Below are 115,343 nucleotides of genomic sequence, written 5' to 3'. Positions count from 1 at the left end.
CCTCATGTTCATTCATCAAAGTTACGTCTGAATCTTCTGGGAAAGGCTTTAAGATTATATCTCTTGTATAGGGTTAATCAATTAAGCTTAAGTCAAAATTAGCTAACATGAAATCGGGGGTGTCTCCTCCGAAGCCCGTAGGTGACTCTGACAATTGCGTCTCTTTTTCATTTGATTGAGTCTCTTTTTCATTTGAAGGTTTAGGTGGTTTCTGACTGGGGACACTTTCTTTAGATAAGTTAATAAAGTCCAAAGTTTCAGGAAGAACCTTTTTAGCTCTTGCACATTCTTTATCGGTTAAAAATGTCCAGGCATTTCCAGACATCCCCGCTCTCCCCGTACGGCCTATTCTATGTATATATTCCTCTGAGCTCATGGGGAAATCATAATTAATGACATTAGGGAGTCCATCAATGTCAATCCCACGCGCCGCAATATCACTGGCGATAAGAAAGTCAATATGCCCATCTTTAAAGCTTGTTAAGTATTCCAATCGCTTGCTTTGATGGATATCACCATGGAAGCCGCGTACCTTATACCCATAGCGATTCATCGATTTCTCTAATATATCAACATCATTTTTACGGTTACAAAAGATAATCGCATTAGAAATTTCGTGCTTTTTAATAAGATCACGAAGCATGCGACGCTTCATCTGATCAGATTTCGAGATTTCAGCCGTTACTTGTACAAATTTTTGTTCAATAACCTTATTGACTGTTTCAGAAGGTTTGATTTTGACAACGACGGGATTTCTAAGAATTTCTTCTGCACACTTTTGAATGCTTGGTAACATCGTTGCTGATAAAAACAATGACTGCTTTCTTTGAGGCAAGAGATTGTTGATTCGCTGCATGTCAGGCAAGAACCCCATATCTAGCATTCTATCCGCTTCATCAATAACGAAAAACTTTATATTAGCTAATAAAATTTTCCCTTTATCATAAAAGTCAAGAAAGCGCCCTGGAGTTGCAATAATCACATCTGCTCCCTTTGAGAGCGCGCCAAGCTGTTTGGTTTGAGCCATGCCGCCAATAAGCGTCGCTGTTCTGATATGATGTTTTCGACCATACTTCTCAAAGCTTGTTGATGCAACTTGCTCAGCCAGTTCACGCGTGGGCACAAGAATCAGACAACTGGCCATGCCAGAGCGCCTTCTACTATGATAGATAAGATCAATAAGAGGCAAGGCATAGGCCGCTGTTTTCCCTGTGCCTGTTTGAGCAATGCCTAAAACATCCTGACCTTGAAAGATTTTCGGAATAAGCTTGCTTTGAATAGGTGTGGGCTGAACATAGCCGAGCTTATCTAAATTGCTAATGAGGCTATCGCTTAGGTATGTCTGAGAAAAGGTAATCAAATTTTTCAATGGAATTATTTTTTACAAGCTATTTGATCATGCAATAAATGTAAATAAAAAAAACAGTATATCAGTGGATGGTTAGGTGCACTCTCGTGCTATTTAAAATTTCAAGAAATTTTTCACTAACATAATGCCATGTGTTCGCGGAAACTGCTTTCATGCAAGCATCCGATTTAAGTTTCAAAGAAGATTGCACAGCAGTATCTAAATCCCAGCTCAAATAACCCGTTATTCCTTGATCAATGATATCAATCGGCCCTGTCACAGGATAGGCAGCAACAGGAAGGCCACAAGCCAGAGCTTCAAGAATGACGTTTCCATATGTATCTGTCATAGATGGAAAAACAAATACATCCGCCGCATTATACCAATCAACAAGATCTTCTCCAGTTTTTTGCCCAACAAACAAGGCTTCAGAAAATTTTCTTTCTAATTCGTTTTTTTGAGGCCCTTCTCCAACTACAACTTTTAACCCTTTTGTATTTAATGCCAGAAAGCTCTCAATATTTTTCTCAATTGCGACACGCCCAACATAAAGAAAAATAGGAGATTTTGGGTGAAGGTTTATTTGAGCGTGTTTTGTGGAAACCGAATGAAGAAAATCTTGTTTGTTTATTTCCTTCGGTCTAAAAATTTTTGTGTCCACAGCTTTAGGCCATAATTTAAGGTTTTTGAAGTCCTTTTCCTCAAGTGTTTTCATAAGTGATTTTGTCGAGACAAAGACGGCTGTTGCAGCATTGTGAAAGCGCCTGAGTAAGTGATAGCTAATATGACTTGGAATCATTGTGCGCGCTTCAATATACTCAGGAAATTTAGTATGGAAGGACGTGGTAAAAGAGAGCGAATGACGCATACAATATCGCCTCATGGCCATGCCTATTGGCCCTTCAGTTGCAATATGGATATGATCTGGTTGTTTTTCTAGGATCAAATCGTTGATTTGGTTCGATAAAACCAAAGATAATTTAATCTCGCTGTACCCTGGAAGAGGAATGGTTTTAAATTGACTTGGCTCTACAACATAAACGTCTATATTTTTTTGTACCAACTCGCTGACTAAACGCTCATAGGTTCTTACAACACCGTTGACCTGCGGCGCCCATGCATCAGTTGCAATCAATAACCGTTGAATTTTTTGTGGTCGAGTGAGACTCTTCTTCACAATTAAAGATCCTTAAAATCAAGCAACTTCATTGTCCCATCAAGCTCTTCGACAAAAGCTGTACGGTGTTGGACCCAGTCACCATCATTAATATACTCAATGCCATCAATCATCTTTTGTGCCGGAGAATGAAAATGCCCACATAACACACCATCGTATCCACGGTTCTTGGCTTCTTTGACAATCGCTTTTTCGAATCTATTAATATGCCTGGCTGCGTTTTTGACAACCCCTTTTAGTTTTTTGCTCACCTTATGGTTTGAGCTGAAATAAGCGCCAAAGCGTTCACTTCGGCTTTGAAACCGCGTGCATAGTTTAGAGATCCATTTAAAATGAACATGAAAAACATCATGCTTGTCTCCATGCATCACAAGGTATTTTTTGCCTTTTTTTGAAACAAACGTATCTTCAAGCAGAATTTCTATATTGCTTAACCGCAGGCCAACCAAATCTTTAAATAGTTCATCATGATTTCCTGGGATAAGTTTGACTTTTGTTGCGCTATTTGCAATATCAAGAAACTTTTGCAAAACATTCATATGGCTTTCAGGCCAATGAAAATGCCATTTCAAAGCCCAAACATCAATCACATCCCCAACAAGATAAAGTGTTTCACATTCCATATTATTTAGAAACGTAAGCAAATCATGAGCTCTGCACCCATGAGTGCCCAAGTGAATATCAGAAATGAAGACGGTTCTATATTTCATGGTGGTTAGTATGATACCTCACCCAAAAAAGGCAAACAAAAAGTCATACTTTTCGTGCCCCTATTTTGAAAAAAGAGTTTAAACTTTTTTTCCCATTTGTAGATACTTCTTTGATCGCTGACTTTTAAGCGCGCTGCCGCGCAGGCGACTCAATGAATCAAGCTGTTCTGTGATCATTTTTTTAACATTTAGGATTGTTTTTTTGGAATCTCGATGCGCACCCCCAAGAGGCTCACTGATGATATCATCAATAATATTAAGGCGCTTTAAATCTTGTGCTGTCAGCTTCTGGGCTTCTGCAGCCTCCTCTTTCTTCTCACGGCTTCTCCATAAAATAGAGGCACACCCTTCAGGAGAAATAACTGAATAAATAGAGTGTTCTAGCATGAACACCTTATTGGCCGTTGCAATAGCAATCGCACCACCGGAGCCCCCTTCCCCAATGATCACTGAAATAATTGGAACAGTTACTGACAAGCAAGTTTCAATGCTTTTGGCAATGGCTTCTGATTGCCCGCGTTCTTCAGCACCTATCCCAGGATATGCACCAGCCGTGTCTACAATGGTTACGATCGGTATTTGATATTGCTCAGCAAGCTTCATCAAGCGCTGAGCTTTGCGATAGCCCTCGGGTAATGGCATACCAAAATTATGCTTCAAACGAGAGTCAAGATCACTGCCCTTTTCATGGCCCATAATCATAATTGTGCGCCCCTCTATACGAGCAAGACCGCCTAAAATAGCCGCATCTTCAGCAAAAAGGCGATCTCCCGAGAGCTCAACAAAATCAGTGGTCATGTGGTTTATGTAATCTTTGAAATGGGGCCGATCTACGTGACGGGCAATTTGCACCTTCTGAAAGGGTGTCAAATTCTCATATGTTTCACGAAGAAGTTTATCCCGCTTTTTTTGAAGATTACTGATGTCTTGCAAGATATCAATCTTGCCATCATTAGACATACGGCTCAGTTCTTGAATTTTTTGATCCAATTCAGTTATTGGGTTTTCAAAGTCCAGTACTTGCATCTTCTTACCACTTGAATTTAGTTTTTATTACCTTTTTTATTCACTTTTGAATAGACTTTAATGAAAAAAAGGGGCACATAGCCCCTTAATTTTTATCAAGCATAGCGTTTTTTAAGAACAACCACTTGTGCTTCCACAGGTGTCACACTTCAGACACGTCCCATTACGAACAAGCGTAAAATTACCACAATCCGAGCAAGCATCCCCTTCGTATCCCTGAATTCGTGCCTGAGTCACTTTATCAGAAACAGAGCTTGTGGCTTTCTTAGCATTTGCTAAATGCACAACTGTTGTTGCAGTTGTAACTGACGCTTCACCACCAGCTGTACTAGCAGCCACTGAGGAGAAAGCATTAGCGCTGCCGCTCAAGACATAGAGGTTATTCCGAACAAATCCGTTACTTGCCTGCGCTAGAATTTGTTGTGAAATGTCAATTTGATCTTGTTGGTCATTGTGCGTTGAAGCAACAGATTCACCTATGCTAGAGGGCGACATATCGCTTAAATCAACATGTGCCAAATCAGAGCGACCCAAATAAGAAACCGCCAGCTCTCGGAAAATATAATCTAAGATTGAGGTTGCCATTTTGATAGCATCGTTACCCTCAACACGGCCTGCAGGTTCAAAACGAGTGAAGGTAAAGGCTTCAACATACTCTTCAAGAGGAACGCCGTATTGAAGCCCAATTGAAATTGCCATTGCAAAATTGTTCATCAAACTCCTAAAGGCAGCGCCCTCTTTATGCATATCAATAAAGATTTCACCACATTTGCCGTCCTCATATTCACCTGTGCGAAGATAAACCTTGTGCCCCCCAACCTTGGCTTTTTGAGTGTAGCCTTTACGGCGTGTTGGCAGGACGCGTCGCTCAGCTTGATGAACGACACGCTCAATGATTTTTTCAACAATATTAACTGTTTGGGCTTGTGGGTTTTCTTCAGACTCACTTTCGCTTTCATCGTCATCATAGAAATTGCCATAAAGCGCTTGAGAAAGTTTAGACCCATCCCGATACAAGGCATTGGACTTAAGCCCTAGCTTCCACGAAAGCAAATAGGCATCGCTACAATCTTTGATGGATGCGTGGTTTGGCATATTGATGGTTTTGGAAATAGCACCAGATAAGAAAGGCTGTGCCGCGGCCATCATACGAATGTGGCTTTCACTTGAGAGGAACCGCTTACCAATTTTTCCACACGGGGTTGCACAATCAAAGATTGGCAGGTGTTCTGGCTTCAAGTTCGGTGCACCTTCTAGGGTCATCGCACCAACACAGTATGTATTGGCTTGATTAATTTCAGCGCTCGAAAACCCGAAGAGACGCAGCATATCAAAATTTGGATCATTCAATTTTTCAGCACTGATGCCAAGTTTCTCGATACAAAAATCTTCACCAAGGGTCCACTTATTAAAAACAAACTTAATATCAAATGCTTTTTCAAGAGCACCCTCAATTTTTTCCAAAGACGCCTCATCAAAACCTTTGAGCTTTAATTTTTCATGATCAATGCCAGGGGCCTCTTTTAAGCTTCCATGCCCCGTTGCATATTGAATCATGTCATGGATTTCCTCTTCAGAGTAATGCAGCGCTCGAAGGGCATTTGGCACCATATTATTGATGATCTTAAAGTATCCGCCGCCGGCAAGTTTTTTAAATTTAACCAGGGCGAAATCAGGCTCAATTCCCGTTGTGTCACAATCCATGACAAGACCAATTGTTCCCGTTGGCGCGATGACAGTCACCTGCGCATTTCGATACCCATGCTGCTCACCTTTTGCAACAGCTTGATCCCAAGCATGGGTTGCTCTTTCAAGCAACTGCGGCAATGGACAATTTTTGTGATCAAGTGCTACAGGCAAGATATCAAGTCGGTCATATCCTTTTTCATGACCATAAGCCGCCCGTTGATGATTTTTCATAACCCGCAGCATGTCTTTTTGGTTCTGAGCAAATCGTTTGAATGGCCCCATTTCTTTGGCCATGTCTGCAGATGCTCCGTATGAAAGACCAGTCATAATCGCTGTCAACGCTCCTGCTAAAGCACGTCCTTCATCACTATCGTAAGGCAGGCCCATTGACATTAGCAATCCACCAATGTTGGCATATCCCAACCCAAGGGTTCTGTAGTTATAGGTGCCCTCAGCAATTTCTTTGGAGGGGAGTTGCGACATATAAACAGCGATTTCAAGAACAACGGTCAGAATGCGAATGGCATATTCATAGCCCTCAACATCGAAAACAGGCGTGCCATCGTTTTTTTGCTCATAAAATTTAATGAGATTGATTGAGGCCAAGTTACAGGCCGTATCATCTAGAAACATATACTCCGAACAAGGGTTTGAGGCATTAATGCGCCCATCCTTGGGACATGCATGCCATTCATTGATGGTGGTATCAAATTGGATTCCTGGATCTGCGCATGCCCAAGCAGCATAACAAATATCATCCCAGAGCTTGTTTGCAGATATAGACTTATAGACGTCACCATCTGTGCGACGAATCAAATTCCATTCTTCTTGGTTCAGAGCCTTTCTCAAAAACTCGTTACTAACTCGCACAGAGTTATTAGAGTTTTGGCCCGATACGGTTACATAAGCTTCTGAGGTCCAGTCTGTATCAAACTCTATAAGGTCAATGTCGGTCTTCCCAAGACTCGCCAGCTGTAGAACCCGCTGAATATAGTTTTCAGGAATACTAACTTTCTGAGCCTCTTTAATGGCTTGCTTCAGCTCAGGGTTTTTGTGAGGATCTGGCCCCCCGTTTTCTTCAGAGCAAAGATCAAGAATTTTAGAAAGATTCTTTTTGAGTTGTTTGGATCCTGCCACAAGCGCTGCTACTTTTTGTTCTTCAATCACCTTCCAGTTCACAAACTCTTCAATATCAGGATGATCGACGTCCAAAGTCACCATTTTTGCAGCCCGACGGGTTGTTCCCCCGGATTTGATGGCACCTGCAGCCCGATCCCCAATTTTCAAAAAACTCATCAAACCAGAAGAACGACCGCCGCCAGACAAGTTTTCACCGCTTCCCCGTAAGGCAGAAAAGTTTGTTCCGGTGCCAGATCCAAATTTAAACAGCCGCGCTTCACGCACCCACATGTCCATGATCCCTTGCGGGTTAACCAAATCATCTTGAATGCTTTGAATAAAGCACGCATGTGGTTGAGGACGTTCGTATGCACTGGTTGCCTTTGTCACTTTTTCAAATTCAGGATCAACATAATAGTGTCCTTGAGCAGGCCCTGTAATACCATAAGCCCAATGGAGCCCGGTATTAAACCATTGTGGTGAATTCGGGGCGGCAATTTGCGAGGCAAGAATTTTTCTATTTTCGTCATAGAAAACCCGGGCAGATTCTTCAGAGGAAAAATATCCGCCTTTCCAGCCCCAGTATGTCCATGCTCCAGCTAAACGATCAAAAACTTGACGTGCAGCGGTTTCGCCCGTGAACCACTCTTTCTTATTTTTGAATTCTTTTGAAAGCTTTTCTTCATCCGGAACGCGGCGCTGAAGCCACTCTGGAACACCTTTTTCCGCGTACTTTTTTAGATACTTTGGAACGCCTGCTTTACGGAAATATTTCTGAGCAATAATATCAGCCGCTACCTGAGACCAAGACTTAGGAACTTGAACGTTATCAGCTTTAAAAACAACTGTACCATCTGGATTGCGAATTTCAGACGTGGTTGATTTAAATACAATGCCTTCATAAGCATCTTTCAAACCTTTGGTAAAATAGCGTTCGAATTTCATAGCAGCAAGTCCCTTTCGTGTTGTTTTTTTAAAAAATAAGCCGCATCAGTGTGTTACCTCTGACTTGAAAATTAAAGTCCAGAAAAAACAATATATTGTGCTTTTTTGTTTATTTTTTAACTATATATAGTTTTATAAAATGGATCCACCTACAAGATCAAGTCTTTTTTATTGTGTTTAAATAAAAAATATGACTCAATGGATTCATGACTACTTTTATTGAAAAATATCGCACAAAGGTATTAGAAATTTTCCGCCTTTGCAAACAAATTGGCGTTGATGATCAAGGTAACCGATATTATGAGAAACGGTCTAAAAAAGGGGATACCATACGATGGGTCCTTTACGCAAAAGGCCTAGATCCAACCGTTATTCCAACAGCTTGGCTCTCTTGGTTACAGAATACATTTAATGACCCTCCCCAAAATACAAACATACAGTCATGGCAAAAACCAAGAAAACCTAATTTATCTGGGACGAATCTGGCCCATAAACCTGCTCCTTTGAATACACAATCTTTCTATCAACCATGGACACCTTAAAAAAATAAGGTATAGTTAGTCTGATATAGAACGAGGTATAGAATGCAATCACAATTTGTTGAAGCTTTGATCGGCACGCTTGTATTAGCTTTAGCGTCCTATATACTTTGGTTTGGATACACCCGCGACCACCAAGTTGTTGATGGCTACCGTATTTCAGGATTTTTTACGAAGGTTGATGGCATTAATAAGGGCAGTGATGTTCGCATGAGTGGGATTAAAGTTGGAACGGTTTCTTCCCTTGAAATTGATCAAAAAACATATATGGCCAAGGTCATGATCCACCTTCCTTCTCAGCTCAAAATTCCATTCGACAGCTCTTTAGCCGTTGTAAGTGATGGATTATTAGGCGGTAAATATTTGGCAATCACTCCAGGCGGGGATGACAAGACCTTGAAAAATGGTGATGTTATCGAACACACACAATCGTCTGTTAATCTTGAATCCTTGATTGGACAAATGGTTTTTAGTCAAGATAAAAAACAAGAAAAATAGTATGGCTATCAGACTCACCCTTCTTCTCATAACCTTCAGTGCCTTTTTACCATCAAAGGCAGCAAAGTATATTGAACCTACTTTTTCCAAAAAAGGGGTGGTTTTGGTGGTTCTTGATAAGCTCACCAACAAAAAGTATGAACTCACAGCATTCATGGATGAACCTGCAACCATTGGCACGCTCTCAATCAGAGCTCAAGCCTGTTTTGAAAGTTCCCCGGAAGAAAAACCAGAGACAACAGCTTATTTTGAAATCATCGATCAAAAAACGCCTACAGATGACAAAGCTCAAACCTCTGTTCCTGAAATTTTGTATCGAAACTGGATGTTTGCAAGCGCCCCGGCATTAAACCCATTCAATCACCCGCAATATCACATTACGGTTAAATCTTGCATTGTCGATAAAAGCTAAAAAGTTAAAAAATAGACTGTAAATTTTGGCGGCGCGTGGTAGTTTATTTCAAAAAACTGATACGTAAAGGACTTAAAACTTATGAACGAAATCAACAATGATGAAATTAGCTTTGATGTTCGAAAAGACCAGCTCATTACTTTTTACAAAAAGAATAAGAAAAAGATTTCAAACATTACTTTCCTAATTGTTTTAGCCGTTGCTGGGTATTTTTTTTACAAATCGAGGCAAAATGAGGCGCGAACAGATGCCGCCCGCAGTTTATATTCGGCCATGATGAATACCAATACAACTCAGGCCCTTAAAAACCTGGAAACCATTGCAAAGAAAAGCGGGTATACTTATGCTGACCTTGTTAAATTTTATGGCGCAACCCTCTACCAGAAAAACAATGATCTGAGCCAGGCGCGTGAAATTTTATTAAAAACCATCGAAAAAACCTCTAATTCTGAATTTAAGACCATCGCCCAGCTTCGCTTAGCACAAGTTAATATTGATCTTGATGTTGATCTTGATCAAACAGAACAGATGCTCCGTGTATACAGCCTTGACCCCTCGTCTGCTTGGCATGTTATTGCGCTTGAGCTAATGGCCGCGCTTCACCTGAAAAAGGGAAACATTGACAAAGCCAAGGAAGCACTTCATACAGTGATCCATAACGCCAAAGCACCTGCTGACATTAAACATCGCGCTGAATTTATTCTTGCTGCGCTATAATCTAAATGACAAAGACAAAGGTTGAAAAATGACCCACAAAACGCTGTACCTCCTTAGCCTGATAGGCCTTTTACTGACCAGTTGTAGTGATCCACACAAACCACGCCTTCCTGGCAATCGCCTTTCTGTCCTTGAGTCTGAAGTTATGCTTCGCGTTGACATTGACCCGAGCGCAATTGAAGTAACACTCCCCCCCGCAGAGGTCATTAACGCATGGCCACAAAATGGCTTTCATCCCACGCACAAAGTCCCTCATGCACGCCAAAACTTGCAAGGGAAAGTTCAGTGGCAAGAATCAATTGGGAGAGGAAATAGTTCAACGCGGGCCATAACATCCCCACCCATTTCCGATGGACAGTTTATTTACACCATGGACGCGTACAACAAAATTGAATGCCGCGCCTTGGACGATGGTAAGCTTTTGTGGCACAAAAACACGCTTCTTGATGGGGATGACGAAAATGTTAAAAGCAAATCTAAAACCAAGGGATATACAGGTAAAAACCATGTTGGTTCTCATGGAGAGGTCATTGGTGGTGGGCTTGCCCTCGATATCGAGGGCAAAAGTTTGTATGCCAGCTATCCAGACGGCGTGATTGCCAAAGCCGCCGCTAAAGATGGTGACCTTGGATGGTACATCCGTTTACCCGACTTAATCCGTTCCAGCCCTCTTGTGAATCAAAACACGGTTTATGTTTTAACATCAAACAATAAGATTTATGCCATTGATAAAGAGCCCGGTCGTATTTTATGGACATATAGTGCACGGGAAGAAGCCGTAAGCTTTGCTGGAAGCCCGGTCCCTGCGGTTTATCAATCGACTGTCATTGCGCCTTTCTCATCGGGTGAGTTGTGCTCTCTCCACCCAGCAAATGGCCTGGAGTTCTGGCGTGATTCGGCCATGTCCTATCGAACCATTGATTCAAAATCCATCATATGCCAATTCCTCAGCAATCCTGTGATCGATAGAGATCTGATCATCGCAGTTTCCCACGGAGATTTAACAACTGCCATCGATCTGTCGACTGGTCAACGTGTTTGGCAAAAACCCATGGGGGGCACACAAACACCTTTCGTTACTGAGAGCTTTGTTTATATGATCACTTCTTCAAACGATTTGGTTTGCTTAACACGTTCCTCTGGAAAGATTGTCTGGGTGCATGCCCTGAAAATGTTTAAGGACGAGAAAAAGAAAAAAGACCGCATTCAATGGTATGGGCCTGTTATGTCTGGTGGTCGGCTCATGGTTGTCTCCAGCGTTGGTGATATAAACTTCCTTTCACCACAAGATGGACAAATACTTGAGGCTGATCAATATGATCAAAGTTTTATCTTTGCCCCTGTTCTTGTAAAAGACAAGGCCCTTCTATTAAGCGCAACCGGTAAATTAACGGCATTGGTGTGATTAATAATGTTGGCGCTTTTATAACCTGGCTTTAAAATATGCAAACAATTGCTCTTGTAGGTCGTCCCAATGTAGGGAAATCGACGCTTTTTAATCGACTTGTCGGTAAGCCGTTGGCCTTGGTTAATGAAATGCCTGGCATGACGCGCGATTGGCGTGAGGCGATTATTGACGTTGAGCTGAAAGATACGGCTACTGCCTCTTTTAAACTGATTGACACCCCCGGTATTAGTCGCTTTGCCAATGATGAACTTTCTCAAACCATGGAGAGAAAAACCAGGCAAGCAGTGGATCAATCTGACTTGATATTTTTTGTGGTTGATGCGGTTGAAGGCATCCTACCTCAAGATGAAGAAATCTCTCTGTGGCTAAGAACACTGGGCAAGCCCGTGGTTCTTTTGACGAACAAGGTTGAATCTAAAAGTGCACAAACCCACGATACTTATCAACTTGGATATTCGGATCCCTTATTCATTTCTTCACGAGAGGGCCACGGCATCAACAAGATATTTGATCTGCTAGATTCACTGAAACAGAGCTCAGAAGATCATTCTGAGACTGATATTTTTACCCAAAAGCCGGAAATACAAATTGGAATTGTTGGTCGCCCCAATGTGGGAAAATCCACGCTCATTAACGCGATACTCCATGAAGATCGTCTGATCACAAGCCCAACTGCCGGCAGCACACGAGATGCCATTTCAATTCCGTTTATGTGGAAAGATAGACACTTACGGCTGATTGATACCGCAGGTATTCGAAGAAAGAGCCGGGATAAAGAAGTCCCTGAAGCACTCGCTGTTAAAGATGCCCTCAGAACCATTAAGTTTGCTCAGGTTGTTTTATTGATTGTTGATGTGACGCAGCCCTTTGAACAACAGGATTTGACCATCGCCCGCCGTGTGGTGGAGGAAGGGCGTATTCTTATTCTTGTGGTTAATAAAATTGATCTCTGCTCTGATGGTGCCAAAAAACTCGATGAAATCAAAAAAGATATTAACCATACGCTCAGCCACTCTCTTGCTCAACTGAAAAACCCTAAGATTCATTATTTGTCAGCGCTGGATAAAAAGAATTTTAACTCCTTGTTCGAAGACATTTCTTCTTTATATAAGGATTGGAACAAGCGCATTTCAACGCATAAACTCAATCAATGGCTGATGGATGCTCAAAGCATTCACCCTCCTCCTCTCTCCAAAGGACGCCGCATCAAATTAAAATTCATGAGCCAAATCAAAACGCGACCCCCGCAGTTTATTATTTTTTCTAATAATACGGCAGATTTGCCTGGGAGTTATGTGAAGTTCTTAGAAAACAGTTTGTCAAAAACTTTTGGATTTGTGGGCCTTCCCATTCGGATTCGTCTCAAAAAAGGCCTTAACCCTTACAACTAGTGCTTGTAAGCGCCTCATTCATCGTCATTAATAGAGCGTTCACACTCTCCAAAATGTTTTGTTTTTGAGAGGAGCTCAGAAAGCAAAGCAGTTTTCCGTTTGGCTTTAGCTGATAAAGCGTTGGATTCTTTGAGACAATCGCAACGATGTCTTCAATATTGGGTGGAATGCGTTCATTAAAAGTAATGGCAATTGCTTTTGTTCCCCGCTCGATTCGAGAGATTTTAAGACGAAGCGATAAAATTTTTGCCTGAATGGTGGCAATGAGATTTTCTAAACTTACTGGAAGCGCCCCAAAGCGATCTATCAGCTCCTCTCTATACTCCTCAAGATCTTTGAAATTGGTGAACTCTGATAGCTTACGATAAATGCCTACTCTGACATTAAGATCAGGGATATATTCTTTAGGAACGGAGATTTTAACTCCTAAGTTCAATTGAGGGCTAAGAGACCCCGAGTCTTTGAAAGTCTCTTTTTCAGGATTTTCCAAAGCGTTTGCTTTCAAAGTCTCAATCGCTTCATTCAAGTATTGTTGATACAACTCATAGCCCACCTCTTTGATGTGACCTGACTGCGCTTTACCAACAAGATTTCCTGCACCTCTCAGATCCATATCATGACTAGCGACACTAAAGCCGGCACCGAGCCGATCAAGGCTCTGAATCACCTCGAGTCGTCGATAGGCTTTTTTCTCATTTAATGTACTGTTTTCTGTCATGAAAAAAGCATAAGCCCGTTTTTTACTTCGACCAACACGCCCTTTCAATTGATAGAGCTGAGAGAGGCCAAAGTATTCTGCCCGATAAACGATCAGTGTATTTGCATTGGGCACATCCAATCCTGATTCAACAATGTTTGTTGCAAGCAGCACATCGAATTTTCCTTGATAAAAATTCTCCATTACATCATCAAGATCTGAAGCAGAAAGTTGACCATGGCCAACTCCTAACCGCAGATGTGGAATCAGTTTTTTAAGCTTACGCTCCATTAAATCCAGATCTTTTAATCGGGGGCAAACAAAGTATATTTGGCCGCCACGTTGAATTTCCCACAAAATAGCTTCCCGGATAATCAGACCGTCATACGGCATGACTTGTGAGCGCACCGCCAACCGATCTAATGGGGGGGAGGCAATCATACTGAGCCCCCTCACGCCTGCAACAGCCAGTTGCAATGTTCTCGGAATCGGCGTTGCCGACATCGAAAGGATATTGACGTTTGGAGAGAGCGTTTTGAGATGTTCTTTTTGCATCACACCAAAGTGTTGTTCTTCGTCAATCACAATTAATCCTAAGTTATGAAAAGAAATTTTTGGACTCAGCGCTGCATGGGTCGCCACAAGAATTTGCAAACGGCCCTCTTTGAGAGCGTCAATTGTTCTTTTTTTCTGCGCAGGCTTTACAAACCGTGATAGCTGGGCAATGCGACACCCAAATCCTTCAAATCTCTTTTGAAAACTCTTTTCGTGCTGTTGAGCCAGGACTGTTGTTGGCACCAATACCAAAACTTGATAACCATTCAAGGCTGCCAGGGCGGCGGCACGCATGGCAACCTCTGTTTTCCCAAAGCCCACATCTCCACAAATCAGGCGATCCATGGGCGTGTCTTTGGTCAGATCGTCCTCAACCTGTTGAATGGCCACTAATTGATCCGATGTTTCATCGTACGGGAATTGTTGACAAAACTCTTGATACAGGGGCAACGACATATCAAAGCGAGACTTATGAACCAACGCTCTTTTGGCAGCCGTTTGCATCAAAACACCAGCTACTTCGAATATTTTTTCTTTAACTTTAGCCGAGCGTTTTTGCCACTGCGTGCCGCCCAATCGATCTAGGACAACCTCGCTATTTTGGCCGGCATATTTGGTTAAAACATCAAGATTTTCAACCGGCACATATAGCTTTGCCCCCTCATCATAATCGAGCATCACACAATCATGATCCTGCCCATTCAGCTCAAGCACCACCAATCCACTGAAACGGCCCACACCGTGGTCACGGTGAACCAAATAATCCCCAACCTCGAAAGCATTGATATCCTGTAGTGAAATTTCTTTGTTGCTTCTTTTGACACGTCCCCGCGCTTGGCTGATACCAAAAAGATCTTGATAGGTTAACAGCTGATAGTGCTCTGATCGGAAACTGCGCCTTAACGGCGAAACGATACTGTAGGTATTTTTTTCATGTGACGAAAAACTCTTCAGGGCGTTTGTGATATTCTTCTTGGAGACCAAAGAAATATCCATCGACCCTAATCCTAGAGCCAATTGTTTCAGCTGTTTTTCACTGCCCACCGATACAATTGTTGGACCCTGATAGGTTTGAATGGACTCGGCCAGGGTGTTCAGGGGACTTTTTTGAGAGAAAATCGGCGTTTTCGTATGAAGGTTAATAGCTGGCTCGGCATCATGATTGAGAATGTTAATTTCTTTGAACGAAGATATGTGCGCCTTAATGTCAGCACCACTGATAAAAAAATCTTGAGGGGGAACCGGGCGATAGATATTCTTTTGCTCAATTTGATTGCTGCTAGAATGCTCTGTTAGATTTTGATGGCGTTGAGTAAAGTAATCAACCGCTTGATTGTGAAAGAATGTGCCCTGCTCTTCAACAGACCCATAGCAAATGATTTCTGATTCTTTGGGTAGCCAATCCAGAAAAGAGACCATACGATTATAGAAAAGCGGCAACCAGTGCTCAATGCCATTGGGGTTCCCACCTTGAAGAAGTGCCTCAATCAGGGTATCTGAACCAGCCTTGGCGCCAAACTGTTGTATATATTTTATTTTAAAGTGATCCGCCGCCTTGGGCGTTAAATGAAGTTCAGTTGCTGTGCCCAAGCGAATCGATGAACAGTCTTCAATGGACCGTTGAGTCATCGGATCAAAAGTTTTAAACCCTTCAATCTCATCGTCAAAAAAATCTATTCGTATGGGGTCAAGCGCATCAAAGGTGTAAACATCAATTAAGTTCCCACGCACAGCATAACTGCCCGGTTCACGGACAACTTCCACTCTCTCAAGCCCCAATTCACTCATTTGCGTGATTAACTTTTCTCGATCACAGTAATCGCCGGGACTGAGCGTCAGCTGATCAAAGACAAACTCTTCAGGAGAGACAATCTTTTGAGTGAGGGCCCGAACTGTTGTGAAAAAACATTTCTTCTCCTGAACGCCATTCCGCCTTATTTTGGCGAGCTCTCCTAGGGTCTGTACCCGGGTTGCCATGATTTCTTGGCTGGGACTAACCCGATCATAGGGGATGGTATCCCATTCTGGAAACGAATGCGTTTGCAGCTGCGGCATCAAATATAAGACTTCCTGGATCAAGTCCGCCATCTGATTATTATCCTGGCAGACAATGACCTGAACGCCTGCGTGCGCTGAATTTGTTATTAAATCGGCAAGCGCTAGGGGCAAAGCACCTGGCTTAACATTGCTTAGCGTCACGGGAGACGACGTCTCAGAATCTACTTTTTTGAGCTCTTTGAAAAACATGATGTTTGAGTATCATAACTGGCCCAAGAAGGCTAGAGAGTTGAAGGTTTTAAATAAAAGTGAATCTTAATACAGTTCAACTTGATCCTCCTCGTGTAAAGCCGTGTACCTTAAGGCCACTCCTGGATTCTTGCTGAAAGCGATTGTTTGAAGGATTTCATGATCATTCATACTTTCATAGCTTTCAAAGATATTTCCTTCAGCAATAGGAGCCCATCCTCCACGAATAAAAATCAGAGTGCTTTGATCCTTTTGAAGAAAGAGCCTTGCTGCCATTTCTTCATTTGCCTCTGTGCACTCTAGTTCTATAACAAGTTTTTTTAAACTTTGCTTTGAGGAGTCCAATCCATGACCAGCTGCAGCTGACATCCATTCATGCGCTGAGATTAGGTCACCTTTTTTATAAAGAATGAAGCCAATATTATACATAGCTTTGGGATTGTCCAAGTAAACTGCATGGAAAAGGAACTTCTCAAATGCACTTTGAAAATCACCCGCCTCTCGACTTTCTATTGCTTGCTGATAGCTTTTTTCAACGATAAGAGGTTTAGTAATTTTATGTTCACGATAACGTAAAAAGAGAGACCGTTTATGGATAGCCACCCCCTCTCCCGTAGCTGAAAGCAAATGAGAAGCAGTCATTGTAGGATCTTCCTGCTCTCTCTCATTTATTTCAGAAATCTTTCTGGTTGCTAAAGTTTTTAGTTCATCAAGCTTCTGATATTCAGGATTAGCATATAACTCCGCATATTTTCTCACCTCAGACTGAAATTTTTCGGCACAAGCGAAATCTTCAGCCAATTGAAGTGCATCAACACCGAACTCTGTCACGTCATGAGCTAGAGATAAAAGCGCCTCTTGAAAAAGGTTTTGAAACCACCTTTTTGTTGCATCAGATTGATGAATTCTTAGAATTTTTTCATAACTGGCTTTCGGCAAAGATCTTAAGGCAGGCTGAAAAAGTCCTTCAAAATCTGTGGCAGACATTTTTGCAAAAGTAGAAAGCCCTATTAAACGCGGATCAACATCAGCTAAAAACGATTCAAATCCTGTCACTACTAAACGTTCTTGAATGCCCTTTGAGCAACTCAAACTCAAACCATAAGTTCCATCATATGCCATCCTTGCCTCATCCACAGCTAATTTAAGCCAAGCACGCTGTGTATCACGAGAGAGTGTTTTCATGTAAGGCCAGACATAACCAAGAAGTATCGTGATGATATCTGAATACGCTAAGCTCTCTTGTGCATCAGGGTTATAATATGCTTTAGCCAACGCACTATTAACATCTCTCCGATCTTCTTGACGTTTTGGGAGCCCCCTCATTTCTTGAAGGCAACGACGCAAAGGCATTTTAACAACACCCTCAATACTGATCAAAATTTCTTGTATGCCTTGTAAACCGTTATTTTCCGCGCTCCATAAGTCACCAGAGACTCAGTTGCATCATGAATTTCATAGGCTTGTCCCCGGCGCGGGGCAACTCTACCTTGATGAAACTGGGGTTCTTGCCGTGGTGGCATAACCACTTGCAGGCATTGGATGCAATAAGATCCCAATCCAATCTTGCTCCCTCTTGCCTTTCGGCTTCTGCGGCTACATATCCATTCATTACTGCACTAGCATATGGAATCAATAACTCAGTATTTCTTAGCCTGTCTATATTACAGTAATAGGACATAAAAGAAGTAGGGTGCTCCCGAAACATATCTATCATCTGGCTTTGCAAGCCTTCATCCGTTATTCGGCTTAAGGAAGTAAAAATCCCTTGAGTGAGCGCCTCTCCTCCTAGTCGTTGACCAATTTCTTGTGCCGCTTGCGCCACGGGCAAGCGTCTACCCGTAGGAATAGCTTGTACTCGCTCAACCATGTTAGACAATATAGTGTTAAAGTCCTCCAGACCATGACCATTCTTCTGAATAAGAATAATTAAGGTTTGTAAAACCTCAAAGCGCTCTTGGGCTCGAAAGCGCTGCAGGATATCAATAGAACCAGATAAGGCGCTACTTGTCCAAAAAGAATTTGAATCAGATAAAGCTCGACTTGCCCAAAAATAATTTGAATTACTAAAATCCGTAAATTCATAGAGCTTGTTGGCGAATTCTACTCTATTTTGCTCTTCAGGTACTTCCAACAAAGGTTGGATCAGCTTCTCAAGGGCGGCTCTTTTTATAGGGTTAAATTCGAATTTCTTTTCAAGGATAGTTTTTATAGTATTCATCCATGATCCCATTTGATGATCATTAAGTTGGGGAAGTTCTTTGCTAATATTATCAAAAACTTCTTTTACCGTAAAATGATCCGAAACAGCGTGGAACAACTTGATAGTTCTCATCTGTTCATGCGGATTTTCCTGTCTTTTAATAGTTTCCGTAATATCAACAATAGACGGCTGACCTCTAATATAATCCTTAATACTAAGCCTTGTTTCTGGCTGAAGCGCTAAGATGAATTCAAAATTTTTAGCCAAATTTACGCCACCTATATTCCACTTTTCTTCACCTATACTCCACGCTAACATAGCAACTTCTCCCTGTTCTTCTGCAGGGGCTTTTACAAGCTCATCAAAAGTTGAATTTACTTGAAAACGAAATAATTCATCAAAGAATCTTTCCGAAAAAACGGCTTCTATGACTTCTCTTTTTGAATGACTCGGCGTTAGATTAATAATCCTAATAAAAAAATCTTTAATCTTGCGAGGATCCAGAAGGTTAGTTTTATAAGAGTAATTATAAGAGATATAAAAATTCTTCATATGACGATCTTTAATAGATTCAAGCAACGAAGAACGTCTCTGTTCTGGAATTAAGAGCACCCCTCTAATGAATTTCTCAACAAATTTCTCGATTTTCTTAGGGGAAGATTCGTTTAAAAAGAACCGAACCCAGTCCATAACAACCGCCTTCTCATCCATAGGAAGAGCCTTCCAGCAACCGGGATATGTTCCTCCTTCCTCTGTTTTGGAAGTCGTTTCTTCTGCCTCTGCTAATGGGATGGAAGATTCATGGGCTAACTTAGATGCGACTGAATCATAACTCTCTTCTTTTGAAGATCTCTCTAAAACTTTTTCGGCCACTCTCACTCTTTGTCCTGGTGGGATTTTAGCTAAAATATTTATTAAATTTTGAACCTCAGAAATGCCCTCACAATACTTGACCAAATCTCTCGCAGACTGGGCAACTTCCTTTCGATGGCCAGGTTCAACTGTCACAATACCGTTAATGAGTTTCGCAAGCGTGCTTGATTTTATATGCTCTTTACGAAGATGGAACAAACTATCAATAACTTCTTGACGTGCCGATTTTTTCACCTGTTTAAACGCGTTGATTAAATTTGATATCCCTGATTTCCAATGCTTGCCTTGAAGAGCAGAAGCCAAAAGCTCTAAGTCGTCTCTGGGTAATTCTCTTTTAGCTGCAGGGCATTCTCTAACAAACTAAGCTGTTGTGATTGACTTCAAGTCTGCGCAAATTACAACAAAACTTAAAAAAATAAGTAATTCTACTTTTTTCATTTTTTCCTACCAAATATGATGCACGTGTAAAAACTTTAGATGGAAAAGTCAACCAGTTATAAACCCCAATTCAAAGACTTGAGGGAGGTGCACTATGAACCCTTTAAAAAGATTGTTATCTCGTTTTTAATTTTCAGAACCCTAAAATTAAACTTCATGATATCTAGAGTAGCGATCTACTTCTATCTTTCAATTTTTTTCTTGAAGGAGCCTCAAATAAGACCAAGATAGAAATCTACAAAAGGTTGCATTCACTCATAAGGTCAGCTATACAACCAAGTAGTCTGTAGGAGTATAGCTCAATTGGTAGAGCGTCGGTCTCCAAAACCGAAGGCTGTGGGTTCAAGTCCCTCTGCTCCTGCCAATTTAAATTTGACATCGTAGTGTCACATTGATAATTAAAAGTGAACGATTGAGAAACATAGATGATTAGTCCCGTTGAGTATATCCGCCAAATCAGACGCGAAGCTGGTAAAATTACCTGGCCAAAACGTAAAGAAGTAATCATCACAACCGTTATGGTTTGCATCTTAGCTGCTATGGCAGCGGTCTTTTTCTTACTTGTTGACCAAGTTCTCTCACGCATTATTAAACTCATTCTTAGCTTAGGAGCATAACCCTATGGCATTACGCTGGTACGTTGTTCACGTCCATTCTGGTTTTGAAAACAAAGTTAAAGAAGCATTGCTAGACCTGATTGAAAAAAAAGGGTTTCAAGAAAGCTTTGGAGACATCCTGATTCCTTCTCATGAAGTGACTGCAGTACGTCGGGGTAAAAAATACACCCGGGAGAAAAACTTTTTCCCAGGCTACATTCTGGTTCAGATGGATCTCACCGACCAAGCTTGGCACGCTGTTAAAAGCATTAACAAAGTTTCTGGATTCCTCGGAACAAAAGATAAACCCTCTCCCATTAGCAAGAAAGAGGCCGAACGCCTATTGCAACAAATGGAAGAAGGCGTTGAAGCCCCCATGTCAGACCTTAGTTTTGAAATCGGTGAACAAGTGAAGGTCAGCGATGGCCCCTTTGCAACTTTCAGCGGTGTTGTGGAAGAAGTTGATTCTGACAAATGCCGCTTAAAGGTGAGCGTTTCCATTTTCGGACGCTCAACCCCCGTTGATTTAGATTACACTCAAGTTGAGAAAGTCTAAGCCAACACCAATATAAATGTGGGAGATGGATGTCATCATCGGACCACAGCCAACCATAAATGAGGTAAACTATGGCAAAAAAAATACAAGGGTATATCAATCTGATTATCCCTGCTGGTAAAGCAAACCCCTCCCCTCCGATCGGTCCAGCACTGGGTCAACAAGGGGTAAACATCATGGAATTCTGCAAAGGCTTTAATGCTGCAACAGGCAATGAAGAACCAGGCACGCCCCTTCCAACTGTGATCACGGTATACGCAGACCGCACATTTAGCTTTATAACCAAAAAGCCACCGGCAAGCTATTTGATCAAACAAGCAATCAAGTTGAACAAAGGGTCTCAAGCACCCGGACGTTTGTTCGTTGGTCAAATAACCAAAGCGCAGGTACTTGATATTGCGGAAAAAAAGAAAGATGATCTAAATGCAGCTGATATTGATGCTGCAGGTCGGATGATTGAAGGATCAGCGCGCTCGATGGGCGTTGAAGTTGTGGAGTAAGACATGCCTAAAACTGGAAAAAAATTAAGAGCAGCATACTCAGAGGTTGACGTACTGACTCGGTACAGCATTGAGGATGCTTTGAACACGCTCAAAAAGCACGGATCAAAGAATTTTGATGAATCTCTAGACATATCAATGAACTTGAATGTTGATCCTCGGAAAGCAGATCAAAACCTGCGTGGCGTTATCCAACTGCCTAATGGAACAGGAAAAAACGTGAAAGTTGCTGTCTTTGCCAAAGATGATAAAGCCGAAGCTGCCAAAAAGGCGGGTGCTGATATTGTGGGCGCTGATGACCTTGCTGAAAAAATCCAAGGTGGTTTTACAGACTTTGATCGCTGTATTGCAACGCCAGACATGATGATTACTGTTGGTAAGCTTGGAAAGGTTTTGGGGCCACGTGGTCTTATGCCAAACCCTAAGCTTGGCACGGTTACACCGGATGTTGCTGAAGCAGTAAAAGCTGCTAAAAGTGGGCAGCTTGAATACCGCACCGAAAAGAACGGTATTATTCACGCTGGAATCGGTAAATTAAGTTTTGATGCTAAGAAATTGGCTGAAAACGTTGCTGCTTTCATCGATGTGATTATCAAAAATAAACCAAGCGGCGTCAAGGGTCACTACATCAAAGGAATCAGCCTGAGCTCAACCATGGGCCCTGGCATGAAAATTGACTTGAGCGCTTATAAATCTGCTTGACAAAATCTTCTGATACCCTATAAAGAGTACATCATACTGCTTTTTATAGGGCTGTCGAAGATTGTAGGTCTGGGCGTATCCAGTTAAAAAACCAACATGAGACATACTTCAAATTTTATAAGTGTTCTTATTGTCCGGCATTTTTCGTTATAAATTATAAAAGGAGTCCATTGTGGATAGAACCGACAAAATTAATTTTATTGAGTCACTCAAATTCAATCTTGATTCTGCCGGATTATTGGTCGTCACAAAACCAAACGGCTTAACTGTTGCAGAAGTCACTGATTTAAGATGCAAAATGCGTGCGGAAAACGTTTCATTCAAGGTCGTTAAAAACTCCCTTGCTAAGATTGCTCTTAAAGACACATCATTCTCGGGCGTCATTGAAGATCTTAAAGGTCCTGTTGCTTTTGCATTCTCTGCAGACCCCGTTGCCGCAGCGCGCATTGCTGTTGAGTATGCAAAGAAGAATGAAAAGCTTGAAATTATTTCTGGGAGTATGCCGGATAAGGTAATGTCGAAAGATCAAGTTATTGCCTTGTCACAACTACCATCGCTCGATGAACTTCGTGCGAAAATCATGGCGGTTATTACAACCCCAGCTCAACAAGTTGCTTCTATTGTCGGAACACCTGCTCGTCAACTCGCGCAGGTTATTTCTGCTTATAGCAAAAAGTCATAAATCAATTTTAAAAGGAGTATAAATCATGGCTGACTTAAAAAAAATCGTTGATAGTTTATCTGAACTAACTGTTCTTGAAGCTGCAGAGCTTGTTAAAGAACTTGAAAATCACTGGGGCGTTTCTGCCGCTGCGCCTGTTGCCGTTGCTGCTGCGGGCCCTGCTGCTGAAACTGCAGCTGAAGAAAAAACAGAATTTGATGTTATCTTGGCAGCTGCTGGCGAGAAAAAGATTAACGTCATTAAAGAAGTTCGCGGCATCACTGGTCTTGGCTTAAAAGAAGCGAAAGATCTTGTTGAAGCAGCTCCTAAGGCTGTAAAAGAAGGTGTATCTAAAGATGAAGCTAATGACATCAAAGGTAAACTGGAAGCTGCTGGTGCCACTGTTGAGATCAAGTAATCGATCTTAACACCTATCTATCTTTTTAAATGAGTGAAAGGCGCTCTACTATAAGCTTGCCTTTCTCTCATTTTTTAGTATAGAAATCACAAGTTAAATTTTTTGCGAGGGGAAATGGTCGCTTCAACTGCACGTATCTTAAGAAAAAACTTTGGCAAAATCCAAGATGCCATACGAATTCCAAATCTAATTGAAACCCAAATCAACTCTTATAACACTTTCCTCCAACTTGACACGCCCGTTGAAAAAAGAAAAGATGTTGGGTTGCAGGGCATTATGAAGTCTGTTTTCCCTATTTCAGATTACTCAGGCCGTGCGCAAATCGAATATGTTAGCTATGCTTTTGAAGCACCCAAACATGAGCCTGATGAATGTATTCGCGGGGGCTATACCTATGCTTCCCCAATGCGTGGTCTTCTACGCTTAATCGTTTGGGAAATCGATGAAGAAGCAGGCACCAAAACAATCCAAGATATAAAAGAACAAGATGTTTATTTAGCTGACATCCCCCTCATGACAGCTGATGGCACGTTCATTATCAATGGGATTGAACGTGTTATCGTCTCCCAGATGCATCGCTCCCCCGGTGTATTCTTTGGCCACGATGACGGAAAAACACATGCCTCTGGAAAGCTCCTCTTCAATGCGCGGGTGGTTCCAAACCGTGGATCTTGGTTAGACTTTGAATTTGATGCCAAAGATCACTTGAACGCTCGAATTGACCGTAAACGTAAAATTCTTGCGACCTGCATATTAATGGCCCTTGATAGCGCCGCCGGCGTAAAAAAACATGAAGAGCTTGTTAAAAAAGGCAAAGACGTTAACGAACACGATATCCCGGGTATGTCTCGTGAGGAAATTCTGCGGACTTTTTACAATGTTGTTGAATATAAATCCTCAGGCTCAGATTGGAAGGTTCCCTTTATTGCCAACCGCTGGCGCGGCGTTAAGGTTGCCCGCGACCTGATTGATGCCAAAACAAAGGATGTGATTCTTGAAGCCGGTTCAAAATTAACCCCTCGTACGTTGAAAAAGCTGACGGAAGAAGGGGATCGCGAAATTTTGATGCCGCAAGATGACCTGCTTGGAAAACGTCTTGCCTCACAAATCACAGACCCTGCGACAGGTGAAGTGATTGCAGAGCCAGGTGCAGAGATCACCCGCGACATTTTTGATGCCATCATTGAGCAAAAGCTTAAAAAAGTCGACACGCTCTATATTGATTATGTAAACGTTGGCCCGGCTCTTTGTGACACGTTGCTTGCTGATAAAAACAACACCCGTGAAGAAGCCCTTCTCGATATTTACCGAGTGATGCGCCCAGGTGAACCCCCCACACTGGAAGGTGCTGCGGCTCTTTTCAAAGCCTTGTTCTTTGACCCAGACCGTTACGATCTTTCTCCAGTTGGGCGTGTTAAGGCGAATGCCCGCCTAGGCGTTGAAGCTGACCTGGAGCAAACTGTTCTTGAAAAAGATGACATTCTTGCAATTGTCCGAACACTTTGTGAACTGAAAGATGGTAAAGGGCAAATTGACGATATTGATCACCTTGGCAACCGCCGGGTTAGATCTGTTGGTGAGCTGCTTGAAAACCAAATTCGGGTTGGCTTGGTACGGATGGAACGTTCAATTCGTGAGCGGATGAATTCCATCGATCTTGAAACCGTGATGCCATACGATTTTATCAACGCCAAACCTGTTTCAGCTGCTTTGCGTGATTTCTTTAACTCGTCTCAGCTTTCTCAGTTTATGGATCAAACAAACCCCCTCTCTGAGATTACCCATAAAAGAAGATTGTCGGCTCTTGGACCAGGTGGATTGACTCGTGATCGCGCAGGCTTTGAGGTGCGTGACGTTCACCCAACCCATTATGGCCGGATTTGTCCGATTGAAACACCTGAGGGACCGAACATTGGTTTGATTAACTCCCTGGCGACTTTTGCCCGAATCAACAAGTATGGCTTGATCGAGAGTCCATACCGTCCGGTTGAAAAAGGGAAGATTAAAAACGAAGTGGTTTATCTTTCTGCGATTGAAGAAGGTCGTGCAGCCATTGCCCAATCAGATGTTGAGATTGATAGCAACAATATGATTCAAGGTGAGTTTGTCACCTGTCGCCAGAATGGTGAATTCACCAAAGTCGCGAAAGATGACATTAATTACATTGAAGTTTCCCCCAAACAGCTGGTTTCTGTTGCAACATCTTTGATTCCATTCTTGGAAAATAATGACCCGACCCGTGCTTTGATGGGATCAAACATGCAACGACAGGCTGTGCCCCTGTTGAAAACAGAAGCACCGCTGGTTGGAACGGGAATGGAAAAAACAGTATCTGAGGATTCTGGCGTTATTGTGATGGCAAAAAATGCGGGTATAGTTGACCAAGTTGACGGCAACCGCATCGTGATCAAAACTGATGCCAGTGAATCCGCCGCTGTTGACGTGGGTGTTGACATTTACAACCTCAACAAATTCCTTCGCTCCAATATGGGAACTTGTATTAACCAAAAACCATTGGTTCGTGTAGGTGAACGTGTTGAAAAAGGGAAAGTGATTGCTGATGGTCCTTCCACCGACCGCGGTGAGCTGGCTTTGGGTTACAATGCCCTTGTCGCTTTCATGTCATGGAATGGATATAACTTTGAGGACTCCATCATGATCTCCGAGAGAGTCGTGAGCGATGATATCTTCACATCCATTCACATTGATGAGTTTGAAGTGGTGGCTCGGGATACCAAGCTGGGGAATGAAGAAATCACCCGCGATATTCCAAACATGGGAGATGAAGCGCTTCGCCAATTGGATGAATCGGGGATTGTTTATGTTGGGGCTGATGTGAAGCCTGGAGATATTCTGGTTGGAAAGGTCACCCCCAAAGGTGAAACGCCCTCAACGCCAGAAGAAAAACTATTGCGTGCGATCTTTGGTGAAAAAGCCTCCGATGTACGGGATACGTCATTACGTGTGCCGCCAGGGGTTAAAGGAACCATTGTCGACGTCCGTGTCTTCTCTCGTCGAGGTATTGATAAAGATGAAAGAACACTGGCTATTGAGCAAGGTGAAATCGACCAACTGAACAAAAACAAAGTGGCTGAGAAAAATATTCTCGATCGGAATTTTTATGACCGACTCAAACTGCTACTTTTGGACCAAGAAATTTCTAAAGGGCCAAAGGGCGTTAAAGTTGGCGGCAAGATTTCTGAAGACACCCTGGATCAGTTCACTCCTGGTCAATGGAAGCAGTTTGTTGTGAACGACACCAAAGCTCAAAAAAGCCTCACGGAAATTACGACCGACTACGATAAATTGATGGACGCTTTGGAAAGTCGTTTCCAAGAGAAAATTGAAAAAATCCGCATGGGCGATGAGTTGGCCCCGGGTGTTTTGAAATCTGTTAAGGTGTTTATTGCCGTTAAACGGAAACTTCAACCCGGTGACAAGATGGCGGGTCGTCATGGAAACAAAGGGGTGATCTCGCGGATTACACCAGTTGAAGACATGCCTTATCTTGAAGATGGAACACCTGTTGATATCGTCTTGAACCCACTAGGTTTGCCCTCTCGTATGAACGTTGGTCAAATTCTTGAAACCCACTTGGGTTGGGCCTCAAACGGACTTGGCCGCAAAATCAACGAGATGTTGACGGCAGTTGAAAAGGATGCGAGTAAACAAAAAGAGTTGGACCACATCCTGACTCAGATTTACACAAATCCTGACGAGCAAAAACAGCTTAAAGCTCTTTCAGCTGAGGAAAAAACAGCCTTGATCAGATCCATGAAAAAGGGTGTGCCCATGGCAACGCCGGTTTTTGATGGGGCAACTGTTGAAGACGTCGATGCCTGCTTGAAGCTTGGTGATTTGGATACATCCGGTCAGGTCGTGCTATATGATGGCATCACCGGTATGCCGTTTGATCGTAAAGTCACTGTGGGATACAAGTACATGCTGAAATTGCACCACTTGGTTGATGATAAGATCCACGCCCGGTCCATTGGTCCATACAGCTTGGTTACTCAACAGCCGCTTGGTGGTAAGGCCCAATTTGGTGGTCAGCGTTTTGGTGAGATGGAAGTTTGGGCTCTGGAAGCTTATGGAGCTGCTTATACCCTTCAAGAAATCTTAACGGTGAAATCAGATGATGTGACCGGTCGGACCAAGGTGTATGAAGCCATCATCCGTGGTGATAATAACTTTGAAGTTGGTATACCTGAATCTTTCAATGTGTTGGTCAAAGAAATTAAATCTCTTGGGCTTAACATAGAGTTTTCTGAAAAGAAAGCCAACAAAGGTGTTGTTGACATTGATATGCCAGAAGTTAGCCACGATAAGTCCACACAATCTGCAAAAGACGCTTAAGTTTAGGGAATAAGAATGAACACACATGCTTTACAAAAATCACAAGGTCAATTGGTCAACCCTCAGAGCTTTGACGAAATTAAAATTTCGATTGCCAGCCCGGAGCGTATTCGCTCTTGGTCGTTTGGTGAGGTAAAAAAGCCTGAAACCATTAACTACCGTACTTTCAAGCCTGAAAAGGATGGCTTGTTCTGTGCGCGGATCTTTGGTCCCGTCAAAGACTATGAGTGTTTGTGTGGTAAATACAAACGCATGAAGTTTAGAGGCGTTGTCTGTGAAAAATGTGGCGTTGAGGTGACCCTGGCAAAAGTCCGTCGTGATCGTATGGCCCACATTGATTTAGCAGCACCGGTTGCCCACATTTGGTTCCTAAAATCCCTGCCAAGCCGTATCGGGATGTTAATGGACTTGATGCTGAAAGATTTGGAAAAGGTCCTTTACTTTGAAAACTATATTGTCATCGAACCAGGCTTAACCCCCCTGACCAAACACCAGCTGTTAACGGAAGATGAATTCGTTGATGCCCAAGACGAATACGGCGATGAGGCCTTTGAAGCAGCCATGGGAGCAGAAGCCGTTCTTAAGGTTTTAAAACGCATCGACCTTGAAGAAGAGCGTGAAAAAACCCGTGAAGATTTTGAAGCCACTGGATCAGAAGCCAAACGTAAAAAACTTCAAAAACGCCTAACATTAATTGAAAACTTCATTCAATCTGGCTGTAAGCCGGAATGGATGATTCTAACCGTTCTGCCTGTGATTCCGCCAGAGTTGAGACCGCTTGTTCCTCTTGATGGCGGCCGTTTTGCAACATCAGATCTGAACGATTTATACCGCCGGGTGATTAACCGAAACAATCGTTTGAAGCGATTGATGGAGCTTAATGCCCCCGATATCATTGTCCGCAATGAAAAGCGGATGCTGCAAGAGGCAGTTGATGCCCTGTTTGATAATGGTCGTCGTGGCCGGGTGATTACAGGCACAACGAAACGTCCTTTAAAATCTCTTTCTGATATGCTGAAAGGAAAACAAGGGCGTTTCCGTCAGAACCTTTTGGGTAAACGTGTTGATTACTCTGGACGGTCCGTTATCGTTGTGGGTCCAGAACTTAAGCTTCATCAATGTGGTTTGCCTAAGAAAATGGCGCTAGAGCTGTTCAAACCGTTTATCTATTCAAAGCTGGAAAAATACGGCTACGCAACCACGATCAAGGCTGCGAAACGAATGGTTGAAAAAGAGCGACCTGAAGTTTGGGATATCTTGGAAGAAGTAATTCATCAGCACCCCGTTCTTTTAAACCGGGCGCCGACTCTTCACCGCTTGGGGATTCAGGCCTTTGAACCGCTGTTGATTGAAGGAAAAGCCATTCAACTGCACCCGCTTGTTTGTGCGGCGTTTAACGCTGACTTCGACGGTGACAACATGGCTGTTCACGTGCCCTTGTCTCTTGAGGCGCAACTTGAAGCCAGAACGTTGATCATGTCAACAAACAACATTTTGCACCCTGCCAACGGTAAGCCGATCATTAACCCCTCGAAAGATATCGTTCTTGGTATTTATTACTTGTCCCTTGAGCGTGAAGAAGAGCCTGGTGAAGGATCGATGTTTGCCAGCATGGGAGAAATCCAAGCAGCACTCGATGCAGGCGTTGTGACCCCTCATACCAAAATCATTGCCCGCTATGAGACGATCGATGCCGAGGGCAAGAAAATTGCCATGAAGGTTGATACAACCCCAGGCCGGATGATTATTGCTGAATTGCTGCCGAAGCATCCTCTTCTCCCCTTCTCTTTGATCAATCGACCGCTTAACTCTAAAGCAGTGAGTGCGATCATTGACATTGTGTATCGTCACTGTGGACAGAAGCAAACGGTTATCTTCAGTGACCGGTTGATGGATCTTGGATTCAAACAACTCACGAAATCAGGTATTTCCTTTGGTAAAGATGACTTGGTTATTCCTTCTGAAAAAGAAGCGCTGATTGCTGAAACATCCACGAAAGTGAATGAATATGAGCAACAATACCAAGATGGTTTGATCACCCAAGGTGAGAAATACAACAAGGTGGTTGATGCGTGGGCGCAGTGTGGTGAGAAAGTTTCTGACGCCATGATGCTAGGTATTTCATCTTTGAAAAAAGGGGCGGCATTTAACTCTGTATTTATGATGGCTGACTCTGGCGCGCGGGGATCTCCGGCGCAAATGAAGCAGCTTGCAGGGATGCGTGGGTTGATGGCAAAGCCGTCTGGTGAAATTATTGAAACCCCGGTTATTTCAAACTTTAAGGAAGGGTTGACGGTTTCCGAATACTTCAACTCTACCCACGGGGCGCGGAAAGGTCTATCGGATACCGCGTTGAAAACGGCGAACTCTGGGTACCTAACCCGTCGTTTGGTGGATGTGGCGCAAGATAGTGTCATCCATGAAAAAGATTGTGGCACAACAGGATCGATTACCATTACAGACGTTATGGAAGGCGGTAACATTGTTGTTCCTCTGGGTGAGCGCATCCTGGGTCGGACCATTGCTGAAGACGTGATTGACAACGTATCTGGCGCATGCCTGGCAAAACGCAATACGCTTATTGACGAAGACTTGGCAGACAAGATTGAAAAGAGCCCCGTTGATACCGTTCACGTTCGCTCTGTCTTGACGTGTGAAGCTGAAAAAGGCGTGTGTGCGACGTGTTATGGTCGAGACCTGGCCCGTGGAACACCGGTGAACGTTGGAGAAGCTGTTGGGATTATTGCAGCTCAATCCATTGGTGAGCCTGGAACACAGCTGACCATGCGGACGTTCCACATTGGGGGAGCGGCACAAGGTGCGGGTGAGGAATCCTCTCTTGAAAGCCCGTTCGACGGAACCATCGACTTTAAAAACGAAACCATTCTTGAAAATAAAGATGGTGAGTTTTTAATCATGAACCGTCATACGGAACTCTTGATCCTTGATGAGCGCCAATGTGAGAAGTACCGTCGACGTCTGAGTTACGGAACGAGAATTCTGGTCAAAGCTGGAGACGTTGTTAAAAAAGGACAACGCTTGGCTGAATGGGACCCATTCACGGTTCCAGTGATTTCAGAAGCTTCTGGAACCGCTCATTTTGTTGACCTCATCGATGGCTCTTCCATGCGTGAAGTAACCGACGAAGAAACAGGTATTTCAAACCGTTTGGTTGTCGACTGGCGCCAACAAATCAAAGGCGTTGACTTAAAACCACGCATTCTTCTGCGAGACAGTAAGGGAAATCCCGTCAAGTTTGCCAACGGTGCGGAAGCCCAGTACTACTTACCGGTTGATACGATTTTAACAGTTGAGAACAATCAACGTGTCCAACCTGGAGATATCATCGGACGTATTCCAAAAGAATCGTCAAAAACACGGGATATTACAGGCGGATTACCACGGGTTGTGGAACTGTTTGAAGCACGGATGCCAAAGGACTTTGCCATGATCGCTGAGATTGATGGTCGGGTAGAATTTGGGAAGGATTACAAAGCCAAACGTCGCTTGATTATCGTTACAGAAAGTGACAGTGCTCCTGTTGAATACCTGGTTCCAAAAGGTCGTCACATCGTTGTTCATGAAGGAGACTACGTTAAAAAAGGCGAAATGCTGATAGAAGGAAGCCTGGTTCCGCATGACATCCTCAGAATTCTAGGGGTTGAAGCATTGGCCGATTATATCGTCCAAGAAATTCAATCGGTTTATCGCCTGCAAGGTGTGCGCATCGATGACAAACACATCGAAGTGATCACCCGCCAAATGCTTCAAAAACATGAAGTGATCGAGCCAGGTGATTCAACCTACCTGGTTGGTGATACCCTTGATGTGACTGATGTTAAGCAGGTCAACAAGAAGTTAATCGCTGAAAAGAAAAAGATGATGATAACACGTCCAATGCTGCAAGGTATTACGCGTGCGTCCCTTCAGACCAAGTCATTCATTTCTGCGGCATCGTTCCAGGAAACAACGCGGGTACTGACCGAGGCGGCCTCATCAGGAAAAGTGGATAAACTGGTTGGCTTGAAGGAAAACATCATTATTGGTCGATTGGTTCCAGCTGGGACGGGGCACAAAATTGCCGAATACCGTCAGTTATCTGCAGAGCGCGATCGCGTGACCCTTGCCGAGCAAGATGCCTTGGAAGCAAGCCGTAAAGCTACTAGGGACGCTGAACAAGCAGCAGAAGTAGCAGCTGCAGAACAACAAGGATAAGACTTACCCTCGCCTTATCATTGTTGATGCCTTCAGAGCAGATCAAGAAGTACCTTGATCTGCTTTTTTGTGATTCCAATCAAGCGCTCTATGCAAAGATGCGATGCAGGAAGGGTTTGATACCAGCTGTGATACTGAATGAGATGCTCCCTGTTTTGACGGGGAGCGTCTTGTTATGATCTCGTCTTTTTGTTCGGGGCTATTTTAGGAAAAATTAAATAAATCAATTTCAAGTTTAAAAAATTTTTTTTCTCTAAAATATCTCGTTTTAAAATTTGTTAACCTATTTTAAAAAAAGGAGCCTTATTTATGAAAGCCATTATTACTTTCATCTGTCTATTTACCACCTATTGCCACGCTGACTCTCTAAAAATTGTGACCGCCAAGAACTTTAAAGAGGTTCACTCCATCATTGATGCCGCACATCTTGATCCTGAGTCAACACTGATTGCCGTTGATATTGATTTAACATTGACCATGGCCAATCACCCTGCCCTGGATCTGCCAAACTATCAACAGCATAAACACATCTTTGACCAGGTAACCCAAGGACTAACCCCCCTCCAAATTGAAAAAATGTTTACCCATGGCATTATGCTTGCAGGTCAACACACCTTGGATGAATCAAGTTATAGAACGATCGAGGCGCTGAAGCAGAAAAAATTTAAAGTTATCGGCTTTACCGCAAGTATCGTTGGCCCGTTGGGCAGTGTCAGATCGATCGAAGATATGCGCTATCGCATATTGGATGTTTTAGGATTCAAGTTCTCTGAAACGTTTGGCCCGGCCTCTTTTTCTTTGGAAGACATCATAGAATACAATGGCCACGTTCCAAGATTTCATAAAGGCATTTTATTTGCCAATGGCGGCCGCGCCCCCCATAACAAGGGAGATGTGATAAGAGCCTTTTTAAAGCAGGTGCACTACAAACCTAAAACCTTCATTATCATTGATGACCGCTTGAAAAATATTCAAGAAATTGGGCTAGCCTTAAAAGAACATGACCCTGAAATGAAGGTATTAGGGATTGAATTCACCTATGCCCACGGGCTTTCAACCAAGCTATTAACTGCTCAAGCCTTTAGCAATTTTTGGCACGCGATCAAACAACAACTTATTGCATCTGGAGAACTATAATGAAAAAAACGTTCCTTATTTTATGGTTTTTGGCACACCTAGGTGTTTCCATGCCACCTATTCCCGAAGATTATCAAGATCTTTGTAAAACACATCACCAAACGACCCATGCAACCACCATGGATGGGGATTTGGATCCTCTTCTTGCTAAGGGCCTTCGCTTGCAAGAAGAAACGCAAAAGTGGCAGCCCTACCAAAGCAACCCTGGCATCAGCGTGATGCGTATCTATCAGGATCCCCACAGCAATAAAAAATTTGTTATTGGCGGTGATCGATTTGGCTCAGGACAACTGAAAGTCACCATCAGCGGCGCCATTGATCCTGGTTCAGATCGATCTGTTCGCCAGGTTTATGAACGGGAGCTAAAGGAAGAGTTTTTTGGGCAGCTGCCCTTAAAAGAGACCAAGGAAGGTAAAGACGGGCCGAAGCTTGAGAGGTGACGGGCGGCTTTCAACAAACCGCTGAAGGTGGCTTCACCCATTGTGGTTGGGGCCCTTGTTTTGGCTGGTATGAAGTTGAGTGTGGCTATTCTGAAAAAGAGTTACGATTTTCTATTGATATCATGAATCAAAATGCCGATCATCACTTTCCTGTTGCAAGTTTTTATCATCAATTTGAAAAGCTGAGTCATGAAGAGAAAAAGTCAACTGCTGCTGAGCTTCTTGTTAAATGGAAAGAGAACCCCCCAGAAGAGACAATTGTTCCCTTAAAAAAAACGTCTATCAACATCTTCAACAGGTGGCAAAAGACGGCCAAACGCCGTTACCAGACGGCTATCAATCAGGCTTTGTATTTGCCGAGAAGAATATCCATGATCATACGGAATATAAATCTTTCCACCTGATACCCGTTGAAGACTGGATGCGGTTTGTGCAGGAAAACTTTTTAGAAAAAAGGGAGGACGGCCAAGAAGTCTATAAACTAGCTGGTGAGCTGGAGAAATATAGTCTGTTTACCCGGTTTGGCGCAGATCAACATTTTTACCAAACCAGCAGACCTTTATGATGGTTTAAGACTTTACTGGACCTTTAACAGAAGAGCCACTATGGCGACGCAAGCTGGAGCTCACAAGATTCCCTTGCTCATCGACTTGCGTGGCTCTTTTGTAATCATTGAGTGTTTCAGAGATCGCATTCACAAGATATTTTGCCCGAGGTAAGATCGTATTTTTCAGATGTTTTCTCATGGCCTCGTCGGTGTTTTTGTGGTTAGACGCACGGTCCATCCAAACATAGGTGCTTTCCATCTCTCCCAAGAATTGCTTCAGGATATTTTTGGGAATAAAGCGAACGCGTTTTTTGATGTCTTCTTTACTGAGGAGAGCGAGTAAAGCCATGGATTCGTGAAAAGATTCTTTTTCATGTTGGGTGTGGGCCGCATTCAACACCTTAAGCTTTGCACAGGTTTCATCATCTTCTGTAAATTGGTTGGGATTCACGCGATTTTTATGCGCTGTTTCGCTTGTTTCTTTTACTTTTCCTGACCAGCTTGTTGCCATGCATACCGGTACATACATCATCATGGCTAAAATAACTATGCACTTCATCTGAAAACTCCCTTTTTCACATAAATAACTTTAACACTTTTCAAGAACGAGCCCTATAAAAAAAAGACCCGTTTTAAAGCTTGACCCCTGATCCGTTCACCCTCTATTCTGAAGTCCATATGAAAAATCAAAAAATGACGCTGGCAAATAAACTAACCCTTCTACGCTTTGGCTTAACCCCTGTGATTGTTGTGTTGATTCTAACCCATCTTCCTTTTTTTAATTGGGTGGCTTTTTTTCTTTTTGTTTTCACCGCCGCGCTCGATTATTTTGATGGCTATTTTGCCCGGAAAAGAAATGAAAAAAGCCTCTTTGGCCGCGTTTTAGACCCCATTGCTGATAAGTTTTTAGTGATTTTCTGTTATTTATCCCTGCTGATTTCTGGTCATGTTGACTCTTTTGTATCAGCTTTACTAATTTTTGTGCTGGTTTTAAGAGAGGTTTTCATCTCTGGTTTGAGAGAACAACTGGCGTCCTTAAAAATAGAAGTGCCGGTTTCTCAAAGTGGTAAATTTAAAACTGTTTTACAGTTTGTTTCCATTGCCTTGCTGATCATGCCCACTGGCCTTGATTCCTTTTATGTCAATGGTACTTTATTGGCGGCAACGGCATTTTCTCTGGCGTCAGCCTACCAATACACCCGTGTGTTTATCAAAAATATCGACCGCGCTTAAAGATGAGACTTGCGTTATACCAACCGGAAATTGCTCATAACGTGGGCGCGATGATTCGCTCTGCTGCCTGTTTTGACTTTGGTATTGATATCATCCAACCCTGTGGCTTTCCCTTTGGCAAAAAACAACTGAAACACAGTTCTTTAGATTACCTGGATAAAGTTGAGATTCTTTTTCATGATGATTTCTCAGACTTTCAAAAAGCCTATCACCCGGGCCATCGGTTGATCCTTCTCACAACCAAAACCGATGCGTGTTATACCCAAATCCCTTTTTTTTCAAACGATGTTTTTATTTTAGGCCGCGAATCTTCCGGCGTTGACCCCAACGTCTGCGCGGCTGTGGATCAACACGTCACTATTCCCATGAGCCCCCAGGGTCGATCCCTCAATGTGGCAACGGCGGGCGCCATCTTAATGGCCGAATTCAGACGGCGCTTTCCGATGAGAGAAAACTAGAATGAAAGCCACCGCTTCCCAAAAAAAATCAGCTGAAAAATGGTTCAAAACGCTGCGGGATCGTATCACAGTAGCCTTTGAAAACGTGGAAATGGCTTATGGCGAGACTCAGTCAGACGACACCCCGCCAGGTAAGTTTAGCATTACCCCTTGGAGCCGCCCGGGCGGCGGCGGCGGTGAAATGGGCCTCATGCGGGGACAAGTGTTTGAAAAAGTCGGCGTTAACATTTCAACGGTGCATGGTACATTTGATGAAAAATTTGCCGGCACCATTCCAGGAACAGAGCAGGATCCCTCCTTTTGGGCCAGTGGCATTTCGTTGGTCGCGCATATGAAAAATCCCTATGTTCCGGCCGTTCACATGAATACACGGCTGATTGTGACAAGCAAATCATGGGTTGGTGGTGGTACCGACTTAACACCAACCTTTGCTTTTGCAGAAGACACAGATCTTTTTCACCATCACCTGAAAGCAGCCTGTGATGCCACCGATCCAAGTTATTATGCGCGTTTTAAAGCTGGTGTGATGAGTATTTTTATCTCCCCCATCGGCGGCGAGACACGAGGCGTTGGTGGCATTTTTTATGATTATGTCAACTCTGGCTGCTGGAACAGCGATTTCCAATTCACCCAAAACGTGGGCACAGCTTTTTTAACGGCTTATCTAGAAATCGTTAAAAAACGTATGCACCATCCGTGGACCCCCCAAGATCGGCAAAAGCTGAGAGAGAAAAGAGGACGATACGTTGAGTTTAATCTGCTGTATGATCGCGGCACGCTTTTTGGGCTTAAAACCAACGGGAATGTTGATGCCATCTTGATGTCGTTGCCACCAGACGTTAGCTGGCCTTAACGCATTGGCCCGCATTTTGATCGGCAACGATATAAGTTTGATCACACTTTTGCGCGACTGCCATCATTTTATCAATGCTTTGACGCTGTTTTTGAAAGCGATTGATTTCTTGGGCCGAGAGCTGTTTGGTGGTTGGGAGCTTCACCGTATTTGGATTCACTTTTTTATTATTCAGATGGATTTCATAATGCAAATGCGGCCCGGTGCTACGCCCGGTTGTACCAACAAAACCAATGACCTGGCCTTGCTTCACCTTTGTGCCACTCCGGACTCCTTTAGCAAAACGCATAAGATGAGCATACGCCGTTTTAATGCTTGGTGAATGTTTAACAACAATATAGTTCCCGTAGCCTCCATTGAATTGGGCTTTTTGAACAACGCCATCCCCTGCTGCCAAAACGCGGGTTCCACGAGGCGCGGCAAAATCAATGCCTTGATGCATTTTAGAATACCCTAAAATCGGGTGCTTGCGCATTCCATACCGACTTGAAATCGGCGCCCCCGGCACCGGCGTCTTGAGCAGCGACCGCGTTGCTGCTTGGGCATTTGAGCTGAAATAATGGATGTCACCCTGCTCATTTTGATAGCGATACAGATCTTTTTTCCCTTCTTTGAGAATGATAGACCCATAATAGAACCGACCTGGGACAATTTTATCGGTATCGGGATCAATGAAGATTTCAGCAAAAATCGTAAAGGCATCCCCTTCTTTAATAGAACGCTGGAAATCAACTTTATGACTGAGCAAACGCGCGAATTGATGCGTAATAAGATCTGGAATTCCTAATTTTTGGGCGGCATAATAAAGACTGTTGTTCACAACCCCTTCATAAAGTCGCTTGATTGAAATCAATGGTTTTTTCTCAAGGTTGAGCTCGTTTGTGAGAGAGTCTCTGAACAGCATGACCTTGGTTTTATCAACATAGAAAATGATCTGTTGAACCTGACCTGCCTTTACCCCTGACTTGGTTGAAATAATTTTAAACTCTGTGCCTGCTTTGAATTTTTTCAACACCTTGTTTTTATTCAAAAGGTGAATGATGCGTTGGACATCTTCAATTGTTTTAACCGCTCTGATAAAAAATCTGTAAAGCGTATCCCCTGACTTAACGTGATGGATATTGACAACGGTATCGACCGCTGTGAATTCAGAACTTTCCTTGGTTACTTCCTCGGTGGTTTCGTCTTCAGTCATGATCGCATCTTGATCCAAATTGGCGGGAACCGATGCTGACTCACGTTCAATCTCAGGGGTGGGGACGGCAGAAAAGAGTGTGCGGGATTGTTGATTGTAAAGAATAAAAGCAATCAAAAGCGTGGCAAAAAAACCAATGAGCTCGGGCAGACGATAGTTCATAGAATTCTAAAACATTGGCTTGGATAGTGGCTTAAAAACCGTATTTTTTCAAGATTTATTATTGTTTCTTAAGAGGTATAAATTACTCGCAATAATAATGACAGACCCAATGACTTTATTCATCGACAGAATTTCATGAAAATATAAGTATCCAATGGGGACCGCTAAAATCAGTTTTAGATATTCAAAAGGCGCCGCAAAACTTGCTTCACAGTATTTTAGCCCTCTGACATAGGCGTATTGGGTAAAAGTAAAGGCCCCGGCTATAATAGAAATTTGAAGCAAGATCATCATTGATGGAATTTTCCACCCATTGATGGTGTTAACCACCCCGGTAAAAAGCATGATTAAGAATAGGGGCACAGCGATGATGGTCATGGTTTGTTCAAAGTCAGTTAGTTTTTTGGTGACGATAATCGCTAAACTGGCTGCAATATTCGCGCCTAAAGCAACAAGAATATTCATTTGAAACTGCACATTAGACGAAAAATCTGTAAAAAATAAAACACCACAGTATCCAACCCCAACAACAATCCACCTTTTCATTGAAACCCTTTCACTTAAGAACCAGCCCGCAAAAGTGGTTGTGATAATGGACTGAGTGAAGCCGATGGACGTTGCAACCGAAAGGTCCAAAGATCTGTATGCCCGGAGAGTGGCCCATATGGCAAACATCATCAATCCTGACCTTAAGAGCATCAATCCTGGTTTTTTAGGCCTCAACGTTTTAAGAAGTCCAGATTTCACAAGAGATGGCATCAAAAATAAAAAACCAAACATTGATCTGAAGAAAACGATCACTGAATTATCAACGGCGGGATCCAAGTCTTTAGCATAGGCAATGGCTAAGGCATAAACACCGCTCCAAGCCAAAAGCCAAGGAACCGCTGCTCTATTTGAAGAAGAAGGCATATTTATATCATCTTTTGTTAAGCGTTTAAAAAAAAAGAGAGCATCTTTCAAACGAAAGACACCCCCCTCCTTATATTTGTAGATCTTTGAGCGCTTGACTTATTTAAGAACGCTGCTTTTTAATTTTTTCTTCAAAGGTATCAATTCCAATCAACCCACTGATAACGTCATCACCAACAATAAAGGTTGGTGTGCCGGTGATTTTTAACTTTTGACCCAGGTCTAAGTTTTCTTTGATTTCTTTTTCAATGTCTTCAGATTTCATATCACTCGCTAACTTTTCAACGTCTAGATTCAGTTGACGGGCGATCTCCTTGACCTCTGACAAAGTTAAATTACCTGTGGATGTCATGAATGCCTGATGCATGTCTTCATATTTCCCCTGCTTCTGGGCAGCCAGAGCCGCTTTAGACATGATCATGTCTCCCCCAAAAATTGGGAATTCTTTATAGATAATGCGGGTCTTACCATCGTTTTTGACAGCTTCGTGCAAAATACCGTAGGCTTTTCGGCAGTATCCACAACGATAATCAAAGAAATTGACCACTGTGACGTCTCCCTCTGGGTTTCCGCCAACTGGATCTCCTTTGTGATCGATGATATCTGCCTTGTTTTTACTAACCTGCTCTTTCATTTCCTTGTCTTCTTTGAGCTGCATACGTTGCTTGTATACCTCTAGAGCTGTTAAAATCAATTCAGGCTTTTGATTCAAGGCTTCTTCAACCATGTAAACTGCGTTTGTATCTTCACCTGTCATCGTTTGTGGCTTCTTCTTAACCTGATAAGCAGCCCAAATCGCGATGATTAAACTTAGAACTGAAAGAATTATGGAAAGTTTTTTAAACATATATATACCTCATTAAATACACCAATGAGCCTACTTTAAAACCCATACCGCAGCAAGACATAAGTTGCAGCCGCTTATACCTAAAGGGCCATTTTTATGATTTATGATATGGATGACCTTGAGCAAGCGATTGACAGCGATATACCTGTTCCATCAACATCACCCGGACAAGTTTATGGGGCCACGTTTGCTGACCAAATGCAATGGCATAGCTGGCCTTTGCTCTGATCTCATCTGAATGTCCCTCTGCCCCACCGATTGCAAAAGCCGGCACTTTATTTTTTTGCGTTTGAATCTCTGTTATAAGCGATAAAAGTTCATGCGTTGAGAGGTTTTTACCGGTTTCATCAAGGAGAATTAGGCAGTCGTCGGGCTTAAGAGCCTTCAAAATTTGCTGCGATTCTTGAGATTTTGACGGCGCACCTTGCTTGACTTGAATCTCATTGATCTTAACAGGCCACGTCATACGATCAAGATAGGCTTTAAAAAGTTGCTGCTCAGGGCCGTTTTTTAATTTGTTAATGGCGTAAATACGAATCGTCATGACAGGAAGATATCATACTACAAACGCGGAACATATCGTTGGAGCGCTTTGATTAAATAATTTTTGGTATTGGGACTGTAAGTGCGTGAAGCAAATATTCTTTTTTGTACATAATGGATGCATACACTACTCTCTTCTTTGTAAAGTGGCAGGCAAATAGACTTAATAAAATTTTTGTATGAATTCAAAACATCAAGTTTTTGCTCTCCCGTTAAAATCCATTGGCCATCTCCCGTTCTTTTAATATTCCGAAGGCGCATAAAACCGGACTTCAGCCAAGACTCTTCTGGTTGACTGGGGTTATAGTTAACAGCCTTTGTTGAAGCGATCGTTTTATTCTCAACACTCTCTTCCTCTTCCTCATTATCTTCAGTTTCATAGCCCTCATCGTCACTGTCTTCGTTTTCATAGCCCTCATCGTCACTGTCTTCGTTTTCATAGCCCTCATCGTCAAGAGAGGTTTCATACCTTTGATTCCCCCTGGTATTTGCTCGAGCTTGCTCATAAATTTTTTCAATCATCCGCGCAGGTGTATAGTAATTGAGGCTGCGGTTCATCTCTTTTTTTGAGATGTCCGTGCGTTGCGGCAACGATTCAAGCCACTGCTTCATAATGCCTTTGATCAGGCCTGCCTTCTTTAGTTGGATTTTTCCTTTTATTGGATCGACACGATATATTGCTTGAAATAAAGCAATGGCCTCTGGGAGATAAACAGTATGGACACCGCTCTTTGTCTTGATTTGAAAAGAATATTTCTTGCGCGACGCTGGTGCCTTTGGCTGATTATCCGCAACATATCCTGATAAGGTTGCAATGAGGGGCCCGGCAATACTGGAATCAGACGTTTTTGAGAGCAACATGACATCAAGCTCTTTAAGGTACTGGCCTAACTTATGTGGTTGAGTGTCGATTATGGCATTGAACTTATTGGCCTCTCTTTTAACGATATTCATACACTTGCGAAACCGACCTAAAGGATCTTTGCCCTTTTCAAACCCTGGAATCATCAACATTTGATAAAGAACTTTCATAGCCGAAGACGCTGCACCACTCTGACAAGATTTAGGATCAAGCTGGATTCGACCATAAATTAAATTTCCAGGACCGGTTTGCTGGGCGATTTGACCAGATACATGACTCGTGAATATGATAAAAAAAATAAGGGACGTAAAAGTTAGTTTTATCATTGTGCCTCCATTAGTAATTACTATAGCCCGCACATGCCTCTTAGATCAATGAAATGTCGCTGGCAGTTATTACTGTCAAACTAAATTAATTATTATTATATTTATAAAAATAATTACTATATAATAAATAAATATATAATTAAAATCTTCCTGTTTGGATAAAATAAATTTGGGAGCTTGCGCCCAAAAAAGTTTTGTGGCAGGTTACAGCTGCTCAAACACCATAGGATGAAAAGCTATGATTAACGCTATTGTGCAGGGATGCGACAGAGTGCTTCGACGCTATACCCCTGATCCTTTTATCGTTGCACTTCTTCTGACATTTACCATTTTTATCCTCGGTCTTAGCCTCACCGATAAGTCGGCTGGCATGCTTGTTGTCTATTGGGGTAATGAATTCTGGCAACTGAGTGTTTTTACCATGCAAATGGCGATGATCTTAATTGGGGGATATGCCCTCGCCTCCTCACCGCCTGTGGATCGCTTTTTAACAAAAATAGCTCAATCGTTAACCAGTTCACGCCAGGCTGTGGTTGTGACGTCAATTTTAGGACTCACTGGATGTTTATTTAACTGGGGATTTGGCCTGGTTGTGGCAGCGATTTTCTGCCGCAAAGTAGTTGCCGTAATGCCGCATGTTAATTTTCGTTTAATGGTTGCAACAGCATACAGTGGATTTATGGTATGGCATGGCGGCTTTTCAGGGTCTATCCCCCTTCTGATGGCAACCCCAGGGAACTTCACCGAAAAACTGATTGGCCGCGTTGTGCCCATTCAAGAGACATTGTTTAATTGGCTGAATATTACCGCGGTGATTGGTGTTTATTTGGCCATTCTAGCTTCTAACTATTTCTTAGGAAGCATTAAGAAATATAAAATCGTCGAGGTGCCTCAAGAGCCTGAGTATGATGACAGCGCTGAACACTCAACCACACCCGCAGCCAAACTTGAACGGAGCCGCGTGGTCACCTACATCACCTTCGGACTTGCTTTTTTGTTTATTTACAACAAAATCGTGATGGGATGCTTTACGTTTGATCTCAACCATGTGAACTTTATGTTTTTGATGCTGGCTTTTTTCCTTCATCAAAAGCCCATACGCTTTGTCCAAGCCGTTTATACCGGCACCAAAAAAGTGGGCCCTATTTTGCTGCAGTTTCCTTTTTATGCTGGGATCATGGGCATTATGCGTGAATCTGGTTTGGCACAAATCATCTCAAACTTTTTTGTTGAAATTTCAACCGCTGATTCCTTTGCGTTTTTGACGTTTATCAGCGCCTCTATTTTAAATCTTTTTGTGCCTTCTGGAGGTGGACAATGGGCCATTCAAGCCCCCATTGTTATTCCAGCAGCACATGACTTAGGGGCGGATATTATCAAAACCTCTATGGCAATTGCTTGGGGCGATGCCTGGACCAATATGCTTCAACCCTTTTGGGCACTCCCCGTGCTTGCCGTTGCAGGCCTCCACCTGCGGGATATTATGAGCTATTGTCTTTTCTATTTGATCACGTCTGGCATTGTTCTGATCAGTGTGTTTTTGATCTTTTAAATCTTTTTCTTGTTAAAGAACCATATGCCATACACCTCAAGGGCAAGGCCTATATAGGCAAAAACCTGAAGAAACCAAAAGCCAGCCCGCATCATCTTAATAAGATCCAGCGGATTTTTCCTTAAAATTTCCAGTTTTTGTGCCGATAGCTGAGGCAAAATCATCAGACTCACAACGATCATATTCAACAGGATCACGATCAGCTGAACCAACAGCAAGTATCCTAAAAGCTTGGACCAATACGCCTGGGTTTTTGGCCATGCAAAAGGAATATTTTCTGGTTTATCATTAGCTGCCCCAACAAAGGCCGGTGAGAGCCGCGCAAATAAAAACAAGTAAGAAATTTTCATGACAATGGCCAGCCCCAACAAACCATAAACGCCCCCACCAGCGAGCATTCCTAAGACCGAAGAGAGCACTGACATAAGAAGGCTGTTCATAAAAAATAAACCTAAGGAAAGCACACCATACGTGAAATATCGACGATTGGGCTGGGGAATTAAAATGGTTTTATGCCGGCGTCTCGTGGATAAAAAGCGGATCCATTCAACAGCAAAGACCACCTGAAAAATATAATCAAGCAGGGTAAAAAAACTAAACACAGGGTTGCTGAGCGCTGGGAAAGCCACTTGAAGTAGCCGACTTAAACCGATGAAAAACAAAGGTAAAGCTGTCATATAAAAAATCTGCTTGTGGTTTTGGACCAGGCTCATAAAAGCTTGTTTAAGGATAAAGATCGGCGTGTTGTTTTTTTTCTGAAAGGCCATGAATACTGCATTGATTGTTCGCAGTTAACTTACCTGATAATGCACTCTTAAATCAATATGAAGGCTGCTTCACGGCCCAAAAAGCTGCAAAGAAGTCATATCCAGATGAAAAACCGTAAAGCGCGCCATCTTTTAGCCACTTGAGGGATGTGTGAAGATAAGGATCCACATACTTACCGCGGTAGTAATAAGGCGTCCACATATCTCCCGTTCCTTGCTGGTAATGGTAGAGACGCCAAAAACCTTGATATTCTCTTTCTTGTTCTAACATCTCTAATGCTTTTAAATAATTTGTCATCAAATGAGGCTTATCCCACATGTGGGGCAGAGAGAGATGGGTACCGTAATGTTGGAACCCAAGCGTCTGAAAAGCAATCAATGGGACGGGATCCCCGGCTTGAGAAACATTGAGGTGATGTCCCTGTAATTCCTGGTCTAGAAGCTCGGCCGTTGCAATGTCATAAACTCGGGGAGCCGCAAAACTAACAGCCTTGGTTTTAAGATTATACTGAGAGAGAATATATCCCTGCAAAAGTTGAGTAAGCCCGCCGCCAAGGCTATGCCCAGTGATGGTGACTTTTTCAAGGAGTTCTTCTAATGATGACTGTCGGGATTGTGCAATTTCATCCAGGATATTAAAGACTTTATCTTTGGTGCGGTAAAATCCTTTCATAATGCCATTATGAACCCGAAACCCTGTATTTTTATCATAAGCAAAATTAGCCCAAAAATCTGAAGCCCAGTTATTAGCGCTACTTGATCCCTTGTAAACAACAGTGATATCGCCATTTTCATGTTCAATGATCATCCCAGAATTTTCAACTTCAGTTGCAAAGTAATAAACCTTGTCTCCTGGCTCGAGATAAACTTTCATTTTTTCCAGATGACTGCCATCTTCTCTGGGCTGGATATAGGCCATCTTGGCATATTCCCCATATTTCCGAACCTTTGAGAGCGATAAACCGACAATCTCTGGATCCAAATCTTTATCAGAAGCCAAAGCAGATTGAGCAGCGCGCTCTTTTTCACAGAAAGGGTCTGATGAGAGTGAAGTCTTTATTGAGCTAACTGCTCTTGTGCAGTCATTGGCTGATGCCAAAATTTCTGCATCACTCATCATATCTACGCGAGCATATGTTACAGTTAAAACACCCAAAAACGTGAAGATTATTTTTTTCACTCTATAGCTCCCAAGTAACTAGTACAGAAGTTAACCGCTCTTCATCTGCCAATCTAGAACTGCCTGTATTTCCAAGAGGATAGTCTTCAGGCTCCTCATCAGAAAAGTCAATATCTGAATAGCCTGGAGAACAAGGTCTTTCTTCCGCCACACCCCGTGATTCTCGAGCCATTTCAGCTGCCTGTTGACTGCTCTGCCGACAAGCTACCGCTTCACGGCTTGCATAAGCAATTTCTTCATCCAACATTTGTTCGCAAAAGCGATCTGAAGATGGCGACCAATCATGCTGCATTGCTGCTGTCATAGGCATTGCCTCAGCTTGCCGACGCGAAGGCTTGCACATCTGAGGCATTGCTGCTGATGTCTCTTGACGAGCCATTCTTGGATAATAGCCATAAGCTGTCTGCAAGCGCATATCTGAAAGAGATCTTGAGTTCCTTCTTGATAACATGGACGAATCCTCAGTCATTGTCCGGACAACTATTGGTGGTGAAATGGATCGGGCCAGCGAGCATCCTTGTCTTTCATGTGAATGTCTTTCAAAAGAGCGAGAGACATGAAATCTTCCACGTGGATTCAAAATACTCTCAGGACTTATCGGCCTTGCCCTTTCCAGCCCAACGGGAGTAGTTGTTCTGTACCAATGATCTGTCCTGGGACTGTCTTTGATCAAGCTCTCTTTTCAAAGCTTCCAACTTAATCCTATGCATCTCATGAATCCTTGCCATTTCTTCACGCTTTGTTATCTCGAGTTCCCAGCGCTGTTGCTCAAGTTTCTGAATCTCATTCTCAAGGTTGATTTGAGATCTAGCTTGTGGTTTATCAACAAGGGTTTCACTTTCCCTTTCTGAGTAACGATAAGTAATTGGACCCGTAAATTTTCTTTGTTCAATTTTACGACTCCCCGACAAAAAATAACTTCGTTTTGCTTTCAAAAACCACTTAATTCTGCTGGGTAAGGTTTTTTTCCATTCTGTCACAGTCACACTAGCTGGCTTAGATAACAATGGTTGCAAAATATCCACCTTATCCATTGTTCTTTGACCTAAATCTGGGAAATAAATAAGCGTTCCTAGAAGATCAATATAATAGCCTTCGCGATCAGAAGGATTCAAAATACGAAGAACCTGAACACCGTTAGGAACTTTTTTAAGGCCTTTTGTTTTTCTCTCATCCTCTCCATAATATGAAGCAACCCTGAAGGCACCAGACGTGAAAACACGTCCAAGGATTTCAAGTGAGCTCTTGAGTAAAGGGCTTTTTTTATCCTCAGGAGGCAGAATTTGGTTTAATAATTGCCTAATAATTCCCTGATGTTGAGCATTTATCTCTCTATCGTCAACCGGCGTAAGCTCCTCTTCTCCCACAAAATCACCGGGATCAGCTGGACTATAAATAAGGAGGCCGGGGGCTTTTTCATCTTTTACTAACGTTGAAGGGAAGACGTTTTGCCACGCAAAAAACTCATTGTCTGCCCCAAAATAACCGGGGGTAAACTTTTTCGATTGATCTCCGTCATAAGCCTGCCTTTTAAGCCCCTGGTTCATTGCCGTTTCTAGAATGCGACGCATGTCCTGCGTCATTTGATCCGAAAGCATTTGTTTGATTTGAGCAGCCCTGCGACAAGCAAATTTTATTCCACGTCCAAATTCAACAATCTTCATACCTAAATTACGAGCAAAGTCTTTTTGACTAACGATTTTTCGCCCTTCATCAACAATCTTCGCGGTTATTAACGCTGCAAACGTTGCAAGATAAACCCCAAACTCACCCGTTAAAAAATTTTCTGATCCATCGGCACTTGCTTCCGCTGTTGTGGTGCCATTCATCGCATAAGATTTACTAGGCATAAATAATGAATTCATGGAAATGAGGAGCGCAAAAAAAGGTGCTAAATGCCTGGAAGCCATGTTTTCTATACCTGCTAGTAGCATTAACTTAGCACAGCTCTTAGGTTAAAAAAATAGTCTAAAATAACTTTAAGATAGCGGACCTAGTTTAAAGACCTCTTGTTCAAGCCCTTTCATCAAAGATCCATACTTCTTAAACGCTTGATTGATAACCTTCTCATTATATAATTTATAACAATTTTTTAAGTACTTTTTAATAATATATAAAGGTATTCTTAGTTTTTAATACTCTAAAGTTTATTTATGATATACAATTAGAGCAAAGCTTTTTTAAATGATGTATTTGGAGGTTTGTGCAAACAAAATGCAACTAGAGCCTTATTTTTATAACTCTGCAAAATCTGACTTTATGAGGGATTTAACAAGCCCTCTCAAAGGTTTTGGCATTAATCATTTCGCATTCATTAGGATGTTTGATAAACAATCTTTTCGTCTCGCAGATCAGCCTAACTGGCTACGCACCTATTTTGAAAATGAATTTTACAATGACACAGAGCTTTATCAAGAAGTAATAAATGATTTAGAGCTTGGCGAAGAAAAATTTAAGTTTTTAACGAATCAGCCTGAAGGCCCCCATCAAAATCTATTAGTGGAGAATAACCTTTGGCATTTTCTTCTTCATTTTAAACGATCAAAAAACTTTGTCGACTTTTGGTGCTTTAGTGCAGAGCCGAGTAATTCAGAAATTTTAAATGATTATATAGGGAACTTGAATAAATATAAGAATATAGCGAATCAACTTATAGGCAAGATAGTTCTCGAAATGGAAGAAGATTGCAATCATCAAAAATTTATAAAGACTGACTTATCTTTGCCAAAACTTAAAAACAGGTATGCTTATAAGCACCTCAACTGCGGCCAAATTCTAAGTATTGAGCTCACAGAAAAGCAAAATCAATGTCTATTTTTTTGTTATGAGAGGATTTTCTAATAAGCGAATTGCTAGTGAGCTAAACATTAGCCCCCGAACAGTTGAATCCTACATTTCGCAATTAAACTTAAAATTTGGCGTTACTTGTAAATCAGAACTTGCTTACAGATTAAACATAGAGGCAATCAATGAATAATTATAATTTTTTTTTCTGTTACTCCTTTCTTTAACAACATCATTTATTAAATCTGACCCGCAAATAAAAGTTAATTTTAAGGATAATTTATTTATAAAAGTTCATGTTCCTGACAGGGGCATTGTGTGCTCCAATGTTGAACGTGTTCATCGCCTTAAAGATTTATTAAAAAACGCCACCCTTCATAAAACTTCCTGGGGTACTAATGTTTATATTGGCACCTATGAAAACAGGCCTATGTTTATTGTGAATGCACCAGTTGGAAGCGGCTCAGGACTGGTGTTTACAGAACTATATGTAGCTGGTGCGGTATACATTGTACGGTTCGGTTCAGACGACGTAAAATCCCCTCAGCAATATGAATTTGATGTTGTTAAGCTTGTGAATGAAAGTGACAATTTGGTGGGATACAGCCATGCAAGTGGTGTCGCGCCTGAAAAATGGGCTGAGGCAATCCCAGCTTCTAAGAAGTTATTAAATGCGTTTAAAACAAATGTGAAATTTCATAATCTGAAGGTTGAAGAAAGAATATGTCACCACTTGGAAAATTACCACGCCTTACGCAATCCCAAAATCTACTCTCCAGAACGACAGGCCCGCATTCAGAAAATATTATCTAATCTTAAAAGACGCAAAGATATAAAAGAAAGTTTTGATATGGAGACAGCTGTTTTATATCAGGTTGCTCAAGATTATGAACGGCATGCCATTACTTTACTTCAGACAGTTGATAAAGAGTCTTTAATTGGTCCTTATGCAGGTCAAAACCTGGAGAAGGCTTTAGTTAATGAGCGAAAAATTTCCACCTACGCGCTGGATACTTTGGCTCAATTATAATGTGGCTTCTTTGATTGGCCCGGCTCTATAGAAAAGCAAACTCTTAAACTCTGATACAGAACGCATCACTATCTATGGATTTATCTGCATAATAAAATCTTTATTAGTCGTGGGCTAACCCAAAATATCATCTCTCGAATTATTTGACGGGGGCACCTTTAAGGGATAAATTGACACCGTAACAAATCCTGATTGGACAATGGCTGGACATTCGCAGTTTAAAAACATTATGCACCGCAAAGGGACTCAAGACAAAAAAAGAGCCAAAGTTTTCACCAAGATCATTCGTGAGCTGACCGTTGCAGCAAAATCAACTCCAAATCCAAGCGCTAACCCACGCCTTAGAGCCGCCATTGCCACAGCCCGAGCAGCCAACATGCCAAAAGACACCATGGAACGGGCCATTAAAAAAGGGTCCAGTGGTGAAGATACCACCAACTATCAAGAGGTTCGCTACGAAGGATATGGCCCAGCTAGCAGCGCGCTTATTGTTGAAGCCTTGTCTGATAATCGGAATCGAACTGCTTCAGAGTTGCGGACAATTTTTAATAAAAATGACGGCAGTTTAGGCGAAACGAATAGCGTTAGCTTTCAGTTTAACCACCACGGCCTGATCACCTTTAAAGCAGAAACCCTTGAATTTGACACCCTTTTTGAAGAAGCTCTTAAAAATGGCGCTCTTGATGTTTCAACACAGGACGATCTTCACCAAGTTTTCACAGATCCAACCGAGGTCCACAAAACAGCCGAAAGCCTTCAGAAAGCAGTCGCTGTTGAACCCCATTCATTAGAATTGATCTGGCAACCACAGATATATATTGAGGTGGACAATGACCAGTTGGAGTTGCTGCAAAATCTAATTTCTTTGCTTGAAGATAATGATGATGTCCAAAAAGTATTCTGTAACGTCCGCTTGCCAGAAGCAGACCCCACCAATACTGAGTGAAAATTGGCATGCGCATACTTGGCATTGACCCTGGCTTGGTTCACACAGGATGGGGAGTTATAGAAACTACTTCTTCAGCAAACCAATTCCTGGCAGCTGGCGTTATCAAACCCAAACCTTCAGCGCCGATATCGGATCGTCTGGCTCAGATTCATAATGAATTGATGGCTGTTTTATTTGAATACCAGCCTGACTCTGCTGCCATTGAAGATACATTTGTCAATAAAAACCCCGCCTCTGCTCTAAAGCTTGGAATGGCCCGCGGTGTGGCATTCAGCTGTCCAGGCATCCATAAAATTGCGTGCGTGCAGTATTCTCCCAATCAAATCAAAAAAAGCGTTGTCGGGGCTGGCCATGCAACCAAGGATCAAATTAATCACATGGTCCAAATCATTTTAGGCGTGCGCCAATCCTTGAATGAACATAGCGCCGATGCACTTGCTGTTGCTATTACCCACCAGCATCATATATCATCTCATAAAATATTAAATTCATAATGATTGCTCAATTAACGGGTCTATTTGTTCGCGGCACTGAAAATCATCTCATCATCAATGTTCAAGGAGTTGGATATTTAGTATGGGCCACACGCCCCACCATTGAACGAGCAATGGTGGCTTCTGGACCTCTCACTCTAGAAATTCTGACTCTTTTTAAACAGGATTATATTGTTTTATATGGCTTTGACCAAGAAATTGATAAAAACATTTTTGAACTTCTCCTGAATGTTCAAGGGGTTGGGGGTAAAATGGCCTTAGCTCTCATTAGCTCTCTTGGCACGACCGCCATTCTTTCAGCCATTCAGATCCAAGATCATACCCCTCTTACACAAGCAAGTGGGGTTGGTCCAAAGCTTGCTCAACGGATCACCCGGGAACTCAAAGATAAAGTGAGCAAATTATCTTCCCTCCCCATTTACACGGAGGTAGGATCAACGGATCCTAAAACAGCCGCCTATGTCGATGCTCAACACGCGCTGATCGCCCTGGGTTATAAAAGCCATCAGGTCAATCAAATCCTCAAAAAAATTGCGGATCAAAACACTGATCTTACCATTGACCAAGTGATAACATTAGCTCTTAAACACCTGAGTCAATTAGGATAACCGATGTCGAATTCAGACCTTCTCAAACCAGATCTCCTGTCAGAAGATACAATTCAGGAAAACAACCCAGCGCTTCGGCCCAAATCTTTTAGTGATTTCATTGGCCAAGACAAGATAACCCAAAATCTCAGCACTTTCATCCAAGCAGCTCAAAAGCTCAAAACCCCTCTTGATCACGTTCTTTTATCTGGCCCTCCTGGGCTTGGCAAAACAACGTTGGCTCAGATTATCGCCAACGAGCTTGGCGTTGGTTTTAAAATGACATCCGGCCCCATCATTTCAAAATCAGGAGATTTAGCAGCATTGTTAACCGGCCTTCAACCCCATGATATTTTATTTATTGATGAAATTCATCGCTTGCCAATAGCTGTTGAGGAAATCTTGTACCCTGCCATGGAAGATGGCAAGCTTGACATCCTGATTGGCGAAGGCCCAGGGGCGCGCAGTATTCAGATCACCCTGCCGCCTTTCACGCTTATTGGCGCAACCACCCGATCAGGGCTTCTAAGCCAACCTCTCCGGGAACGGTTTGGCATCCCGCTTACCCTCCAGTTTTACGAACCCCAAGAAATCGAGAAAATTATCACGCGTAATGCCAAAAAACTGCATGTTTCACTCGATCAAAGTGGTGCTCAGGAAATCTCTAAAAGGTGCCGGGGCACACCGCGTATTGCGGGGCGCCTTCTTCGCCGTGTGCGCGATATTGCCGTTGTTCTGAATAAGAATAATGTTGATAACACTCTTGCAGATCAAGCACTGAGGCAGCTAGAAATTGATGATTGTGGCTTTGATGAGACTGATCGAAAGTATTTGCACGCCATCGAAATTTACTATCAAGGGGGGCCTGTAGGCGTTGAAACCCTTGCCGCCCTTCTCTCGGAGCAGCGCGATATGATTGAAGATGTGATAGAACCATACCTGATTCAACAAGGATACATTCAGCGGACTCCACGCGGCCGAATTCTGACCCTTAAAGGAAAAAACTATGTCTCAGAAAGTCAATCCTAATCTTCTAGAGCCCACCTCCGGCACCTTCAACAACGGTATTCATGAAATTCCTTTTCGGGTCTATTACGAAAATACCGACATGGGCGGTGTTGTTTTCTATGCTGAGTATTTGCGTTGGTTGGAGCGGGCCCGTACAGAAATGCTAGATGCTCTGAGTTAAACCAGAAAGAGCTTTATAAAAAAGGGATTCTTTTTGTCGTCCATGATTTTTCGATTAAATATCTCAAACCCGCCGTTATGGATGATGTGATAGTTGTAAAAACGCAACTCTTAGATAAAAAAAATACTTTCTTTACATGTGAGCAAGGGGTCTTTAGGAAAGAAAAAACGCTTGCTAAAGCAATAGTAAAAGTCTGTTGTATCAATACCTTAGGAAAACCCGTCCGATTACCTCACTTTATTTTTTGAATCTTTACAACTTTGAACGATTTTAATTAATTACTTACAGATATATCCATATATTGGTATAATAGGTATAACGAAATGCAGGGAAGTAAAAATGTTTAAAAAAAATATTCTATTACTTATTATCGTTTTTTTGCCTTTTATGGGCGCACACACTCTTCCGTTACGGTATGTTGATTCGGGAGAATCTCCCCCAATAACCCACACTCAAACTGTCAAGCTTTTGGGCACTGAATCTTTTCTATATAGAGTCTCGGAAGAGCCTTCTGGGGCCATCCGTGTCGAAAGAGCAAATGATCTTACCCACGTCGTCTTAAACCAAAATCGTTGGGAAGAGGCCATGAATCTTGTCACTAAAAAAATGACAGGTGTAGTAGATAATACGCCCATGACCGGCCTTACTTCATCTCAAGCCATGTCCTTGGATCAAGAAACCCAAAGCTGTATTTGCAAGGGAAAATACCACCGATCATCTAACTGTGCTTATGCTTGAGCCAGAAGCTGATCACACCATCAGCCATGCCTATCGTTTTGACTTAAAGAAACTTCTTATTGAAAAAAATTCTGAATTCATTAGTTTATCCATGCTTTTAGCTCAAACAGATGAGCAAAAAAATTTCATCGAAAAAACGTCAAAGGACGCGGGACTATCACCAACAGTCTGTTGGCACGAGGCAAAATTCACAACCCAACGAGCATGGACAAGACATCATTTTGAAATTACTGGGGGCTTGTATATGACAGGTTTTTTCTTTGCGGATCTGTTTATGAAGAAAGCCTTTTCATGGAATCCATATGCAGCTACAGCACTCTATGGATCTGCGATGACCTATCAGCTATGCCATCACCATCGCTGGGGGGATCTTAAACAGTCTTTGACCGCCCTCGGAGCGCTAGGCGCCCTCTCTTTTTCTCGATACCACGGACTTCTACCTATTTAAGTTTCTATCGCCCTATATCCTGTTTGGCCCATGGCATGTCGCGTTGCATAAGACGCCCCCCCAGGAATCTTTGAGAAAGCACGTAGGCCTACTTTTCTCAAGGTCTTTAAAAGAGGATTCTCGTTACTAAAAAGATGATTTAAACCATGGGTTGTTGCAATTAACTCTAGCGTGTCAAATCTACGGGACTGTTGATAGTGAGCTAGAGCCGTCTCATGGCCGATATCCAGCCCCAAATTATATATGGGCTTAAGCGTTTCAACCAGCATCATAACATCTCGGAAACCAAGATTTAAACTTTGGCCAGCCAAAGGATGGATCGCATGAGCAGCATCACCCACCAGCACAACACGATTATTGTATACTGAATTTAAAAACTTGAGAGTGAGTGGATATTGGTATTTAGGCCCAACTTTGGTTATTTCTCCTACCGAGGGATAACGCTCTTGAACAAGTTCTTTAAAGAGAGACTCCTCTAAGCTTAGAAGAGCCTCTATTTCCTGCGCCTGGCCGATCCACACAATGCCTGATTGATTGCCTTGCATGGGCAAAGTTGCAAAAGGCCCACTTGCATAAAACTTTTCATAGGCAATGCCCTCATGATTTTTTTGATGATCAATCACAGTAATGAGGGCTTTTTGGTCATATTGATGCTCAATAAAATCAATCCCTGCTTTTTCTCTAATCATGGACGAATGGCCATCTGCCCCCACCAGAAGGTGTGATACAAGAACCGTTCCATTGGATAACGTTAAGTGAGCACGTTTATCTGATTGATGCTGCAAAGATGCCACAGACATTCCATGATAAACATCAATCATCTCCATTGCGATCACCTCAGAAAAGCAAGCCTGCCTCATCTTAAATGCTGGCAGAATAGCGCCCATGGATGGGTGAGCCAACTTGAGATCTGAAGGGGTCTCAAACGTCACCACACTGGGTGAATCACCACTGCTGATTTGAATTTTATGGATGGGGGCGCTGTCTTTAGAAACTTTGGGCCATACCTGAACAGCAGTTAAAAAATCAATCGTGGCACTAGACAGAGCATAGGCGCGTATATCTTGCGTAGAAGAAAGAATTTTATCTTTGCTAAGCTTTTCAACAACAGCAACCCGCATACCAGCGTTGGCAAGCGACAACGCAAGAACAGACCCCACGGGGCCAGCACCCACAACCACAACATCATATGTTTTTGTTATGGTCATTTTTCCCTCCACAAACCAAGGTGTCGGTGTGCGCTTCGTTTAAGTGTTCAAATTTTCTGCAACAAAGTCCCAGTTAACCAGATGATTCAAAAACGTGTTCAGGTAATCAGTGCGGCGGTTTTGATAATCGAGGTAGTAGGCATGTTCCCACACATCACAGGTCATAAGAGGTGTATGGTTCGCAGAGCTAAGAGGCGTTTCTGCATTGCTTGTTTTAACAATTTTAAGCTGGTTCTCATCATTTTTAACAAGCCATACCCAACCACTGCCAAATTGAGACATGCCGGCTTGGATAAATTCACTCTTGAAATCCTCATAGGATTCAAAAGAGTCTTCTATTTTTTCAAGCACCTCTCCTGTTGGAACGCCGCCACCCTTGGGCTTCATTGATTTCCACAAAAATGTATGGTTCCACGTCTGCGCAGCATTGTTAAAAATGCCGACAAGATCAGCTTGGCCGCATGTCTCTTTTATAACTGTTTCCAGAGACATCCCCTCAAAACTTGTGCCCTTAATCAATTCATTAAGCTTGTTTACATAAGTAAAGTGGTGCTTTCCATGGTGGAAATTTAACGTGTTTTCAGATACATAAGGCTCTAAAGCGTTTAGAGAATAAGGAAGAGCGGGTAGTTGAAAGCTCACAAGTCACCTCCGGTTGATAAAGTTAATAGCCAAGCTGGCCTAAATTCAAAATGTATAATAGTATTAGCGCTAAGAAAAATCTAGAGTTTTATGGCAATCATTAGAGATGATTTTAGAGAATTGCTCCTGAAGCCTGCCAGAGGCGAAAAAACATTATTTTCCCTTGCTCTTACTTTGCAAAAAGATCATGTCGAATGTGTGTTATCTTTGCTCACACTTGCAAATGAATTCAAGCAAATCCCATCTAAAGCTCCCAATCCACTTATGGCCTCTACACGGCTGCGCTGGTGGATGAATCAAATGAATCCTGACTCAAACTCATCGGGTTCTTCTCCCTTGATTCAATGGATCAAATCTGCCTGGGGAGATAAGTTTGATGACCTCTCAAAAACCATAATCACTTTTATCCATAGCCAACTGAAAGTGTGGTCTCAAATAACAGACAAAACCCCAGAGATGAATCACACAGGCCTCATTTTACTGATCTTAAGCTCAGTGAAGCATTTGTATCCTCAACATATTCCAGAATTGGTTTTGAACGCCTGGGCTGAAAAATACGTCAAAATTCATGACAGCCCTCCCTCTTCTCAAGAACAGCGCCCTCAACGAACCTTCCCTGTTCTTTTAAAAGATCAGAAAGACCTCGCCTTCTTTGACAAACTTGATTACATTTTAGATCAACAGGAAAACGACCAACTGCGCGGTCAAAGCTTGGATCATATACAGACAAAGGTGTACTGGTATCTGTTCAAATATCACCTGAAAAAAATCCGGGAAAGATTGCACTTTTAGACGTTTTTTAATATATATAAATCAATAAAAAGCATGGAGACCATCATGAGCGATCAATATCAGTTTGAAGCAGAAGTTAGCCGTTTATTGGAGATTGTCACCCACTCTCTTTACAGTGAAAGAGAGATATTCCTGAGGGAACTTATATCCAACAGCGCGGATGCCTGTGACAGGCTTAGATATCTGACGCTCACAAATCCAGATCTCAAAAAATCAGCAGATGATTTCAAGATTACGATTCGGAGCAATCAAAAAGGAAAAACTCTCCTGATCAGCGATAATGGCCTCGGGATGAACCAAGAAGAATTAAAAGAAAATCTTGGAACAATCGCCCGCTCGGGCACGGGTCAATTTATTAAGCAGTTGCAAGATCAAAAAGAAAATTCAACCCGCTTGATCGGACAATTCGGGGTTGGATTCTATGCAGCTTTTATGGTGGCAGAAAAAGTTGAAGTGGTGACCCTCAAAGCGGGAGAAGACAAAGCCTACAAATGGACATCATCGGGCGCTGGCAGCTATACCATTGAAGAAACCAAAAAAGAAAGCCACGGCACTGATGTCACATTACACCTCAAAAAAGATGCTGAAGAATTTCTTGAAAAAAATCGACTCGAACACATTATTAAAACGTATTCTGACTTCATAACCATTCCGATATTCTTAGGCATAAATGCTGACAAACCTGAACAAGCAAATGCCGCAAAGCCCCTTTGGACCCTTCCAAAGAAAGACATCACTGAAAAAGACTATGAAGATTTCTATCACGGCACATGTCAGGCTTTTGACACACCGTGGCAAACGCTGCATTTTTCTGCTGAAGGAATCATCAATTATACAGGGCTGTTGTTCATTCCAAGCCAAAGGCCCTTTGATTTGTTTGATCCAAAACGTGAGGTTTCAATCAAACTCTACATCCGTCATGTCTTTATCACGGATAAATGTTCAGAGCTCTTACCCAAATATTTACGTTTTGTTCGCGGGATTGTTGATGCCGAAGACTTATCCGTAAACGTAAGTCGAGAAGTTCTTCAAAACGATCCAAGGCTTCGTAAAATGCGCCAAGGGTTGATTAAAAAAATCACCACAACGCTGCAAAAACAACTTAAAGATGATAAAAACGGTTACCTTAAGTTCTGGCAAAATTTTGGACCTGTCATTAAAGAAGGTCTTTACGAAGAGCCGAGCGAAAAAGATACTCTTCTTGATTTATCTCTTTTCTACTCTCATAAAACCAACAATCACATCTCTCTTGCTGAATATGTTGACGGCTTTCAAAAAAATCAAAAGGAGATTTATTATTTAAGTGGCTCTGATCTGGCAACTTTGAAAAACAATCCGAATCTTGAAGGGTTTGCTGATCGCGGTCTTGATGTGCTGTTGCTCACGGATCCTGTTGATGAATTTTGGTCATCTATGGTTTCAGAATATAAAGAGCACAAACTTGTATCCATCACCTCATCTCAGGTTGATTTATCTCCCTTTGACAGCTCAAAAGAATCTGAAACACAGGAAAACAAAACAGATCTAGCGCCTTTGATTGCGCTTATGAAAACAACCTTGGGTGATGCCATTAAAGACGTGCGTGAATCCAAGCGCCTAAGTTCAAGCCCGGTGTGTTTGGTACAGGACGATGGCGGCATGAGCGCCCGCTTACAGCAAATGATGCAGCAAGATCAAAAAATAAACCCCACGCAACATCAAACGCTGGAAATCAATCCCAATCATACTGTGATTCAAAAATTACTCAACGAAGTTGGCAACAAAGATGCCCTGCAACAGCTGCAAGATCAGTGTTGGCTTTTGCTTGATCAAGCGATGATCATTGACGGCATTCCTGTGACAGATGGTCAAGCCTTTGCCCAGCGCATCAATCGCCTTATGACGCGGTAAGTGAAGGACAAGGTTTTGTTGAATATTCCCGCGTGGTTGAACCAAGAGGCGCCCATTGTAGCGGAAAAGCTTCTGGGGTGCGGCCTCAGTTTTGAAGGACACAGCGGCATCATAACCGAAACAGAAGCTTATCGCGGTGCGGATGATCCTGCCTCACATGCATACAAAGGCATGACACCGCGCTGCTCTCCGATGTTTAAACAACCTGGAACCATATATATTTACCTGGTTTATGGTATGTACCATTGCCTTAACATTGTTTGCGAGCGTAACGGCACTCCAGCTGCGATTCTTATTCGGGGGCTTAGGCTTGAAAATGGCATCCATCTCGATGGCCCCGGAAAACTCTGTCGACATTTGGGGCTCTCTATCAAGCAAAATGGCACGCACCTTAATACAGCTGCTGGCATTCAACTTATTGAAAGAGAGACCATCCCAACCCATGGTGTGACACCACGCATTGGCATTAAAAAAAGTCAGGAAAAGCTATGGCGCTTTGTTCTCACTGATATAAAATCTACCCAACCGGATTAACTTTAAAGTCCGTTTTACCTAACAGAACAATCAAGTTTTGAAAAAGAGGCAAGCGGGCCCTATGGGATCCGGGGATATCATAGTCAGCAAATAGAAAGGCCTGCTTGGTGTCAGGATGCAGGTTATCAACGTCTTCTTTAATAGTATGGCCTGGGGGAAGTTCCCAACTATGAATCATCACTTCATTGACATAATCTCTGATGATTTGAGCACGATCACGATAGTACTCACGCGCTGTCATTTGACTTAATTTCTTAGCAAGATCACTGCTGAGTGTATACACAACATCAACTGCCACCGGCGTGTTATTATTCGCATTGTCTATGGCTTGAATCATAACTGAAAGTTGCTTGGCTTGCTTGACCTCAGGCCACCCTGCACCCTGAAGAGAGACACTTTCTTTTTCGCAAGCCATCAATAGGAACCGCCCCATTACAGTTAAAAATTTCATCATTTCAATCCCTTTCTATCTCTTCTTAAAAATTAAATTTAAAACCAGCCTTGATCATAAATCTATTTTTATATTTGTAGGACCCTGTTTTATTACGAAGCGGCACCCCATAGGAAACCATAGCATACAAAGGACCCCGAATCGTCACGTTTAAGGCACCATAAAATCCCCAGAGGGTATGAGACTTAGTTTGAACACCGGTAATGGCCTTATTCCAAGTATAGCCATACAAAAACCCTGGTTCAAGATTCATCGCATCAACCACCTGATCCCTCAGAAAGGTATAGGTCATGTTTAACTTTACATTAAAACCATTGTCGCCAGATAGCGCGTTGTATGGAACGAGAAAGTTAAATCGGCCCCCAAAGTTATATTGCTGATCTGCTAGCAGGGTTCGATTTGCAATCTGCAAGAAAACACTTTGATTAAATTGCACATCCTCAAAGTTGTTTTGCTGGGTTTCAATACCCAGTCTAAGAATCAACGGTGTTAAACAGCCGTGAATTTCATTGGTATCTGTTGAAATTGATTTATAGGCACCAAACCCTTTAATTCCTTTTTGAATATCCAGGTCATAGGTTACTTCGCCGGTTTCGTAGATGTATTTACCATGAAGCCCCAGCCACAAATTATCAATTCTGTGTGCTATATTTCGTTCCAAATTGGTTTTATATTTCAATTGCCCATAATAGCTTAAAATCCCAAGCATCCCTCTCAATACATGATGTGAATCACGGATCAAAAAATGCCTTACCTTAAAGCCAAACTCATTAGCAATGATGGCATATTTTTCAGTTAATGGTTTATCATCTTTTCTAAGCCTTAAGACATTGTAATGAATATCAAGATCCGTATCCTCCACACCCAGAGGCAGGGTATATTGATATTCTTGGACCGTGCGGGTGCGGTGCAAGAAAGAAAAGTCGTTGTGAAACCGCAAGTTATCATTCAAGCCAAATAGATTATTATAGTAAAAATCTGTCGGCTGACTCCACGATTTTCCGCCTTTATGATCTGACATCACAAAATCAGAAGAAATACCGAAGGGAATTCTTTTTACGTCGATGGTGAGAATTTTGCGCCCACTAGGATCAGACTCCTTCAACGACACCTCAATATGATAGCCCGGGATGTTTTTCAATTTGTGCTTAATATGCAATTGATCAACATGGCCTGCCTGATAGGTATGGGCAAGCTTCTGCGCTAAATAACGGATTTTCTCTGTTAAGCTCTCCACATCTCCAGTGAAAATTAAATCCACTTTCTCAAATTTCTTTACAGCGTCTGATATCCCATGGGGGCCAACAAACCCGGATACATTTGCTAAGTGATGACGGCTAAGACCCCGTTCCAGAGGAAAAGGATAAATGTCATATGAGGCCATTAAGCCAACGATTAGGATATACTTTCTTATTTTCATATCTTCATTCCTTTAATAATAAACCCGTGAATACCAAGGGCGCTTAATAATTTCTTCAATAAGCGTTGCATAATTTTTCTGTTTCAAAGGGGAGTCGACACCATATGATTTTTTGACAGCTGGAACTGAAAAGTCTTTTGGTATCTTGCTCAAGTCTGAAAATTTATTTTCTCTTTTGATTTCTTGGCCACTTCCTTGGAGAGAGATTTCATGCCATTCTTTTGTGTGGTGCAGGCTTTCCATGCCGCCCCGAATAAAATACCGTTGCAAGCGCATATCCACTTTTTCCTGATTAACAACTAAGTGCTCATGGAGCTTGCCTGTTTTGTAATAGCGGGCAAGTGTTGTTTTTAATTCTTCATTGGTTAAGGGCGGCTTTGATGGCTGGGGGTCTTTTTTGTCATCGTTCTTATCCGCTTTATTATCTTTGTCACTGTTATTCCCTGCCTTGGCCTCATCTCTTTTTTTCTTTTCTGCAGAACCTGCTGACGTCTCCTCTTTTTTCGGATGATCCTCCACCGGCTTTTCTGGAGGTTTTTATGTCTTTTTCTCTTCTTCTAACTGCTTCTTTTCAGCCTTTTTAGCTTTTTTTTCTGCTGTTTTTTTAATAATTTTTTCTTTGGCTGACTTTATTTGCTTTTCCGCTGAAGAGAGCTCAATAGGGAGAATATTTCCTGCGCGCTGTGTGCGCATCCCGTACACATAGGCCAGGTAAGAACTAACACAAACCAACCCCAATATGGCAAAAACAAGAAGAATAAACTTAAATTTCACAACGCACCCTACTCTAAGGAATCATAATTTGAACTTGGCCTGGAAAAGAAATCGTCACGACACCCCCAAACCCACAAACGGCCATGGATGTGTTATTGAGAGCAAGGCATACCCCCAATCATAACCGTAGGTGACCCAGGCGCCCACACAGAGGTTACAGGGGTGCACGGCATAGGTGTTAAAACGCCCAAAGCCGCGGCTGTTGCGGCAGCAACGGCGGGGTTTGCCAGACTCATGCACATACCAAAAGGCATGACTTCTGCAAAGGGAGTCGCTGAATTTATATGGCCGGCTGGCATGCTCTGCCCCATGGTGAGAGCCAATGGCAAAACTTCAAGAACACTCGGGGCCATCCCAAAGGTACAGGCACAAACTGCATTGGAAACCGTAAGTTCTGACATCCTACCCTGTTGTTAATATTGTATTTAACTTAAACTTTTTAAGACCCAGGCGCAACTAAGGTTTGCACTCAATATCATTTATTCATAAAATCTATAGAATGAATCATCTAGCTTTTTTCTTTCTGTACTTATCGATTTCTTTGTTAACGCAAGATACCCACGCTTCTGACTTGTCATTCGTGGAAATATGTACACAAGCCGGAAAACCAAAAATAGCAAAGAAATGCCAGTTTTATTCAAATTCCGAGAATATGGGAGCGATGTATACAACGTGTCGACATTTAGAAAAAGACCCCGCGTTATTTAAAAAGTGTCTTTTCAAATATGGGGATGCCCTTGATATGGCGGCTGTTTATGCAAATGGCATCGATCTTAAGCCAGATTTTTGGAGAGCAATTTCATATGTTTGCTCTTGCGAAAATCAAGTGTCTCCGGCTGAATTCGAAGCCATGATAAAGGTTCTTTACCGCGCAACCCAAACCAAAAACCTCGAAGAAAAGTTTCACTTTTGTAGATATGTCACATCGTCAGCTTCTGCGGCAGCTTGTTATGCGGCAAAACATCAAGCTATCATCCAATCACTAAAGGATGATTTGGAGGCGATTTCAAAATCTTTTTCACCCGCACAAAAAAAATCCTATGAAACGTTTTTACAATCCGCCCATGACTTCATTAAATCACATCTTGATCATGAAATAGATTTATCTGGTTCAGGGCGTTCATTAACAATCATGAATGAACACGAAGATTTGTTAAAATTACTCCTTAAAACGATAATAGAGTTAGTCAATAAGCAGTTGAAACCCGCGCATAAAACCTCCTGCAACTCTGCTGAGAGTCAAATGAATACAACCTATCAAGAACTAATCGATGTCTGTAAAAAACGAGGGAAAAAGATTGCAGACCTCTATGGCCCTACAAGAAAAGGCATTGAAAAAACGCAACAAAAGTTTTTCACCTTCCTCACAAATTTTACTTTGGTTGCGAGCGAACATGCACCCGATGTGCCCCCTCAAAAATGGCAACCACTCATAACCCTCTTTCGACTCAATCAACTCAAAAAACTTTTGCATCTTGTAACAGCGCATCAATGACACACCGTTCTTTCCTTAAGACTTGAATCGTGTGGCCCGTGGAAAGCCATTTGGAACAAAGCGGCCCGCAAGCCCTCGCTTACCAAGCCATAACCGCCAATCTTCAAACTGATAGGTCCGTTTGCCAATTTGCCATGTTAACCCATTTTCTTCATCAAAGAATGTGACATCGGCTAATATACCACTGCGATATTTTTGAAGGGTCACCCCTCTTCCTTTGGTCATGAGGGGCAATTCATCAACTTTATAAATAAGCAGGCGGCGATTATCTCCCACAACCGCAATATGATCACCTGTTACCACCCGACAAAGCGCCGCTTGGACTGGCTTCATCACATTCAGAACTTGGCGGCCATTTTTTGTTTGCGCAACCAGCTCTTCTTTTTTCACAAGGAATCCTCGGCCATCTGTTGAAGCCACGAGCACTTTTTCTTGTGCTTCCCCCTCTGCTAATAGCAAAATCTGTTGAATGCTCACATCATGATCTAGGTCTAGAATAACACTCAGCGGCTCCCCAAAGCCGCGTCCACTTGGCAGCTCATGAATGTTCAGCGTATAGAAACGGCCATCAGACGTCATGACCAACGCTTTATCCGTGGTATAACAAGGCGCAGCAAAGAAGTCGTGATCTCCATCTTTATATTTTACATCGCTTACATCAACAGATCCTTTCAATGTTCGGATCCAGCCATTTTTTGAACAAATCAGAGTAACATTTTCTTTTGTAACAAATGCATCTGTTGGGATATCCGCAATCTCAGCCGCCACTTTAAAATCCGTTCGACGCTGAACAAGATCTTTTTGCTGATTGAACGTTTTCCTCACCTCTGTGATTTCTTTTTTGATTTGGCTTGTTTGCTTAGACTTTGATTCAAGCAGGCCTTCAAGAGAAATTTTTTCTTCTTTCAATGCAGTGTGTTCTTTTCGTATCGCCAGTTCTTCAAGTTTTTGAAGTGTGCGCAATTTGATATTAAGAACAGCTTCAGTTTGTATATAAGTCAATCCCCAGCGCTTCATGATTTCATTCTTTGGATCATCTGCCGTTCGTATGACGGCGATTACCTCATCTAAATGGATAAAGACAATTAAAAAACCATCTAAGATTTCTAATCTTCTAGAAATTTTTTCAATGCGGTAGCTGGTACGGCGTTTTAATATCTCGTAACGACTGGCAATGAAAGCTTTTAAGATGTCAATTAAGGATAAAACTTTCGGCACACCTTCTGCCGTCAAAACATTCATATTCAAAGAAAGACGTGTTTCAAAGTCCGTGTTTTTAAATAATGTTGACATTAACAGTTCTGGATCAACCTGACGATTTTTAGGCGTCAGCACAATTCGAATATCTTGAGCAGACTCATCTTGAATATCGGCCAGCAACGGTAGTTTCTTCGCAAGAAGAAGATCAGCTGTTTTTTCTATCAGTTTACTCTTCTGAACCAGGTAAGGGATTTCTGTCACAATAATCTGATACCCGCCTCCCTTTAAGGACTCAATGTCATACCGACATCGAACCCGCATACTTCCCCGGCCGGTTTGATATGCATGACGCATAACGTCAGAAGAGTCTACAATTGTCCCCCCTGTTGGTAAATCAGGCCCTGGGATAAAAGCCATAATATCATCAAGAGATGCCTCTGGATGATCAAGCAAATGAATTGTACTGGCACATAACTCATCAACATTATGAGGGAGAATAGATGTGGCCATCCCCACAGCAATCCCAATAGCACCATTGGCCAAAAGATTGGGAAAGGCTGCTGGTAAAACCATAGGCTCTTGCTCACTGCCGTCATAATTAGGACGAAAAGGAACTGCATCCTCATGAATACCTTCTAATAACATCAGAGCAACCGGTGAAAGCTTAACCTCTGTATACCGTGAAGCCGCCGCTTCATCGCCATCAATACTACCGAAATTCCCCTGCCCCTTAATAAGCGGATAACGCATAACGAACGGCTGTGCCATCCGCACCAACGCATCATAAACCGCCTTCTCACCATGGGGGTGATACAAACCTTGAACCGGCCCCACCACACGGGCAGACTTTTTAGTCGCGGTATTGGGGAGAATTTTCATCTCGAGCATGGCATATAAAATACGCCGCGTGACCGGCTTTAATCCGTCGCGCACATCCGGGAGAGAGCGGGAAACAATTGTCGACATTGCATAGGACAGATAGCGATCCCCCAGAGCTTTGCGGAATTGAACCGATTCTATTTTGTCAGAAGTCTTAAGTGTCACGATTGAAAGCCTTTCTTAGTAGCATTCTTCTTGAGTTCATCACATCTGTCAATCGACAGGTGTCATTGAAATGTTTTAAAATAAAATATTCAGCAATCAAAACAATAGATTTCAACTCATCTTCACCGATACTTTTTCCCAAAAAACTTTGGGTGTTGTCAGCCCCGTTTTCAAGCATACATTGGGGTAGTTTAAAGAGTTTATCTTGATAGGGCAAACCAGCTTCATAACTGACGGCCTGTCCTGATTTTGGGGAAACCCAAGACAAATTTTCAGTTCCACCGGTTGCCGCACACTGATCTAACGTGAAACCATATCCAAGAGATTCCAGTACAGTCAGTTCAAAAACACCTAAAGCCAAAAGAGGATCTTTAGGGATAGATTGGAAAATCTCAAGCATAGAGTCAAAAAGGAGTGGATAGGCGTTGCGCTCTGGCAAAACTAGGGAAAGAAGCTGACAGGCGTAACTCGCAACACCCATCTTGATCGGATCAAAAATCAATTGCGCGGTTGAATCTTGAATCACCTCTAACTGCCATAAACCCAGTTGTGTTTCCAGCCTTGCTTGCCAGTGACACGCGCACAAAACTCCCAGAGACAAAAATGAGATTGTTTTTTTTGACGGGCGATAAATGCCCTTTGCGAGTCCATTATTTTGCGTAAATAGCGTAAGGATTAGCTTGTTTTCACCAAATTTCCGCATTTCAACAATAATGCCTTGGTCACTCCAATGCACCATCGCTTACCCTTTAAGGCCTATTGCTCGATAGAAAAAACTTTTGGTTTGCCAATTGGGATCTACCTTAACATGCAGATATAAGTGGCAAGGTTTCCCAAAAACGTTGCACATCTCTTGACGGGCGCGCTGATTAATTAATTTGATCGTTTGCCCTTTTGTTCCTAAAAACATTCCCACATGCCGTTTATGCTGTACGTAAATTGTTTGGTAGATAATCAATTCATTTTTATTGGTTTGAGTCAGCTTGTCTGTTTCAACAAAAACCTGATACGGAATCTCTTCGTGGATCAAATCAAAAATTTGCTCTCGCGTTAGTTCAGAAGCCTGTATTTTCTCCGAGAGAGAGATGGAACACGTCTCATCATAAAACCAAGGACTTGGAGGTATTTTTTCTTTAAGAACCTCCAAGAAAAGATCAAGGCCAACTTTACTAACTGTTGATGTGACAATAATCTCACTCTCGGGCAACTTGTCTTTGAACTGTTTAATAATGGGGAGCAGTTCGTCCTGTTTCAGCAAATCGGATTTATTCAAAAGCACAACCACAGGCTTGTTTTTTTGATTCAAATCGTCCACAAGCGCCCGATTAGCCTCAAAGCAATCGCGGCGCCGGGCATCAATAATCAAAACAAGTGTATCTGCATCGCGAATGCCTTGCTCGATAGACTGAGCTATGGCTTTTTCAAATTTGCCTTTTGGATTAAAGACACCGGGGGTATCAACAAAAATAAGTTGGTGCTGACCTTGTGAGAGCGCTGCCATAATTGGCATTCGGGTGGTTTGCCTTTTGCGAGAAACAATGGAAACCTTTCGGTTCAACATAGCATTGATCAGAGAGGATTTCCCGGCATTCGGCAAGCCAACCATGGCAATGAATCCAGCATAGGTGTCTGGTGTGTTTGTCATGAATTCCTTTTAATTAGTTGTGCGTATAGCTTTTGTGCTGCTGCTTGTTCTGCTGATTTCTTAGAGGCCCCTACTGCCTGAGCCGACCACCCATCCACCGTCACTTGAACCTGATGAATGGGGTCATGATCCGGGCCTGAGACGTCAAGGACTTGATAGTCTGGCAATTCAAGTCCATGCGCTTGGGTCCATTCTTGCAACGTAGATTTAGATTCAAGGGCTGCGATACCCGCGTCATTTTCAAATTTATTTGACCACAGTTTATGAAAAACTTGATGGCCTGCTTCAAAGCCGCCATCCATGAAAACAGCCCCCACCAATGCCTCCAAAGCATCTGCCAAGACCGTACTGTTACACGTCTTCTGAAGATCTTCATTTCGAGCAACGATTAAATAGGTGGCTAAATCAATCTCATGTGCTATTTTAGACATGACTTCACGGCTAGCGAGATAAGAAAACCTCTTTGCAAGCTGGCCCTCCTTGTCTTTTGGATTTTTCTGATAAAGGGCTTGTGCCAAACAGAGACCAACCACCCGATCTCCTAAAAACTCAAGGCGCCCAAAGTGATTGATAGCATTTTTCTCAGCTTGACTCGAATGTTTGAGCGCTTGTTCCAGCAGACTGACATGGCGAAAGGAATAATTTATCTTTCTTTGTAGAAGGTCTAAAGTTGAGGAGGATTTCATTACTTAACTAAACTATGGATGTAAAAAACCGCTTCAAACGAATGATTTCAGGCCACTCCCAAATGCGCCAAACATCCCAAAAACTTGAATCAATGGAAAAGAAAATAAATTGCGCGGGGCCTAGGAAATTTTCAAAAGGCACAAAACCAACAGGGGTGTCATAACGGCTATCGGCTGAGTGGTTCCGGTTATCTCCCACCATAAAGTAACGCCCTTCAGGAACATAGTACGGACCCATATTATCAGCGGGCTCATTCCCATCAGCATCATCTCGAAGAATTTTATGACGATAGCCGTTGGGGAGCGTTTCAATATATTGAGGGGTTTTAGAGTTTAGCAAGATTGTTCGCTCTGAGTAATCTTCGATTCTCTCTTGAGGCAATGGTTCATCATTAATATAGATAATACCTTTTTTAAACTCGATCTTTTCACCCGGAAAACCAATGACTCGTTTAACATACCGAACCTGATCATGCTCTCCTAAAAAGACAGCCACATCCCCTCTTTTGGGTTGCCGAGCAAAAATACGGCCTTCAAATAGCTTAGGCGCATTGGGGAAAACCTCTTTCACAAGGCCAAACAAGTGTAAATTGTAACGGCTGTATCCATAGTTAAACTTAGACACATACAAATAATCTCCCTCTATCAGGGTTGGGTACATGGATGGAGAAGGAATGGCAAAAGGCTCTGCGACAAAAAAGCGCAGTGAAAAAACCAAGGCCAACATGCCAAGAAAAGAAAAAATCGTACGTAACATTAAAACTCCTTAAATTTTAGCGTTATGAAACCGTTGAAATAATGACCATAGCTTGGGCATAAGGTGGTTCGTCTGTCAAGGTGATTGCGATATCTGTTTTTTTGGCACCATCGCTCAATCGGTTTAAAATATCAATTGCTGTCCCGTGCAAGCACACTTTAGGCCGACCATTTTTATAATTTAAAATTTCAATATCTTTAAAGGAAAGCCCCTCACTAAAACCTGTCCCCAAAGCTTTTGACACAGCTTCTTTGCCCGCAAAACGCTTGGCTATATAAGGCGTTTGACTTTTAGGGTCGAGTTTTTGCAGAAAATGTTGTTCATCATTTGTCAAAATCCTGTCATAGAAACGCTGACCGTACTGCTGAGCCATTCTTTCAATACGTTCCAAACTTACAAGATCACTGCCGATACCCAAAATCATCACAACCGTTATTTCCTCTCAATGTAACTTACTAGAGCTGTTGCCCGCAAAGATGCCATGATAGAGTTTAAATGTTCAACGTTTTGTACATTAACATCAACAATCAAGTCAAAGAAATCATTCATGCGCCTTAAAATCTTTAGGTTAACGATGTTTCCATTAGCATGCCCAATGATATTCGAAACAGAGCCAAGTGCGCCAGGCAAGTTTTTCAAAACCATAAAGACGCGCCCAACAAACATGTCAACTTCTGTCTCATCCCAGGTCACATCGAGCAGACGCTCTGGCTTATTTTCATAGTGTTTAAGATTATTGCATTCAAGGGTATGTATTGTAATGCCTTTACCTGAGACCACGGCACCAATGATTTTATCTCCTGGCAAAGGATGGCAACAAGATCCATAGCGAATCGCCATTCCAGGTATTAATCCCTTGATCGCCAGCGCTTGGGGATCTTTTTCGACAGCCGCTTGTTTTTGACTCTTTTTCACAGAGCGTGGCAGCTTAAGAATAACCTCTTCCTCTTTTTGAGAGTCCTGAGCTTGACTCTCTAAGAACTTATCTTGATGAACATATTTGATAATTTCAGGAACCGTCAAATCGCCACTCCCCAATGAGACGCACAACTCATCATGTGTGCTACACTTAAAGCGCTCAAGATGCGGGACAAAATCTTTTTGCTTGTAGGCCACACCAAGTTGCTGACAGGCTTTTTTTAAAATGGCAGATCCAAGTTCTCTAAACTCATCTTGTTGCTTGGAGCGAATATATCGACGAATACTGGCGCGTGCTTTACCCGTTACCACAACCCGCTCCCAGGTTGGTGAAGGCTCATGGTGCTGAGAGGTAATAATTTCAACCTGATCGCCATTGCTTAGAACTGTTCTAAGAGGCATCATTTTATTGTTCACTTTTGCGCCAATACAGCGATTACCAACCTCGGAATGTACAGCATAAGCAAAGTCAATACAGGTGGATCCTTTAGCAAGACTGATCAGATCTCCTTTGGAAGTGAAACAAAAAACCTGGTCCTGGAACATTTCAAGCTTGGTGTGCTCTAGAAACTCTTCCGGGTTATTCGCGTTTTCTAGAATATCCAGCAGCCCCCGCAACCATTTATACTGACGCCCTTCTTTCAAGTGCGCGTTCTGTTTGTACTCCCAGTGGGCCGCCACCCCATACTCTGCAATCTTATGCATGTCTTGGGTTCGGATTTGAACCTCAATGCGCTTATTCTCAAAATAAACAGCCGTATGAAGGGATTGATAATGATTGGGCTTGGGCATACTGACATAATCTTTCAGCTCCCCCGGAACAACAACATACTCATTATGAATGGCTCCCAAAGCTTGGTAGCAATCAGCAACGGAGGCAACAATCACTCGAAACGCAATCACATCAGATATTTGTTCAAAAAGAATGTTTTTCTTTTTCATCTTTCTCCAAATGGAGTAAGGTGTTTTTAATCGCCCATGTACTTCTGCAGGAAGTCCTGTTTCAACCAAGCTTTCTCGTAGTTTATCGACGATGTTCTCAATTTGAGTAATACCTTCTCGCTCAATAGCGTCTAAGCGCAAGCGGATGGATTCGTAAGCCTGGGGATAAAGTTCAGCAAAAGCAAGATCTTGCAGCTCGTCTTGAAGGTTACGCATACCAATACGTTCAGCCAGCGGCGCATAAATTTCCATGGTTTCAATTGAAACTTGGCGGCGCTTCTCCTCGGACTTCACATGATAAAGCGTTTGCATGTTATGGAGTCGATCCACCAACTTAATCAAAAGAACACGAATGTCCTCAGACATCGCAATGACAAGTTTACGAAAATTCTCCGCTTGCTTTGTATGATGCGAAGAAAGTTCAATTTTAGTCAGCTTCGTAACCCCTTGAACCAAATAAGCAATCTCCTCAGAAAACTCTTCTTTGATATCTTTTAAGCTGACCGATGTATCTTCAACTGTATCGTGCAGAAGGCCTGTAACAACCGAAGACATATCAAGACGCATATCCACCAACAAACAAGCCACCGCAACAGGATGAATGATGTAACGGTCTCCAGACTTCCTCACTTGCTTTGTATGGGCTTTTTCGGCGAATTGATAGGCCTTCATAATCATCTGCTGCTCGATTTCCGTGTAGCGAGAAGTTCTATTTTTTAAGGCGGCCTCAAGGTATGAATTCATATATTTTTTACATTATCATGCATATCATAACGTTATCTTGAAAGCGGATAAACTAAAAACAACGTTTAACAATAGACCAAAAATACAAGATTACTGCTAAGATTAAGTATCTATTTTTTAGTAATAAACTGATAAAATAGAAAAAAGAATGAATATATTCTTGAAAAAGACACTCGTCTAATATATAAACCAGAAAAAATACAATAAATACTAAGGGGTATATGATGAATGAAATAACAAACAAGGGTGCAGTACATGCAAATTCTGACACCAACTTAAAAGAAAACACAATTCGCTACGCAGTTGATATCGTCAGTGCTTACATCGCTAAAAATGATGTTTCAAAAGATCAACTTCCAGAACTTCTCTCTTCAACGTACAAAGCCGTTGCAAACTTACGAAACAATTCAACGCATCTGCAATCAACTCTTGTTCCTGCTGTGCCTATTGAAGAATCAATCACCGATGATCATATTATTTGCCTTGAAGACGGTAAAAAATTAAAAATGATCAAACGTCATTTGCGGGCGGTTTATGGCATGTCTGTTGAGGAATATCGTAAGCGCTGGCAATTGCCGACTGATTATCCCACCGTGGCCCCAAACTATGCCGAAAAAAGAAGCAAACTTGCCAAAGTAATTGGCCTTGGCGTGAACGGTCGTCGAAAAAAGGCTGCGTCTTAATTCAGACACCTGATCGACACTGGACATTTTTATTAAAAACCTGTATACCACAGCTGTTTATGGATACAGGTTTTTTTTATGACTCATAGGCAGCTCTTCATCAAAACGTACGGATGTCAGATGAACGTCTATGACTCTGACAAAATGGCTGATGTTCTGCGCCCTCATGGCTATCAGCTCTCTACAGCGCCTGAAACTGCTGATATGATCATTCTCAATACATGCCACATTCGCGAGAAAGCGGCTGAAAAAGTATTTTCTGAGCTGGGTCGTCTCAAAATTTTCAAAGATCTGAAAAAGCAAAACGGTCAGCATATGATCATTGCTGTTGCTGGCTGCGTGGCCCAAGCTGAAGGCGCAGAAATCCTCAGGCGTGCCCCTTATGTTGATATTGTTCTAGGCCCACAAACTTATCATCGTCTTCCTGAAATGATCGAACGTGCTGAACGCAATATCATCCGTCCTAAGAACAAAAAAAGAGATAAGATTGTCGAAATTGACTTCCCTCATGAATCCAAATTTGATGAAATTGCCCTTCCCGAGGTCATCGAAAGCACCACCGCTTTTTTAACGATCCAAGAAGGCTGTGATAAGTTTTGCAACTTTTGTTGTGTGCCTTATACCCGTGGCGCTGAATACTCTCGATCGGTTCAAGAGGTATTAAGCGAAGCCCGCCACTTTGTCAAAGCAGGTGTTCGAGAAATTACCTTACTTGGTCAAAATGTCACTGCCTATCATGGCACCTCCCCCGATGGTAAGGGTGAGTGGACAATGGCCAACTTGATTGAAGAGATCGCTCAAATTGATGGACTAGACCGCATTCGTTATACAACATCACACCCACGGGATATGACCAAAGAACTTATTCAGGTTCACGGGTCCTGTGAAAAACTGATGCCTTATCTTCATCTGCCCGTTCAATCTGGTTCTGATTACGTTCTCAAAACGATGAACCGGCAACACACCCGTGATCGCTATTTTGAAATCATTGATGAATTGCGCGCTGATCGCCCTGATCTATCGCTTTCATCGGACTTTATTGTTGGTTTTCCTGGTGAAAAAGATGTGGATTTTGAACAAACGATGGATCTTGTCAGCCGCGTTAACTATGCACAGGCTTATTCCTTCAAATTCAGCCCCCGTCCCGGAACGCCTGCAAGTGTTTATCCAGACTCGGTTCCTGAAGATGTGAAAGATGTGCGTTTAGCCCGCTTGCAAGAATTGCTTCGTCAGCAACAAATCGCCTTTAATGCCTCAAAAATAGGGAAAACCCTCCCTGTTCTCATTGATCGCAAAGGCCGTCATGAAAATCAATTTGTGGGGCGCACACCCTTTCTCCAGGGGGTTCACATTGCCAACCCATCTCTAAAGATTGGTGAAATTTATGATGTTAAAATTACTGATAGCACCTTAAACAGCCTAACCGCCGAATATAATACTGATAACAATGGCGCCGCATGAACCACTCAATCATACAGTTTGAAAGCAATCGCATCCTTTCTGAAGTTGTTGGCCCCAGTAATAAGAATTTAAAACGCATTGAAAAAATATATGAAACCCCTCTCTCACATAAAGGCAACCAAATAGAAATCCACGGCTCTGGCCCTGCTGCTCAAAAAATAAGCAAGCTTTTACATGAGCTCTATCATCATGCCCAAAAAGGCCATCAAATCACATATCAAGATATAGGCATCTATGCCAGGCTCAATGAAAATGAAGATGGACGAAATATTAAAGATATTTCCTTAATCACCCCAAAAATCAAAGTCTTTCCTAAAACGCTTCAGCAAAAAAAGTACATTGAACTTATACAGTCCAAAAATATGGTTTTTTGCGCGGGACCAGCTGGCACAGGTAAAACGTTTCTGGCCGTAGCGGCGGCTGTCTCTGCCTTAAAAAAGAGAGAAGTAGAGCGCATTATTCTCTCACGCCCAGCGGTTGAAGCGGGTGAAAAAATTGGCTTTTTACCTGGAGATGTCAAAGAAAAGCTAGATCCCTATTTCAGGCCCATTTACGACGCCTTGCATGCAATGCTTGATACCGAACGGCCAAAACCCACTATCTGGAAACAAATACCATTGAAATTGCCCCTGTTGCGTTCATGCGGGGCCGAACGCTTGCAAATGCCTTTGTGATTCTTGATGAAGCGCAAAACACAACAGTTGGTCAAATGAAAATGTTCCTAACTCGCTTAGGTGAAAACAGTCGCATGATCATAACCGGGGATCCAACGCAAAACGATCTGATGAAGCATGAAGATTCTGGATTAGAAGATGCATTGAACCGTTTAAAAAAGATTCCTCACATTGGATTTTTAACTTTATCCGCCTCCGATATCGTACGCCATCCCCTGGTTGCTGATATCATTGAGGCGTATTCGTAATCAGGGAGGGTATCATGACCTTAGAGTTTATCGTCAAAGATCAAAGATGGGCCGTTTTATTAGAGGAGGCTCAAGACACGCTGACAGATTTATATCTCACCCTCCTCAGCGATCATAACATCAATCAAGAAAACGTTGAGATATCTGTCATGCTCACCGATGATGCGGAGATACAGGATTTGAATCATCGTTATCGCAATAAAGATCAAGCCACAGATGTGTTGTCTTTTCAACAATATGAAGATATTGACACCATCCAAGCAGCGCTATCTCTTCACAAAATATCCCTTGGCGATATTATTCTCTCTTATGACACACTGGTTAAAAATGCCGAAAGCCAGAAGAAATCTCATGGTAATCATTTCATTCATCTTTTTGTGCATGGCATGTTACATTTATTGGGATATGATCACGAGCATAATGAAGAGGCACATGAAATGGAACAGTGTGAAATAAAGCTCCTGGCGGGCTATGGTATATCTGATCCCTACCGCATTGGATAAAGCATGCTCCACATCGCTCTTTTGTTTTTTATTGGTATTTTATTAGGCCTTGCCAATTTAAAATCAACATTTCTCATTTTAACGCCTCTTGTCACCCCCAGCTTTCTTCTCTTAACTTTTTCTTCCCATCAAAAAATATCTTTCTCCAAGCGCTTTATAATGGGCTGGGTTTTTGGTTTGGGTTATTTTCTAGTCAGTCTTTATTGGATCCCGAATGCTCTCCTGGTTGAAGCTAATCAATTTTCATGGCTTGTGCCTTTTGCTTTTCTAGGCATTCCTGCAATTTGTGCGCTGCTGATGGGAGCATCTTGGATCATAATCCCCTGGATGCATACACAAGGCGTCTTGCGTGTTGGATTATTTTGCCTCAGTTGGCTACTTATGGAATGTATGCTCTACCTTCCTTTTGGTGGGTTCCCCTGGTCTTTAATTGGATATGTCTGGCATCGCTCTCTTCCCATGGCCCAGATCGCGCATCCTTTTACCATTCATGGACTCTCTCTTCTCACGCTGATATGGGGCAGTTTTTACTATTTATTGATCGAAAAACGCACCAAATTAGCTCGATTTTCACTCATTTCTACCCTGATTTTATCCTTTTTGGGCTGCTATTTGTGGGGAATGAAGCGCCTTTCGGAGCCAAATAAGATCAAAGATCTACCAAGCCTGCGGATGATCCAACCGAACATCCCTCAAAAAAATAAGTGGCACCCAGCCTTTCAGAAAAGAAACTTGAGAAAAATTCTAAAATTATCCTACGCGTCTGGCTCTGACTCTCAAACCCTTATCATCTGGCCAGAGGCTGCCTTAACTTATAATATGACGCCATCCCTATTACGTTACATCACCAAATATTTAAATGCTGAACAGTTTTTGATAACGGGCGTTCTTGAAACAGCCCCTTCTTTTAAGGATTCTTTTAACGTTTATAACTCCCTGATTGTTCTCAACAACAGAGGACATATCATTGAAAAATATCGCAAGCATCACCGGGTTCCTTTTGGTGAATATATTCCTGCTTCATCCCTATTGAATAAAATTTTCCCTCATAGCCTTCGAACAATAGCTGGAGGGAGAACCCAAACACTCAGAGGCAAAAAACCACAAACCATTCAGGTGAGTTCTGACATCCAATTCAGTCCCCAAATTTGTTTTGAGACCTTGTTCGGATCCCTGGTTTCGAGCAAACCAGAAAAACCTCTTTGGATCTTGAACCTCACCAACGATGCTTGGTTTGGCCGCTCAACAGGGCCATATCAACATCTGCAGATTAGCCGCTTTCGGGCCATTCAAGCCAATCTTCCGGTGGTTCGGGCTGCAAGCACCGGCATCAGTGCCGTCATTGATAATCATGGGCGCATCATCAAGTCCCTGCCCTATGGTCAAGCTGGCGTTATAGACGTCCATAAAAAAGACCAGATCCGAAGATCTGGTCAAGAGATCTGGTCAAGTCTAACAGGGAGGCTATGATGAACAAAGACTATGTTCTAGTCTTTCTCAAAAGCAATCATCGTTGCGATGATTACAACCCTGATATAAGAACTGTTTTGTTCTTTTCAAGAGCCATCGAAATATTTTTTATTATTTTATAATCACAAAAGGTATTCCATCTTCATAAAAAACTAGCGTTGATCTGACTCCACTTACATTCATATGAGATTAAATCTTACTAGATTAAACTGATATGATTAGCTATCTTATTCATTGAAATGAACACACTCTCTCCCCAACAAGCGGCAACACATCTTCTGAATCATAAGGTAGTTGCCTTTGCAACCGAGACTGTCTATGGTCTTGGCGCTCGGGCTGATTCCAATCAAGCTGTTCAAAAAATATATGATCTCAAAGGTCGTCCCAGTCATAATCCTCTCATTGCTCATGTTTCAACGTTAGACATGGCTCAAACTTTTGCTGAATTTAAGGATACAGCTTTAAAGTTAGCCCGCTTATTTTGGCCAGGACCCCTGACTCTTGTTTTACCGCTCACCAACCCTAATAAAATCGCTGCTTCTGCCAGGGCCAATCTCTCAACCGTTGCTGTGCGATGCCCGGCTCATCCCCTGGCCCAAGAGCTATTAAAGATCGTCAATATCCCGCTTGTGGCCCCAAGTGCCAACATATCCAATCGGATCAGCCCCACGCGCGCTGAACATGTAAAGCACTATTTCCCAACCGTCCCCATTCTTGAAGGGGGCCAAAGCCAAACGGGTCTAGAATCGACCATTATAGACCTCACCGGTAAGACGCCTCTTCTTTTACGCCCCGGCGCGCTGACCGCTGAAGACATCTTTAGCCAAACTCAAATTGAAGTTAATGTCGGCACTCAATCAAAAATCATTAACGCACCCGGGCAGTTAAGCCTCCATTATGCGCCAACTGTCCCTCTTCGCATGGATGTCACAAAGCCAAGGAGTGATGAAATTTTTGTTGGTTTTGGCTCAATGGTCTGTGCCCATAATCTCAGTTCTAAGGGGTGCCTGGTTGAAGCAAGCCATCATCTCTATCACAGCCTATTAATGCTTGAAAAACAGCAGAAACCCATCGCTATTTGTCCCATACCCAATAACGGTGCTGGGGTGGCAATTAATGATCGTCTTCAACGCGCTGCTTCAAAAACCAAAAGCGCTGATTCATGACATCTATTATTCTTGTTCGCCCTCAACTTGCAGAAAATATCGGAATGGTGGCCCGCGCCATGCTCAACTTTGATTTTGATCAATTGCGCTTGGTTCAGCCGCGGGATGGCTGGCCCAATCCTCAGGCAACGGCTGCTGGTGCTGATCGCGTCTTACAACAAGCCCAGGTTTTTCAGTCTGTTGAAGACGCCGTTTCAGACCTTTCCTGTGTCTATGCCACAACCGCCCGCACCCGTGATATTGAAAAATCGGTGCAGGATCTATCAGAGATCAGTGCCAATCAAAGCATCCAAACCGGGGTCTTATTTGGCGCTGAAGCCTCTGGATTGACCAATCAAGAGCTCGCTCTGGCTGACGCGCTGCTGACCATTCAAACCAATCCAGAATTTTCTTCATTAAACTTGGCCCAGTCTGTCGTTTTGGTTTGCCACCAGCTCAATCAGGTGTCAAAACAGGCGCCAAAGAAAAGAGAGGCAGCGCCAAAGCAAGAGCTTCACTTTCTTTTGAAACAATTAGAAAATCGCCTTGAACAAAAAAACTTTTTTAAACCAATAGGTAAAAAACCTCTCATGGTCCAAAATTTGAGCGCTATTTTCACCCGTGCAGGCTTAACATCTCAGGAAATCCAAACGCTCCACGGCGTTATTAAAACACTCTCAAAGTAAGACTGAGACTGTCGTCGATCTCTTCGCACTTGCGAGGCAGTGTTCTTTATTTTTTACTCGTCATTCTGAGCGACAGAATGGAGCGTGAGAATCCCCTTCCTTATTCATTAGATCCTCACGTCACTTCGTTCCTCAGGATGACGTATGTTTTTTTCGTCATTGCGAGGCCAGGGCGCAGCCCCAACGCGGCAATCTCTCTAGATCCCCCTCGCAAAAAAAGGTGCTGCGCTCACACACAACACCAAATCACTAAAGTATTTTACGGGCCTTCGGAGGTCAACCATCACCATCACAAACAGCTGTAGGTTGTGCAGAGCCATCTGAAGCGAAACAAAGTTCGCCGCCACTATTGCCAGTATTTTGTCTTATAATAGTTATAAGATTGTTAATAGTGTCATCGTCAAGATTCAGTGTATTGCCTTGAATATCCATAATCCTCTCAATATACTCCTTGGGCAGGGCACCATCCGATGCGTTTAAAGCGGCTGCAACATCGACATCGGCCCTAAAATCTACGTAGTACAGTGTTCCGTCAACCGTTACAGTCACATCAGCAGCTGGGATACTGTTCTGGGCCACCTCATAAAGCTCTCTAATTTCCGATATAACGTGGGGAGTATCATAGTCACTACCTGACTTTTCTGAAAAATCTCTGTTAATGATAAGATCTAATGCGCCATTGGATAATTGTTTGTATCGCTCGTTTTCCAATAAATACATGGCATCCCCTTTAATTTTATTAATCAAATCGGCTGCTTGGCTATATTTATAGTGCTTACTAGAAGTAGGAGTATTTCTTAGATCATTAAGTCCAGTTAATTCTGCAAGCGACTTAAGGCCTTCTTTTGCCTTGGTTTCCAGCTCTGATCTTGCGTTTTTTTCGTCACCAGATGGCTGCGATTCTTCTCGTGTTAAAACCGCGTCTGCAGTCATTCCACCTATGGCAGGCTGGGATTATACTCAGGATTACACCCCCCCCATCAGCACCGCTGCAAGCACACATCCCAACAGGATCAAACCCTGACTCATTGTTATTTTTCTCATTAATATGTTCATTTTATTTCTCCCTCATCTTTATATTTAAAATTTCCAGCGGCCGCCGACAGACACAAACAGTTTGTTGCGGTGTTTGCCATCGGCATAGAGTGTCCGTCTTTTCAGGGGAATGGCATATTCCACATTGGCCAAAACATATTGGAACAACGGTATGGTCACGCCCACCCCGGTTGCTGTTGCTTCTTCTTTACGGGTACCAATGCTGTTAGCATGGTTTTTAATCCGTCCATAGCTATAGTAAGCATAGACAAAGTCCATAAACGAAACTTTCACCCCGGTGCGCATCCCCGATTGCCCTTGAACGACATGGTTTTTATAAGCACGCTCAATAGCCCGACCCCCAAAAGAATAGTTTTGGTTCGGGCCCGCCTTGGCAGAGGCCCACTGCATATCCACACTTGGGGTAATGGCAAATCCAGCGCCCACGTTTTGTTTGCGCATATAACCCAGCAAAATCGACCAAGCATTTAAATTGCTGCGGACCCGGTCCCGGGCTTTATCGATGGTAAGACCCAATCCTTTGACATAATTTAAATTCAGACCGTTCTTGCCATCCCAGGTATCTTTAAAGTTGTACTTCAACGAGGCAATAAAGTTTGTTTGTATCGATTTCAACTTTGCATTCAAAAAAGACTCCGCAAGTGGCCCCACATTCTCGGGAATGATTCTAATCCTTGTCCCTGGCGCATTGGTTGAGCCGCGCTTATGTTCTAATGTTGTTGTCAAAATCACTTCATCGGTTAAATCCCGATAAAGTGGAAACATCAAATACGTTGCGTACGTAGCGTTCTTCGTTGACAGGTTTCTGTTGGCATCTAACCCATCCGGATCAAATTAAATCGGTTCACCATAATGCCATGGCGAATACCGCTGTCAGACAGCAGATAGTTATAGTTCATTCCCATTCCCCACAGGTTTTTGGGCTCTTGGGACAAAATCGTGTAAAGATTTAGATTATCATGATCCGTAAACGCGTTATTGGCGGAAAAGCTCAAGGTATTGTTAAGGGGTCCCACTTTGGTGGATAGATCATTCTTAAATAAATATCCAATGTGGTGCTCTTCAGCCTTTTTCAATTGAACCGTTAAAATCACAGATTCATTTTTGGCATCGGGTGCAATTGTCACTTTTGTTCCTTGATACCCTGGCAAGGCCTGAAGGTTTTTAATCAAGTTCTGCACAGCATAGCGCGTTGTGAATGGTTGGTTGTCCAAATTGGTTTGAATCATCGATAGAACAGCTGCAGTGGCTTTATCCTTTGGCCCTTGAACGTTGACTTTTTTCAAAGGGAGATCATTCAGGTCAACCGTTAATTGGGTTGAAGACGGTTGCTTTAGCGAGTATCCCAGGAGAATCACCGGGGCATTACGCGCCGCATCGGCAACAAGCGCTCTGGCCGAATCAAGATTTAGTGCTTCTTTTTCAGAGAAGGCCTGCGTTAGTGTCACTTTCAGGTAATGCTGAAGGTCGTAGCGATCGCCGGTTACTTTCACAGTCATTTTTTGGCCTGTTTTCAGGGCAACATCGAAGGAGTAACTTTTTCTTTGAAGAGGTTTTTGCGTTAGGTCAACCCGGGCCACCACCGTGGTATCTGGTCTGGGCTTGGGCTCTAATTTGCCATTCAACGCTTCCATCAAGCGCATCACAAAGCCATCTTCCTTGATTTGCGGCCTATCAGGCAAATCAGCTTTGCTTAGGGCTGAAGCGCCCAACGCTGTTAATCCGACAACTGTAAAAAGATAAAAGTTTCTCATTAAAATGACCTCCTTGTTAGAAACACATTGATAACCCTGCCTGATTATTTTGCCAGCGTCAATGCCCTTTGTTAGATATCCAAAAGTATTTTTAAGGACATAATTTTGATCCGTCAGCGCCGCGCCTCTGGTCATTCTAAAAATCCTCCGCTATCCAGTCTTCAACAACTCAGAGGAAAAAAAATGAAAAAACCAACCAAAAACTGCACCATTTACTGTTTAACCCAATGGGGCCATTTGACCCATGAACAATCAGAGGCACTCTATTTAGCGGCCGAGGTTTTATCCTCCCATTACTCCCTATCAAACCTTCGGCTAGACTCCTTAGGACCCGCACGAAAAAAGTGGTACGAAAAGCATCATTCTTCCAGTTTAGAGAGAAATTCTGTGCTTCATGATCTCGTCAAAGTTTTTGGCCACAAATCATTCCAAATGCTTTTTGATCAAATCATTTTGGGCAATAACATGCCGCTGTTGCACACAGTCAAAAAACATCCCCAAGCAATGAATCTGTTTCAAGGACGGCTTCATCAACTATGTGACGTTATTATGGCTCATATCGAGACATCGCATTTAACTTCATAAATCGACCGCTCTTAAAGGGGTTGACGCCGGTACGCACGCGACTCTCCTGAACATATCCGCGCGGCAAACTGGTGACTGGGTTGCTGTTTTGTACCGTCACCTCATCAAGAACCCCACTTGAAACCTGGGTCGACAGATTCTTTTCATCTAAGAATCGATCTCGGCTATCAATGGCATCGGTATCCCGGGACCATTTTGTCCGCTTAGCATTGGAATAAATATCGCTTATGGATTCATCTGCGCTAATGACCTCGGCAAAATCTCCGGGACCCCCGCCCCACGGTCCTTTCCTCGGCTCATCTTGATCGCCTAGCGTATCGTCATCACTTTGAGTCTCTCCACTAGAATCTCCGTCACCGCCTCCCTCATCGTCTGAGCCACCGCCAAAACCATCGTCATCTCCTCCAAGTCCTTCTCCTTGAAAGCCAGAAGAGTCACCATCAGGGGTGTTGTCCTCATCAAAGTCACCATCGAGGCTACGATCCGGTTGGAGCTGCCCGTCATCATCAGGTATCTCACCGTCATCATCATCGACTATTTCATCTTCTTCGGATTCCTCACTGGTGTCGATGGCGTCATCATTGTCATCATCAAAACCATCGTCATCAACGATTTCACCGGTTTCTTCATCGTATTGCGTCCCATCAGCGGTTGTGCACACCTTCGTCCGGCTCTCGGGCTCTGGGTATTCACAGTAATCTTCACTTGAGCGATTGGCAACAATACCATCTGAGCCGCCACCTCCCTCACTGGCCCCTTTAGTATATTGCGTTCCATCTTTTCTAGTGCAGGTCATGGTTCGGCTTTCCGGGTTTTCAAATTCACAGGTATCATCCCCTGATCCTTGGGTGAGATTTCTGGTTTTTTGAGCGGTATCGGACGCCTGCCCTGATTCTGGTGTCTGAGATACTTCTGTTCCAGGAGCTGGTTTGGTTACCTTGCCCGTTTTCGGGTCATATTCTTCTCCACTTTCACGCACGCATACCTTTTCCGTGCTAAAGGTGCTTTTGCTTTTACAATCTTTTGTTGGGTCTTTCTTTTCTTTTTCCTCATTTGTTTCATGATCAATGGCATGCTGCTGCGCCTCTTCTTCGGTTCGAGTGGCTTTAGAAATTTCTTTGCCGGTTTTTTTGTCATAAACCGATCCATCAAACCGCTCACACACGTCTTTACGAAAGCCCGGAACCCCTTTTTTATAACAGCGCTTGGTATCCCGTGGCTTATATTTCGGAGGTTGATTTTCTCCTTGTGCAGCGGCTTTGGCGCCTTCTGCATCAGGTCTGTTGGCGATATCATTATTTTTATATCCGTCATCTTTGGCAGCGGTAGCTGAGGGCCTGGTGGCCGGCGATACTTCTTCTCCCGTTTCCTGATTGTATTTCCGCCCATTCTAGGTCTTTTTTATGGTCTGCTTCAGATCTTTTCAGGTTTCCGTCTTCATCAAACTCCGCATATCCACCATCGGCAGGCTTTGCAGCAGGGGCACCGCTCTCTCCAGGCTTTGCTCCCTTTCGGGGTGGAACCGGTGGTGGTTGATCCCCTGCTATGTTGGGCTTTGCTCCCTTCCGAGGCGGAAGGGGAGGTGGTTGGTCTCCTGCAGCAGCTGCAGCTCCCTCTACACTAGATTCGGCATTTTCTGCAGCGGCCTTTTCTTGAGCGGCGGCCTCTTCCGCAGTGCTCACCGCTTGTTGTTCTTTTTTAACGGCGCCTTCAGATGCCTGAGCTGCAGCTTGCGCTCTCTCTTCATTGGCTTCAGCGCGCTTTTCCAAGGCTGCAGCTTGTGCTCTATCTTCATCCGCTTGCTGCGCCAAGGTTGCTGCTTCTTGTGCCCGATCCGCTTCTCTTTGTTTTTCCTCCGCGTCAGCTTGAAACTTACGCGCTTCAGGGCTGGTTGGTTCAGAAGGCACCGATGACTTTTGAGCATTGATGGCATCGACATTTTCATATCCATCTGCCGCTGCCTTTGTTGGCGTCGAGGCACCTGTACTGCCCCCATCTGGGGGGGACATCGTCGAGACAGCATAGGCATCGCCAGGTCCAGCATGGGCGGTCATCCCAGCTATGGTCATCAAAACAAGTAATCTTAAAAGTTTCATCATCGCTCCCTGGATGTCTTTAAAATAGTAGCACAGCCATTACATAATGCATGCGAAATTGTTCGCATCAGATTTTATTTTAGCAGAGAATAATGCATTTCAAAAGAACCTCAAATACATAGGACTATTATTCGGTTAAGCCCGGATCGAAGGAGTGGCTTTTGTTGCAGAAAAATCATCGCTCCTTTGAGACTTGGGCTTTGGGCAAACCGACTTATGCTCCAAGCGCCAAAGATGCTGATTTTCCAGCAACGTTTTCATGACTTGAGCATTGAGACCATGCCCCGGATTTTTTGCTATACAGGCCAGTTGAAGCCCCATTCCTAACAGGGCAAAATCACCAATGATATCCAGCGCTTTATGGCGCGCACATTCATTGGTATAACGAAGGCCTTGCTTGTTCATAATACTGCCTTCTTGCATAACAACGGTATTATCCAGCGATGCCCCCTTTGAAAGACCCGCCGACCACATTTTCTGAGCATCTTGATAAAAGCCAAAGGTACGGGCAGAGGCAACCATGGTTATAAAAGAATCATAGACATCCTCAATGTGAAAAGATTGATTTTGAACCCCTTCCCGGCCGTTAAAATCCTGCTCCACATCAATGGAAAAAGTATGGGAAGGCTCTAAGAGCATCTCTGCACCATAACTGGTTTTGATGGTCGTCTCTTCTTTTAAAACCAAAAAAGGCCTTGTATCCGCAATGGGGGCTAATCCAGCACACTGAATCAAGAAAACAAAAGGCGCCGCACTGCCATCCATAATGGGAATCTCTGGCCCATCCACTTCAATGATCACATCTGTTACATGCAACGCCGTCAGGGCCGCCAGCACATGTTCCACCGTTGAGACCTTAACATCCCCCTCCCCAATTTGGGTATTGAATCTAGAATTAACGATGGTTTGCAAAGTTGCGTTTATAAAATTATCCGGCCCGCCAAGATCAGTGCGCACAAATTTGAAACCAGTACCAGCCGAAGCTGGTAATAACCTCAGATTAATACATTGGCCTGAATGAACACCAATACCAGAACACTGAACAGTAGTTTGAAGCGTATAACTCAAGGAAGCGCCTAAATAGTATTTGTCTTTTTTATACTAAAAAGGGGGAGTCAAAAAACAGAAACGGATTGTTTCGCTGTTTTTCTATAGATGGTGCCCAGAGGCGGACTCGAACCACCGACACAAGGATTTTCAGTCCTTTGCTCTACCAACTGAGCTACCTGGGCACACTCATATGGTGATAGAGAAAAATCACAGGGATGTCCAGAATTTTTTGCAAAATCATCTTAAAATTGAAGTGCCCTATCACTATCGATGATTCCTTTAAATCATCCCAGCTTTAAAGCTGAGACAATTACGGAAAACAGACTATTAAAAACAATCACCCAGAAAATAGATAGCACCACGGCCCGGGTAGTATTCACTCCCAAACTTTCAGGGGTTTTTTTAACGTTCAACCCCATGAAACAGCTAATCAATCCAATGATTAAAGAAAAGAACGGCGTTGTGATGTCATGAACCTGATAAAAAAAGTAATAAAGCCCCATATCCAGCTCCACCCAACAAATCACCGCGCCACCCAGAAGGCCCATAAAATTGGCAATCAAAGTTAAGATCGGCATAAAAATTAGCAAGGCTAAAACCCGCGGCAAAATCAAGAAACTCATTGATTTAACGCCCATAATCCGCAGCGCCTGCAATTCTTCATTCAGATTCATCACCCCCATCTCAGCGGCAAAAGCACTGCCCGAGCGGCCTGCAATAATGATGGCACTCATCAAGGCTCCCGCCTCTCGAAACACCGAAAAGCTGACAACCGTTAAAATAGAAGATTCGGCACTAAATTTTGCCAGCTGGATAATTCCCTGATAGCTCAGCACCACTCCCACAACAAAGTTAGTCACCATCACAATAGGGATGGCGCGTATGCCAGCTAGGTAGATCTGATTGATAAAATTAGAGAGGAAGTATCGATTCTTTTGCCCGGATCCCCCCAAAAGGGTCAGAATAAATTCGCCAAAAAATGAAATGCTGCGCCCCATTGAAAGAACAGCGCTTTCTGCCCAAACCCCCACTGAAGCAATTATTTGTTGTATACCCACGCAACACCCCTTTTGACTATAACGTTAGTATAAAGCGGGCGCTATGGTATCTCAATAAGATAATATGTTTCCTCTCACAGGACAGAAAAAAACGATAGCTATATCATGAAGGTAATATATCGGAAGCTTTAGACAAAAGAAACTCATCAAAGCCACGCACACTATTTTCACCCATGAACTTTCGAATGAAATCTAGGTCTCGATCACATTTTTTAAGAGGATTAATCACATAGATAGGCAGATCAGATTTGAGAATGGCTTCACAATTATTCCTGACATGGGACGACCCATAATCATTTTGAAAGTCTAAAAGACCCATGTAGGTATTATAAATTTTTCCAGATCTTGTGAATAAACAAAAAGTATAATAATCTATCTCATCCATAATCCAGCAGACTTGTCTGGTTGACTCACCCTGAGATAAACTCGGAATGATCGGATCGGCACACATAAGAAGCTCGTTGTATTGATATATTTCAGCCTGATTTACCAGGCTCTTGACTGAAGTTAATTTTGGAATCACTCCCTTTTCTCCCAAAAGACTATAGCGATGCTTCCCCTCTTCCGTCTTCTTTGTAAAAGCTTGGTTCAGGGCTTCCAAAGTATCCGGTTGATCGGTATTTATTACGTCAGCAAGATGGCGATAAAAAGCATTTAGAGGTCTTAGAGATTCTTTGAAAACCGCTATCATAGGGAACTATACTACGAGAGTCTTTTTCAAAACTCATGAGTATTGCACCTGGATTGGGAAGAAGTCCAGCAACAGGTCGAAGCACTGTATTATGGGACTTGTAATAGCCATTACCAGTCATAAGTAAAGATGCGCTATAACCAGGCACACCGTGCTTACTCCCCCAAAACGCGTCAACGGTTCGTACTGAACGTATCACCACCGGTGGATGACTTGAAGACCTCAAATCAAAAACCTCAGCTGAAAATGAGTGATCGTCAACATCCTTAATATTCAAAGTGAAATGTGGCAATTCTTGCCTTGTTTCATGAAATGCTGAAAAATTTTCATTCACCGCAGCCCAATCATCCCTGTAATCTTTTAAAACTGGGGTTTGGTAGAGCGCTTCAAGAAAATTCTTTTCTTCAGCCTTCCACGACATAACACCACCACCCTCTTCTTCTTTAAGGAGTGGGTTTTCACCTTTATTGTGCTTCTTAAAAAAACCATCTTCTATAGGTCCAAGAGCAAAAGCCTGTCCTTCTTCACGCTCATCTTCATGACAAAACTTCAGACCAAAATCATCAGGAACTGTAAAAACACAACTAATGTTCAATGAAAACAATAAAAAAATAATAAATCTCATAAAAAAACCTCTTAAATAAACAATGTGTAGCTATTAGTCATCTTCAACCAATTCTGTCAATGGACAGGTAAAATCTTTTAGTCAGATGTGTAAATCAAACCTTTTTTTACTTTTACAAGAAGAGCCGTTATTGGGCACTCATCAACAGCCACAACTATACTTCCAATATCCGCATATTCCCCATCATCTTCGGGTGAAAAAGCAGCTGGATCTTCGATTAATGTTCCTAAAGAATTCGGATCAAGCAACTGAAGAAAAGATTGAAACGAAAAGCCACCCACATCAGCCAGAGAAGCTCTCTCCCCACCATGCACTTTCATGAGCATCCGTATTCCGATTAGAAAATCTTCATCCTCTGAATAAAGGGGGCCTATATCAAAGAAGTCTTCGTCTCTTCCTGAAAGAGTAAGTTTTCCCTCTTCCAAATTGAAATGAAAGGGATTCAAGCGAATAATTTCAGCAAATGTTTGAGAAAAAAACTGGCAATATCGCTGGGAGAAACGTGAAGAGACTTCGCTCATGATCGTCTCATTTTTAAAAACTGCCCCACTAAGTACTATTTTACCTTCTTTAGAATGCGTTTTTAAAGTCAATTTTGAGTTAAAGCCCCCCTCTAAAAAATCATTAATCGCAGACACATGACTTTCTAACTCTTCTTTCGTATCTGAATTACTTTCTTTATAAGGCGCCAATGATAACGTATTCATGGCTTCTTCAACTTCACCATCCATGGCGCTTAAATCAAACATCAAAACCAGTAGCAAGAGGGGTAAAATTATTTTTTTCACAGATATTGCCTTTATGTATTCTTAAATTTATGTGTAGTAATTTTTATTTTTTATTCAACCTTATTTTTTTCTCTGATTTTTTGCCTTACTGTAATATCAAATCACGCAGCAAACACTTGACCTTTTGTCTACAACTTTGTATACCAACAAAAAATGATAGATGAGTAACGCGCCATGAAAAGAACGTTTCAACCCAGTAATCTTGTCCGCAAACGCCGTCACGGCTTTCGTTCCCGCATGGAAACACCTGCTGGCCGTCAAGTAATTAACCGTCGTCGTGCGCGTGGCCGTAAACGCCTGAGCGCCTAAGCTTTTCGGGCATCATGCACCCTCTCGGACGTATCTCTTCCAAGCAAGATTTTGGGCTGATACGTCGCAAGGGGAACCGCTTCAATTCAGCCTCCTTTTCAGCCACTTTTTTATCTAATCAATTGCCAAAGAAGCTCTGCCTCAAACCTGACACCTCCCCTCCTCTTATTTTTGCTGCCTTCACGGTGACTAAAAAAAATTTCAAAAAAGCGGTGGATCGTAATCGCATCAAAAGACGCCTGCGTCCTCTCATTCAGCAAACAAGCCAAAAGTTGCACACTCAAGGCTGGTCCCAGCCACTGATGATTAATTTTTATGCCAAGCCCTCAATTGCAAATGCGTCGTGGCCTGAATTATGCACAGAGTTTGAGGCGTTTTATGATATGCTTCAGAATCATAATTAAGGAAAGGTGATGATTCGTTGGATTGCTCTTTTTTTAATTCGCTGCTACAAACAGGGTATAAGTCCCCTTTTGGGCTGTAATGTCTGTCGCTTTCACCCAAGTTGTTCAGAATACAGCCGACAGGCTTTCAAGGCCTTTGCGCCCGTAAAAGCTTTTAAGTTAACGTGCAAAAGAATTTTAAAGTGTCATCCGTGGCACATAGTCGGGCTAGATCCGCTACCAATTGACGAGATAAAGGATAAAAAATGAACGGCGATGACAACAAAAATTTATTTTTAGCGATTGTTTTATGTTTGGTGATCTTATTTGTTTTTCAATATTTCTTCCCCTCCACCTCCGTTGAAGGGCCCAAAGAGCCCACCACAACCCAAACTCACTCTTCTTCCCAAAGCCCTGTCGATCTCCCAGACCAACCTCAACAGCCCGCCAAGGAAGTCAGCACACCAAAATTCTTCGCTAGACGCATTGAAATTAAAACAGCTAAGTTATCAGGGTCCTTAACCACCCACGGTGGTCGCATCGATGATTTGATTCTCACCCACTATAAAGAAACAAACCAGCCAGACTCCAAGCCCATTCGCATCCTCAGCCCTTCGCATTCAAGTCAACCGTACTATGCAGAGTTTGGATGGACGTCAGCGCAAACAGATTTGGATGACCTCCCCACTGCCGATACCAATTGGCACACAGAGGATACCCGCCTAACGCCAGAAGCACCCATCACCCTCTCCTGGACTAATAAAAACGGTGTTGTTTTTGAAAAGGTCATCTCAGTGGATGAAAACTACGTCTTCACCATTGTAGAGCGCGTTAAAAACACCTCTGCCACACCCCTCAACCTCTACAACTATGGCCTTCTCATCCGTTCAGGCACGCCCCCCGTTTCAAGTTTCTTTATCTCATACGAAGGGCCACTGGGCTATCTTGATGGTAAAAAACACCAAAATGATTATAAAAATTTAATTAAAGAGAAAAAAATCAGTTACACAACCCAATCGGGCTGGCTTGGCTACAGTGATAAATACTGGTTGGGCGCGCTGATTCCGGATCAAAATGTTGTCATTAAAGCCAACATGATTGGCTCCGAGAAAAACAATCAGAATCGGTACCAGCTGGATTATGTTCTGCCCCTTCAAACGGTGGCTCCTGGTCAAACCCATGAAACAACCAATCATTTTTATGCCGGCCCTAAAAAACTTGGTCTGCTAGACGCTTATGAAAAAACTTTAAACATTCCTCATTTTGATCTAGCCGTTGATTTTGGTTGGTTCTACTTTATCACCAAGCCTATTTTTTACATTCTTACCTTCTTTCATAACTGGGTTGGTAATTTTGGGATTGCCATTATTCTTCTCACCATTGCGATGAATGTTTTATTTTTCCCGCTTGCAAGATCAAGCTATCGCTCCATGGCCAAAATGAAAGCGCTGCAACCTGAAATTCAAAAGCTTAAAGAACTGTATCCCGATGATAAAATGAAGCAGCAACAAGAGATGATGGCTTTATTTAAAAAGCATAAGACCAACCCTGCCTCAGGCTGTTTGCCACAATTGATTAAAGCGCCGGTGTTCTTTGCCCTCTACAAAGTCATCTTCATCTCTATTGAAATGCGTCATGCGCCTTTCTTTGGCTGGATTCATGACTTATCAGACGCAGATCCCACCAATATCTTCACCCTCTTTGGTCTGATTTCTTGGGATCCACCCTCGTTCATGCATTTTGGTCTTCTCCCACTTCTTATGGGGGGAACCATGTTCTTGCAACAACGTCTGAACCCCCAGCCTATGGATGACAATCAAAAGGTTATTTTCACCCTGATGCCGGTTATGTTCACTTTTTTCATGGCTGGCTTCCCAACAGGCGTTCTCTTGTATTGGACATGTACCAACATCTTAGGCATGGCTCAACAAGCCTACTTCATGCGGTCTCCAGATCTCTCAAAACCGCAGAAAAAAGTAAGAAAATAGCGCCCATGCCTGATACAAAGTCCCTGTCATTGCCCCCCTGGGCAGAGAGTTATTTCAATGGCACAGCGACTTTTGTTAAGGGGTGCGTGCAACCCAGCCATTTCCCCCCAGCCCTTCATCCTGAAGTTGCTTTTATTGGTCGCTCAAACGTTGGAAAGTCGTCTCTGATCAATGCGCTTCTCAATCGCAAAAGCCTTGCGCGGACCTCAAACACCCCAGGCAGAACAAGAGAAATTAATTACTTTTTTCTCACCCCCCCTCAAAAGATAAAAGAAGAGTTATCATCACCACACGCTCCTCTAGCAGATGGTCTTTACATTGTTGACTTGCCCGGATATGGCTATGCCAAACATCAGAAAGACTTTGGAGAGCAGTGGAAAAAACTGTGTTCGGCATATCTCTCCTCTCGTGAAAACCTCCGCCGCGTCTATGTTTTGGTGGATAGCCGTCATGGTCTAAAAGAAAGCGATCATCAGATGGCTCAATTTCTAGATCATTGGGGCGTCAGCTATCAATTTATTCTCACAAAATCAGACAAACTCTCAAGCGCCAAGCAACAAGCAATCAAAGATCACGTTCATAATGAAGTTGTCAAAAAAGGTAAAATGATCGCAGCCTATCCAGAAATTCTTCAGATTAGCTCAACCAAGAAACGCGGGTTTGACGCCCTCAAGCAAGCAATCGTCACATCAAGCATTTAAAAAAACACAAGACACTTTTTGCTGCAGCACAAAAAAGAGATCTTTGCCTAACATCGTATCAGATGGGGATCTTCTTAAAAGAACAGTCGGGACAAAGCTCTAAAAAAAAGGGCTGTTATTTAACAGCCCTTCAAAATATATAGTTATTTTTAAACTATTTTTTTTCACTTGGATAAACGGCAATTGGTAGCTCTAATCCAAGTTTCTTGGCACATCGAGCTTTATCACCCATCATGGCAATGTATTTCTTTTGATTATCTTTGCCCTTACCCTTATTATTTTCTGAAGTAATGTTACTACCTTTAAGCAACCCTTGAGTAAGCTTATCCAGATCAATCACATAAAGGTGGCACTTCTTATCAGACGCATACTTTGTAAGAGCCCCTGATAGATCTTGCGTAGATTGCAAAGCCACCCCAGCTGGATCATCAGCAACCGAGATATCTTTGTTTTTAGCCATGTCATCCTTGAAAGTCTTCAAGTCACAATCAGGAACTTTAGGCTTCTCGCACTGGCAGTCTTTAGCCAATAGCGTGCCAGAAAAAAGAGTGGCAACAGCAAAAGATAGAGCAATAGTTTTGTAAGACGCGTTCATTATAACCTCCAATGTCAATAAGTTAAATTTAACAGGTTGTAAGCAACCTGGCTAGCTATAATGTGTAAACCCAGATGATTATGATGGTTAACTGCAAAAAAGTATGCTTAACTTAAGAAAGAAAAACAGTTGAGGATTCAATGCGATTACTTTCTATCCTTCTGGTCTGGGGCCTTACACTAAATATCGAGAGTTATAATATGTATGCCGATCAAACGCCTGAGCAAGTCAATCAATACATGCAACAAAACCAAGCCCCTGTCACAAACCCTCATTCTCAAATGCCAGCAGGGCCGACAAATGCTGTCTCGATGCCGCAAATTCGGGGGATGTTTTCCAAGCAGTGGAATATTTGCAAAGCGGTGTTTAACCACGCGCACAAATCCTGCAAAACACCGGATTCTCTAGATAAAGAAAATGCGATTGCTTGTGTCAAAATGTACGAGATTGCCGCCGATAGTTGCTATACAGCGATGAGTGCTTTCTCATTTCACTTGGTATAAACCGAATTTTTCATTTGATATTGCCTCAAAAGAGCAAAGCTGATCAAGGCCAGTGCATAGCCAAAAAAAACATCTGAAGGGTAATGCTTGGTCAAAGCAACGCGCGAAAGGCCAACAACCAATGGCCAAATCCATAAAACAGAGCGGCTTTTAGGCCATAGGTTCATTAAGAACAGCATCAAGAGCATCGATGCCATCGCATGCCCTGAAGGCAGCGATCCATAACGACCATCAAATCCAAACCAATACCAATCAGGTAAAGCGTCGATGGTGTGATAACTAGGCCGTGGTCGACCACAGATAAACTTAATCAAGTGCAGCAGCGATGATGAAACTAAAAATAACAGAAAATATCCTTGAACCCTTTTTTGATGCACGTGACAGAACATGGCCCCTTTTGATTTGAGATGATAACGAGGCTGAAACCATCCACACACCCAAACAAAGATCAAAAAAATCACCAGATATTGTGCTTCCCCAAAATGGGAAATCCAGCGAAAAAAAACGTAGTTATCTTTAATATATGCTGGCCCAGAAAAGATTGCTTTCATCACATCAAGGTCAAGGTTAGCACCAATAAAAAGTAAACCGATACTCAAGAAAAAAATCCCTGAAAATAGATCCAACCTATAATGCGTCACCAGACAACACCTTTGTTAACCAAAAAGTGTATTTGCCACTTATTGCGCGAATAGTTCAGGCTTTTTAGCAGCGAGTCTAATACGTGACCATCCCTAAACTGCATACGTTTAAAGTTAAAGAGAGGACCAAATTCTTGATCTTGGTCTCCTTCTTGAAAAGCGATAAGGGCAAGTCCTTTTTGTTCCTCAGCAATCGTTAATGCCTCAGCCGAGGACGTAACCACTCTAACATCTGTTCCATTTCTGAAATAAAGGCTAGGTTCGTTAAATCCAACAACCACCAACGGTTGCCCCAGTGTCTTTGACCGCAAGCGTGCTTGATAAACTGTCTCCGACAACCATAAAAAAGAAAGCCCGGGTAAAAGAAAAGTAAAGACCAATACATAAAACCCAGCAACACTGGCCAGGTATCGCATCGATAAATTCATGTGAGGCTTCCATAAAACAACGCCCCCAAAACATAAAACCAGACCTAAAGTTAGATTGCATGCTTTAAAAAACGATAGGGAATAAAACGTCAAAATGAGAAGAAAGCAGAACAAGGCCAACGTTAAAATCAAATATAGAATTGACACAAGCTTCCCGCCAATGCTTTTGGTCTTGGGCCACTCAAATCGATCAAGGGCGTAGGCTGTTAATAACCAGATAGCTGGGAATAAGGGCAGTACATAATGAGGAAGTTTTGTTGGAATCAATTCAAACATCACCCAACTTGGGAGAAGCCACGCCAGCATAAATTGTGCCTTTGGATCCTGCCTTAAAATTCGCCAGCGGGGCAAAATTCTGAAAACAATCAAGCTCTCCGGCCACAGTAAAATAAAGGAAATCAACGTGTAATAACCGGGATAGAATCCATGGGATTCTTGGCCTTTCAAAAGTTTAGGGATAAAATCAACGCCGATGGCATGTGCGGCATACGCCCCCGATGATTTCCATTGAACCATTAGAAACCACGGGAGGTTCACCAATAGTAAAATAAAGAATCCCTTGAACCATGCCAAAGACCTCAAGCTAATAGGCGCTTTAAAAGCATATCGCAATGTCAAAACGGTCAAGATAAAAATCATCGGCGCAATGGGCCCTTTGATCAAAATCGTAAACGCCATGACACCCCACATAGCAATCTGTTCACGTGGGAGCGTCGCTTTTTTGAGCAGTTGATTCTGATACCACCGCGCCAACAAGCCTTGCTGCACCACAATCAACACCAGCAAAACGGTATCTGTCTTTGCCAAATGTGATTCAACCACCGTCAACAAACTTACAGCCATAAATGTTGTGGCAAACGCCGCTGCTTTCTGGCCAATCACGGATCGGAAGAGAAAAAACAGAGCCAGTAACATGCCAAAGCCAGCAATCAAATTCGGCAAGCGATAAACACTAATGCGGATCTGCGCATCTTTTACACCTAAGAATTGAGCTGCTTTCACACACCCCGCTTGCAGCCAGTAAATCCCAATAGGTTTTTTATTACGTGGTTGATCAAGGAATTTGATCGACCAATAATCGCCCGTTTCTACCATTTGTTTTGATGCCTGGGCAAAACGCGCTTCATCGCGATCAGTCGCTGGTAAAACGAACTTACTGATGCTCAAACACGCATACAAAAGCGTTAAAAAGAAAAGAAATTTTTGGGTTGAAAAAGAATGATTGATCATAGGTATGATCATAGAGAATTTGACGACTGAAACAATTAAAAAAGCCGAAAGGTCATCAAATTTGACCTTAATAATTCAAGCACCACATGAGTGCTTATTGGTCTACCTAAACAAAATGTGCTGTTTTAGACCAATGCGGTAAGTCAACCCCTCTTACACTTGCTTGAAAAAATTCTTGATTAAAGGGCTTTGTTAAAAAATAAGCTTGGCATAAGGTTGAACATTCTAATTGGCAAACATTAATTCTATTATGGTGCGCTCTCCTGTTTGCGCCCTCCCGCGCACGCTGAGGCGTTGAACAAAAGTCTTTGAGATTGATTATATATTGCGCATCAACCCCTTCCTTAATGATATCGCATTTATCCTTCAATGGCTGCGCTAGTCGATTGCAATCTATCTGCTCAACCGTACCGTTAACCCATGCCATTTCTATTTTGCTTTGTGTACAAAGTTGGTGACATTTCACATAACTCTCCTGGGGTGGAAAACTTTTTGCCATTGAAGTTAGGGGGAATCAGCTCAATAGCATAAATAATATTTTCATGATAACGCCTCACTTATAAAGAATATAGCATCTATAAAGATGCCCATCTAACCTTACTATGTGCAAGGGATATTAACATCTTTTTTCTTACGTTTTTTCCTGAAGAAATCAGAAAGCATTTGTCCACACTCAGGGAGAATATAGTCTGTATTCACCTCAGGTTTATGAAAGCATGTTGGGTGGGTATAAAGTTTTGGCCCTTGAAACAAAGCGCCCCCCTTGGGATCTAAAGCCCCCAAATAAACCGTTTGAATGCGCGTTTTAGCAATGATATCCGCACACATGGCACATGGTTCAAGGGTTGTGAAAAGCAAGCAGCCATCCAAGCGCGGCCTGCTAAATTTTTGGCAAGCGCGCCTTAGCGCCACCACTTCGGCATGGGCACTCGGATCATTGGTTGTTTCGGTTTCGTTATGCCCTGCCCCGATCACATCTCCAGATGCCAGGCAAACCACCGCCCCGATGGGGACCTCTCCTTTTTTGGATGCTTGAATAGCTTGTTCAATGGCAAGATTCATAAAGTTTTTAATATTAATACACACTTGAACACTGGCTCCAGAGAATCGATGATGATAAGTATATACCATCAATCAACCCAACAACAAGTGAGGACCTATGGCGCAACCGACTTCTTTACCAGAATGGAATCTATCAAGCCTGTACCAATCCATGGAAGATCCACAAATAGAAGCTGATCTAAATCAAACCCGCACCCTCATTGAAACCTTCACAACTGCCTATCGTGGCAAAGTTTCATCTTTATCATCCAGCTCTCTCCTGACGTGCCTTGAAGCTTATCAAGATATTGTCGCTCTCATTCGAAAACTATCCTGCTACGGAACACTTATTTACCGCCAAGGCATGACAGACAGCCAAAGGTCAGGACTCAATCAAAAAATTCAAGAAACCATCACCGACATCAGTCAAGAGATGGTTTTCTTTTCTTTGGAAATCAATCAAATCGAAGATGACACCCTGGCAGGAATGTTTGAACAAGAAGCAAAGCTTAAAGCGCTTAAGCCATGGTTTGACGATTTACGGTCATTCCGGCCTTACCAACTTTCAGAACAACAAGAGCGCTTGCTTCATCTTCTCAATCCCTTCGCCAATGAAAATTGGGAACGTTTGCATAACGAATCCCTTGCAACCTTAACGTTCACTTATCTTGATCGCACAGATGTCACCATTTCAGAAGTGATGCATGATTTTAGCGCGCCTGAACGGGAAACCCGACAAGCAGCCAATCAGGCTTTTTCTAGGGAAATTAAAAAAATTCTTCCTGTTAATTGCCTAGCCCTTAACACCATTGTTAAGCAAAAAGCCGTCATCGATGAAATGCGAGGCTTTAACAAACCCATTCAATCTCGCAATCTGGCCAACTTAGTTGAGGATGACGTGGTTGATGCGTTGATCAACACTGTTCAAAAAAACTATCAAAATTTATCCCATCGATATTATCAACTCAAAGCCAAGATTCTTGGATATCAGCAAATGCCCTATTGGGAACGCTCGGCGCCTCTGAAGTTTGGTGCTGAGAAAACCTACAGTTGGGAGGAAGCATGCCAGCTTGTTTGGACAGCGTATGATTCCTTCTCACCAGAGCTTTCAACGATTGTTCAAAAATTCTATGACAATAAGTGGATTGATGCGGCCCTCAGACCAGGAAAAGATAACGGCGCCTTTTCCATGCAAACAGTGCCTGGTTCAAACCCATTTATATTGGTTAATTTCAAAGGATCTGTCCGGGATGTCGCAACACTTGCCCATGAGCTTGGTCATGGCGTCCATCAATATCTCTCTGAATCCCAAGGCATTCTTTTGATGGACACACCGCTTACGGTTGCTGAAACCGCTTCCGTTTTTGGTGAAATGCTTACCTTTAAGTCCATGTATCAATCATCAACGGATGCCAATATGAAAAAATCATTACTGGCAAGCAAAATCGAAGACATGCTCAATACAGTCATTCGTCAAATTGCCTTTTGTGACTTTGAGAAACGTGTGCACGATTTACGTAAAAAGCAAGAACTTGCCCCCACTGACTTTGCAGAAATTTGGCACCACGTCCAAAAAGACTCTCTGGGTGATGCTGTTCAAACGGATGATCCAGAATACAGCCCCTACTGGAGCTATGTTTCACACTTCTATCACACCCCGTTTTATGTCTATGCCTACTCCTTTGGGGATTGTCTCGTCAATGCTCTTTACGCTTGTTACGAGCAAGGTCACCCTAACTTTAAAGAGAAATATCTAGACCTTCTCAAAGCGGGCGGATCGAAGAGATATGATGAGCTATTAGCCCCGTTCAACCTAAATCCTAAAGATCCAACTTTCTGGCAATTAGGGTTAGATTTGGTTGGTAAATTGATTGATCAGTTTGAGGATCTTGTTCAAAAAGATGGATGAATCCAACTCGTTTCACAAACGTCTGAATCGATATCTAAATGTAGGCCTCTCTGCTTCTGGTCTTGCTGGCCAGTATGCCTGGGGGAAAGCCTTTAAAGGGTCAACGCATGATCAAGCATTTGCAGAAGCCCTCTACCAATTTTTCGGGCAACTACGGGGGCCCATAGTTAAGATCGCCCAATTGGTTGCAATGATCCCCGACCTTCTGCCGCCAGAATACACTGAAAAATTACTAAAGCTTCAGTCACAAGCCCCGCCAATGAATAAGCTTTTTGTGCGCCGGCGTATGCGTCAAGAATTAGGGTTAAATTGGCAAGACAGCTTTCTTTCTTTCGATGAAACTGCTGTCTCTGCCGCTTCTCTGGGACAAGTCCATAAAGCCACGCACCTCAATGGGCAAGAGTTGGCTTGTAAACTACAATATCCAGATATGGCCGCCATTGTTGGCGCAGACCTTGAACAACTCAAACTCTTTTTCTCATTGTATCAAAAGTGGAATCCTGGGCTAGATCACAGCAACATCTTTCAGGAAATTAAAGATCACTTACTCGAAGAATTAGACTATCAAAAAGAAGCCAAAAACCTCTCTCTTTTCAAAACGTTTTTCAGTCAAGATTCCGCCGTTCAGATCCCGTCTGTGCACAGCGTGCTATCAACAAGTAAACTTCTGACCATGGACTGGCGTTCAGGTAGATCTCTGAAAAATCTATCAGAAAAAGAAGATTTGAATCAGATTGCCAAAAACTTGTTTCATGCGTGGTATACCCCCTTCTACAAAGCCGGAATATTGCACGGTGACCCTCACATGGGTAATTATCAGGTGGATAAGCAAGGTGCTATTATTCTCTATGATTTTGGCTGTGTTCGTGTTTTTGAACCATCCTTTATTACCAGTAGCATCCTGCTGTATCGTGCTTTGATGACGGAAAATAAAGAAATGGAGTGCGAAGCATATAGAGAGTGAGGGTTTGAAAACTTAAACCAAGAGATCATAGACGCACTTCATCTATGGTCATCTTATCTTTATGGCCCCCTTCTAGAAGATCGTGTTCGGCCTATTGAAGAAAGTTACAGCAGCCTCAAAGGGCAAAAGATTGCAAAAGAAGTTGCCCGTCGCCTGCAAAGCCATGGTGGTGTCAAACCGCCAAAAACATTTGTTTTTATGGATCGAGCAGCCATTGGACTTGGATCTGTTTTTATGCATCTCAAAGCCCATCTGAACTGGCACCAACTCTTTGAAAGCATTATCGATTCGGCAACCCAAAGCTCGATTGCGCGCCAACAAAAGACTCTAGGTATTGGTGTCAAAGGGTCTACTCTTTAGATTCTGCTTTCAAAAGCCGCGCTGTGGAATCCCTCTTTTTGATCAGCAATAAAAAGAAAGCATTTCATCAAATGCAGCGCCGCTTCTTCAGTCGGAAACTTTGTTTTCAACACATTGATCAGAAACAATTTATCAATCTGGTTCATTTGTGCTGCTTCGACGCTGAAAAAGGCTAAAAGTAAATCGTCTTTATTAATGCAATCGATAAAGTTAGCAAGGCTCAATCCCTCAACTTTCGCCTCATAAAGAAATTCAGCTATTTTCATGGGTTTTTGAGAGGCGGTGCTATCAAGAACAATTTTGCACAATTTCAAAAGGGTGCATTCATGAGAACAGGCTAAATTAACGGGTGATACGTGAATGTTACTTCGATCGAGTTTTTCGGGGAAATAGTTCAATAATTGAATTTTAACATCGTTCAGAGTCAACTCGTAGGTGTTTTTTGGGGTTATTCTTTTTTCTTTTTTTGAGGTCATGATGAAGGTATCTAATTGAACGACTTTAGCCACGTTGCTACTCCTTGAATTCGTTTTCATGACCATTGATATAAGTATAAAAAATGTATTTTCAAGGTCTAGTTGAAAAAAAGGCGGAACACATCACAAGATGAGATCTGGAAGTTGCCCAACAAGCAGTCTATTTTACAGGTTTGTCTCGGAAGCGGGCACGCCTCAATCCTTCAAGCCAGGATGAGCGAGCAGCCAAGGCCGCTTTGAATCTAGCTTCATCGTCTTTGAGTGTAGAAGCCTCACGGATATCAGCGATGCCGCGGTCATGGGCTCTTTCAAAACGCTCTTGCGCCATAAACCCCGATGTTTCTTGGTTTAGATAATAGAGTGCTTTGGTATAATGCACATCCACTTTCAGAAGTCTTTTTAATTTTTCCTCACACGCCGGACCTGGAAACTGACACGCTTTTTGGACATCTTGATCCATTACAAGACTGTTTAAACACACAGAAGATTCTGCTGAGAGGGCTGTCGTATCAGCGTTTTTAATGCCCCAGCCATCGAAAGATGAGCATAAAATCAACCCTGTTAAAAATCTAAGCAGCACTCTCATTACTGAACGTTATGAACAACATTGGTGACCACACCCCAAATAACAAAATTCATATCTTTGGTAATTTCAATGCCAGCATAGCCAGAGTTCTCAGGCATCAGGAAAATCGTTTGGTTGTTGGTGCACAGTCTTTTAACAGTCAATTCACCGTTGATTGCCGCAACAATAATATTGCCATTCACAGCCCGAAGAGATGAGTCAACAATCAGCAAGTCTTCTGGGTGAATATTGGCGTCACGCATGGAATCACCACTAACGCGCACAATAAAAGTTTTACTTGGGTTTTTAACAAGGTGTTTGTTTAGATCAAGTGTGCCTTCGGTAAAATCCTCTGAAATAGACGGTGATCCGGCATATACCGGTGAAGAATAAAGAACCAGAGGATAGTCCGTAACAGAATCAACTTTATAAACCTTTGCAACACTCGGCTCGGATGATTTTTGAGGAAAATTAATAATCATTTGTAAATCGCTCCTTATGGATTTAATCTACCCTAACTGACACAAAACTTTCAACAATGTGTTTTTGAAAATTACCTATATTTTCAATCATTTGTGTCAGTTAAGAAAATAAGTTTCAGGAGAGAAAAATGATCTTAATTTTATCAGGCGGCGTTCATAAAGATTCAATGAACAAAAAACTTGCTCAGCATGTTGAAAAGATTTGCCACCAACTGAATGCCCCAGCTGAATTTATCGATATCTCTGCTTATGATCTTCCGTTGCTTGATCCGTCAAATAAAAGCGCTCAAAAACCCCCAAAAAACCTTTTAGAATTAAGAGAAAAGTTTGAACGCGCAAATGGGTTTTATATATCAACACCTGAGTATAATGGTGGGATCACCCCCATTCTCTCAAATCTCCTCAATTCCGTTTTTAACTTTGTTTACTTTCCCAAAAATACCATGGCGCCCATCATTAACAAACCGGCCCTGGTAGGGTCTGCGTCACCCTCTATTTATGGCGCGCTGCAAGCCTGCATGACGTTAAAGTCTCAGCTTTCCCACATGGGCGCTATTATTTGCCCTCATGCTGTGTCGTTGAGCAAGGCGAATGATATGTTTGATAATGAAGGTAACTTGTCAAATGCAGAAGCGGAAAAGCGCCTAATGCAAGGGGTTAATGTTTTGTTAAAACTATCAAACATGGTCTTTTGATCAAAACGCAAAGAGATCTTTTACTGTTCTTTTTTTCGGAGCACAGTTTTATAACTGCCTAAAAGAATGGCAAGGTTAGCCTTAAATATAGCGCTCTAGGTGGCAGTTGAAACTTCTACGCAAATGGGGGCGCATCCCTTAATCAATCCACAAACGATTGGCTGCGTTAATTTAAGCCAGCCTCTTGGCTTTTATCCCATAGCCTAAAAGTCCACCTACTTGAGCATCCCAAAGCTTGTTATATAATTTTCCATTTTTCAGCAGCTCATCGTGAGAACCATCTTCAACAATCTTACCTTTATCAAAAACCAGAATTCGGTCCATGTGAAGTAAAGTTGATAATCGGTGAGCAATAATAAGTGTTGTTTTATTTTGTATTAATTCCAAAAGGCTATCTTGAATTAAAGCTTCGGTCACTGAATCCAATTGTGAAGTTGCTTCATCAAGGATAAGTATGGGTGCATTTTTAAGTATTGCTCTTGCTATTGCGATACGTTGACGTTGTCCCCCAGAAACTTTCACACCACGCTCACCAGCCAGCATCTTATAACCTTGGGGTAGCCTTGTAATAAACTCATGTGCATGCGCTTTTTTTGAAGCCTCTATGACCTCTTCATCAGTTGCATCAATCCGACCATACCGAATATTATCCATGAGACTTCTGTGAAAAAGACTTGGGTCTTGCGGGATCATCGCAATATTTTCATGCAAGGAATCTTGGCTAACGTCACGGATATCCTGCCCATCAATGAGAATCGCACCATCCGTCACATCAAAAACGCGTAATACCAAGTTGACGAAAGTAGTTTTGCCACTACCAGAATAGCCAACAAGTCCTACTTTTTGACCAGGGTTAATATCAACGGATTTATTTTCGAAAAGGGGATGAGTGCCTTTATAGTGAAACTTAACCTTGGCAAAAGAAATTTGGCCTTTATGACAGTGAAGCTGTTTTGCATTGGGTTTGTCTTGAACTTCTAGAGGCGTCATTAGGGAAAACAAACTTTGCTTGCACTTTCCAACTGCTTTATTAAATTCATCGACCTCTGACATTGTAAACCACATCATATGGCCTGTTTCCATCGTCAGACCAAAGATTAACGCAAAATCACCAACAGTTACTAAGTTTTGACTATACAGAAGTGCCAAAAAATAAGCAGAAAACGCCATCATTATGGCGATCAGCCCTCCCAGAATGGAGTGCATAATAAAAGCATAAAAATAAGTATTATGATACGTTTGCCGCTGGATATCTAAAAAGGGTATCATTCTTAAGTTTTCATAAGCTCTTTTAGAAAAAATCCTGATATTACTTTGGTTTGATACTGTATCAATTAATTCACCAACAACCACGGATTCTGCCGCAGCGGTTGCATCAGATAGAGCGACAAATTTTTTTGACATTAGAATGCTTGCGCTTGCAAAAAACATGAACCACGTAACTAATATCAGACAAAATATTGGATTCACAAAGTAGGCCGTTGCAAATGCTGTCAGGAGAAGGGATATTCCTCTCAAAAAATTAGAGGCAATAGAGGTAATGATCCGCTCGCTACCATCTGCTAAATTAGTAATCTGTTTTGATATTTTTCCTGATAAATTATCTTGAAAAAACTGATGTGATTGTCCAAGAACATAATCCATTGTCTTGCTTATCATTCGAGTGATGATTATAGGAACAAACTTGCCGCGAATATAAGTAATGGCTCGCCAGGTACAAACATCAAATATTATAAAGTTTAGAACAATAAGGCTAGCAGGCAGCAAGAGAACTGATATATCTTTATTTTGAATTTGCGGCAGAAGATTAATAATATTTTTAATTAAGATGCTATTAAAGGGGCCCCAAAATCCAGCCATAACAGCGAGTAAGACAAAAAAAGTTACTGTAGGTTTAAACCTGCGCAGGAAGTGCCATAGGAATGGAAAAAGTGTTTTTGGTAATTTCTGCATATTAGGCCCCTTCCTATTTTAGGCTACCATTTAAACTCTCCTGGATAAATGTTAATTTTCTTTAAAAAACCAGTTAACTTCATGATTCTGGAAGTTTTTTAGGGTGTGTCTTTAGGTAAATTAAGGGCGCAAGTTTTATCTTAAAAAAAGATGTATAAAGCAGCTAAGAAATCAAAACATAAAAAATCTTTTCATAAAATACCTCTGCCTATATATCCAAATGCTAAAGAGCCCCGCCAGACCAGTCAATGAATCTTTTGGGGCTCTTTAGTAACGATAGGATAGAGTTTTAATTCAAAAAGACTTACCACTCCTCATCATCGCTCGAATCGCTTGTCGAAAGCTCCTCTTCTACTCCTTCAGCTGCTGGCCCATCCCCTTTTTTAGGTCCAAAAACAACATCAGATCCTTGATAGAATCCTTCTTGCTCAGCAAACGCCAATAAGCTGAAACCTTTATCATCTGGGTGCGCTGAAGAAGAAGCTGCAGTGCCACCCTCTACTTCTGCCGCAGCTTCTTCACGCGCTGCGGCTCTCTCTGCGCGGGCCTGATTTTCTTGATGGGATCTTATTTGATCATAAAAAGGACGCAACATTCTTAGAACAATAACATCCCCCATGTACGTTGAAAAAACCACCTGACGGGGAGTTCGTTCTTTTTCACTACTTTGATACAAGATCTTTAATAGCTTAAGTGTTTTGTCAAACTTTGGCGCTTCAAGTTGAAGAAGCCGATGGCGTGTTTCAGGCTCAAAAACAGCTTCTCTATCAGCCTTAGCTATTGCCTCAAACTCTGGAGTAAGTTCTTTATGCCGCTTCACAAAATCTCCAGCAATAAGCGCAGCATACTTAGGGAGTTTTTTGGCCTTCGTGCGCATAAGATCTTGTATGTTTTTAGGCGCCGCTTGCTCAACAAAATCCCACAATGATGAATAAATTTCTTGGTAGAATTTTCGATCTGTCTCTATATAGTTTGGCAAAGCATGACAAATCCGGGGCACCGCACCAACGCTACGTTTTGCAACATCCCCTTGTTCAGTTAAATAATACTCTTTTGAAAGAAACAATAAATCTAAAAAACCATAGACTGAAAGACTAGTATTTTCTTCTTGTGCACCACGACAGCTATGAATCAACTCTTGATAAACTCGACAGTCATGATCAATGCCATTCAAAAGCAATTCTTTTGTGAAAAACCAATTCTTTTTAAGTTCCTTGTATAAAACCTGCTTCTTTTTGTCATCAAGCTCAATGAGATCACCAACAGCACCTAGGATACCATTTAAGTTTTCCTCAGACCGGTCTTCTTGATATTTGCCCGTGTAACGCTTGATAGATATTTTGGCCCTAAACCTATCGTTCAATTTTTTATTAATTTCACCTAATTGGCGATGTATAGCGTCCCGATCACCAAATTCTTGTGGCCACTCCGGCGGCAATGATGAAACCATAAATGGAGTGCAAAGAAGGGCGGCAAAAATAAGACGGGTGATCATTTTCTCTCTCATATAATTTACATGTAGATATAGGGCTTATATTTATAAATTCAATTATAAAATAATTTTTTATTTGCTTGCCCAAAAATCTTTTTCATTATTAAAAGAGCCCGCATAGACATCACCCGTGATTCAAGATATCATAAACTTCTTATTTAAATGGATGGTTAGGATGACACGTAAAATTGGTTTGGTTGGTGCTGGTAATATTGGGGGAACGATTGCTCTCTTGGCAGCTCAAAAAAAGTTAGGCGATGTTGTTCTGATTGATATTGCGCCTGGAATGCCCCAAGGAAAAGCTTTGGATCTCTGTCAGATGGGTGCTGCAGAAGGTTTTGAGCCCGTCATCACAGGTTCCAATAATATGGCTGATCTGCATGGCTGTGACGTTGTAATCATCACAGCCGGCCTCCCCCGCCAACCAGGAATGAGCCGCGATGATTTGCTCAAGACCAACGCTGACATTATTGGTAAAATCGCTGCAGAAGTTAAACAACACTGTCCCCAGGCGTTTGTAATTGTTGTAACCAATCCTTTGGATGCCATGGTTTGGCATTTTCAACAAATCAGTGGCCTCCCCGCTCATCAAGTTGTTGGGATGGCAGGCATCCTTGACAGTTCTCGTTTCAGACTATTCCTGGCACAAGAGTTGGCGACGTCCATCGAAAATGTCTCTGCCACTGTTTTGGGCGGTCATGGGGATACCATGGTTCCCCTCCTACGACACTCTTTTGTCGGGGGCATCACTTTAGAAAACTTGGTTGCAGAAGGCCGTCTTTCAAAAAGGAGGCTTGATGAAATCGTTGAGCGTACCCGTAAGGGAGGCGGTGAAATTGTTGAACTGTTAAAAAAAGGATCAGCCTTTTATGCGCCTGCAGCCTCAGCCATCCAAATGGCAGAATCTTATTTGCTTGATCTCAAGCGCCAGCTTCCGTGTGCTGCTCACTTGACGGGTCAGTATGGCATCAATGATTTATACGTCGGCGTGCCTATTATCATTGGCGCCCGTGGGGTTGAAAAAATCATTGAATATTCCCTCAATCAAGAAGAACAAACTATGCTTAATCAGTCCCCCCAAGCGGTGCGCGATCTGGTTCAAACACTCACCAATTTATGCGCGTGAGGGACAATGAATATTCATGAATACCAAGCCAAAGAACTTCTCAACACCTATAACGTTCCTGTTTTAAAAAATGGCATCGTTGATGATTTAGGTCAGGTTGAAACCATCGCCCAAGAATTGGGTGGCCCCGTGTGGGTGGTGAAAGCCCAAATCCATGCCGGTGGTCGCGGTCAAGGCTGTGGCGTAAAAGTAGTACGCTCACTTGAAGACGTTAAAGAACAGGCCCGAAACATCTTGGGCATGACCCTGGTCACTCACCAAACCGGTCCGGATGGACAGCTTGTTCGCACCCTTATGATTGAGCAAGGATGTGATATTGACCGCGAACTCTATTTCAGTATGTTGGTTGATCGCGACTGTCAGTGTATTACCCTCATTGTCTCTTCTGAAGGGGGCATGGACATTGAGGAAGTTGCCAAAAAAACACCGGAAAAAGTTGTTAAAATTGCCATTGATCCCCTCACCGGCCCCAAAGGATTTCATGTTTTAAAATGTGCTGCTGTTTTGGGTATTTCTAAAGAAGGCCACAAAGCACTCCAAGAGTTCATTACGAATTGCTATCGATTGTTTGTTGAAAAAGATGCCAGCCTTCTTGAAATCAATCCCCTGGTTATTGACAAGCAAGGCAACCTTGTTGCTCTTGATGCTAAAATGAGCTTTGATGATAATGCTCTTTATCGCCATCCTGACATCATGAAATATCGCGATCTGACAGAAGAAGATCCAGCAGAAGTTAAAGCCAGTGAATTCGGCCTCAGTTATGTCAAATTAGACGGCAACATTGGATGTATGGTGAACGGCGCCGGACTGGCGATGGCCACCATGGATATCATCAAATATCATGGTGGATCACCGGCAAATTTTTTAGATGTCGGCGGCGGGGCAACGTTTGATGTTGTCAATGAAGCTTTCAAAATTATTTTGGCGGATACAGATGTTGAAGGGGTGTTGGTCAATATTTTTGGGGGGATCATGAAATGCGATATCATCGCAGAAGCCATTGTTGCCGTTGGCTCAAAAATTAACTTAACGGTTCCTGTGGTCGTACGCCTAGAAGGCACCAATGTCGAACAAGGTAAAAAAATTCTGAACGATTCTTCTTTGCCTCTTCTTACTGCACATTCACTCGACGAAGCGGCTCAAAAAATTGTTCATGCCGTTCAAAAAGGAGGGCAATAATGGCTGTTTTAGTTAATAAAAACACCCGCCTGATCTGTCAAGGATTCACCGGCAAACATGGCACGTTTCATTCCGAACAGGCGCTTGCCTACGGCACCAATCTTGTTGGCGGTGTTACACCTGGCAAAGGGGGGCAAAAACATTTAGATCGGCCCGTCTTTGATACCGTTAAACAAGCCGTCCATGCAACCGGCGCCAATGCCACCATGATCTATGTTCCGGCCCCCTATGCAGCTGATGCGATTTTAGAAGCGCTGGATGCTGAAATCGGGTTGATTGTCTGTATCACCGAGGGGATTCCAGTTCTAGATATGGTACACGTTAAGCGCGCCATGCGTGGCTCTTGCTCAAAATTAATTGGCCCTAACTTGCCCTGGCATTATCACCCCTGGCCAATGCAAAATCGGCATCATGCCGTGATATATCCACCAACCGGGTAAAGTGGGGATTATTTCACGCTCGGGCACACTCACCTATGAAGCAGTTGCCCAAACAACCAGAGTTGGCCTTGGACAGTCCACCTGTATTGGGATTGGTGGTGACCCCGTCAATGGTCTTTCATTTAAAGATTGCCTCCAACTTTTCTATGATGATGATCAAACAGAGGCCATCGTTATGATCGGTGAAATTGGGGGAGATGCGGAAGAACAAGCCGCTGAGTACGTTAAGGCGCGCAAGTTCTCAAAGCCAGTTGGCTTTATAGCCGGTGTCACAGCCCCTCCAGGTCGGCGCATGGGTCACGCTGGTGCCATCGTTTCAGGGGGAGCTGGCAAAGCAGAGGATAAAATCGCCGCCTTTAAATCAGCCGGCATTCATGTAGCACCGACACCTGCAAGCATTGGAAAAACAGTCATGGAGTTTATGAAATGATAAAAAAACTAGGTATTATAATCATCAGCGTATTTTTAGCCCTATCAGCTCTTTATATTTTTTATGATCCATTTTATATGTTTGTCCTCAAAAAATCTGCCCAAGTTCTAGGGCCAGTACAAAATGATTTTCTTTCTAAAAAAAACGCCATGAAGCTTAGGCAAGAAAATTTTAAGCTCCTCACTGAAGGAGTGGGGAAAAGACCCCTCCACACGCCAATATACTTAAAAGATGATCAAACTCTGGAAGAGATTATCTTCAATGTTGATCACCTTAATTTAAGAGTTTATGATCAAAGGGAACCGGGTTACAAAGTTAAGATCTCTCTGCCAAGAAACCATGGGAATCTACACCTATATGCCCAGCTATCACCAGATCAAGGATCGCCTCAATTACTGACAGTTCAAAACTTACGTCATTCTTTTTTTAGTAAATTTAATGCTGATAAGGTTTACATAGAGTTGCACGTCAATGATAAGACTAAAATCAAAATCAACTCTAATCAGCTTAAAGCAGATTTTAGTAAATATAAATCTGCTTTGAAAAATATTTTTATAAAATCCTATTTAACAGATGTTTGGTGGACTCACTCACATCAAAATCACTTTAATCCCAAAAATCTGTCACAAAAAGAGGTTCTTGAAGAATTAAAACATTTCAGCACACCTTCCTTTTCGCAATTCAATTCTTCTATCTCTGCAATGGTCATTGGATCGCCAGTTGACTGGTAAAAAGTGGATTAAAAGGATTTAAGCAGCACAGAAAAGTCTCTCAAAAAAAAGCTAGAGACTTGCTCCAAATAGAAGTGTGCCAACCAACATCAGCATACACACATGCCACTTCTTTGCCCCTGTGTAAAAAGTGGTTAAAAGAATGGGCACAAACAACGTATAGATCGAAAACTTATACGCCAAGATCATCAGCTCAATGATACCATCTAGGTGAATAGACAAAATCATTGCGCTCATCCCTACCGCCAACGTAATTGCCCGAGCCAGCCAAACACGATCTTCAGGTCCCTTCAAGAAGAAAAAGAGATCATAGTTAATGTTTGAGCTAATCGAACACACCAGCGAGTCCATCGTTGACAGAATCGCCATCAAAATAGCCAGGGCAAAAAAAGCATTAAACGTCGGCGTGCCAACCATCAGCATATAAGTCATTAAAATACTCTGATTGTGGTCATTTTGCGAGAGTGTCTGCTGGGCCATAAGGCCCAAAATAACGGGAATGAGGGATAAAAAAAGCAACAAAAACCCTGCACTCATTGTCGCTCTGGAAACGATTTTCGGGTTGGTTGCAGCAAAACACCGCTGACTCATATCCTGACCAATAATCACAAACAACATGGGCATCAGCAGCCAATCTGTCCAAGGTATATTTGAATTCTGAACCTCAGAAGAAGCATTCATACATAGTGACAGATCTGCCTTAAAATCAAGAAAAAACAAAGAGCTCACAAGAACAACTGCGATGAAAATTCCTTGCAGAACATCTGTCCGCACCACCGCTGATAGCCCGCCCATAACTGTGTACAAAATCCCGGTACACGCAAACACCATAAACCAAAGCTCTGATTCCAGGCCAAGCGTGATAAAGAACTTACGCGCTGAAATACCAATGGCCACCAGTATCAGGAACAGTGAAACAATAGAAATAATGCCGCTGATGATCCTTAGAACTGGGGATTGATAATACTTTGTAAACAGCTCTGGTAATGTGTGAACATCAAGCTGACGAAACCGTGCACCAATACCCAAGGATAAAAAAATCAGCCCCAGCGATAGGCCCAAAGCATACAAAAAAGCGTGGAAGCCATGCTGATAAGCTGCCTGGGCCGCCCCAATAAGGGCTCCACCTCCCAGTTGGGTGGCCAAAAAGGAAAGCGTCAAACCGAAAAATTTCAAGTTTCGACCCGATAAATAGAAGTCTTGATTGGTTGAGAGTTGATTTTTTTTACTCCGGCCAATCCATAAGCTCAGACCCAACATCAACGTAAAAGAAATAATAAAAACAGTTGTATTCATAGTAAAAACCCAGCCCTAACCTAATTGATCTCTAGACAAATTAAAACTTAATTCTTGGAGGCAGCCCCCTATTCAGCAATATACCGAAATCTTAAAACAAATTCTGTACCGCTCTTAACCTTGGAAGAACATATAATACTTCCCTTCATATACTCCATGGCACCTTTGCAAAAAGAAAGGCCAATCCCTGTACCATGAGCTTTTGTGGAGTAGAGAGGATCAAATATTTTTGTCAGTTTATCAGCAGCAATACCAGCACCATTGTCCCGTATCGTTAAAAGAACCTCTTGGTAAAATAGATCCGCCTTAATAGTCACTGTTATTTTTTGGTGTTCCGGCGCCATATCACCCATCGCTTCAATGGCATTTTTGATCAGATTGGTGATGACGGCTCTAACCAAATCGGCATTCGCCAAAACAGTGGGGGCAGAACCTTTTGTTTCCTCTAGGCTAATCATTTTCTGCTGCCCCGCGCTGAAAGGATAGTCTTGGGCACTCTCCAGAACGCATGCCTTTAAATTGATTTTCTCTAAAGGTGCCTTAAACATCGTATCTTTTGCTGTCATCAGAGAAAGACGGGTAAAGTTTGAAATGCGTTGAACGGCCTTCAGCGTCACAGCCAGATGGCGATCTATAGAATGGTTTTTTTTCTCATCCATTTCTTTTTGGATAGCCCCCGTTGACAGACTGATCAGGGCAAGCGGCGTGTTAATTTCATGGGCGATGTTTTTTGAAACTAAGTAAAGCTGCCTGATTCTGCTTTCAATAAACCGTCTCATCAGACACCCAAAAATAGCAACGCAAAGTAAAACTGTACCAATATTAATTAAGAGTTTTTGAAACACACCCAGGGAATCAAAGCGCCCAAAAATCCAAAGTCCTAAAACAAAAACACCCATGAAAAACATCTGATCTTTCAGCGGAGTCATTAATAAAGCAATGGAAGTCAGCATCATTGGGATCAGCAAAGCTCCTTCCTGAGGATTGGAAAAATATAGAATCCACGGAATAAAAACGCCAGCAAAGTAATATAAGATATTAGCCGTATGCATGAAGAAATATTTTTCCCGTGTTTGAAAAACGGTGATGAGCATATAAGTCAAAGAAATAACTGTTGTCACAAAGCGCAGACCGTTCATGGATGTGGTGGTGTCCAAAAATATAAAAAACCCTAAAAAGTTAAGAAAAAAAGATAAAATACCATAGGCTTGGATCACTTCACTGCTGTTTGAAAGAGGAAAAATCTGACTGTCTAAATCCTTGTAAAAGAAACGCCGGGTTCCATGCCAAAGCAATGCTATTTTTTTAAAAATTTCAGCGCGTTTGAAACAATAAATATTTTGGGTTATTTTTTGAAAAAGCACCTGTTTATAAAACAGGAAGAAACTTACACAGAGTGCAAAAATGGTTGCTGGTAAAGAAACGTGAAAAGTCAATTTAATGACATAAAAAACCGTCAACGTGATCAATCCATTTTTAATAAATGCCTTTCTCTCCGTTTTAACCCCGAAAATCGTCACATAAATGGGAATCAAAGTTAAGGGCAACCACAGCTCTTGTGAAAAGATAAAATCATCAAAAATATTTTTAAACTGGGTTGAGATAAAAAGACCCAACAGACCAATAAATGCCCCAGAAAATTTGGCCAGCACCACCTCATTCACCTTCACATCCTTTTTCATAAGCGGCTTATAGAGGTCCTCAACAACCAAAATAGAGCCGGTATTGATGAAGGAATCAATGGTTGACATGATCACTGCAAACATGCCCGCAACAGCAAAACCTTTCAAGCCAACAGGCAGAATTGTCTCGATTAAACTCAAAGAAGCTTGGCTGGGATTATTAGAATAATGAATCACAAAAGCAGCACCCCCTTACGATGGCAATAATAAAAGAAGTTGGCACTTCAATCAGCGCAGATAACTTCAGCGAATCGGACAGCTTTTTCAGATCCCGGCTCAACAGCAAGCGATGCACCATAACTGGACTAAAATTACCAATGGAGGCAAGCACAAAGAGAAGGCTTAGATTTAAAACATCAGAATGATCAAATCCTTCTTTGGTAATAAAACTTTTCTGAACAACAATTTCGAGTCCTCCAGCCGCATCCAAAGCATACACGGCAATGAGCGGGATAAAGAAAATGATAATCAAAAATTGTACAAGATCGGTTAAGGCAACGGCTCTAATGCCACCCATGGTGGTATATGTGATGGTAAAAAGGGCGATAAAAACCAAGGAGATTTGGCTTTCTATGTTAAAGAAATATTGAATCACAACGCTCAAAGCCACCATTTGGGTTGCAACGATTCCGGTACAATTAAGGACGGCCAACGCGCTCCCAATCACACGCCCTTCTTTCCCAAAATTTTGTTGAAGAATGCTTCCGACTGTTAGGGCTTTATCAAACTTACCCATTTTGGGACAAACTTTTTCAGCGAGAAAAAAGCGAAACACCGCATACCCTAGCGATGGGATTGCAGCAATCATACCAACAGAATAGATTTTTTCAGTCCAGCCCAATATGGCGTTGCCACCCGTAAAAGACGCAAAGATAGTTGCAACAATCATGGTAACGCTAAAGTCTTGGCTAGAAACAGCGTAATCCTTTAAATTTTTAGTCCGCCAACCAAACCAAAGACTGATAGCAAGGGTCAGCACGAAATAAGAAATCAGAACAAACGTATCTAAAAAAGCCATGGCACCTATTATTTTAACTCACAATATATCATAAAATATTAAGATAGTTCTAGTTGAAACCTTTATCTTTAATGTATAGTTAAGTAAAGGATTCAACAAAGGACTGTGATGATTTACTTTCCAACAACAGTGGTTTTAATTGATGATGACACAACATTTTTAGAAGAGGTCGGGCACAAATTATTACCTCTCAATATCACACTAAAATCTTTTAACACCTGCGATGCTGCTCTTGATTTTTTGAATCTGTACTTAGCTCAGCTTCCCGCCACCGAAATCTATCCCCCCTTGAACGAAGACGCGTTCCAGGAGTGGCTCACAAACTTTCTAAAGAAGAATCCTGAAGTTATCTCCTGTGTTATTGCCGATGAGCAAATTCACAACCAGAGCGGATCCGCCCTTCTCAACAACATACCAGCTGATATATCTAAAGTTTTACTCACAGGAACAGTGGAAAGCAGCGCTGGGATTAATGCGCTCAATCAAAAAGAAATTGGGAAATTCATCGAAAAAGATAATACGCATCACATGCTTAATTTAGAAAATCTTGTTCAAGATGAGGTTGATCGCTTTTTCCTCTCACATTTTCGCCTGGGATCAACTCCCAAAGAAGCCCAAGATCTTTTAAAACTGTGCAACCAACACGCTATCACTCAACTCATCCCTCTTGATTTCACCGGGGCTTACAAGGCAACAACCAAAGAAGGCGCCACAAAACGTTTATTCGCCCCAGCGCCAAAACATCTGCAGCTGCAACATAACTTTCTAAAATCAAGGAAATATTCCCTCGAGCTCTGTCAAAGAAGAATTCTCGTAGGGGATTCTTTCGTTTGTATGCCGGCAGGTGATTTGATTGATTTGAAAACGCATGATCCAGCCGCCCTTCCTCTAAAAAAACTTCATAAAGGTAACGCATTCACCACCCTCACCGGATATGTTTTTGGCGCATAACCTATTAAAAATTGTCGCAGGCATAGCGTCAAATAAAGTGTCTGAACGAAAGGAAAGCGCGCCTTAAGGCAGAAAGAGCCGCCCCCTGCACAACCCCCACAAATTCTTAGGTATCAGACGACTGCTGTTTTTCAACAGTATGCAAGGCAAACCCCTCGTCAAACTGTCCTTTATGGTATTTGACACAATAGTCATAAATTATTTGCAGCTGATCAAAAAATCCCGTGTCTAGCGCCTCTTTTTTTCTTTTTTCGATCAAAAAGACGGTTATGCTCATCAACAGATTGGTGCGTTCAACCTGTGCCATTGTCAGCTCACCCTCAATCACAAAAGAAGATTTCCCCGTGACCAGCGCATCAATACTCATGTTCATGGCGCGGGCTAATTTGACAAGAGTTTCAGCCGTTGGGTTCGTTGAATTTTGATAGAGGATATTGCGCAGCGTTCCTGGCTTGAGCTGCGCTGCTTTTTCTAAGCGCGTTGCTGAGAGATTATTTTCTTTTAAATGGTTTTGAATGTGATGACAAATAATATCGATCATAGAACTTATGATAATACATATTTTAAAAAAACAATATATGTTATATTGAAAAATATAAAATTGTCTATATATAAACAGAAAAAGATACTATTATGAATTTAAGCACGATCCATCAAAACCTCTACAGATTTCCAGGATCTGACATGGTTAAAGATTCAATGATTCCACACACCTACACCGAAGTTCAAGAAAAACTATTGAGTCTTGTTGCATCGTGCACCCAAGACACAGCACAGGAATTTTCTCAAAAACTCGATAGGATGATTGAATCTGAAAATTTATCTGAATCAGCTATCCGTCAAGAGCTGCTGTCAAATCCCCTTCTTCTCAATTGGCTTTCTCACCTCAGATAGACATAACTGGTTATTAAACGCTATCAGGCGTTCAGGATGGTCTTGATTTCTTGCCAGACTTCGTCATTTTTTTGCATATTCTTGAATACTAAAGCAACGCCAGAAAACCCAACCTTTCCTATCAAAAAGATCTTTCATTCCTTGATGTCTTTTGAAGTACCCTGTAACAGGCATCAGCGGTTTCCTTTATTGCCAGGCAAGCAAAAATCCGAATCGATCCGCACATGGGTTAGTCTCTCAACAAACCATTCTCACCATACTCTTGCGCTTCTGTAAGGGTGTTTGGAATAGGGTGGTATTTAGCCAATTCGGCTTCGATAATAGGCATTTTATCATCTAATTTGTATTTTTGACACACCTGCACCAATGCTTCCAGAGCAGCGACCATAAAGATATCCCGCAATAAATCATAGTTATTCTGATCGGCCCATTCAAGAATGTGCATATCGAGTTCGATATCTGCGCCTAAATCGCCATATTTTTTATTGGGTTTTCTGAAATCTACTTTTAAATTATTTTTAATGCCGTATTGGTAAACAATTAAAACACTTAAAAAAGGTGCTTGCGCCCAAACATCATTACTGCTCAACAGATGATCAAGGATAGGATCAATTTCATCCCAGGATTTTCCACTGTTTTTTAAGCTTCCAAAAACAAGCGCAACACCAATTATACCAATGCGTCGATCAAACGGATCAGTCATTCCTTGACGGCGTTTTAAATAGTCTTTCACAGGCATCAGCGATTTCCTTTGTTGCCAGGTAGAGTTTTATCACCATACATCTTACGATACCGGTCAATCAATTGCGTTTCATAAGTCCGGGCTTCGGCCTTGGTGGTAAAAGTCTGGCGAACTTGGGTTTCATGTCTCACTCCGGTTTCTCGCCAAAGTTTTTCTGCCTGGGCTTTTGCTCTTTTCGAGAGGCCATGGCGATTGAGCCCTTGCATGCTTTCACCAACCTTATGGGTTTGACCTGTTGCGGTATCGCGAATGGTATAGACATGCGTATCACCGACATACGCCTTTGAATTACCATGCATCGCACTTGTTTGATTGATATCATACAACTTGGTTTTTTGTAAGGGTCTGGACTGCAGAGGTGTTTGCAGGGGCCCAGCCAGTTTGGCGCCGCCAATCATGCAGGCACCACCAACCATAGCCCCAGCAGTATTGCGAGCATAGCGCGGTTCAACGCCGGGGCTTTCACTCAAGAGGCCAGAGGGGCGCCGTCAACCGCTTGATCCACCGCCCAGCCCGTTGCTCCGGTGTGATTGGCAGTGACAAAGCTAACCGATGCAGCACAAGCTGTTCCGCCTGTGGCGCCAGCAACATAAGGATTGCATGTTGCGGTAAGCAAACCAGCTTCTCCTACAAGTTGCAAACCATAGGCTGCATAAGAAGCGCCTTGTTCCAGCCCTGCCATTATCTCTGGATATTCCTGGCTGTATAATTGGTATTGATCTTTCCAAGATTTGATGAGTTCTCCCGTGGCATTAATACCTTGGGCAAATATGCCGCGTCGAAGCTTAGAAACATGAGTTTCTTCTAATCCTTGAGCTTCTAGTTCATCTTCTCCTGCTAACAACTCTTTCTCTCTTTCCAACTCATCCTTTCCTAGGACTTCTAATTTTTTCTCTCTTTCCAACTCACCCTTTCTTAGGGCTTCTAACTTTTCCTCTCTTTCCAACTCATCCTTTCTTAGGGCTTCTAGTTCCTTTTTTTCGTAAGAGTCGAGCGAGATAAAAGTTATATTAATGGTGGTTGTATTTGTTTGTGTAAATGACGTTGATTGATAATAATGATTGGCGCCAGAAACATCTTGAATAATTAATGGCATATCTCCTTCCATAATAGAGTCCGCCACAGACCGATACCAGTTTTCTGGACCTTGCTCGTTAAAGCTTACATGATAACGACCTCGATCAAGCTTTAAGTC

The 115,343-nt window shown here is 42.5% G+C and carries 114 protein-coding genes, 2 tRNA genes and 3 pseudogenes; 59 read left to right on the top strand and 60 right to left on the bottom strand.

Translation table 11 applies throughout. The features are described from left to right. Positions 1-73: 73 nt before the first annotated feature. The 5 genes from C0582_01445 to C0582_01425 form a co-directional block, all read right to left on the bottom strand. Entirely contained in the window at positions 74-1,369 is a 1,296-nt protein-coding gene (locus C0582_01445) for an RNA helicase (protein PLX30199.1), read from the bottom strand. Positions 1,370-1,430: 61 nt separating this feature from the next. Continuing rightward, positions 1,431-2,525, bottom strand: a complete 1,095-nt coding sequence (locus tag C0582_01440) for an alpha-mannosyltransferase (protein PLX30198.1) — start codon at positions 2,523-2,525, stop codon at positions 1,431-1,433. A gap of 2 nt (positions 2,526-2,527) precedes the next feature. Then, entirely contained in the window at positions 2,528-3,235 is a 708-nt protein-coding gene (locus C0582_01435; protein PLX30197.1) for a UDP-2,3-diacylglucosamine hydrolase, read from the bottom strand. A 78-nt stretch (positions 3,236-3,313) separates the two neighbouring features. Beyond that, positions 3,314-4,261 (bottom strand): acetyl-CoA carboxylase carboxyl transferase subunit alpha, encoded by a 948-nt coding sequence (locus tag C0582_01430; protein ID PLX30196.1) that lies wholly within the window; start codon positions 4,259-4,261, stop codon positions 3,314-3,316. A gap of 111 nt (positions 4,262-4,372) precedes the next feature. Continuing rightward, positions 4,373-8,014 (bottom strand): ribonucleoside-diphosphate reductase, adenosylcobalamin-dependent, encoded by a 3,642-nt coding sequence (locus tag C0582_01425; protein PLX30195.1) that lies wholly within the window; start codon positions 8,012-8,014, stop codon positions 4,373-4,375. Positions 8,015-8,220: 206 nt separating this feature from the next. Here C0582_01425 and C0582_01420 point away from each other — a divergent pair, with 206 nt between their 5' ends. The 6 genes from C0582_01420 to der all read left to right on the top strand — a co-directional run bounded on the left by C0582_01420 (position 8,221) and on the right by der (position 12,979). Beyond that, complete coding sequence (locus C0582_01420) at positions 8,221-8,556, top strand: hypothetical protein (GenBank protein PLX30194.1); 336 nt, start codon at positions 8,221-8,223, stop codon at positions 8,554-8,556. Between the two features lie 42 nt (positions 8,557-8,598). Next, positions 8,599-9,051 carry an outer membrane lipid asymmetry maintenance protein MlaD gene (mlaD, locus tag C0582_01415; protein ID PLX30193.1) on the top strand — a complete coding sequence of 151 codons (453 nt, stop codon included), beginning with the start codon at positions 8,599-8,601 and terminating at the stop codon, positions 9,049-9,051. 1 nt (position 9,052) lies between these two features. Further along, complete coding sequence (locus tag C0582_01410; protein ID PLX30192.1) at positions 9,053-9,463, top strand: hypothetical protein; 411 nt, start codon at positions 9,053-9,055, stop codon at positions 9,461-9,463. An 81-nt stretch (positions 9,464-9,544) separates the two neighbouring features. Beyond that, positions 9,545-10,180: a hypothetical protein gene (locus C0582_01405; GenBank protein PLX30191.1), complete on the top strand. Its 636-nt coding sequence runs from the start codon at positions 9,545-9,547 to the stop codon at positions 10,178-10,180. A 28-nt stretch (positions 10,181-10,208) separates the two neighbouring features. After that, on the top strand, positions 10,209-11,585 hold the full coding sequence (locus C0582_01400; GenBank protein ID PLX30190.1) for a hypothetical protein: 1,377 nt from the start codon (positions 10,209-10,211) through the stop codon (positions 11,583-11,585). A 38-nt stretch (positions 11,586-11,623) separates the two neighbouring features. Then, positions 11,624-12,979, top strand: coding sequence for a ribosome biogenesis GTPase Der (gene der, locus C0582_01395; protein ID PLX30189.1), 1,356 nt, complete (start codon positions 11,624-11,626; stop codon positions 12,977-12,979). Here the strand turns inward: der and mfd are convergent. The 3 genes from mfd to C0582_01380 form a co-directional block, all read right to left on the bottom strand. Next, positions 12,963-16,478 (bottom strand): transcription-repair coupling factor, encoded by a 3,516-nt coding sequence (gene mfd, locus C0582_01390; GenBank protein ID PLX30188.1) that lies wholly within the window; start codon positions 16,476-16,478, stop codon positions 12,963-12,965. The genes der and mfd overlap by 17 nt on opposite strands. A gap of 66 nt (positions 16,479-16,544) precedes the next feature. Further along, positions 16,545-17,858, bottom strand: coding sequence for a hypothetical protein (locus tag C0582_01385; GenBank protein ID PLX30187.1), 1,314 nt, complete (start codon positions 17,856-17,858; stop codon positions 16,545-16,547). 46 nt (positions 17,859-17,904) lie between these two features. After that, entirely contained in the window at positions 17,905-19,857 is a 1,953-nt protein-coding gene (locus C0582_01380) for a hypothetical protein (GenBank protein ID PLX30186.1), read from the bottom strand. A 423-nt stretch (positions 19,858-20,280) separates the two neighbouring features. Between C0582_01380 and C0582_01375 the strand changes: the two genes are divergently transcribed. The 12 genes from C0582_01375 to C0582_01320 all read left to right on the top strand — a co-directional run bounded on the left by C0582_01375 (position 20,281) and on the right by C0582_01320 (position 33,977). Further along, positions 20,281-20,356 (top strand) — tRNA-Trp (locus C0582_01375). Between the two features lie 61 nt (positions 20,357-20,417). After that, on the top strand, positions 20,418-20,609 hold the full coding sequence (locus tag C0582_01370) for a preprotein translocase subunit SecE (protein ID PLX30185.1): 192 nt from the start codon (positions 20,418-20,420) through the stop codon (positions 20,607-20,609). Positions 20,610-20,613: 4 nt separating this feature from the next. Next, positions 20,614-21,144: a transcription termination/antitermination protein NusG gene (locus tag C0582_01365; GenBank protein PLX30184.1), complete on the top strand. Its 531-nt coding sequence runs from the start codon at positions 20,614-20,616 to the stop codon at positions 21,142-21,144. 71 nt (positions 21,145-21,215) lie between these two features. Further along, on the top strand, positions 21,216-21,644 hold the full coding sequence (rplK, locus tag C0582_01360; GenBank protein ID PLX30183.1) for a 50S ribosomal protein L11: 429 nt from the start codon (positions 21,216-21,218) through the stop codon (positions 21,642-21,644). Between the two features lie 3 nt (positions 21,645-21,647). Further along, positions 21,648-22,346 (top strand): 50S ribosomal protein L1, encoded by a 699-nt coding sequence (locus tag C0582_01355; protein ID PLX30182.1) that lies wholly within the window; start codon positions 21,648-21,650, stop codon positions 22,344-22,346. A gap of 172 nt (positions 22,347-22,518) precedes the next feature. Beyond that, complete coding sequence (locus C0582_01350) at positions 22,519-23,028, top strand: 50S ribosomal protein L10 (protein PLX30181.1); 510 nt, start codon at positions 22,519-22,521, stop codon at positions 23,026-23,028. A 25-nt stretch (positions 23,029-23,053) separates the two neighbouring features. Then, entirely contained in the window at positions 23,054-23,425 is a 372-nt protein-coding gene (locus C0582_01345; GenBank protein ID PLX30180.1) for a 50S ribosomal protein L7/L12, read from the top strand. A 114-nt stretch (positions 23,426-23,539) separates the two neighbouring features. Next, positions 23,540-27,781, top strand: a complete 4,242-nt coding sequence (gene rpoB, locus C0582_01340) for a DNA-directed RNA polymerase subunit beta (GenBank protein PLX30179.1) — start codon at positions 23,540-23,542, stop codon at positions 27,779-27,781. A 15-nt stretch (positions 27,782-27,796) separates the two neighbouring features. Beyond that, positions 27,797-31,996 carry a DNA-directed RNA polymerase subunit beta' gene (gene rpoC, locus C0582_01335; protein PLX30178.1) on the top strand — a complete coding sequence of 1,400 codons (4,200 nt, stop codon included), beginning with the start codon at positions 27,797-27,799 and terminating at the stop codon, positions 31,994-31,996. Positions 31,997-32,305: 309 nt separating this feature from the next. After that, on the top strand, positions 32,306-33,133 hold the full coding sequence (locus C0582_01330; protein PLX30177.1) for a hypothetical protein: 828 nt from the start codon (positions 32,306-32,308) through the stop codon (positions 33,131-33,133). Beyond that, on the top strand, positions 33,133-33,573 hold the full coding sequence (locus C0582_01325) for a hypothetical protein (protein ID PLX30176.1): 441 nt from the start codon (positions 33,133-33,135) through the stop codon (positions 33,571-33,573). Before C0582_01330 ends, C0582_01325 begins: the two co-directional genes overlap by 1 nt. Continuing rightward, entirely contained in the window at positions 33,570-33,977 is a 408-nt protein-coding gene (locus tag C0582_01320; GenBank protein ID PLX30175.1) for a hypothetical protein, read from the top strand. Before C0582_01325 ends, C0582_01320 begins: the two co-directional genes overlap by 4 nt. 165 nt (positions 33,978-34,142) lie before the next feature. Here C0582_01320 and C0582_01315 read toward each other — a convergent pair whose 3' ends face one another. Then, entirely contained in the window at positions 34,143-34,679 is a 537-nt protein-coding gene (locus C0582_01315) for a hypothetical protein (protein ID PLX30174.1), read from the bottom strand. 80 nt (positions 34,680-34,759) lie between these two features. Between C0582_01315 and pgsA the strand changes: the two genes are divergently transcribed. From pgsA to C0582_01300, 3 genes are read left to right on the top strand one after another with little or no spacing between them, the layout of a single operon-like run. Continuing rightward, complete coding sequence (gene pgsA, locus C0582_01310) at positions 34,760-35,353, top strand: CDP-diacylglycerol--glycerol-3-phosphate 3-phosphatidyltransferase (protein ID PLX30173.1); 594 nt, start codon at positions 34,760-34,762, stop codon at positions 35,351-35,353. A 2-nt stretch (positions 35,354-35,355) separates the two neighbouring features. Beyond that, positions 35,356-35,811, top strand: coding sequence for an rRNA methyltransferase (locus C0582_01305; GenBank protein PLX30172.1), 456 nt, complete (start codon positions 35,356-35,358; stop codon positions 35,809-35,811). Position 35,812: 1 nt separating this feature from the next. Next, positions 35,813-36,664, top strand: coding sequence for an oxygen-dependent coproporphyrinogen oxidase (locus C0582_01300; protein ID PLX30171.1), 852 nt, complete (start codon positions 35,813-35,815; stop codon positions 36,662-36,664). Here the strand turns inward: C0582_01300 and C0582_01295 are convergent. From C0582_01295 to C0582_01275, 5 genes are all read right to left on the bottom strand, one after another. Then, positions 36,651-38,021: a hypothetical protein gene (locus C0582_01295; GenBank protein ID PLX30170.1), complete on the bottom strand. Its 1,371-nt coding sequence runs from the start codon at positions 38,019-38,021 to the stop codon at positions 36,651-36,653. The genes C0582_01300 and C0582_01295 overlap by 14 nt on opposite strands. A 48-nt stretch (positions 38,022-38,069) precedes the next feature. After that, positions 38,070-38,984, bottom strand: coding sequence for a hypothetical protein (locus tag C0582_01290; protein PLX30169.1), 915 nt, complete (start codon positions 38,982-38,984; stop codon positions 38,070-38,072). A 52-nt stretch (positions 38,985-39,036) separates the two neighbouring features. Next, on the bottom strand, positions 39,037-39,780 hold the full coding sequence (locus C0582_01285; GenBank protein ID PLX30168.1) for a hypothetical protein: 744 nt from the start codon (positions 39,778-39,780) through the stop codon (positions 39,037-39,039). A 94-nt stretch (positions 39,781-39,874) separates the two neighbouring features. Further along, positions 39,875-40,324, bottom strand: a complete 450-nt coding sequence (locus C0582_01280; GenBank protein ID PLX30167.1) for a 23S rRNA (pseudouridine(1915)-N(3))-methyltransferase RlmH — start codon at positions 40,322-40,324, stop codon at positions 39,875-39,877. 17 nt (positions 40,325-40,341) lie between these two features. Next, positions 40,342-41,511 (bottom strand): hypothetical protein, encoded by a 1,170-nt coding sequence (locus C0582_01275; protein ID PLX30166.1) that lies wholly within the window; start codon positions 41,509-41,511, stop codon positions 40,342-40,344. 238 nt (positions 41,512-41,749) lie between these two features. On the opposite strand from C0582_01275, the gene C0582_01270 reads away from it, so the two are divergent. After that, entirely contained in the window at positions 41,750-43,063 is a 1,314-nt protein-coding gene (locus C0582_01270; protein PLX30165.1) for a short-chain fatty acid transporter, read from the top strand. Here C0582_01270 and C0582_01265 read toward each other — a convergent pair. The 4 genes from C0582_01265 to C0582_01250 form a co-directional block, all read right to left on the bottom strand. Further along, the gene (locus C0582_01265; GenBank protein ID PLX30164.1) at positions 43,060-43,830 is read right to left on the bottom strand and encodes a hypothetical protein; all 771 of its coding nucleotides are present in this window, start codon (positions 43,828-43,830) and stop codon (positions 43,060-43,062) included. The two genes, C0582_01270 and C0582_01265, sit on opposite strands and share 4 nt — an antisense overlap. 52 nt (positions 43,831-43,882) lie before the next feature. After that, the gene (locus tag C0582_01260; GenBank protein ID PLX30163.1) at positions 43,883-45,010 is read right to left on the bottom strand and encodes a hypothetical protein; all 1,128 of its coding nucleotides are present in this window, start codon (positions 45,008-45,010) and stop codon (positions 43,883-43,885) included. Position 45,011: 1 nt separating this feature from the next. Then, positions 45,012-45,425, bottom strand: a complete 414-nt coding sequence (locus C0582_01255) for a hypothetical protein (GenBank protein ID PLX30162.1) — start codon at positions 45,423-45,425, stop codon at positions 45,012-45,014. Between the two features lie 172 nt (positions 45,426-45,597). Then, a complete protein-coding gene (locus tag C0582_01250) occupies positions 45,598-46,920 on the bottom strand; it encodes a hypothetical protein (GenBank protein PLX30161.1) in 1,323 nt (440 codons plus the stop codon). Between the two features lie 277 nt (positions 46,921-47,197). Between C0582_01250 and C0582_01245 the strand changes: the two genes are divergently transcribed. From C0582_01245 to C0582_01200, 10 genes are all read left to right on the top strand, one after another. Further along, a complete protein-coding gene (locus tag C0582_01245; protein ID PLX30160.1) occupies positions 47,198-47,851 on the top strand; it encodes a hypothetical protein in 654 nt (217 codons plus the stop codon). Next, entirely contained in the window at positions 47,835-47,987 is a 153-nt protein-coding gene (locus C0582_01240; GenBank protein PLX30159.1) for a hypothetical protein, read from the top strand. The genes C0582_01245 and C0582_01240 overlap by 17 nt, the downstream gene beginning before the upstream one ends. Positions 47,988-48,110: 123 nt before the next feature. Next, on the top strand, positions 48,111-48,824 hold the full coding sequence (locus C0582_01235; GenBank protein ID PLX30158.1) for a hypothetical protein: 714 nt from the start codon (positions 48,111-48,113) through the stop codon (positions 48,822-48,824). 199 nt (positions 48,825-49,023) lie between these two features. Continuing rightward, positions 49,024-49,770, top strand: coding sequence for a YebC/PmpR family DNA-binding transcriptional regulator (locus C0582_01230; GenBank protein ID PLX30157.1), 747 nt, complete (start codon positions 49,024-49,026; stop codon positions 49,768-49,770). 8 nt (positions 49,771-49,778) lie between these two features. After that, entirely contained in the window at positions 49,779-50,267 is a 489-nt protein-coding gene (locus C0582_01225) for a crossover junction endodeoxyribonuclease RuvC (GenBank protein PLX30285.1), read from the top strand. After that, positions 50,267-50,875: a Holliday junction branch migration protein RuvA gene (ruvA, locus tag C0582_01220; GenBank protein PLX30156.1), complete on the top strand. Its 609-nt coding sequence runs from the start codon at positions 50,267-50,269 to the stop codon at positions 50,873-50,875. Before C0582_01225 ends, ruvA begins: the two co-directional genes overlap by 1 nt. 3 nt (positions 50,876-50,878) lie before the next feature. Beyond that, the gene (locus C0582_01215; GenBank protein ID PLX30155.1) at positions 50,879-51,883 is read left to right on the top strand and encodes a Holliday junction branch migration DNA helicase RuvB; all 1,005 of its coding nucleotides are present in this window, start codon (positions 50,879-50,881) and stop codon (positions 51,881-51,883) included. Between the two features lie 114 nt (positions 51,884-51,997). Continuing rightward, on the top strand, positions 51,998-52,291 hold the full coding sequence (locus tag C0582_01210) for a hypothetical protein (protein ID PLX30154.1): 294 nt from the start codon (positions 51,998-52,000) through the stop codon (positions 52,289-52,291). A gap of 91 nt (positions 52,292-52,382) precedes the next feature. Further along, entirely contained in the window at positions 52,383-52,781 is a 399-nt protein-coding gene (locus C0582_01205) for a hypothetical protein (protein ID PLX30153.1), read from the top strand. Beyond that, entirely contained in the window at positions 52,774-53,229 is a 456-nt protein-coding gene (locus C0582_01200) for a hypothetical protein (protein ID PLX30152.1), read from the top strand. The genes C0582_01205 and C0582_01200 overlap by 8 nt, the downstream gene beginning before the upstream one ends. On the opposite strand, the gene C0582_01195 is transcribed toward C0582_01200, so the two are convergent. Further along, positions 53,226-54,449 (bottom strand): hypothetical protein, encoded by a 1,224-nt coding sequence (locus C0582_01195; protein ID PLX30151.1) that lies wholly within the window; start codon positions 54,447-54,449, stop codon positions 53,226-53,228. The two genes, C0582_01200 and C0582_01195, sit on opposite strands and share 4 nt — an antisense overlap. Before the next feature lie 27 nt (positions 54,450-54,476). After that, positions 54,477-55,079: a superoxide dismutase [Fe] gene (locus C0582_01190; protein PLX30150.1), complete on the bottom strand. Its 603-nt coding sequence runs from the start codon at positions 55,077-55,079 to the stop codon at positions 54,477-54,479. Positions 55,080-55,169: 90 nt separating this feature from the next. Between C0582_01190 and C0582_01185 the strand changes: the two genes are divergently transcribed. From C0582_01185 to C0582_01175, 3 genes are read left to right on the top strand one after another with little or no spacing between them, the layout of a single operon-like run. Continuing rightward, positions 55,170-55,871 (top strand): hypothetical protein, encoded by a 702-nt coding sequence (locus tag C0582_01185; GenBank protein ID PLX30149.1) that lies wholly within the window; start codon positions 55,170-55,172, stop codon positions 55,869-55,871. Positions 55,872-55,913: 42 nt separating this feature from the next. Beyond that, positions 55,914-57,761: a molecular chaperone HtpG gene (locus tag C0582_01180; GenBank protein PLX30284.1), complete on the top strand. Its 1,848-nt coding sequence runs from the start codon at positions 55,914-55,916 to the stop codon at positions 57,759-57,761. A gap of 15 nt (positions 57,762-57,776) precedes the next feature. Beyond that, entirely contained in the window at positions 57,777-58,295 is a 519-nt protein-coding gene (locus C0582_01175) for a 3-methyladenine DNA glycosylase (protein PLX30283.1), read from the top strand. Here the strand turns inward: C0582_01175 and C0582_01170 are convergent. From C0582_01170 to C0582_01150, 5 genes and pseudogenes are all read right to left on the bottom strand, one after another. Next, positions 58,279-58,746 (bottom strand): hypothetical protein, encoded by a 468-nt coding sequence (locus tag C0582_01170; protein PLX30148.1) that lies wholly within the window; start codon positions 58,744-58,746, stop codon positions 58,279-58,281. The genes C0582_01175 and C0582_01170 overlap by 17 nt on opposite strands. A gap of 25 nt (positions 58,747-58,771) precedes the next feature. Continuing rightward, positions 58,772-60,166, bottom strand: a complete 1,395-nt coding sequence (locus C0582_01165) for a hypothetical protein (GenBank protein ID PLX30147.1) — start codon at positions 60,164-60,166, stop codon at positions 58,772-58,774. Between the two features lie 12 nt (positions 60,167-60,178). Next, a complete protein-coding gene (locus C0582_01160) occupies positions 60,179-60,685 on the bottom strand; it encodes a hypothetical protein (GenBank protein PLX30146.1) in 507 nt (168 codons plus the stop codon). An 18-nt stretch (positions 60,686-60,703) separates the two neighbouring features. After that, entirely contained in the window at positions 60,704-60,940 is a 237-nt protein-coding gene (locus C0582_01155) for a hypothetical protein (protein PLX30145.1), read from the bottom strand. A gap of 13 nt (positions 60,941-60,953) precedes the next feature. Then, positions 60,954-61,341 (bottom strand): annotated as a pseudogene (locus C0582_01150) (DUF4280 domain-containing protein). A 98-nt stretch (positions 61,342-61,439) separates the two neighbouring features. On the opposite strand from C0582_01150, the gene C0582_01145 reads away from it, so the two are divergent. Then, positions 61,440-62,435: a hypothetical protein gene (locus tag C0582_01145; GenBank protein PLX30144.1), complete on the top strand. Its 996-nt coding sequence runs from the start codon at positions 61,440-61,442 to the stop codon at positions 62,433-62,435. Between the two features lie 15 nt (positions 62,436-62,450). Here the strand turns inward: C0582_01145 and parC are convergent, their stop codons facing one another. Genes parC through C0582_01110 form a run of 7 tightly spaced genes read right to left on the bottom strand, consistent with a single transcriptional unit; the run spans position 62,451 to position 70,371 of the window. Next, positions 62,451-64,682, bottom strand: coding sequence for a DNA topoisomerase IV subunit A (gene parC / locus C0582_01140; GenBank protein PLX30143.1), 2,232 nt, complete (start codon positions 64,680-64,682; stop codon positions 62,451-62,453). Next, positions 64,669-65,418, bottom strand: a complete 750-nt coding sequence (gene recO / locus C0582_01135; protein PLX30142.1) for a DNA repair protein RecO — start codon at positions 65,416-65,418, stop codon at positions 64,669-64,671. Before recO ends, parC begins: the two co-directional genes overlap by 14 nt. A gap of 3 nt (positions 65,419-65,421) precedes the next feature. Beyond that, positions 65,422-66,324 carry a GTPase Era gene (locus C0582_01130; protein PLX30141.1) on the bottom strand — a complete coding sequence of 301 codons (903 nt, stop codon included), beginning with the start codon at positions 66,322-66,324 and terminating at the stop codon, positions 65,422-65,424. Next, entirely contained in the window at positions 66,321-67,010 is a 690-nt protein-coding gene (rnc, locus tag C0582_01125) for a ribonuclease III (protein ID PLX30140.1), read from the bottom strand. The genes C0582_01130 and rnc overlap by 4 nt, the downstream gene beginning before the upstream one ends. A 7-nt stretch (positions 67,011-67,017) precedes the next feature. After that, positions 67,018-67,767 carry a signal peptidase I gene (lepB, locus tag C0582_01120; GenBank protein PLX30139.1) on the bottom strand — a complete coding sequence of 250 codons (750 nt, stop codon included), beginning with the start codon at positions 67,765-67,767 and terminating at the stop codon, positions 67,018-67,020. 22 nt (positions 67,768-67,789) lie between these two features. Then, the gene (locus C0582_01115) at positions 67,790-68,191 is read right to left on the bottom strand and encodes a holo-ACP synthase (protein ID PLX30138.1); all 402 of its coding nucleotides are present in this window, start codon (positions 68,189-68,191) and stop codon (positions 67,790-67,792) included. An 8-nt stretch (positions 68,192-68,199) separates the two neighbouring features. Beyond that, positions 68,200-70,371 (bottom strand): bifunctional (p)ppGpp synthetase/guanosine-3',5'-bis(diphosphate) 3'-pyrophosphohydrolase, encoded by a 2,172-nt coding sequence (locus C0582_01110; protein ID PLX30137.1) that lies wholly within the window; start codon positions 70,369-70,371, stop codon positions 68,200-68,202. A gap of 224 nt (positions 70,372-70,595) precedes the next feature. On the opposite strand from C0582_01110, the gene C0582_01105 reads away from it, so the two are divergent. The 7 genes and pseudogenes from C0582_01105 to C0582_01075 all read left to right on the top strand — a co-directional run bounded on the left by C0582_01105 (position 70,596) and on the right by C0582_01075 (position 77,241). Then, entirely contained in the window at positions 70,596-71,054 is a 459-nt protein-coding gene (locus tag C0582_01105; GenBank protein PLX30136.1) for a transcriptional regulator, read from the top strand. 78 nt (positions 71,055-71,132) lie between these two features. Continuing rightward, positions 71,133-72,515, top strand: coding sequence for a tRNA (N6-isopentenyl adenosine(37)-C2)-methylthiotransferase MiaB (locus C0582_01100; GenBank protein PLX30135.1), 1,383 nt, complete (start codon positions 71,133-71,135; stop codon positions 72,513-72,515). Continuing rightward, positions 72,512-73,437: pseudogene (locus C0582_01095) on the top strand (phosphate starvation-inducible protein PhoH). The gene C0582_01100 and the pseudogene C0582_01095 overlap by 4 nt, the downstream one beginning before the upstream one ends. Positions 73,438-73,451: 14 nt before the next feature. Continuing rightward, complete coding sequence (gene ybeY, locus C0582_01090) at positions 73,452-73,940, top strand: rRNA maturation RNase YbeY (protein ID PLX30134.1); 489 nt, start codon at positions 73,452-73,454, stop codon at positions 73,938-73,940. Positions 73,941-73,943: 3 nt separating this feature from the next. Continuing rightward, positions 73,944-75,410: an apolipoprotein N-acyltransferase gene (gene lnt, locus C0582_01085; protein ID PLX30133.1), complete on the top strand. Its 1,467-nt coding sequence runs from the start codon at positions 73,944-73,946 to the stop codon at positions 75,408-75,410. Between the two features lie 239 nt (positions 75,411-75,649). Next, positions 75,650-76,576 carry a threonylcarbamoyl-AMP synthase gene (locus C0582_01080; protein PLX30132.1) on the top strand — a complete coding sequence of 309 codons (927 nt, stop codon included), beginning with the start codon at positions 75,650-75,652 and terminating at the stop codon, positions 76,574-76,576. Next, a complete protein-coding gene (locus C0582_01075; GenBank protein ID PLX30131.1) occupies positions 76,573-77,241 on the top strand; it encodes an rRNA methyltransferase in 669 nt (222 codons plus the stop codon). Before C0582_01080 ends, C0582_01075 begins: the two co-directional genes overlap by 4 nt. A 276-nt stretch (positions 77,242-77,517) precedes the next feature. On the opposite strand, the gene C0582_01070 is transcribed toward C0582_01075, so the two are convergent. From C0582_01070 to C0582_01060, 3 genes are all read right to left on the bottom strand, one after another. Beyond that, entirely contained in the window at positions 77,518-78,174 is a 657-nt protein-coding gene (locus C0582_01070) for a hypothetical protein (protein ID PLX30130.1), read from the bottom strand. Positions 78,175-78,321: 147 nt separating this feature from the next. After that, on the bottom strand, positions 78,322-79,062 hold the full coding sequence (locus C0582_01065) for a hypothetical protein (GenBank protein PLX30129.1): 741 nt from the start codon (positions 79,060-79,062) through the stop codon (positions 78,322-78,324). A 50-nt stretch (positions 79,063-79,112) separates the two neighbouring features. After that, a complete protein-coding gene (locus C0582_01060) occupies positions 79,113-80,186 on the bottom strand; it encodes a hypothetical protein (GenBank protein ID PLX30128.1) in 1,074 nt (357 codons plus the stop codon). A gap of 48 nt (positions 80,187-80,234) precedes the next feature. Here C0582_01060 and C0582_01055 point away from each other — a divergent pair, with 48 nt between their 5' ends. Beyond that, positions 80,235-80,636, top strand: coding sequence for a hypothetical protein (locus C0582_01055; protein ID PLX30127.1), 402 nt, complete (start codon positions 80,235-80,237; stop codon positions 80,634-80,636). On the opposite strand, the gene C0582_01050 is transcribed toward C0582_01055, so the two are convergent. The 8 genes from C0582_01050 to C0582_01015 all read right to left on the bottom strand — a co-directional run bounded on the left by C0582_01050 (position 80,599) and on the right by C0582_01015 (position 86,944). Then, positions 80,599-81,801: a hypothetical protein gene (locus C0582_01050; protein ID PLX30126.1), complete on the bottom strand. Its 1,203-nt coding sequence runs from the start codon at positions 81,799-81,801 to the stop codon at positions 80,599-80,601. The genes C0582_01055 and C0582_01050 overlap by 38 nt on opposite strands. Positions 81,802-81,946: 145 nt before the next feature. Then, entirely contained in the window at positions 81,947-82,735 is a 789-nt protein-coding gene (locus C0582_01045; GenBank protein ID PLX30125.1) for a hypothetical protein, read from the bottom strand. A gap of 132 nt (positions 82,736-82,867) precedes the next feature. Further along, on the bottom strand, positions 82,868-83,800 hold the full coding sequence (gene lpxC, locus C0582_01040; GenBank protein PLX30124.1) for a UDP-3-O-[3-hydroxymyristoyl] N-acetylglucosamine deacetylase: 933 nt from the start codon (positions 83,798-83,800) through the stop codon (positions 82,868-82,870). Positions 83,801-83,888: 88 nt separating this feature from the next. Beyond that, positions 83,889-83,964, bottom strand: a tRNA-Phe gene (locus C0582_01035). 102 nt (positions 83,965-84,066) lie between these two features. Then, on the bottom strand, positions 84,067-84,840 hold the full coding sequence (locus C0582_01030; GenBank protein PLX30123.1) for a hypothetical protein: 774 nt from the start codon (positions 84,838-84,840) through the stop codon (positions 84,067-84,069). 103 nt (positions 84,841-84,943) lie between these two features. Then, positions 84,944-85,441: a hypothetical protein gene (locus tag C0582_01025; GenBank protein PLX30122.1), complete on the bottom strand. Its 498-nt coding sequence runs from the start codon at positions 85,439-85,441 to the stop codon at positions 84,944-84,946. A gap of 28 nt (positions 85,442-85,469) precedes the next feature. Continuing rightward, positions 85,470-86,156 carry a hypothetical protein gene (locus C0582_01020; protein PLX30121.1) on the bottom strand — a complete coding sequence of 229 codons (687 nt, stop codon included), beginning with the start codon at positions 86,154-86,156 and terminating at the stop codon, positions 85,470-85,472. Positions 86,157-86,233: 77 nt separating this feature from the next. Beyond that, the gene (locus C0582_01015; protein ID PLX30120.1) at positions 86,234-86,944 is read right to left on the bottom strand and encodes a hypothetical protein; all 711 of its coding nucleotides are present in this window, start codon (positions 86,942-86,944) and stop codon (positions 86,234-86,236) included. 174 nt (positions 86,945-87,118) lie between these two features. Between C0582_01015 and C0582_01010 the strand changes: the two genes are divergently transcribed. Genes C0582_01010 through C0582_00990 form a run of 5 tightly spaced genes read left to right on the top strand, consistent with a single transcriptional unit; the run spans position 87,119 to position 90,325 of the window. Beyond that, positions 87,119-87,253 (top strand): 50S ribosomal protein L34, encoded by a 135-nt coding sequence (locus C0582_01010; GenBank protein ID PLX30119.1) that lies wholly within the window; start codon positions 87,119-87,121, stop codon positions 87,251-87,253. 14 nt (positions 87,254-87,267) lie between these two features. Then, positions 87,268-87,657, top strand: a complete 390-nt coding sequence (gene rnpA / locus C0582_01005) for a ribonuclease P protein component (GenBank protein ID PLX30118.1) — start codon at positions 87,268-87,270, stop codon at positions 87,655-87,657. A 12-nt stretch (positions 87,658-87,669) separates the two neighbouring features. Continuing rightward, entirely contained in the window at positions 87,670-87,906 is a 237-nt protein-coding gene (locus tag C0582_01000; protein PLX30282.1) for a membrane protein insertion efficiency factor YidD, read from the top strand. Further along, positions 87,903-89,624, top strand: a complete 1,722-nt coding sequence (locus C0582_00995) for a membrane protein insertase YidC (GenBank protein PLX30117.1) — start codon at positions 87,903-87,905, stop codon at positions 89,622-89,624. Before C0582_01000 ends, C0582_00995 begins: the two co-directional genes overlap by 4 nt. Then, positions 89,537-90,325: a YihA family ribosome biogenesis GTP-binding protein gene (locus tag C0582_00990; GenBank protein PLX30116.1), complete on the top strand. Its 789-nt coding sequence runs from the start codon at positions 89,537-89,539 to the stop codon at positions 90,323-90,325. Before C0582_00995 ends, C0582_00990 begins: the two co-directional genes overlap by 88 nt. A 154-nt stretch (positions 90,326-90,479) precedes the next feature. Here the strand turns inward: C0582_00990 and C0582_00985 are convergent, their stop codons facing one another. Further along, on the bottom strand, positions 90,480-90,920 hold the full coding sequence (locus C0582_00985; protein PLX30115.1) for a hypothetical protein: 441 nt from the start codon (positions 90,918-90,920) through the stop codon (positions 90,480-90,482). A gap of 140 nt (positions 90,921-91,060) precedes the next feature. On the opposite strand from C0582_00985, the gene C0582_00980 reads away from it, so the two are divergent. Continuing rightward, complete coding sequence (locus C0582_00980; protein PLX30114.1) at positions 91,061-91,423, top strand: hypothetical protein; 363 nt, start codon at positions 91,061-91,063, stop codon at positions 91,421-91,423. On the opposite strand, the gene C0582_00975 is transcribed toward C0582_00980, so the two are convergent. From C0582_00975 to C0582_00960, 4 genes are all read right to left on the bottom strand, one after another. Beyond that, the gene (locus C0582_00975) at positions 91,411-92,064 is read right to left on the bottom strand and encodes a hypothetical protein (GenBank protein PLX30113.1); all 654 of its coding nucleotides are present in this window, start codon (positions 92,062-92,064) and stop codon (positions 91,411-91,413) included. The two genes, C0582_00980 and C0582_00975, sit on opposite strands and share 13 nt — an antisense overlap. Further along, positions 92,061-93,734: a hypothetical protein gene (locus tag C0582_00970; GenBank protein ID PLX30112.1), complete on the bottom strand. Its 1,674-nt coding sequence runs from the start codon at positions 93,732-93,734 to the stop codon at positions 92,061-92,063. Before C0582_00970 ends, C0582_00975 begins: the two co-directional genes overlap by 4 nt. 94 nt (positions 93,735-93,828) lie before the next feature. Further along, on the bottom strand, positions 93,829-94,149 hold the full coding sequence (locus tag C0582_00965) for a hypothetical protein (protein PLX30111.1): 321 nt from the start codon (positions 94,147-94,149) through the stop codon (positions 93,829-93,831). 173 nt (positions 94,150-94,322) lie between these two features. Continuing rightward, positions 94,323-94,784 carry a tRNA-specific adenosine deaminase gene (locus C0582_00960; protein ID PLX30110.1) on the bottom strand — a complete coding sequence of 154 codons (462 nt, stop codon included), beginning with the start codon at positions 94,782-94,784 and terminating at the stop codon, positions 94,323-94,325. 97 nt (positions 94,785-94,881) lie between these two features. Between C0582_00960 and C0582_00955 the strand changes: the two genes are divergently transcribed. After that, positions 94,882-96,672 (top strand): oligoendopeptidase F, encoded by a 1,791-nt coding sequence (locus C0582_00955; protein PLX30109.1) that lies wholly within the window; start codon positions 94,882-94,884, stop codon positions 96,670-96,672. After that, positions 96,665-97,636, top strand: a complete 972-nt coding sequence (locus C0582_00950) for an ABC transporter ATP-binding protein (GenBank protein PLX30108.1) — start codon at positions 96,665-96,667, stop codon at positions 97,634-97,636. Before C0582_00955 ends, C0582_00950 begins: the two co-directional genes overlap by 8 nt. Positions 97,637-97,992: 356 nt before the next feature. On the opposite strand, the gene C0582_00945 is transcribed toward C0582_00950, so the two are convergent. The 3 genes from C0582_00945 to C0582_00935 all read right to left on the bottom strand — a co-directional run bounded on the left by C0582_00945 (position 97,993) and on the right by C0582_00935 (position 99,519). After that, positions 97,993-98,505 (bottom strand): hypothetical protein, encoded by a 513-nt coding sequence (locus C0582_00945; protein PLX30107.1) that lies wholly within the window; start codon positions 98,503-98,505, stop codon positions 97,993-97,995. 127 nt (positions 98,506-98,632) lie between these two features. Further along, positions 98,633-99,058, bottom strand: a complete 426-nt coding sequence (locus C0582_00940) for a hypothetical protein (protein PLX30106.1) — start codon at positions 99,056-99,058, stop codon at positions 98,633-98,635. Beyond that, a complete protein-coding gene (locus C0582_00935; protein PLX30105.1) occupies positions 99,058-99,519 on the bottom strand; it encodes a peptidase S24 in 462 nt (153 codons plus the stop codon). Before C0582_00935 ends, C0582_00940 begins: the two co-directional genes overlap by 1 nt. 128 nt (positions 99,520-99,647) lie before the next feature. Between C0582_00935 and C0582_00930 the strand changes: the two genes are divergently transcribed. Beyond that, the gene (locus tag C0582_00930; GenBank protein PLX30104.1) at positions 99,648-100,214 is read left to right on the top strand and encodes a hypothetical protein; all 567 of its coding nucleotides are present in this window, start codon (positions 99,648-99,650) and stop codon (positions 100,212-100,214) included. 171 nt (positions 100,215-100,385) lie between these two features. Here C0582_00930 and C0582_00925 read toward each other — a convergent pair whose 3' ends face one another. Together C0582_00925 and C0582_00920 are read right to left on the bottom strand one after the other, a co-directional pair. Next, on the bottom strand, positions 100,386-102,167 hold the full coding sequence (locus C0582_00925) for an ABC transporter ATP-binding protein (protein PLX30103.1): 1,782 nt from the start codon (positions 102,165-102,167) through the stop codon (positions 100,386-100,388). 304 nt (positions 102,168-102,471) lie between these two features. Next, positions 102,472-103,674, bottom strand: a complete 1,203-nt coding sequence (locus tag C0582_00920) for a hypothetical protein (protein PLX30102.1) — start codon at positions 103,672-103,674, stop codon at positions 102,472-102,474. Between the two features lie 160 nt (positions 103,675-103,834). Here C0582_00920 and mdh point away from each other — a divergent pair, with 160 nt between their 5' ends. The 4 genes and pseudogenes from mdh (at position 103,835) to C0582_00900 (ending at position 107,565) form a co-directional block, all read left to right on the top strand. After that, the gene (gene mdh, locus C0582_00915) at positions 103,835-104,785 is read left to right on the top strand and encodes a malate dehydrogenase (GenBank protein ID PLX30281.1); all 951 of its coding nucleotides are present in this window, start codon (positions 103,835-103,837) and stop codon (positions 104,783-104,785) included. 6 nt (positions 104,786-104,791) lie between these two features. Next, positions 104,792-105,964, top strand: coding sequence for an ADP-forming succinate--CoA ligase subunit beta (locus C0582_00910; protein ID PLX30101.1), 1,173 nt, complete (start codon positions 104,792-104,794; stop codon positions 105,962-105,964). Continuing rightward, a pseudogene (locus C0582_00905) lies at positions 105,964-106,834 on the top strand (succinate--CoA ligase subunit alpha). The gene C0582_00910 and the pseudogene C0582_00905 overlap by 1 nt, the downstream one beginning before the upstream one ends. Beyond that, a complete protein-coding gene (locus C0582_00900) occupies positions 106,831-107,565 on the top strand; it encodes a hypothetical protein (GenBank protein ID PLX30100.1) in 735 nt (244 codons plus the stop codon). Before C0582_00905 ends, C0582_00900 begins: the two are co-directional and overlap by 4 nt. A gap of 51 nt (positions 107,566-107,616) precedes the next feature. Here the strand turns inward: C0582_00900 and C0582_00895 are convergent, their stop codons facing one another. The 3 genes from C0582_00895 to C0582_00885 form a co-directional block, all read right to left on the bottom strand. Continuing rightward, the gene (locus tag C0582_00895; GenBank protein PLX30099.1) at positions 107,617-108,861 is read right to left on the bottom strand and encodes a hypothetical protein; all 1,245 of its coding nucleotides are present in this window, start codon (positions 108,859-108,861) and stop codon (positions 107,617-107,619) included. A gap of 68 nt (positions 108,862-108,929) precedes the next feature. Next, positions 108,930-110,720: a hypothetical protein gene (locus tag C0582_00890; protein ID PLX30098.1), complete on the bottom strand. Its 1,791-nt coding sequence runs from the start codon at positions 110,718-110,720 to the stop codon at positions 108,930-108,932. Further along, a complete protein-coding gene (locus C0582_00885) occupies positions 110,704-111,561 on the bottom strand; it encodes a hypothetical protein (protein PLX30097.1) in 858 nt (285 codons plus the stop codon). The genes C0582_00890 and C0582_00885 overlap by 17 nt, the downstream gene beginning before the upstream one ends. A 108-nt stretch (positions 111,562-111,669) precedes the next feature. Between C0582_00885 and C0582_00880 the strand changes: the two genes are divergently transcribed. Beyond that, positions 111,670-112,512 (top strand): hypothetical protein, encoded by an 843-nt coding sequence (locus C0582_00880; protein PLX30096.1) that lies wholly within the window; start codon positions 111,670-111,672, stop codon positions 112,510-112,512. A gap of 106 nt (positions 112,513-112,618) precedes the next feature. Here C0582_00880 and C0582_00875 read toward each other — a convergent pair whose 3' ends face one another. Next, complete coding sequence (locus C0582_00875; GenBank protein PLX30095.1) at positions 112,619-113,053, bottom strand: hypothetical protein; 435 nt, start codon at positions 113,051-113,053, stop codon at positions 112,619-112,621. A gap of 92 nt (positions 113,054-113,145) precedes the next feature. On the opposite strand from C0582_00875, the gene C0582_00870 reads away from it, so the two are divergent. Further along, positions 113,146-113,406 (top strand): hypothetical protein, encoded by a 261-nt coding sequence (locus C0582_00870; GenBank protein PLX30094.1) that lies wholly within the window; start codon positions 113,146-113,148, stop codon positions 113,404-113,406. Positions 113,407-113,635: 229 nt separating this feature from the next. Here C0582_00870 and C0582_00865 read toward each other — a convergent pair whose 3' ends face one another. The 3 genes from C0582_00865 to C0582_00855 form a co-directional block, all read right to left on the bottom strand. Then, complete coding sequence (locus C0582_00865) at positions 113,636-114,145, bottom strand: hypothetical protein (protein PLX30093.1); 510 nt, start codon at positions 114,143-114,145, stop codon at positions 113,636-113,638. After that, a complete protein-coding gene (locus tag C0582_00860; protein PLX30092.1) occupies positions 114,145-114,618 on the bottom strand; it encodes a hypothetical protein in 474 nt (157 codons plus the stop codon). Before C0582_00860 ends, C0582_00865 begins: the two co-directional genes overlap by 1 nt. Further along, the coding region (locus C0582_00855) for a hypothetical protein (protein ID PLX30091.1) at positions 114,615-115,343 on the bottom strand (729 nt) is incomplete at its 5' end. The genes C0582_00855 and C0582_00860, both read right to left, overlap by 4 nt.

The sequence above is a fragment of the Alphaproteobacteria bacterium genome (assembly GCA_002869105.1).
Classification (GTDB): Bacteria; Pseudomonadota; Alphaproteobacteria; order UBA7879; family UBA7879; genus UBA7879.
The sequence above is the reverse complement of the archived record's forward strand: the minus strand, read 5'-3'. Positions and strand labels throughout refer to the sequence as shown.

What these genes read in the sequence shown, in the direction of transcription:
- C0582_01345 (PLX30180.1), top strand. Translation starts at nt 23,054, where the DNA reads ATGGCTGACTTAAAAAAAATCGTTGATAGTTTATCTGAACTAACTGTT.
- C0582_01305 (PLX30172.1), top strand. Translation starts at nt 35,356, where the DNA reads ATGAGACTTGCGTTATACCAACCGGAAATTGCTCATAACGTGGGCGCG.
- C0582_00885 (PLX30097.1), bottom strand. Translation starts at nt 111,561, where the DNA reads ATGGCTTTTTTAGATACGTTTGTTCTGATTTCTTATTTCGTGCTGACC.
- C0582_00940 (PLX30106.1), bottom strand. Translation starts at nt 99,058, where the DNA reads ATGAGAGTGCTGCTTAGATTTTTAACAGGGTTGATTTTATGCTCATCT.
- C0582_01130 (PLX30141.1), bottom strand. Translation starts at nt 66,324, where the DNA reads ATGACAAACACACCAGACACCTATGCTGGATTCATTGCCATGGTTGGC.
- C0582_01430 (PLX30196.1), bottom strand. Translation starts at nt 4,261, where the DNA reads ATGCAAGTACTGGACTTTGAAAACCCAATAACTGAATTGGATCAAAAA.
- C0582_01045 (PLX30125.1), bottom strand. Translation starts at nt 82,735, where the DNA reads ATGATGAAACTTTTAAGATTACTTGTTTTGATGACCATAGCTGGGATG.
- mdh (PLX30281.1), top strand. Translation starts at nt 103,835, where the DNA reads ATGACACGTAAAATTGGTTTGGTTGGTGCTGGTAATATTGGGGGAACG.
- C0582_01225 (PLX30285.1), top strand. Translation starts at nt 49,779, where the DNA reads ATGCGCATACTTGGCATTGACCCTGGCTTGGTTCACACAGGATGGGGA.
- C0582_01055 (PLX30127.1), top strand. Translation starts at nt 80,235, where the DNA reads ATGAAAAAACCAACCAAAAACTGCACCATTTACTGTTTAACCCAATGG.
- lepB (PLX30139.1), bottom strand. Translation starts at nt 67,767, where the DNA reads ATGTTACGTACGATTTTTTCTTTTCTTGGCATGTTGGCCTTGGTTTTT.
- C0582_01215 (PLX30155.1), top strand. Translation starts at nt 50,879, where the DNA reads ATGTCGAATTCAGACCTTCTCAAACCAGATCTCCTGTCAGAAGATACA.
- C0582_01205 (PLX30153.1), top strand. Translation starts at nt 52,383, where the DNA reads ATGTTTAAAAAAAATATTCTATTACTTATTATCGTTTTTTTGCCTTTT.
- C0582_01300 (PLX30171.1), top strand. Translation starts at nt 35,813, where the DNA reads ATGAAAGCCACCGCTTCCCAAAAAAAATCAGCTGAAAAATGGTTCAAA.
- C0582_01240 (PLX30159.1), top strand. Translation starts at nt 47,835, where the DNA reads ATGAGAGGATTTTCTAATAAGCGAATTGCTAGTGAGCTAAACATTAGC.
- ruvA (PLX30156.1), top strand. Translation starts at nt 50,267, where the DNA reads ATGATTGCTCAATTAACGGGTCTATTTGTTCGCGGCACTGAAAATCAT.
- C0582_01355 (PLX30182.1), top strand. Translation starts at nt 21,648, where the DNA reads ATGCCTAAAACTGGAAAAAAATTAAGAGCAGCATACTCAGAGGTTGAC.
- mlaD (PLX30193.1), top strand. Translation starts at nt 8,599, where the DNA reads ATGCAATCACAATTTGTTGAAGCTTTGATCGGCACGCTTGTATTAGCT.
- C0582_01165 (PLX30147.1), bottom strand. Translation starts at nt 60,166, where the DNA reads ATGAAAATAAGAAAGTATATCCTAATCGTTGGCTTAATGGCCTCATAT.
- C0582_00895 (PLX30099.1), bottom strand. Translation starts at nt 108,861, where the DNA reads ATGAATACAACTGTTTTTATTATTTCTTTTACGTTGATGTTGGGTCTG.
- C0582_00910 (PLX30101.1), top strand. Translation starts at nt 104,792, where the DNA reads ATGAATATTCATGAATACCAAGCCAAAGAACTTCTCAACACCTATAAC.
- C0582_01270 (PLX30165.1), top strand. Translation starts at nt 41,750, where the DNA reads ATGATTAACGCTATTGTGCAGGGATGCGACAGAGTGCTTCGACGCTAT.
- rplK (PLX30183.1), top strand. Translation starts at nt 21,216, where the DNA reads ATGGCAAAAAAAATACAAGGGTATATCAATCTGATTATCCCTGCTGGT.
- C0582_01295 (PLX30170.1), bottom strand. Translation starts at nt 38,021, where the DNA reads ATGAACTATCGTCTGCCCGAGCTCATTGGTTTTTTTGCCACGCTTTTG.
- C0582_01245 (PLX30160.1), top strand. Translation starts at nt 47,198, where the DNA reads ATGTATTTGGAGGTTTGTGCAAACAAAATGCAACTAGAGCCTTATTTT.
- C0582_01410 (PLX30192.1), top strand. Translation starts at nt 9,053, where the DNA reads ATGGCTATCAGACTCACCCTTCTTCTCATAACCTTCAGTGCCTTTTTA.
- C0582_01400 (PLX30190.1), top strand. Translation starts at nt 10,209, where the DNA reads ATGACCCACAAAACGCTGTACCTCCTTAGCCTGATAGGCCTTTTACTG.
- C0582_01075 (PLX30131.1), top strand. Translation starts at nt 76,573, where the DNA reads ATGACATCTATTATTCTTGTTCGCCCTCAACTTGCAGAAAATATCGGA.
- rnpA (PLX30118.1), top strand. Translation starts at nt 87,268, where the DNA reads ATGCACCCTCTCGGACGTATCTCTTCCAAGCAAGATTTTGGGCTGATA.
- rpoB (PLX30179.1), top strand. Translation starts at nt 23,540, where the DNA reads ATGGTCGCTTCAACTGCACGTATCTTAAGAAAAAACTTTGGCAAAATC.
- C0582_01065 (PLX30129.1), bottom strand. Translation starts at nt 79,062, where the DNA reads ATGTTTCCACTTTATCGGGATTTAACCGATGAAGTGATTTTGACAACA.
- recO (PLX30142.1), bottom strand. Translation starts at nt 65,418, where the DNA reads ATGGTGCATTGGAGTGACCAAGGCATTATTGTTGAAATGCGGAAATTT.
- C0582_01100 (PLX30135.1), top strand. Translation starts at nt 71,133, where the DNA reads ATGACTCATAGGCAGCTCTTCATCAAAACGTACGGATGTCAGATGAAC.
- C0582_00925 (PLX30103.1), bottom strand. Translation starts at nt 102,167, where the DNA reads ATGCAGAAATTACCAAAAACACTTTTTCCATTCCTATGGCACTTCCTG.
- C0582_00900 (PLX30100.1), top strand. Translation starts at nt 106,831, where the DNA reads ATGATAAAAAAACTAGGTATTATAATCATCAGCGTATTTTTAGCCCTA.
- rnc (PLX30140.1), bottom strand. Translation starts at nt 67,010, where the DNA reads ATGAAATCCTCCTCAACTTTAGACCTTCTACAAAGAAAGATAAATTAT.
- C0582_00970 (PLX30112.1), bottom strand. Translation starts at nt 93,734, where the DNA reads ATGATCATACCTATGATCAATCATTCTTTTTCAACCCAAAAATTTCTT.
- C0582_01315 (PLX30174.1), bottom strand. Translation starts at nt 34,679, where the DNA reads ATGAAGTGCATAGTTATTTTAGCCATGATGATGTATGTACCGGTATGC.
- C0582_00865 (PLX30093.1), bottom strand. Translation starts at nt 114,145, where the DNA reads ATGCCTGTGAAAGACTATTTAAAACGCCGTCAAGGAATGACTGATCCG.
- C0582_00990 (PLX30116.1), top strand. Translation starts at nt 89,537, where the DNA reads ATGTACCAACATCTTAGGCATGGCTCAACAAGCCTACTTCATGCGGTC.
- der (PLX30189.1), top strand. Translation starts at nt 11,624, where the DNA reads ATGCAAACAATTGCTCTTGTAGGTCGTCCCAATGTAGGGAAATCGACG.
- C0582_00875 (PLX30095.1), bottom strand. Translation starts at nt 113,053, where the DNA reads ATGATCGATATTATTTGTCATCACATTCAAAACCATTTAAAAGAAAAT.
- C0582_01230 (PLX30157.1), top strand. Translation starts at nt 49,024, where the DNA reads ATGGCTGGACATTCGCAGTTTAAAAACATTATGCACCGCAAAGGGACT.
- C0582_00870 (PLX30094.1), top strand. Translation starts at nt 113,146, where the DNA reads ATGAATTTAAGCACGATCCATCAAAACCTCTACAGATTTCCAGGATCT.
- C0582_01185 (PLX30149.1), top strand. Translation starts at nt 55,170, where the DNA reads ATGGCAATCATTAGAGATGATTTTAGAGAATTGCTCCTGAAGCCTGCC.
- C0582_01435 (PLX30197.1), bottom strand. Translation starts at nt 3,235, where the DNA reads ATGAAATATAGAACCGTCTTCATTTCTGATATTCACTTGGGCACTCAT.
- C0582_01405 (PLX30191.1), top strand. Translation starts at nt 9,545, where the DNA reads ATGAACGAAATCAACAATGATGAAATTAGCTTTGATGTTCGAAAAGAC.
- C0582_00965 (PLX30111.1), bottom strand. Translation starts at nt 94,149, where the DNA reads ATGGCATGGGTTAACGGTACGGTTGAGCAGATAGATTGCAATCGACTA.
- C0582_01105 (PLX30136.1), top strand. Translation starts at nt 70,596, where the DNA reads ATGAATGAAATAACAAACAAGGGTGCAGTACATGCAAATTCTGACACC.
- C0582_01425 (PLX30195.1), bottom strand. Translation starts at nt 8,014, where the DNA reads ATGAAATTCGAACGCTATTTTACCAAAGGTTTGAAAGATGCTTATGAA.
- C0582_01285 (PLX30168.1), bottom strand. Translation starts at nt 39,780, where the DNA reads ATGTTTAAAAAACTTTCCATAATTCTTTCAGTTCTAAGTTTAATCATC.
- C0582_01265 (PLX30164.1), bottom strand. Translation starts at nt 43,830, where the DNA reads ATGGCCTTTCAGAAAAAAAACAACACGCCGATCTTTATCCTTAAACAA.
- C0582_01020 (PLX30121.1), bottom strand. Translation starts at nt 86,156, where the DNA reads ATGAGATTTATTATTTTTTTATTGTTTTCATTGAACATTAGTTGTGTT.
- ybeY (PLX30134.1), top strand. Translation starts at nt 73,452, where the DNA reads ATGACCTTAGAGTTTATCGTCAAAGATCAAAGATGGGCCGTTTTATTA.
- C0582_00920 (PLX30102.1), bottom strand. Translation starts at nt 103,674, where the DNA reads ATGAGAGAGAAAATGATCACCCGTCTTATTTTTGCCGCCCTTCTTTGC.
- C0582_00960 (PLX30110.1), bottom strand. Translation starts at nt 94,784, where the DNA reads ATGAATCTTGCCATTGAACAAGCTATTCAAGCATCCAAAAAAGGAGAG.
- lnt (PLX30133.1), top strand. Translation starts at nt 73,944, where the DNA reads ATGCTCCACATCGCTCTTTTGTTTTTTATTGGTATTTTATTAGGCCTT.
- C0582_00880 (PLX30096.1), top strand. Translation starts at nt 111,670, where the DNA reads ATGATTTACTTTCCAACAACAGTGGTTTTAATTGATGATGACACAACA.
- C0582_00935 (PLX30105.1), bottom strand. Translation starts at nt 99,519, where the DNA reads ATGATTATTAATTTTCCTCAAAAATCATCCGAGCCGAGTGTTGCAAAG.
- C0582_00980 (PLX30114.1), top strand. Translation starts at nt 91,061, where the DNA reads ATGCGATTACTTTCTATCCTTCTGGTCTGGGGCCTTACACTAAATATC.
- C0582_01070 (PLX30130.1), bottom strand. Translation starts at nt 78,174, where the DNA reads ATGACTGCAGACGCGGTTTTAACACGAGAAGAATCGCAGCCATCTGGT.
- C0582_00930 (PLX30104.1), top strand. Translation starts at nt 99,648, where the DNA reads ATGATCTTAATTTTATCAGGCGGCGTTCATAAAGATTCAATGAACAAA.
- C0582_00985 (PLX30115.1), bottom strand. Translation starts at nt 90,920, where the DNA reads ATGAACGCGTCTTACAAAACTATTGCTCTATCTTTTGCTGTTGCCACT.
- C0582_01330 (PLX30177.1), top strand. Translation starts at nt 32,306, where the DNA reads ATGAAAGCCATTATTACTTTCATCTGTCTATTTACCACCTATTGCCAC.
- C0582_01280 (PLX30167.1), bottom strand. Translation starts at nt 40,324, where the DNA reads ATGACGATTCGTATTTACGCCATTAACAAATTAAAAAACGGCCCTGAG.
- C0582_01170 (PLX30148.1), bottom strand. Translation starts at nt 58,746, where the DNA reads ATGAAATTTTTAACTGTAATGGGGCGGTTCCTATTGATGGCTTGCGAA.
- C0582_01275 (PLX30166.1), bottom strand. Translation starts at nt 41,511, where the DNA reads ATGATAAAACTAACTTTTACGTCCCTTATTTTTTTTATCATATTCACG.
- C0582_01250 (PLX30161.1), bottom strand. Translation starts at nt 46,920, where the DNA reads ATGGCTTCCAGGCATTTAGCACCTTTTTTTGCGCTCCTCATTTCCATG.
- C0582_01370 (PLX30185.1), top strand. Translation starts at nt 20,418, where the DNA reads ATGATTAGTCCCGTTGAGTATATCCGCCAAATCAGACGCGAAGCTGGT.
- C0582_01110 (PLX30137.1), bottom strand. Translation starts at nt 70,371, where the DNA reads ATGAATTCATACCTTGAGGCCGCCTTAAAAAATAGAACTTCTCGCTAC.
- C0582_01365 (PLX30184.1), top strand. Translation starts at nt 20,614, where the DNA reads ATGGCATTACGCTGGTACGTTGTTCACGTCCATTCTGGTTTTGAAAAC.
- C0582_01115 (PLX30138.1), bottom strand. Translation starts at nt 68,191, where the DNA reads ATGATTTTGGGTATCGGCAGTGATCTTGTAAGTTTGGAACGTATTGAA.
- C0582_01200 (PLX30152.1), top strand. Translation starts at nt 52,774, where the DNA reads ATGCTTGAGCCAGAAGCTGATCACACCATCAGCCATGCCTATCGTTTT.
- C0582_01420 (PLX30194.1), top strand. Translation starts at nt 8,221, where the DNA reads ATGACTACTTTTATTGAAAAATATCGCACAAAGGTATTAGAAATTTTC.
- C0582_01080 (PLX30132.1), top strand. Translation starts at nt 75,650, where the DNA reads ATGAACACACTCTCTCCCCAACAAGCGGCAACACATCTTCTGAATCAT.
- C0582_01325 (PLX30176.1), top strand. Translation starts at nt 33,133, where the DNA reads ATGAAAAAAACGTTCCTTATTTTATGGTTTTTGGCACACCTAGGTGTT.
- C0582_01145 (PLX30144.1), top strand. Translation starts at nt 61,440, where the DNA reads ATGAATCATCTAGCTTTTTTCTTTCTGTACTTATCGATTTCTTTGTTA.
- rpoC (PLX30178.1), top strand. Translation starts at nt 27,797, where the DNA reads ATGAACACACATGCTTTACAAAAATCACAAGGTCAATTGGTCAACCCT.
- C0582_01255 (PLX30162.1), bottom strand. Translation starts at nt 45,425, where the DNA reads ATGCGCTTGCAGACAGCTTATGGCTATTATCCAAGAATGGCTCGTCAA.
- C0582_01060 (PLX30128.1), bottom strand. Translation starts at nt 80,186, where the DNA reads ATGACCAGAGGCGCGGCGCTGACGGATCAAAATTATGTCCTTAAAAAT.
- C0582_00995 (PLX30117.1), top strand. Translation starts at nt 87,903, where the DNA reads ATGAACGGCGATGACAACAAAAATTTATTTTTAGCGATTGTTTTATGT.
- mfd (PLX30188.1), bottom strand. Translation starts at nt 16,478, where the DNA reads ATGTTTTTCAAAGAGCTCAAAAAAGTAGATTCTGAGACGTCGTCTCCC.
- C0582_00950 (PLX30108.1), top strand. Translation starts at nt 96,665, where the DNA reads ATGGATGAATCCAACTCGTTTCACAAACGTCTGAATCGATATCTAAAT.
- C0582_00955 (PLX30109.1), top strand. Translation starts at nt 94,882, where the DNA reads ATGGCGCAACCGACTTCTTTACCAGAATGGAATCTATCAAGCCTGTAC.
- C0582_01010 (PLX30119.1), top strand. Translation starts at nt 87,119, where the DNA reads ATGAAAAGAACGTTTCAACCCAGTAATCTTGTCCGCAAACGCCGTCAC.